At 37.8% G+C, this 115,343-nt stretch carries 97 protein-coding genes; 39 read left to right on the top strand and 58 right to left on the bottom strand.

Annotated features, from left to right (window positions below; all coding sequences use genetic code 11):
• Nucleotides 1-314 precede the first annotated feature (314 nt).
• A complete protein-coding gene (locus tag H4J56_RS09185; protein WP_182214389.1) occupies nucleotides 315-1,286 on the top strand; it encodes an integron integrase in 972 nt (323 codons plus the stop codon).
• A 128-nt stretch (nucleotides 1,287-1,414) separates the two neighbouring features.
• Here the strand turns inward: H4J56_RS09185 and H4J56_RS09190 are convergent, their stop codons facing one another.
• Nucleotides 1,415-2,383 carry an NAD(P)H-quinone oxidoreductase gene (locus tag H4J56_RS09190; RefSeq protein WP_182259220.1) on the bottom strand — a complete coding sequence of 323 codons (969 nt, stop codon included), beginning with the start codon at nucleotides 2,381-2,383 and terminating at the stop codon, nucleotides 1,415-1,417.
• Nucleotides 2,384-2,441: 58 nt separating this feature from the next.
• Nucleotides 2,442-2,711 (bottom strand): acylphosphatase, encoded by a 270-nt coding sequence (locus tag H4J56_RS09195; protein WP_070376726.1) that lies wholly within the window; start codon nucleotides 2,709-2,711, stop codon nucleotides 2,442-2,444.
• Nucleotides 2,712-2,823: 112 nt separating this feature from the next.
• Between H4J56_RS09195 and H4J56_RS09200 the strand changes: the two genes are divergently transcribed.
• Nucleotides 2,824-4,014, top strand: coding sequence for a class I SAM-dependent methyltransferase (locus H4J56_RS09200; protein WP_070376725.1), 1,191 nt, complete (start codon nucleotides 2,824-2,826; stop codon nucleotides 4,012-4,014).
• A gap of 90 nt (nucleotides 4,015-4,104) precedes the next feature.
• On the opposite strand, the gene H4J56_RS09205 is transcribed toward H4J56_RS09200, so the two are convergent.
• The 11 genes from H4J56_RS09205 to H4J56_RS09255 all read right to left on the bottom strand — a co-directional run bounded on the left by H4J56_RS09205 (nucleotide 4,105) and on the right by H4J56_RS09255 (nucleotide 20,636).
• Nucleotides 4,105-4,404 carry a PilZ domain-containing protein gene (locus tag H4J56_RS09205; RefSeq protein ID WP_070376724.1) on the bottom strand — a complete coding sequence of 100 codons (300 nt, stop codon included), beginning with the start codon at nucleotides 4,402-4,404 and terminating at the stop codon, nucleotides 4,105-4,107.
• 98 nt (nucleotides 4,405-4,502) lie between these two features.
• Nucleotides 4,503-8,531, bottom strand: a complete 4,029-nt coding sequence (gene hrpA / locus H4J56_RS09210; RefSeq protein ID WP_220465930.1) for an ATP-dependent RNA helicase HrpA — start codon at nucleotides 8,529-8,531, stop codon at nucleotides 4,503-4,505.
• Nucleotides 8,532-8,636: 105 nt separating this feature from the next.
• On the bottom strand, nucleotides 8,637-9,050 hold the full coding sequence (locus H4J56_RS09215; RefSeq protein ID WP_070376723.1) for a CBS domain-containing protein: 414 nt from the start codon (nucleotides 9,048-9,050) through the stop codon (nucleotides 8,637-8,639).
• A gap of 125 nt (nucleotides 9,051-9,175) precedes the next feature.
• Nucleotides 9,176-10,015 carry a hypothetical protein gene (locus tag H4J56_RS09220; protein ID WP_182259221.1) on the bottom strand — a complete coding sequence of 280 codons (840 nt, stop codon included), beginning with the start codon at nucleotides 10,013-10,015 and terminating at the stop codon, nucleotides 9,176-9,178.
• Between the two features lie 9 nt (nucleotides 10,016-10,024).
• Nucleotides 10,025-10,195: a DUF2986 domain-containing protein gene (locus H4J56_RS09225; RefSeq protein WP_070376722.1), complete on the bottom strand. Its 171-nt coding sequence runs from the start codon at nucleotides 10,193-10,195 to the stop codon at nucleotides 10,025-10,027.
• A gap of 72 nt (nucleotides 10,196-10,267) precedes the next feature.
• Entirely contained in the window at nucleotides 10,268-10,537 is a 270-nt protein-coding gene (locus H4J56_RS09230; RefSeq protein ID WP_070376721.1) for a DUF5062 family protein, read from the bottom strand.
• Between the two features lie 70 nt (nucleotides 10,538-10,607).
• Nucleotides 10,608-11,174: a DUF3087 family protein gene (locus H4J56_RS09235; protein ID WP_182259222.1), complete on the bottom strand. Its 567-nt coding sequence runs from the start codon at nucleotides 11,172-11,174 to the stop codon at nucleotides 10,608-10,610.
• A 79-nt stretch (nucleotides 11,175-11,253) separates the two neighbouring features.
• Nucleotides 11,254-13,209 (bottom strand): exodeoxyribonuclease V subunit alpha, encoded by a 1,956-nt coding sequence (gene recD / locus H4J56_RS09240; protein WP_182259223.1) that lies wholly within the window; start codon nucleotides 13,207-13,209, stop codon nucleotides 11,254-11,256.
• Between the two features lie 4 nt (nucleotides 13,210-13,213).
• Entirely contained in the window at nucleotides 13,214-16,780 is a 3,567-nt protein-coding gene (gene recB / locus H4J56_RS09245) for an exodeoxyribonuclease V subunit beta (RefSeq protein WP_182259224.1), read from the bottom strand.
• Complete coding sequence (gene recC, locus H4J56_RS09250; protein WP_259368177.1) at nucleotides 16,777-20,244, bottom strand: exodeoxyribonuclease V subunit gamma; 3,468 nt, start codon at nucleotides 20,242-20,244, stop codon at nucleotides 16,777-16,779. Before recC ends, recB begins: the two co-directional genes overlap by 4 nt.
• A 101-nt stretch (nucleotides 20,245-20,345) precedes the next feature.
• Nucleotides 20,346-20,636, bottom strand: a complete 291-nt coding sequence (locus tag H4J56_RS09255; protein WP_182259226.1) for a hypothetical protein — start codon at nucleotides 20,634-20,636, stop codon at nucleotides 20,346-20,348.
• Nucleotides 20,637-20,951: 315 nt separating this feature from the next.
• Between H4J56_RS09255 and H4J56_RS09260 the strand changes: the two genes are divergently transcribed.
• Entirely contained in the window at nucleotides 20,952-21,986 is a 1,035-nt protein-coding gene (locus H4J56_RS09260) for a succinylglutamate desuccinylase/aspartoacylase family protein (RefSeq protein WP_182259227.1), read from the top strand.
• Between the two features lie 104 nt (nucleotides 21,987-22,090).
• On the opposite strand, the gene H4J56_RS09265 is transcribed toward H4J56_RS09260, so the two are convergent.
• Nucleotides 22,091-22,711, bottom strand: a complete 621-nt coding sequence (locus H4J56_RS09265) for a LysE family translocator (RefSeq protein WP_182259228.1) — start codon at nucleotides 22,709-22,711, stop codon at nucleotides 22,091-22,093.
• A 54-nt stretch (nucleotides 22,712-22,765) separates the two neighbouring features.
• A complete protein-coding gene (locus H4J56_RS09270) occupies nucleotides 22,766-23,176 on the bottom strand; it encodes a hypothetical protein (protein WP_182230416.1) in 411 nt (136 codons plus the stop codon).
• A gap of 330 nt (nucleotides 23,177-23,506) precedes the next feature.
• Here H4J56_RS09270 and ccoN point away from each other — a divergent pair, with 330 nt between their 5' ends.
• The 11 genes from ccoN (at nucleotide 23,507) to ttcA (ending at nucleotide 33,729) form a co-directional block, all read left to right on the top strand.
• Nucleotides 23,507-24,931: a cytochrome-c oxidase, cbb3-type subunit I gene (ccoN, locus tag H4J56_RS09275; RefSeq protein WP_182214369.1), complete on the top strand. Its 1,425-nt coding sequence runs from the start codon at nucleotides 23,507-23,509 to the stop codon at nucleotides 24,929-24,931.
• Between the two features lie 10 nt (nucleotides 24,932-24,941).
• Nucleotides 24,942-25,586, top strand: a complete 645-nt coding sequence (gene ccoO, locus H4J56_RS09280) for a cytochrome-c oxidase, cbb3-type subunit II (RefSeq protein WP_070376712.1) — start codon at nucleotides 24,942-24,944, stop codon at nucleotides 25,584-25,586.
• A 5-nt stretch (nucleotides 25,587-25,591) separates the two neighbouring features.
• A complete protein-coding gene (locus tag H4J56_RS09285; protein ID WP_070377255.1) occupies nucleotides 25,592-25,786 on the top strand; it encodes a CcoQ/FixQ family Cbb3-type cytochrome c oxidase assembly chaperone in 195 nt (64 codons plus the stop codon).
• On the top strand, nucleotides 25,779-26,741 hold the full coding sequence (ccoP, locus tag H4J56_RS09290) for a cytochrome-c oxidase, cbb3-type subunit III (RefSeq protein WP_182214367.1): 963 nt from the start codon (nucleotides 25,779-25,781) through the stop codon (nucleotides 26,739-26,741). The genes H4J56_RS09285 and ccoP overlap by 8 nt, the downstream gene beginning before the upstream one ends.
• Nucleotides 26,742-26,904: 163 nt before the next feature.
• A complete protein-coding gene (locus tag H4J56_RS09295; protein WP_182214365.1) occupies nucleotides 26,905-27,399 on the top strand; it encodes a FixH family protein in 495 nt (164 codons plus the stop codon).
• Between the two features lie 89 nt (nucleotides 27,400-27,488).
• Nucleotides 27,489-29,897, top strand: a complete 2,409-nt coding sequence (locus tag H4J56_RS09300; RefSeq protein ID WP_182259229.1) for a heavy metal translocating P-type ATPase — start codon at nucleotides 27,489-27,491, stop codon at nucleotides 29,895-29,897.
• 29 nt (nucleotides 29,898-29,926) lie between these two features.
• Entirely contained in the window at nucleotides 29,927-30,139 is a 213-nt protein-coding gene (gene ccoS, locus H4J56_RS09305; protein WP_182214361.1) for a cbb3-type cytochrome oxidase assembly protein CcoS, read from the top strand.
• 5 nt (nucleotides 30,140-30,144) lie between these two features.
• Nucleotides 30,145-30,822: a sulfite exporter TauE/SafE family protein gene (locus H4J56_RS09310; RefSeq protein ID WP_259364981.1), complete on the top strand. Its 678-nt coding sequence runs from the start codon at nucleotides 30,145-30,147 to the stop codon at nucleotides 30,820-30,822.
• A gap of 38 nt (nucleotides 30,823-30,860) precedes the next feature.
• Nucleotides 30,861-31,580, top strand: coding sequence for a fumarate/nitrate reduction transcriptional regulator Fnr (gene fnr, locus H4J56_RS09315; RefSeq protein ID WP_182214359.1), 720 nt, complete (start codon nucleotides 30,861-30,863; stop codon nucleotides 31,578-31,580).
• Nucleotides 31,581-31,729: 149 nt separating this feature from the next.
• Entirely contained in the window at nucleotides 31,730-32,656 is a 927-nt protein-coding gene (uspE, locus tag H4J56_RS09320; RefSeq protein ID WP_182244457.1) for a universal stress protein UspE, read from the top strand.
• 110 nt (nucleotides 32,657-32,766) lie between these two features.
• On the top strand, nucleotides 32,767-33,729 hold the full coding sequence (gene ttcA / locus H4J56_RS09325; RefSeq protein ID WP_182214355.1) for a tRNA 2-thiocytidine(32) synthetase TtcA: 963 nt from the start codon (nucleotides 32,767-32,769) through the stop codon (nucleotides 33,727-33,729).
• A gap of 109 nt (nucleotides 33,730-33,838) precedes the next feature.
• Here the strand turns inward: ttcA and H4J56_RS09330 are convergent, their stop codons facing one another.
• From H4J56_RS09330 to H4J56_RS09390, 13 genes are all read right to left on the bottom strand, one after another.
• Complete coding sequence (locus H4J56_RS09330) at nucleotides 33,839-34,687, bottom strand: glucosaminidase domain-containing protein (protein ID WP_259366437.1); 849 nt, start codon at nucleotides 34,685-34,687, stop codon at nucleotides 33,839-33,841.
• A 57-nt stretch (nucleotides 34,688-34,744) separates the two neighbouring features.
• Nucleotides 34,745-35,533, bottom strand: a complete 789-nt coding sequence (locus tag H4J56_RS09335; RefSeq protein WP_182214352.1) for a hypothetical protein — start codon at nucleotides 35,531-35,533, stop codon at nucleotides 34,745-34,747.
• Nucleotides 35,534-35,616: 83 nt separating this feature from the next.
• Nucleotides 35,617-36,180 carry a DUF1415 domain-containing protein gene (locus tag H4J56_RS09340; RefSeq protein WP_220465931.1) on the bottom strand — a complete coding sequence of 188 codons (564 nt, stop codon included), beginning with the start codon at nucleotides 36,178-36,180 and terminating at the stop codon, nucleotides 35,617-35,619.
• Nucleotides 36,173-37,951 (bottom strand): ABC transporter ATP-binding protein/permease, encoded by a 1,779-nt coding sequence (locus H4J56_RS09345; protein WP_182214350.1) that lies wholly within the window; start codon nucleotides 37,949-37,951, stop codon nucleotides 36,173-36,175. The genes H4J56_RS09340 and H4J56_RS09345 overlap by 8 nt, the downstream gene beginning before the upstream one ends.
• A gap of 401 nt (nucleotides 37,952-38,352) precedes the next feature.
• A complete protein-coding gene (locus H4J56_RS09350; RefSeq protein ID WP_182214348.1) occupies nucleotides 38,353-39,846 on the bottom strand; it encodes a methyl-accepting chemotaxis protein in 1,494 nt (497 codons plus the stop codon).
• A gap of 17 nt (nucleotides 39,847-39,863) precedes the next feature.
• Entirely contained in the window at nucleotides 39,864-40,613 is a 750-nt protein-coding gene (locus H4J56_RS09355; RefSeq protein ID WP_182230413.1) for an ABC transporter substrate-binding protein, read from the bottom strand.
• Nucleotides 40,614-40,766: 153 nt separating this feature from the next.
• Entirely contained in the window at nucleotides 40,767-41,501 is a 735-nt protein-coding gene (locus H4J56_RS09360) for an ABC transporter substrate-binding protein (RefSeq protein ID WP_182259230.1), read from the bottom strand.
• Nucleotides 41,502-41,510: 9 nt separating this feature from the next.
• Nucleotides 41,511-42,191: a TorF family putative porin gene (locus H4J56_RS09365; protein ID WP_182214343.1), complete on the bottom strand. Its 681-nt coding sequence runs from the start codon at nucleotides 42,189-42,191 to the stop codon at nucleotides 41,511-41,513.
• 388 nt (nucleotides 42,192-42,579) lie between these two features.
• The gene (locus tag H4J56_RS09370) at nucleotides 42,580-43,911 is read right to left on the bottom strand and encodes a HAMP domain-containing sensor histidine kinase (RefSeq protein WP_182244451.1); all 1,332 of its coding nucleotides are present in this window, start codon (nucleotides 43,909-43,911) and stop codon (nucleotides 42,580-42,582) included.
• Between the two features lie 47 nt (nucleotides 43,912-43,958).
• Nucleotides 43,959-44,627, bottom strand: coding sequence for a response regulator transcription factor (locus H4J56_RS09375; RefSeq protein WP_182244450.1), 669 nt, complete (start codon nucleotides 44,625-44,627; stop codon nucleotides 43,959-43,961).
• Entirely contained in the window at nucleotides 44,621-47,680 is a 3,060-nt protein-coding gene (locus H4J56_RS09380) for an efflux RND transporter permease subunit (protein WP_182222142.1), read from the bottom strand. Before H4J56_RS09380 ends, H4J56_RS09375 begins: the two co-directional genes overlap by 7 nt.
• Before the next feature lie 36 nt (nucleotides 47,681-47,716).
• Nucleotides 47,717-48,820 (bottom strand): efflux RND transporter periplasmic adaptor subunit, encoded by a 1,104-nt coding sequence (locus tag H4J56_RS09385; RefSeq protein ID WP_157471051.1) that lies wholly within the window; start codon nucleotides 48,818-48,820, stop codon nucleotides 47,717-47,719.
• Nucleotides 48,821-48,885: 65 nt separating this feature from the next.
• On the bottom strand, nucleotides 48,886-49,467 hold the full coding sequence (locus H4J56_RS09390; RefSeq protein WP_070376693.1) for a TetR/AcrR family transcriptional regulator: 582 nt from the start codon (nucleotides 49,465-49,467) through the stop codon (nucleotides 48,886-48,888).
• 144 nt (nucleotides 49,468-49,611) lie between these two features.
• Between H4J56_RS09390 and H4J56_RS09395 the strand changes: the two genes are divergently transcribed.
• Nucleotides 49,612-50,670: an alkene reductase gene (locus tag H4J56_RS09395; protein WP_182251278.1), complete on the top strand. Its 1,059-nt coding sequence runs from the start codon at nucleotides 49,612-49,614 to the stop codon at nucleotides 50,668-50,670.
• Nucleotides 50,671-50,726: 56 nt separating this feature from the next.
• On the opposite strand, the gene H4J56_RS09400 is transcribed toward H4J56_RS09395, so the two are convergent.
• Complete coding sequence (locus H4J56_RS09400; RefSeq protein ID WP_182222144.1) at nucleotides 50,727-51,020, bottom strand: hypothetical protein; 294 nt, start codon at nucleotides 51,018-51,020, stop codon at nucleotides 50,727-50,729.
• 109 nt (nucleotides 51,021-51,129) lie between these two features.
• Between H4J56_RS09400 and H4J56_RS09405 the strand changes: the two genes are divergently transcribed.
• On the top strand, nucleotides 51,130-51,885 hold the full coding sequence (locus tag H4J56_RS09405; protein WP_182259231.1) for an ElyC/SanA/YdcF family protein: 756 nt from the start codon (nucleotides 51,130-51,132) through the stop codon (nucleotides 51,883-51,885).
• A 602-nt stretch (nucleotides 51,886-52,487) separates the two neighbouring features.
• Here the strand turns inward: H4J56_RS09405 and H4J56_RS09410 are convergent.
• Complete coding sequence (locus H4J56_RS09410; RefSeq protein ID WP_220465294.1) at nucleotides 52,488-53,249, bottom strand: Nif3-like dinuclear metal center hexameric protein; 762 nt, start codon at nucleotides 53,247-53,249, stop codon at nucleotides 52,488-52,490.
• A gap of 31 nt (nucleotides 53,250-53,280) precedes the next feature.
• Nucleotides 53,281-54,027, bottom strand: a complete 747-nt coding sequence (locus tag H4J56_RS09415; protein WP_182222146.1) for a class I SAM-dependent methyltransferase — start codon at nucleotides 54,025-54,027, stop codon at nucleotides 53,281-53,283.
• A gap of 71 nt (nucleotides 54,028-54,098) precedes the next feature.
• On the opposite strand from H4J56_RS09415, the gene gloB reads away from it, so the two are divergent.
• From gloB to H4J56_RS09435, 4 genes are all read left to right on the top strand, one after another.
• Nucleotides 54,099-54,929 carry a hydroxyacylglutathione hydrolase gene (gloB, locus tag H4J56_RS09420; RefSeq protein ID WP_310733835.1) on the top strand — a complete coding sequence of 277 codons (831 nt, stop codon included), beginning with the start codon at nucleotides 54,099-54,101 and terminating at the stop codon, nucleotides 54,927-54,929.
• 92 nt (nucleotides 54,930-55,021) lie between these two features.
• The gene (locus H4J56_RS09425) at nucleotides 55,022-56,740 is read left to right on the top strand and encodes a LysM peptidoglycan-binding domain-containing protein (protein WP_182230405.1); all 1,719 of its coding nucleotides are present in this window, start codon (nucleotides 55,022-55,024) and stop codon (nucleotides 56,738-56,740) included.
• A 212-nt stretch (nucleotides 56,741-56,952) separates the two neighbouring features.
• Complete coding sequence (gene asnB, locus H4J56_RS09430) at nucleotides 56,953-58,617, top strand: asparagine synthase B (protein ID WP_182241826.1); 1,665 nt, start codon at nucleotides 56,953-56,955, stop codon at nucleotides 58,615-58,617.
• 167 nt (nucleotides 58,618-58,784) lie between these two features.
• The gene (locus H4J56_RS09435) at nucleotides 58,785-59,585 is read left to right on the top strand and encodes a hypothetical protein (RefSeq protein ID WP_182214324.1); all 801 of its coding nucleotides are present in this window, start codon (nucleotides 58,785-58,787) and stop codon (nucleotides 59,583-59,585) included.
• Nucleotides 59,586-59,653: 68 nt separating this feature from the next.
• Here H4J56_RS09435 and H4J56_RS19905 read toward each other — a convergent pair whose 3' ends face one another.
• From H4J56_RS19905 to H4J56_RS09455, 4 genes are all read right to left on the bottom strand, one after another.
• Entirely contained in the window at nucleotides 59,654-63,436 is a 3,783-nt protein-coding gene (locus H4J56_RS19905) for an AAA family ATPase (RefSeq protein WP_182259232.1), read from the bottom strand.
• Nucleotides 63,433-64,743, bottom strand: coding sequence for an exonuclease subunit SbcD (sbcD, locus tag H4J56_RS09445; protein WP_182259233.1), 1,311 nt, complete (start codon nucleotides 64,741-64,743; stop codon nucleotides 63,433-63,435). The genes H4J56_RS19905 and sbcD overlap by 4 nt, the downstream gene beginning before the upstream one ends.
• Before the next feature lie 34 nt (nucleotides 64,744-64,777).
• Nucleotides 64,778-65,299: a shikimate kinase gene (locus H4J56_RS09450; RefSeq protein WP_182214319.1), complete on the bottom strand. Its 522-nt coding sequence runs from the start codon at nucleotides 65,297-65,299 to the stop codon at nucleotides 64,778-64,780.
• A 275-nt stretch (nucleotides 65,300-65,574) separates the two neighbouring features.
• Nucleotides 65,575-68,736: a TonB-dependent receptor domain-containing protein gene (locus H4J56_RS09455; protein ID WP_182214317.1), complete on the bottom strand. Its 3,162-nt coding sequence runs from the start codon at nucleotides 68,734-68,736 to the stop codon at nucleotides 65,575-65,577.
• A 465-nt stretch (nucleotides 68,737-69,201) separates the two neighbouring features.
• Here H4J56_RS09455 and H4J56_RS09460 point away from each other — a divergent pair, with 465 nt between their 5' ends.
• Both H4J56_RS09460 and H4J56_RS09465 read left to right on the top strand, forming a co-directional pair.
• Nucleotides 69,202-70,692, top strand: coding sequence for a M28 family peptidase (locus H4J56_RS09460; protein ID WP_182214315.1), 1,491 nt, complete (start codon nucleotides 69,202-69,204; stop codon nucleotides 70,690-70,692).
• Between the two features lie 312 nt (nucleotides 70,693-71,004).
• Nucleotides 71,005-71,190: a hypothetical protein gene (locus H4J56_RS09465; RefSeq protein ID WP_182214313.1), complete on the top strand. Its 186-nt coding sequence runs from the start codon at nucleotides 71,005-71,007 to the stop codon at nucleotides 71,188-71,190.
• 68 nt (nucleotides 71,191-71,258) lie between these two features.
• Here H4J56_RS09465 and H4J56_RS09470 read toward each other — a convergent pair whose 3' ends face one another.
• Genes H4J56_RS09470 through H4J56_RS09485 form a run of 4 tightly spaced genes read right to left on the bottom strand, consistent with a single transcriptional unit; the run spans nucleotide 71,259 to nucleotide 74,244 of the window.
• Complete coding sequence (locus tag H4J56_RS09470; RefSeq protein ID WP_182214311.1) at nucleotides 71,259-71,732, bottom strand: glycine zipper 2TM domain-containing protein; 474 nt, start codon at nucleotides 71,730-71,732, stop codon at nucleotides 71,259-71,261.
• A gap of 30 nt (nucleotides 71,733-71,762) precedes the next feature.
• Nucleotides 71,763-72,365: a penicillin-binding protein activator LpoB gene (lpoB, locus tag H4J56_RS09475; protein ID WP_070376678.1), complete on the bottom strand. Its 603-nt coding sequence runs from the start codon at nucleotides 72,363-72,365 to the stop codon at nucleotides 71,763-71,765.
• A gap of 39 nt (nucleotides 72,366-72,404) precedes the next feature.
• A complete protein-coding gene (locus H4J56_RS09480; protein ID WP_182259234.1) occupies nucleotides 72,405-72,842 on the bottom strand; it encodes a YcfL family protein in 438 nt (145 codons plus the stop codon).
• A 10-nt stretch (nucleotides 72,843-72,852) separates the two neighbouring features.
• Entirely contained in the window at nucleotides 72,853-74,244 is a 1,392-nt protein-coding gene (locus H4J56_RS09485) for a COG3014 family protein (RefSeq protein ID WP_220465932.1), read from the bottom strand.
• Between the two features lie 319 nt (nucleotides 74,245-74,563).
• On the opposite strand from H4J56_RS09485, the gene H4J56_RS09490 reads away from it, so the two are divergent.
• From H4J56_RS09490 to H4J56_RS09505, 4 genes are all read left to right on the top strand, one after another.
• On the top strand, nucleotides 74,564-76,783 hold the full coding sequence (locus H4J56_RS09490) for a marine proteobacterial sortase target protein (RefSeq protein WP_182259235.1): 2,220 nt from the start codon (nucleotides 74,564-74,566) through the stop codon (nucleotides 76,781-76,783).
• A complete protein-coding gene (locus tag H4J56_RS09495) occupies nucleotides 76,780-77,337 on the top strand; it encodes a class GN sortase (RefSeq protein WP_182259236.1) in 558 nt (185 codons plus the stop codon). Before H4J56_RS09490 ends, H4J56_RS09495 begins: the two co-directional genes overlap by 4 nt.
• 163 nt (nucleotides 77,338-77,500) lie before the next feature.
• Nucleotides 77,501-78,301, top strand: a complete 801-nt coding sequence (locus tag H4J56_RS09500; RefSeq protein ID WP_182259237.1) for an ABC transporter substrate-binding protein — start codon at nucleotides 77,501-77,503, stop codon at nucleotides 78,299-78,301.
• A gap of 107 nt (nucleotides 78,302-78,408) precedes the next feature.
• Nucleotides 78,409-79,158 carry an ABC transporter substrate-binding protein gene (locus tag H4J56_RS09505; RefSeq protein ID WP_182259238.1) on the top strand — a complete coding sequence of 250 codons (750 nt, stop codon included), beginning with the start codon at nucleotides 78,409-78,411 and terminating at the stop codon, nucleotides 79,156-79,158.
• A gap of 81 nt (nucleotides 79,159-79,239) precedes the next feature.
• Here the strand turns inward: H4J56_RS09505 and H4J56_RS09510 are convergent, their stop codons facing one another.
• Together H4J56_RS09510 and H4J56_RS09515 are read right to left on the bottom strand one after the other, a co-directional pair.
• Entirely contained in the window at nucleotides 79,240-79,842 is a 603-nt protein-coding gene (locus H4J56_RS09510; protein WP_182259239.1) for a DUF938 domain-containing protein, read from the bottom strand.
• A gap of 8 nt (nucleotides 79,843-79,850) precedes the next feature.
• The gene (locus H4J56_RS09515; RefSeq protein WP_182259240.1) at nucleotides 79,851-80,993 is read right to left on the bottom strand and encodes a GNAT family N-acetyltransferase; all 1,143 of its coding nucleotides are present in this window, start codon (nucleotides 80,991-80,993) and stop codon (nucleotides 79,851-79,853) included.
• 304 nt (nucleotides 80,994-81,297) lie between these two features.
• Between H4J56_RS09515 and H4J56_RS09520 the strand changes: the two genes are divergently transcribed.
• On the top strand, nucleotides 81,298-81,468 hold the full coding sequence (locus tag H4J56_RS09520) for a hypothetical protein (protein WP_182214298.1): 171 nt from the start codon (nucleotides 81,298-81,300) through the stop codon (nucleotides 81,466-81,468).
• Between the two features lie 23 nt (nucleotides 81,469-81,491).
• On the opposite strand, the gene H4J56_RS09525 is transcribed toward H4J56_RS09520, so the two are convergent.
• Nucleotides 81,492-81,683 (bottom strand): hypothetical protein, encoded by a 192-nt coding sequence (locus H4J56_RS09525; RefSeq protein ID WP_182259241.1) that lies wholly within the window; start codon nucleotides 81,681-81,683, stop codon nucleotides 81,492-81,494.
• 267 nt (nucleotides 81,684-81,950) lie between these two features.
• On the opposite strand from H4J56_RS09525, the gene H4J56_RS09530 reads away from it, so the two are divergent.
• Nucleotides 81,951-82,745: an ABC transporter substrate-binding protein gene (locus H4J56_RS09530; protein ID WP_182259242.1), complete on the top strand. Its 795-nt coding sequence runs from the start codon at nucleotides 81,951-81,953 to the stop codon at nucleotides 82,743-82,745.
• A 153-nt stretch (nucleotides 82,746-82,898) separates the two neighbouring features.
• Nucleotides 82,899-83,771, top strand: a complete 873-nt coding sequence (yghU, locus tag H4J56_RS09535; RefSeq protein WP_182259243.1) for a glutathione-dependent disulfide-bond oxidoreductase — start codon at nucleotides 82,899-82,901, stop codon at nucleotides 83,769-83,771.
• A gap of 380 nt (nucleotides 83,772-84,151) precedes the next feature.
• On the opposite strand, the gene H4J56_RS09540 is transcribed toward yghU, so the two are convergent.
• The 5 genes from H4J56_RS09540 to purE form a co-directional block, all read right to left on the bottom strand.
• Nucleotides 84,152-84,622, bottom strand: a complete 471-nt coding sequence (locus tag H4J56_RS09540; RefSeq protein ID WP_182170271.1) for a phosphate-starvation-inducible PsiE family protein — start codon at nucleotides 84,620-84,622, stop codon at nucleotides 84,152-84,154.
• Nucleotides 84,623-84,729: 107 nt separating this feature from the next.
• Entirely contained in the window at nucleotides 84,730-85,173 is a 444-nt protein-coding gene (locus H4J56_RS09545; RefSeq protein ID WP_182251288.1) for a SirB2 family protein, read from the bottom strand.
• Between the two features lie 174 nt (nucleotides 85,174-85,347).
• Entirely contained in the window at nucleotides 85,348-86,970 is a 1,623-nt protein-coding gene (locus H4J56_RS09550) for a SulP family inorganic anion transporter (RefSeq protein WP_220465297.1), read from the bottom strand.
• 118 nt (nucleotides 86,971-87,088) lie between these two features.
• Entirely contained in the window at nucleotides 87,089-88,201 is a 1,113-nt protein-coding gene (locus H4J56_RS09555) for a 5-(carboxyamino)imidazole ribonucleotide synthase (protein ID WP_182230392.1), read from the bottom strand.
• The gene (gene purE / locus H4J56_RS09560) at nucleotides 88,201-88,680 is read right to left on the bottom strand and encodes a 5-(carboxyamino)imidazole ribonucleotide mutase (protein WP_182170260.1); all 480 of its coding nucleotides are present in this window, start codon (nucleotides 88,678-88,680) and stop codon (nucleotides 88,201-88,203) included. The genes H4J56_RS09555 and purE overlap by 1 nt, the downstream gene beginning before the upstream one ends.
• Before the next feature lie 163 nt (nucleotides 88,681-88,843).
• Here purE and H4J56_RS09565 point away from each other — a divergent pair, with 163 nt between their 5' ends.
• The 3 genes from H4J56_RS09565 to H4J56_RS09575 all read left to right on the top strand — a co-directional run bounded on the left by H4J56_RS09565 (nucleotide 88,844) and on the right by H4J56_RS09575 (nucleotide 91,491).
• Nucleotides 88,844-89,794: a LysR family transcriptional regulator gene (locus H4J56_RS09565; protein WP_182214287.1), complete on the top strand. Its 951-nt coding sequence runs from the start codon at nucleotides 88,844-88,846 to the stop codon at nucleotides 89,792-89,794.
• Between the two features lie 496 nt (nucleotides 89,795-90,290).
• The gene (locus tag H4J56_RS09570) at nucleotides 90,291-90,677 is read left to right on the top strand and encodes a hypothetical protein (RefSeq protein WP_182203676.1); all 387 of its coding nucleotides are present in this window, start codon (nucleotides 90,291-90,293) and stop codon (nucleotides 90,675-90,677) included.
• 178 nt (nucleotides 90,678-90,855) lie between these two features.
• On the top strand, nucleotides 90,856-91,491 hold the full coding sequence (locus H4J56_RS09575) for an HPP family protein (RefSeq protein WP_182170251.1): 636 nt from the start codon (nucleotides 90,856-90,858) through the stop codon (nucleotides 91,489-91,491).
• A gap of 84 nt (nucleotides 91,492-91,575) precedes the next feature.
• Here the strand turns inward: H4J56_RS09575 and H4J56_RS09580 are convergent, their stop codons facing one another.
• Entirely contained in the window at nucleotides 91,576-92,655 is a 1,080-nt protein-coding gene (locus H4J56_RS09580) for a site-2 protease family protein (protein WP_182259244.1), read from the bottom strand.
• Nucleotides 92,656-92,866: 211 nt separating this feature from the next.
• Entirely contained in the window at nucleotides 92,867-93,364 is a 498-nt protein-coding gene (locus H4J56_RS09585; RefSeq protein ID WP_182214281.1) for a fasciclin domain-containing protein, read from the bottom strand.
• Between the two features lie 368 nt (nucleotides 93,365-93,732).
• On the opposite strand from H4J56_RS09585, the gene H4J56_RS09590 reads away from it, so the two are divergent.
• Entirely contained in the window at nucleotides 93,733-94,623 is an 891-nt protein-coding gene (locus H4J56_RS09590) for a dienelactone hydrolase family protein (protein WP_182259245.1), read from the top strand.
• A gap of 80 nt (nucleotides 94,624-94,703) precedes the next feature.
• Here H4J56_RS09590 and H4J56_RS09595 read toward each other — a convergent pair whose 3' ends face one another.
• From H4J56_RS09595 to H4J56_RS09635, 9 genes are all read right to left on the bottom strand, one after another.
• Nucleotides 94,704-96,338, bottom strand: coding sequence for a M28 family metallopeptidase (locus tag H4J56_RS09595; RefSeq protein ID WP_182259246.1), 1,635 nt, complete (start codon nucleotides 96,336-96,338; stop codon nucleotides 94,704-94,706).
• Between the two features lie 1,057 nt (nucleotides 96,339-97,395).
• Nucleotides 97,396-98,946, bottom strand: a complete 1,551-nt coding sequence (locus H4J56_RS09600; RefSeq protein WP_182259247.1) for a LytS/YhcK type 5TM receptor domain-containing protein — start codon at nucleotides 98,944-98,946, stop codon at nucleotides 97,396-97,398.
• A gap of 15 nt (nucleotides 98,947-98,961) precedes the next feature.
• Nucleotides 98,962-100,500: a PAS domain-containing methyl-accepting chemotaxis protein gene (locus tag H4J56_RS09605; protein WP_182259248.1), complete on the bottom strand. Its 1,539-nt coding sequence runs from the start codon at nucleotides 100,498-100,500 to the stop codon at nucleotides 98,962-98,964.
• 803 nt (nucleotides 100,501-101,303) lie between these two features.
• Nucleotides 101,304-103,316: a TonB-dependent siderophore receptor gene (locus H4J56_RS09610; RefSeq protein ID WP_182214272.1), complete on the bottom strand. Its 2,013-nt coding sequence runs from the start codon at nucleotides 103,314-103,316 to the stop codon at nucleotides 101,304-101,306.
• 734 nt (nucleotides 103,317-104,050) lie between these two features.
• Nucleotides 104,051-105,523 carry a serine hydrolase gene (locus H4J56_RS09615; protein ID WP_182214270.1) on the bottom strand — a complete coding sequence of 491 codons (1,473 nt, stop codon included), beginning with the start codon at nucleotides 105,521-105,523 and terminating at the stop codon, nucleotides 104,051-104,053.
• Nucleotides 105,524-106,187: 664 nt separating this feature from the next.
• A complete protein-coding gene (locus H4J56_RS09620) occupies nucleotides 106,188-106,901 on the bottom strand; it encodes an ABC transporter substrate-binding protein (protein WP_182259249.1) in 714 nt (237 codons plus the stop codon).
• A 587-nt stretch (nucleotides 106,902-107,488) separates the two neighbouring features.
• Nucleotides 107,489-107,755 carry a DksA/TraR family C4-type zinc finger protein gene (locus H4J56_RS09625; RefSeq protein WP_182214266.1) on the bottom strand — a complete coding sequence of 89 codons (267 nt, stop codon included), beginning with the start codon at nucleotides 107,753-107,755 and terminating at the stop codon, nucleotides 107,489-107,491.
• A gap of 165 nt (nucleotides 107,756-107,920) precedes the next feature.
• A complete protein-coding gene (locus H4J56_RS09630) occupies nucleotides 107,921-108,304 on the bottom strand; it encodes a VOC family protein (RefSeq protein ID WP_182214265.1) in 384 nt (127 codons plus the stop codon).
• Nucleotides 108,305-108,566: 262 nt separating this feature from the next.
• Complete coding sequence (locus H4J56_RS09635; protein ID WP_070374516.1) at nucleotides 108,567-109,433, bottom strand: LysR family transcriptional regulator; 867 nt, start codon at nucleotides 109,431-109,433, stop codon at nucleotides 108,567-108,569.
• A 150-nt stretch (nucleotides 109,434-109,583) separates the two neighbouring features.
• Here H4J56_RS09635 and H4J56_RS09640 point away from each other — a divergent pair, with 150 nt between their 5' ends.
• The 6 genes from H4J56_RS09640 (at nucleotide 109,584) to H4J56_RS09665 (ending at nucleotide 115,323) form a co-directional block, all read left to right on the top strand.
• Nucleotides 109,584-109,910 (top strand): multidrug efflux SMR transporter, encoded by a 327-nt coding sequence (locus tag H4J56_RS09640; protein WP_070374515.1) that lies wholly within the window; start codon nucleotides 109,584-109,586, stop codon nucleotides 109,908-109,910.
• A gap of 132 nt (nucleotides 109,911-110,042) precedes the next feature.
• Complete coding sequence (locus H4J56_RS09645; protein WP_220465933.1) at nucleotides 110,043-111,173, top strand: S-(hydroxymethyl)glutathione dehydrogenase/class III alcohol dehydrogenase; 1,131 nt, start codon at nucleotides 110,043-110,045, stop codon at nucleotides 111,171-111,173.
• 56 nt (nucleotides 111,174-111,229) lie between these two features.
• Nucleotides 111,230-112,069, top strand: a complete 840-nt coding sequence (gene fghA, locus H4J56_RS09650) for an S-formylglutathione hydrolase (protein WP_182214263.1) — start codon at nucleotides 111,230-111,232, stop codon at nucleotides 112,067-112,069.
• A gap of 123 nt (nucleotides 112,070-112,192) precedes the next feature.
• Nucleotides 112,193-113,758, top strand: a complete 1,566-nt coding sequence (gshA, locus tag H4J56_RS09655) for a glutamate--cysteine ligase (RefSeq protein ID WP_182214261.1) — start codon at nucleotides 112,193-112,195, stop codon at nucleotides 113,756-113,758.
• Nucleotides 113,759-113,838: 80 nt separating this feature from the next.
• A complete protein-coding gene (locus H4J56_RS09660; protein WP_182214260.1) occupies nucleotides 113,839-114,765 on the top strand; it encodes a bestrophin family protein in 927 nt (308 codons plus the stop codon).
• Nucleotides 114,766-114,798: 33 nt separating this feature from the next.
• Nucleotides 114,799-115,323 carry a YqhA family protein gene (locus H4J56_RS09665; RefSeq protein ID WP_182259250.1) on the top strand — a complete coding sequence of 175 codons (525 nt, stop codon included), beginning with the start codon at nucleotides 114,799-114,801 and terminating at the stop codon, nucleotides 115,321-115,323.
• Nucleotides 115,324-115,343: the final 20 nt, after the last annotated feature.

Below are 115,343 nucleotides of genomic sequence, written 5' to 3' on the forward strand. Positions count from 1 at the left end.
AACTTGCCTCCAAAAAAGGTTGAGTAGCAAGTTAAGTGTGGTTGAAATGCAGTGATATGTCAGGGAGTTGGCACTCCCCGCGAAGCGGTTTAGTTCAACAGCTTATTAGACCGAAAAACTAAGCAATATATAACACTTAGCATTCCTTGTTTATTTACAGTTACAATTACCATACTTTACAACATAATAACAACACTAACATTTTATTATTATTAAATATTTCAAAAGGTGCAACGCCGAATCTTTCGGTATATTGGCAAAAGAACCGAACACCAGCTAAACTGTATATAACAACAGTAAATGGATTTTATATTATGGACGCTAAATCGCCTTTTTTAATGAGTATCGAAGAGCATATGCGTAACTTAAGATACGCAAAAAGAACCATAGAAACTTATATTCATTGGATAAAGTATTTTATAAATTACTCAAATAAAACTCACCCTGCACTCATGGGGGATATTGAAGTTGAGAGATTTCTCAGTTATTTAGTTAATCAACAAAACGTTTCAACCGCTACCCAGTCACTTGCACTGAATGCATTAGCTTTTTTATACAAAGAAATTTTAAAAAACGAATTAAGTTTAAAGCTAAACTTTAACTTAAGCCGCCGGCCTAGAAAATTACCTGATGTGCTTACACCCACAGAAGTAATGAAACTTCTATCAAAAATACCCTCACAACATCATTTATTAGTAAGCCTCTTATATGGTAGTGGCTTAAGGCTAATGGAGGCTATTCGTTTAAGAGTTCAAGATATAGACTTTAATTATCACTGTATCGCAGTTTGGAACGGTAAAGGGAATAAACATCGTCGAGTTACCCTCGCCACTGAGCTTATACCTGAACTGTACCGCCAAATTCAAAGGACTAATAAATATCATACTAGCGATATAGAAAATATTGACTATAAAGGTGTCTGGATTCCAAATGCTCTTAATCGCAAATACCCCAATGCCGCAAAAGAATTCAAGTGGCAATATTTATTTCCTTCTGCTCGATTAAGTATTGAACCAGAATTCAAATACCTTAGTCGGCATCACCTCAATGAAAGTAGTATTCAAAAGTCAGTTAAAAAAGCAGCAAATCAATTGAAGTTAAATAAGGTAATAACTTGTCATACTTTAAGGCATTCATTTGCTACGCATTTATTGCAAAGAGGGGCTGATATAAGAACAGTTCAAGAACAACTAGGGCACAGCGATTTACGTACAACTCAAATTTATACCCATGTACTTGAGCATGGCGCTAATGGTGTTAGAAGCCCTTTATCTGACTTGCTATAAAATGACTTTAAATGAACATTATCTCCTGCTTATACTGATAGTGTTTTCACGTATTTATAGTTAAATAAACTATCTTTATTACGAGCAAGTTATCAGAAAAATATTCTTCTTGGCATTTACTCTGTTAACTAAACCATTAGTACTAACTTGCCGATATTACCATTATCCAACATACGTTGATGGGCTTTATCGGCATTTTGCCATTGGTAACAAGTATCAATAACTGGTAATAACTGCCCTGCGCAAAGTAACTTGCCAAAGTCTTCTTTAAAGTTAGCCACTAATTCAGCTTTATAATCATTGCTCCTGTTTCTTAAGGTTGAAGCTGTAATACTGACTCGCTTTGAAAGCATCTTGCCTATGTCAATTTTTTCGCAGTAGCGGCCTTGTAAAATAGACAGAATAACAATTTGACCATCAACTGCGGCGACATTGATATTTCTCTGTAAGTAATCTCCGCCCACCACATCAATAATGACATTAAAGCCATCGGGAACGTTTGCTTTTTTCCATTGTTCAAAAGAATTTTGATGGTAGTTAATCGCAACATCTGCACCTAATTTTAAACACGCTTGGCATTTTTCTTCACTGCCAGCGGTCACAACAACAAAACAGTCTTTCGCTTTGGCAAGTGTAATAGCAGCACAGCCAACACCACTGGCACCAGCATGTATCAACACTGATTGCTTAGGTTGTAACTGAGCAATTGAGAATAGACTTTGATAGGCCGTTAGAAACGTTTCTGCGCAAGCTGCACCTTGTTCAAAAGTAAAGGTAGCAGGCAGATAAAATAACTGGCTAGACTTTATAACAACATATTCTGCGTAACCACCGCCAGCAACCAAACCAAAAACTTTGTCATTAATTTTCCAGTTATTTACCGCACTACCACAAGCAACAATTTCACCACAAACCTCCAGTCCTAAAATAGTAGACTCGCCTTTAGGGGCTGGATAATTTCCTTGTCGCTGTAAAATATCGGCTCGGTTAACGCCAATAGCTTTTACACGAATTAAGCATTCATCTGCCGAAAACTCAGGTACGGGTGTTTCAGCAAAAGTTAATTGCTCATCGGTTGTAACGTTAATATATTTCAAGAAAACCTCTAAATTGTAAACGCTTGTTCGTTTTACGGGTAATTATCTACACAGTAGATTAGCTAATCGCGAAAAAGTTATGTTGTTGCCATTTAACTTGTTTTTTCTCCATACTTACCACTTCAGCTTCTGGTGGTCCGTACGCCAGCCATGCTAACATTTTATCTACGTCTTTTTCTTCACCGCATATTAAAATTTCTACATCCCCATCATCCAAATTTTTTGCATAACCACTTAAACCATAATCAATAGCGACTTGTTGGCTAGACGCACGAAAATAAACCCCTTGTACTTTTCCGCTAACATGGGCGATATAACTAACATTCATACTTATTGTTCCTTAACGTTGACTGAAATAACTTAACGTGAAGATTGCACCCGAGCTTGGCATTGACTACACTCTGCGCAATTTCATTTACCAATTCATTAAGTATAGTCACATGTCAGCAAGAATTTATTTAAAAGTAAGCCGAGAGAAGTCTTTATTACGAAAACATCCTTGGATATTTTCTCAAGCGATTAATAAAATCAAGGGAAATCCGATGTTAGGCGATACCGTTGATGTCTTTGATCACAAGGAAAAATGGCTTGCTCGCGGTGCTTACTCGCCAGAATCACAGATTCGAGTTAGAGTTTGGAGCTTTAATGAAAATGAAGAAATTGACAGTGAATTTTTTCGTAAAAAATTAATAAGTGCTCAATCTAGACGTGAATGGTTTATTGAACAAGGCGGTTTAACCGGTTATCGTTTAATTGCTGGTGAATCTGACGGTTTACCCGGTATAACTATTGATAAATACGATAACTTAATTGTTTGCCAACTATTAAGTGCCGGTGCCGACTTTCAACGTTATACCTTAGTTGAAGTGATTAAAGAGCTCTATCCTCAATGTAGCATCTACGAACGCTCTGATGTTGACGTACGTAAAAAAGAAGGATTAGAGCCAATCACAGGTTGGTTAACAGAGCCACTTGAGTCAACCGCATGTGTGATTAAAGAGCATGGTTTATCGATTAATGTTGATATCGCAAAAGGCCATAAAACAGGCTTTTATTTAGATCAACGTGATTCTCGTGTGACTGCAGGTCGATATGCTAAAAATAAATCAGTCCTTAATTGTTTTTCTTATACCGGAACATTCGCCTTACATTGTGCAGCAAATGACGCTAAAGAAGTCATCAATGTTGATGTTTCTCAATCGGCACTCGACTTAGCCGAAGAAAATATTGCCCTTAATAACCTGCAAGACAAGAATGTTTCTTTTGTTAAAGCCGATGTATTTAAGTTACTCAGACAATATCGCGAAGAAAAACGTCAGTTTGATATGATAATTTTAGACCCACCTAAATTTGTTGAATCAAAAGCACAACTAACCGGTGCATGTCGTGGTTACAAAGACATTAATATGCTTGCTATGCAATTACTCAAGCCAAACGGTATATTACTGACCTTTTCTTGCTCTGGTTTAATGGAAGCAAGCCTATTTCAAAAAGTAGTTGCTGATGCCGCTCTTGATGCTCGTCGCGAGGTGCACTTTGTTGAGCGCTTGCAACAAGCTGGTGATCATCCAATATCGAGTAATTACCCTGAAGGTTATTATTTGAAAGGCTTAGTCTGCCAAGTAAGTTAGTTCACTTTTTGTGACTGTCTTAAAATAAAAAACGAGCACTTAGTGCTCGTTTTTTATTAGTTTGTTTATTGCCCAGTTAATACTCAGTCTTTAATCTATTTCGGCAATATTAATTCCAATTAAAAAGCACTCTTCACCCTCTTCGGTGACGCGTACTATTTTCCCTGAAACTTCCAACGGTTGAACATTGCTGCTCGCAGACCGCACACTAACTTTAACATGGGTATTAAGCTCTAAAGGATGCGTCATTTCAATCGCCATACCAGTCGCACTTAAGTCTCGACAAGTCGCTAATATTTGACTGTTCGCTTCATCGTCGATAATGGTCACGGTTACATCACTATTTAACATCATCCGATAGAAATCTCGTTTATCATCAAAGTTAACCATTACTACTCCATATTATTATTTAAATTTTTATTGTCTCTTTTATACCCATTGTAGTGTTTAGTGTCAAATTTCAAACTTGAATTGTTGATTAAATCGACTTAATCTGCTGAAATTTCTTTCAAATGATTTAAAATTCGCTTTGCAGAGACCGGATAAGCTGTCTTTAAATTTTGCGCAAATATCGAAACACGAAATTCTTCTATCATCCAGCGAACCGCTAAAATGTCATCAACAATAGGCTTGCCTTTGCTCTGTTTGGCAAGCAACGCTAAATAAACATCATTTACTTTCGCAACCTCTAACATTTTCAATCGGTCTTGGTTGGGATCAACCGGCAGCTTTTCCATACGTCTTAACATCGCTTGTAAGTAACGCGCAATATCTTCTAATCGTTGATGACCAGAAGCGGTCACAAAACCTTTAAACACCAGTAAGCCAAGTTGTTCTTTAATGTCGGCTTGTGCTTGAATAACCTCTAAAGACATTCGACCCTTTAGTTTTTTCCCTATTTCATGGGTTAAGGTTAATACTTTTTCTACTTTTAATGCTGACACGAGCACACAGTCGGCAAGTTCAGCACGAACATGGTCTTTAGCTTTTTCAAAATCATTTTGGTTACGTGGTATGTCGCCATGCTCTTTCACCAAGTGCTGGCAAGCAGCGAGTATACAATCGTCTAATAAATCAGGTATTGAACCAAAAGGGTTAAAATATAGGCTTAACTTAGCTTTATTAGGCAATTTTTGTTGTAGATATTTAACTGGAGAAGGTATGTTTAATAAAATTAAACGACTCACACCATTAACCATCGCTTGCTCAGCAAGACTTTCTTGTTCAAATAATTCTATAGCAACCGTTTTATTTTTATCAACTAAGGCTGGAAAAGCTTTTATGGTGATATTAGCAATATTTTTTTCATAGCCTTTGGGAATGTTGTTGAAATCCCAGCTAGTAATTTGTTCACGTTCTATTCCTTTATCAGCCACTTTCTTAATTGATGCTTTTACTTTTCCTTGCAAAGAGGCTTTTAACTGTTCAAGCTTACGGCTTTGATTAATAAGCACACCTTTTTCGTCAATCACCTTAAAATTCATCGTTAGGTGAATGGGCAATTCAACATCTTGCCAAATATCTTCGGGTAAACGCACCCCCGTCATTCTTAATAAATGTTTTTCAACAGCGGCAACTAACTTACCGTCCCCATCACTAATCGCTGACAAACAAGCTTCTGCGTAGTTAGGAGCCGGCACAAAATTTCGTCGTGAAGATTTAGGTAAGCCTTTGATCAAGGCAATAATAAGTTCTAGTCGCAACGCTGGAATTAACCAATCAAAATCACGATTTTCAATTTGATTCAAAATACCTACAGGAATATGTAAGCTTATCCCATCATCTATATCGCCAGGGGTAAAATGATAACTTAACGGCAAGGTCAAATTACCTTGATGCCAAACATCAGGATAATCATTGGCCGATAATACTTTAGCCGTTTCGTTTAATAAAAAGGCTTCGGTAAAATTAAGTAACTGTGCATTTTTTTGTTTAGACTTTTTCCACCACGACAAAAAGCTACGTTGGCAAATAATGGTTTCTGGCAACTTTTCATCATAAAACTCAACTAAACGTTCTTCATCGACTAAAAAGTCTTTGCGGCGAGCTTTTTGCTCTAACTTCTCAATGCTCGCAACTAGTTGGTGATTTTGCTGATAGAATTTTTCATTAAGGGTGCTATCACCATTGACTAATGCTTCACGAATAAATATCTCACGGCAGGTATGCGGTTCAATATGATTGAAGCTGATCTTTCTTTTCGCAACTATGGTCAGGCCATATAGCATCACTTGTTCAAAAGCCATTACCGCACCTTGCTTTTTCTCCCAGTGCGGTTCGCTATAATTGCGCTTAATAAGATGTTCAGCTAAAGGCTCTATCCATTGTGGGTCTATCTTTGCGACCATACGGGCAAACAAACGGCTGGTTTCAACCAATTCAGTTGCCATTATCCACTTAGGTGATTTCTTTGCGACACCCGACCCCGGAAATATGAAGAATCGGCTATTGCGTGCACCTTTATATTCTCTGTTTTCGTCAAGTTGCCCTAAATGACTGAGTAAACCTGACAAAATAGCTTGGTGAATAATATTGTTATTATTACTTTCTACTGGCTCAGTTTTTTTACTTACATCGGTATTATTAGCATCTAACGATGGCGGAGTATATTCAACTCCGCTCATTGGAATGTTTAAATCGCGCAGTGTATGTTTAAGCTGACTAAAGATGTCTTGCCATTCACGAATACGCATATAAGCTAAAAACTCTTTTTTACACATATTTCGAAATTGGTTATTAGTCAGCGCTTTTTGTTGCTGTTGAATGTAGTGCCACAAATTAAGCAAGCTGATAAAGTCAGACTCTTTGTCTTTAAAGCGATTATGTTTTTCATCTGCCGCTTGCTGTTTTTCATGGGGACGTTCACGCGGATCTTGAATACTTACCGCACTAACAATAATAAAAATTTGCTCAATACAGCCTAAATCAATAGCAGACAGAATCATTTTTGATAAACGTGGATCGGTGGGGAATTTTGCTAACATCCGTCCCGCTTTGGTTAATACCACTTTGTTTTGCTGTTTTTCTATCGCCGCTAATTCTTCAAGTAATGAAACACCGTCATTAATATTACGACTGTCCGGTGGCTGAACAAAAGGAAAGTCACTGATTTCGCCGAGATCAAGCGCCAGCATTTGTAAAATAACTGTCGCTAAATTAGTACGCAATATTTCAGGATCAGTAAATTCAGGGCGACCAAGAAAGTCCTCTTCACTGTATAAACGTAAACATACACCCGCTGAAACACGACCACAACGCCCTGCTCTTTGATTAGCACTGGCTTGAGAAATAGCTTCTATAGGCAAACGCTGTACTTTAGTGCGGTAACTGTAACGAGAAATACGCGCGGTACCCGGGTCAATAACATATTTGATACCTGGTACGGTTAAGCTGGTTTCTGCAACGTTAGTGGCGAGCACAATATTACGGCCACTGTGTGGTTTAAAAATTCTATTTTGTTCTTGTACCGTTAACCGTGAATATAAAGGCAACACTTGGGTGTGTCGTAAATTTGCTCTTTCTAAGGCTAATGCGGCGTCTCGTATTTCGCGCTCGCCATTAAGAAAAATAAGAATATCGCCTTGGCTGATATGACCAAGTTCGTCAACGGCTTGCAAAATACCACTAATGATATCGTTACTACTTACTTCTTCTGTTTCATCATTATTGTCGCCATTAAGCGGACGATAGAGGATTTCAACAGGGAATGTTCGCCCCGAGACTTCAATAATAGGCGCGGGTTTGCCGTCTGCTGAAGCAAAATGCTGTGAAAATCTTTCTGGGTCGATGGTTGCCGAAGTAATAATGATTTTTAAATCAGGACGTTTAGGTAATATTTCGCGCAAATACCCCAATAAAAAGTCTATATTTAAACTACGTTCATGCGCTTCATCAATAATAATCGTATCGTATTTTCGCAGTAAACGGTCATGTTGCATTTCTGCCAATAAAATACCGTCGGTCATTAATTTTATATAGCTATTTTCACTCACTAAGTCATTAAAACGGACTTTATAACCAACCGCGTCGCCTAATGTTGTCGATAATTCATCAGCAATACGTGTAGCAACTGTTCGCGCCGCAATACGACGTGGCTGAGTATGACCAATCATGCCGTCGATACCGCGACCTAAAGCAAGACATATTTTTGGAATTTGAGTCGTTTTGCCCGAGCCTGTTTCACCCGCAATAATAATCACTTGGTTTTCAGTTATCGCTTTAGCGATAACGTCAGAATTTTGTGATACCGGCAAATCTTCTGGATAGGTGATTTTTGGAACATTCTGAATTTTACGCTGCTTTTTTTCGATTGACTCATCAATATGGGCAGAAATTTGACTGAGTGATTTTTGCTTTTTGTCACTATCAGTGATTTTCTTACCCGACATTAAGCGCTTTTTCAAACGAAACTGATCAGATTTAAAACACAATCCAAGGCGGCTAAAAAGCTTATCAATGTTAATAACTTGGCTGCGCTGAGATTCAGAAGAGGTAGTAATAGATTTTTCAGAAGACAAGGTTGACCCAAACAAAATAGCAAAAAATAATTTTACCAGCTTTATTAAGTCTGTACCACTTCAATCAAGTGGTACAAATAGACAGTGTGAAATTAACTCAGCTGACTAAGGTTTAAAGGTACTTCGAGTATATTGATCAATACCGTATAGAACATCATTACGACATATAGTACCCAGTAAAATACCATCTTCGTCTACCACTGGATAAACTTTAGGTTTATTCTGTAACATGCTTTGCGCAAGTTCTATGACACTGTCAGAGGGTTTAACTGATAATACTTCTTTGCGCATCAATGCGGCAACATCACTCACATGTTCATTATGATAAATCGTCTGTAGCATTGTTGCTAAAACATCACTTTCAGAGAGAAAACCAATAACACGATTATTACCATCGATCACTGGACCACCAATTTGCTTTGTTTTTAAAAAGCGCAACGCCGCCTCTTCAACCACCATTTCTGAAGTAAAAGTAACTGGATAGTGGTTCATATAGTCTTTTACTTGGATACTCAACATAGTTATTACCTCACTAAAATCAAAAATAAAATGCCCAACCAATAAAAATAACTGTAGACGCTTTTATTTAATAAATCATGAATTTAGTGAAAATAATTTTTTTATTTTTAATAAACATAGCTTGATTAAAGTAAAGACAGTAAAACGGGATCCAGAGAATTTTTTATGGTGTTTGTTAAAGCATGATAGGAAAGTGAAAATTGTTTTCGTAAATGTGATTTTAAATGAGGTTTTACCGCGTTAGGTCTTATCGCTTTAAGCAAACAAAATAGCGCTAAAGCATGCACTGTTTCATTTTCTGGCAATGCCGACTGACGGTTTGCATTAGGATTATTACACGAGCCACAGCCGCCTCTAAATTGATAAGCTGTGTTACTAAATATAATACCAAAGCCCATAAAACAAGCGATAACATCAACGGCTTGAGGAATAAACTCTTTGCCACCTGGTGGTAAACTAGCTTGTTGAACAATCAGGATATTCGCAAGGTTTTGTACAATCGACGAAATAAGATCTTGTGGCTGATTAACTTGATTTTCGCCATAAGAAAGCATGATCGGCTGTTGTTGGAGCTTCGCTGTATCTTCTTCACTTAATTTAGCAAAGGGCGTATTGTCACCACGACAATGGTCAACCATATTAAACGGTGGAATGGTTATTTGCTGAGTACCCGCAAAAAACTGCTCTGGTGTGATCAATATAATGGGCCACTGCTGCATACCAGCATAGGTGGTTGTTTGTTTAAAAATACTCAGTGCCATTTCATGAACACTAGTTACACTACCTTGATAAAATTGATTATTAGGTAATACAAGCTGACTATTGTTTTTAAACTCTGCAACATCAAAATGTGTAAGCGCCCAAGAAAAAGTATCGAGGATCCATTGATGACTATCTTGATCAATGGCATCACTTACATCAATTTTACTCGCCGGTTTTATAATATTTAATAGTTTAGCTAGCATAACCAATAATTACTCAGTAAGTTGCGGTTCATCAGTTGTTTGAACAGCCGCTTCTTTTCCTTCTAAAAGTGCTCGTTCAGCTTTTGAAACATAACGGGGCTTGTTGCTGGTATGTAATTTAGCATTAGCTTTTTTCTGCTTACTTTTTAACGCGGCATTTATTTTTTTCTTACGATTCATTTTATTTTTCTATATTTAAATTTATAAAGCGTTATTTAAACGCACAGACCCTATCATTAAAATAGGCATTTATTACTTAAGTAATGGATGGTCTTCGGGTAATTGCTTTGCTATCCACATTGCTAATCGGTGTTTCATACTAAGCAAGTCTTCACCATCAGCAGGCGAAGCTTGAATAAGCTTGTCGTTAACCAATAGACGGTACAAGCTTTCAACCTTGTCTTTTGAAGCATTGGTGGCAGAAAAACCATTATAACCTCGGTTCATCGCATATTTTTCGCCAACTTCAATCGCTTTTTTTAATAAAGCGGTTTCATTCTTTAACTTTTTAGGTTTTTTCATTGGGCTTCTTTTATTGTGGCTTCACATCAAAGTAAAAGGCATTTAATTTACTGCCATCAAGGTCGATTCGTTATTTATAGCTTGAAAGTAACACTTTGGTAAACTGCTCGGTAGTAATTTCTTTTCCATGTTGAGTGATTAATCCCTCAAGATGAGTAATATCAGCCTCTAACGACGACATAGTCAGTGTATTGTCATCTAATAAATAAAGTTGCTTTAGGCTAGCATAATAAAATTTCAAAATAATTAAGGCATTTTCATCACCATTAACACTCGCTTGTTTAATTTTTTTCAAACGACGATAAATAATATTTTGCGTTTGTTTAAGTTGCCAAACATAATAAATTTCATTAAAAAAGGGGGTGTTTTTTAATTGTCTTAGTATCCCAGCACACGTTAACAATGCAAGAATAACGCCTAAAAAGTTATAACGAAAGTTACTGGTTTGCTGGCCCGACTCTATCGCGGTATTGATACTCACTTGAGCCATGGTATCAAGCGCTAAAGGCTCAGCAAATACCGCAATCAATATACCACCAAAAGCAATGGCTAATATTGCGAAGGTAACAATAAAACCAACAATCACTTGATTAAGCTTACTGCGATAAGCTTTTTTATCTATGTCTTTTAACGTCATGGTACAACTTATTAATGGGTTACTAAAATTAAAACGTTATTCTAACGTAATTTCTTTCAGTAAACCCTATTCTCTAGCTTTATTTTTTATAGAGGTCGACACCTGAATAGCGTGTTGTTTTTGTCGTGACTCCTTGTCGCCAAACATTCGCTAAGGTAGCTATACTCAGTTTTTTCTTAGCCCGAGTAATAGCGGTATACATTAATTCCCTAGAAAGTAATTTATTATCAGTTTGTTCCGGTAATACCATCACAACATGTTCGAACTCACTGCCTTGAGTTTTATGAATGGTCATCGCATAAACGGTTTCATGCTGAGGTAAACGCGCCGGATTCACCCACTTATATTCATTGTCTGCTTGCTCAAAAACAGCCATTAAATGGCCCGACTCATTTTTCCACAATAAACCAATATCGCCGTTGTATAAACCTAGTGAATAATTATTAACATTGATCATAATAGGTTGCCCGCAATAGCGAGTATCAAAAGCATTAATATCACCGCGTTTAATCAGTATATTTTGTACTTGTTCGTTTAACGACTCAACCCCCTGCTCACCAACACGTGTTGCGCATAAGATACGAAATTTTTGTAATTGTTTAAAGGCAGCAGACACTGTTTTTTGCGCGAAAATGGGCGCGTAATACTCACTGACGAATGCCGTTAACCAAGAACTAGTTTTACCTTCGAGTAACCATAAGGTATTCCCAGACTGAGGCACGTCTTGGTGATTATTATCTATAACTGGTTTTTCTGTTAATAATTGCCAACTTTCGCTAAAGCGACCATTAATAACATGGCTCGCTATTTTTCCGATCCCACCTTCACCATCAAAACGTCTACTTTTGTCAAGAAACACCACGTGATCTGCGGCTAGGGTCAACCCTGATGATTTTGGCGACTTTTTCCACTGAGGTAAGTTTGCACATTGGCTGACTTGGCTTAAATATTGATGATTCTCGGGGCTGTAGCCACGATGAGGCTTAGGTGCTAAATCGTTAAGTACGCTACCAGCAGCAACGGACGGCAGTTGATCAGCGTCGCCTAAAAGTATGATTTGGCAATGGCTAGGTAAAGCTCTAAAAACTCTTACCATTAACGCCAAATCGACCATTGACACTTCGTCAATTAACAGCACATCAATATTCAGTAAATTGTCTTGGTGATGGCGAAAGTTAACACTGTTAGGAATAACACCTAAGAGTCGATGCAGCGTTTGTGCCTCTTGCGGTATTTTTGATAAAACCGCTGCGCTTATTTGTCCTGTAAATCCTTGCAAAGCATTAGTGACTGATTCAGATAAACGCTGAGCCGCCTTACCCGTTGGCGCTACCAAGGCTATCTTTAAGTCTGCATTGGGCTTTTCATTTGAGCTTGAGTTTAACATCACCAAAGCTGCTAACAACTTAGTCACCGTATAGGTTTTACCTGTGCCTGGCCCGCCAGCGATAATACTGAATTTTTTATTAATGGCATTGGCGACCGCAACCATTTGCCAATCTATTTCATCGTTATCATCTGCTGACTGTTGCTGTGGAAAGAGTGTTGCTAAACAGTTTTTAATATCAACGGCGTCAAATGTTTGTACATTTGAATCCTTGGCTTGAGCACTTTTTGCTGAAATAAAAGTCAGTAACTCTTGCTCAAAATGGTAATAACGACGTAAATACAGGTTATTTTCATAAAAAACAATAGCATGGTTATCATCAGCCATAATAGACAACTGTTCACATAAGCTGACTAGCTGTGGTTGCTCAGCAAAGGTAAAACCGTTATGAGTAACAATACCTTGTTTATCGCAGCTGTAACCAAAGCGTGTACTCGCGATGGTGGCTAAAGGTAAACAACTATGGCCTGCCCTAAGGCTTTCACTGAGGGCAATCAGTAAGTGAAAAAGTTGTTGGTTGTCATTATTGTTATGCTTGTCGCGATTAACTAGGCTTTGTTGAATTTCTTTTGCAAAAAAGTAGTCAACCGCTTCAATATTATTAAGCTGCTGTTGAGCATGACTGAACTGCTTATATAACACTGCCATATGCTTATTCAACTCCTAAAAACAATTGATCAAGTGCGGCAAGTTCGTGCGCCTCGATTTTTCGATAGTAAACACCACAATTAATGTGTTCAACTTGGTCAGTCATACCCCGTAAATATAAATAGTAAGTGCCGCCAAAATGCTGTTCTACGTCGTAATTATCTAAGCTGTGACTTAAATAACGGTGCAAGGCTAACGCATAAATCAAGTATTGTAAGTCATAGTGATTTTTTTCAATATTCTCTTTCATTGCTTGCTGGTTATAGTCACTAAAATCATTGCCTAAGTGGCTGGACTTATAATCACAGATATAATATTTATTATTATGCTCAAAAATCAAATCGATAAAGCCGTGCATCATACCTTTTAGCTGCTGGTATGCCGGTAAGCGAACAATTGATTGCTGTGTTGATTGACTGTGCGTATTACGATGTTTCGACAATATCTGGGTTAATTTATCAGTACTCGCTGAGCACATTGGATAATAAAATTCACTTTCTCGCAGTGTTTTTGTTTGCTTTAAGTCAGCTAAGCTAAAGGGCTCGCTATTATCAATCTCTAATGCGCTATCACCCAACGGCGAATTAATCATTTGCGCTAACCAACTCTGCAGATCTTCAGCTTGATAACCCGCAGTTAATTCTCCGTACTTTTGCAAGGGCCAATGCATAGCTTCTTGCCAGTCGGGGGCATTAAAATCGGTATGTTCTAAAATATCATGCAATAAATTACCCGTATGAGCTCCTTTTGCTAAATTAAAGCGTAATAAACTACTCGCTTGCATTGCACTAGATTGAAGCTCAGTCATGCTATTTTTTTCGAGTGGGTTATCTCGATCAGGCGAAGATACACCGCCGTGACGTAAATTTCGACTTAAGGCTGAAAATGAACTTAGCCACCAATCGCGTTCTATTTTACCGTTAAAGTGAGCAACTTGACCGGTTTTATCACTAACTTCCGCTAATGGCGCTTGTTGAGCAATAAGCTCACTGGCGTTTTCTAATGATGATAGGGTCACTAAACTGATATTGTTAGGTTCATCATTAACCAGTTGGCGTAAGTTTTCTTCTATATCTTGCTGACTTTGCCACTTTAACGCTCTGCCCAGTGGCGAATGCTCGGCTTTATCAAAAGCGGTTGTTAAGATATAACAACGTTTTTCTGCTCGGGTTACCGCAACATATAATAGCCGAATGGCTTCAGCGTAAGCCTCATTGGCCATTGACTCCTTAGCATGGTCAGAGCCATCTAAACTTAATTTTAGCTGATGGTTTTCATCATGATACTCAATAAAGGTCACCGAGCTTGCACCGAACTTAAGTGGGTCTTTATGACGGGTGGCAAAAGGAACAAACACCACCGGGTATTCTAAACCTTTTGAGCCATGCTGGGTAATAATGCGTATTAAATTATCATCACTTTCTAAGCGTAACTCGGCTTCAATTTCAGGGTCGTCAACCCGACTTTGTTGTTCAAGCCAATAAAGTAATTCTTGTGGTTGACGGTGGCGTTGACTGGCCGTTTGCAGTATTTCAAATAAATGCAATAAATTGGTTAAAATGCGATCTTGGTTTTCATCGGCGATACAAAAATGATCATGCATTAATTTTAATGCCATCGAAATAAAACCTTTATACAACCATTCATTACGTAGTTGCTCAAAATCAAATTTCAATGCTTGCCAAGCAAGTTCGTTTTCTTGTAATTCACGATATTTTTCAGGGTGATAGTCGAGTAAATCACAGGCAATGGCAGCACTAAAGTAGCGTTCATTTTCAACAAACAAGATCCCTTTTAGCAGCTGTATCAATTGCTCTGTTTGCTCACTTTTCATTAAGTTAGCGCGATTACTCATAAAGACTGACGCTAAATTAGCCTGTTCTAACGCTTGTTTTATATCACGTGCTTCAGCGCCATCACGCACTAAAATAGCAATATCTTTTGAGCTTAATTTATGGTTATTTTCGTTAGTAGGCGCGGCAAGTAAATTGATAATTTCATTGGCACACCAAGTGGCCATCACTGGGCGAAAACTTTGAGCAACTGATTTTTTTGCTTCTTCATCAACAAAATGCACAAATTGTAAGGCGTTATCGGTAATTGCTTTATATTTAATAAGTGCTGGCGGTGAAGCTTTTACCGGAATATAGGGAATATCGTAACCAAACACCCGACTATTCCCTTGAGTAACATCAACTTTATCGGTGATCGCTTCGCCGTAAAATAAGCGGTTATAGCCAGCGATCATTGCTGGTGTTGACCGCCAATTCGTATCCATTAACCACTGTTGGTCACAATCTTTTCGGGCAGATAAATATGCAAAAACATCGCCCCCTCGAAAACCATAAATCGCTTGCTTGGGGTCGCCTATCATGTATAAAGCGGCCGTACTTTGGTGATAATATATGGCTTCTAGTATCGAGAATTGTAAGGGATCGGTATCTTGGAATTCATCGACTAACGCCACCGGATATTGTTCAAATAGGGTTTGTGCTAGGACTTGTGCGTTACTGCTTTTAGCTTGTAAGCAATTGGCCAAGGTTGAAATAAGATCGTCAAAACTTAAAATATTGGTGGTGCTTTTTTGTTCTGTGATATTGGCGCGTATTTGATAAATACCTTCGCGGACAATGACCAGTGCCTTGGCTTTGTCAATTTTTTTAGCCAGGGATTTCAATTCAGCTTTAACCATTTTTACGGGTTCAAATACCGCTAACAGTTCAACTTTACCCACCGAGCGCGCGTAACGCTTGCCATCAATAAAACCATCTGGCATTTTTTCATCAGCAACCCCCAGATCTTCAGCAAGTCGATGTAACCATTGTATTAATGAGTCAAGCTCTTGTTGACGTTTTTCACGTTCACTGCCTTTTTTAACATCAATAAGGTACTGAGTCAGCAGTGGTAGATTGTTCTCGAGGTTATAAACCGCTTGCTGTACTAATTCGGTAAATAACTGCTCTATTGCAGTAACATTGACGACATCAAGCGCATTATGTTTACTAATAGCTTTAGAGAATTGACTGAGAAAGTTTAACGGATTTGGCCAAAACTGCATCACTTGCTTAAAGTGTTCAGGACTATCTTTTGCCAATACTCGATACCAATCTTGGCAAGCTTGTAGCACTAAATCTTGGCAATTAGTTTCCATTTGCGCGTTAAAGGCCACACCACTGGCAAAGGCATGTTGGCTTAACACCCGTTTACAAAAGCCATGTATGGTTAATATTGCCGCTTCATCTAAATATAACAATGCTTGGCGCAAACGTATCTTTGCCGACTTTTCATCAATGTGCTGACTTATCGCGCTAAAGAACTCATCGCTGACAATTAACTCGTCCCAATGGTTAAGCGCTTGGCGAATAAAACTATCGATACGGCCACGTAGCTCTTCGGTCGCATCTTTGGTAAAGGTCATAACCAGTATTTGTTCAACAGGCAATTGCTTTTCGAGTAATAGCCGTAAATACAAGCGGGTGATATTAAAGGTTTTACCGGTACCGGCACTGGCTTCAATTAAGTGCTTACCCTGCAACGGGATCTGGTGAGCAATAAGATTATTCATCTTCATTTTATTTGCTCCTGAGCTTGCCACATCGGTTGATAAAGTGCGGTGAATGTTGATTGGTACTCGGAAAATTCAGGACATTGCTGCCAGAAATAATGCATATAAGGGTCTTGTCCTAGGGGTTTTACCACGCTAAGCATACTGCCACTGTCAGACCATAGTTTTTCAAAACTACTTTGCGCAAAGGCTTTAGCTTTAAAGAATTTTTCAATCAATTCAGTATTAAGTAATAAAGCTTGCTGTTGCCCTTTAAGATAGGTATCAACAATAAAAGCGAGTTGTGCCTGGGCATTGTCTATTTTACTAAAACGGTACTGTGTTGGTTTTTGATTTTTAGTATCAAAATAAAAACCTTTAGTGACATTCACCTGCGCAAGCATATTTTGCTCTTCGGTTAAATGAGCCGCATTTAAGTTCGAGGTATTTGCTTGCCAGCACTGCATAATAATTTGATGTAGATAAAGGCCAAACAAGTCTTTGCCTTTTGCCGAAGAGCTGCGATAAAACATTAAGCTGTCCGCTTGCACCGGGAAATTAGCACTGAGGGTAAAATGACTGTTATCGGTAAGTACCACATCAAGCTCGGTATCGATAAACGTTATCGGTAAGCTGTCGTTGGTTAATTGGCTTTGACTTTGAATGAATTCACTAAAGGTTTCACTGTCATCACGCCAGCGCTCTAGACTATCATGGGTACTGGGTAAATCAGGAAAAACGCCGCTCACCCCTGCCGCACTTACCGCAGAAGAAATCTCATCTTCGGTGCTACCCACGAGATAAAGCGCTAACAGCTGTTGACGTAACAAATAACTCTGCAAGAAGTTTTCACTGAATGGTTCAGTATCATCAAGTTGTGTTTCGTGGTTTTCAAAGAACAACTGCAAGTGTCGTTGAGCAAAGGCTTTTGCCGGATGCTGAAAAAAGCGGATCAGTTCATTAATATCGACAACTTGAGTATCATCATCAACAATGATCGAAAGTGGTAACAATAAAGCATCGCTTTGTTGGATTTTTTTAGCTGATTTAAGTTTCAACCAATTAGGGTCAAAACTTTTAAATTTGCCTAAATAGTTATGCTCGCTGAATGCTTGCATGGGTAATTGTTTAATATCTGAAGATCGATCACCATTACCATTTTCGTCATTGCCAGCCTCAGCATTATGTAACTGCCAGCCATAGCCTGCTTCTAAATATTCCATCAATTCTTTCAGGACAACCGATGGCTGCTTTTCATTATTATTGCGAATATTACGGCCTTGATAGCTTAAATATAATGACTGTCGCGCCGATATAATGGCTTCTAAAAACAAGTATCTGTCGTCACCACGGCGCGATCTGTCACCCAATTCGCTTTTACTACTCGCCATAAGATCAAAACCTAGCGGTTGGCGTTGTCGAGGAAATTCGCCATCGTTCAAGCCTAAAATAGCAATCACTTTAAAGGGAATACTGCGCATCGGTAACATCGAGCAAAAGGTTATCTGCCCAACCATAAATTGCCGACCAGGATCGGGCTGACTAAAATGATTTGTCAGAAAGTCACGTACCACACTCAAACTGATATTGGGCTGATAATTGGCATGTTGACAGTATTCGGCCAAAGAGCCGATCGCTTGGTCAATAACGTTAAAGGCCATTTCGTCGGTTACTTCAAAAAGACTATTTAACATCGTTAATAAAAATTGTTGCCACTGATTGGCTGATTTATCTTGGCCAAGTTGTTGGGAAAAATGCTGTAATTGCTCGATAATCAACATTAACTTACCCAGTAAAATGGCATCGTTGCCCTCGACATTTGGTAAATACAGTTGTTCATCTACATATATTGAACGGTCAGAAAAAGCAAAGCCACGCATTAATCGCGACAAACCTTGTTGCCAGGTAAAAGCATTATTAACTTCGAGACTATGCAAGACCTCTTGCTTATGTTGCTGGTCAACGCCCCAATGCACACAAGCTTGTTCAAGCCAAGCAGACATTTTGTCTAGCTCTTCAAGACTAATTGAAAATTTATTTTGCATGGCAGGTAAACGTAACATGCCAATGATTTGGGAAACTTGAAAACGACTATCGGGTAAACTCAGTAATTGGGTAAAAGCGGCGACAACGGGCTCTGCATCTTTGCTTACCCGGTCGGCAATAGAACAAGGTAATGGCGGGATTTTATCCGCTAAGTCTTGCCAGCCTCGTGCAAATACAGCACTAACATAAGGGGCATATTGTTCAACTTGTGGGCACATCACTAATACATCTTTGGGGGTTAAGGTTTTATCATCATTAAACTGATGCAGTAACCAGTCGTGCAAGCCTTGTACTTCACGTAATGCGCTGTGTGCGCTGGAAAAAACAATCGAGTTGTCTTGTTGGTTTTTGGCGGTGCTTCTTTGATCAGTTAACGTTAAAATGTCTTGTTGAACTTGCTGCAAAACCGATATATTTTCTGCTCCATCACTTTGTTCAACCGCATCAAAGACTTCAATATTTACCGTTGAATAATCGTTAAGCAAGGCCATAAACTCGCGGCCCTGCTGACCTAAATTAGCTAACAAAGGGTTACCAACATTTACGGTAATATCATCGTGCCCGACGACCCATTTTGAGAGTAAATTAATCGCTTGTTTTTCTGATTGTATATCGCCCCAATAATCAAAACAGGGATTAAGATGGAAAAAATGTACATCAAGATGTTCGCTTATCGCTTCAATAAACGATAACCACATTGGCGCCATCGCATTGATACCAAAGAAAGATAAGCGCGGTGGCAATAAGTGCTTTTTGCTGACAATATTTTCAATGGCTTTATTGACTAACTCAAGCGGATTATAACTTTGCTCTTGCGTTAACAATTGCCATAATTTTGCTTGCCATTTTTCAACGGCTAACGCTTGTTCTTTATTAACAAAACTTTGGCTGCTCTTACCTTGATGCCAATCATTAATCCACTGCGGCCTAAAGATCAAATATTGCTCATATAAATCAGCTAATTGACAAGCAAGTTGATAGCGTTTCAAGGTTTGCTGTTCGGTAAATACTCTTGGGTTGTCTTGCTTTATTTTTTCAGATTCGCCAACAGATCTATTGGCTAAGTCATCTTCATCAGTAGCGCCCCCTAACCAGTATTGGCTTGCACTGGAAAAATCAGGGTCTTGTATAACAACAGCACTAGCGAGTAACTGATCTATTCGCCATGAAAGTACTTCACGAGAGAATGGCGATTGATCGGGAACATCTTCATCACTTGCCATGCTTCTGACCAGTTTCCATAAAAACTGTGACGGCAAGGCATAACTGATATTCATGCTGATGCCGCGTTGTTGGGCTAACGACATATTAAGCCAATGCTGCATACCGGCATTTTGCACAACAATCATTTCTTGGCTGAAAATAGGAAGTGGTGAAACCTGTTGGATTTTATCGAGAAGTGCTAATAAATTTTCCATTTTATTAGCAGGATAAAGATAGAACAATATGAAGGCCTTAGGTGCAATATTTTCTGCCTAAATTTAAGCATAACAATACCAATAAAGCTATAAAAATCAGCTAAGTTATTGTGGTGAGACAGCTAGTTTTATTGAATAAAGTCTAGATGTCTTTGAAAATATTCACCTAAAAAAGGCACCGAATATTTTTCACCTAATATTGCATAATAAATAGCCATCAACCAGATAATAAATACAAAAACACTCGCTGCCCAGCCAATAAGAGGAATAAAGGACAAAAGCGTAAAAGTTAATACTAGGCCTAAAGATTGTTTTAAATGAAAAGTAGAAAAACTTGACCGATTACCACTATATAGCAGTATCGCAATACACCAACCAATAACGGTAAAGTAACTGATCACCGCGGCAAACTTTGCCATGTCAAAATTCGATTTACTCGGTATATGAAAATGTCCCATAGCCAAATACTCAAATGAAGTCATAAATTAAGGTTAGTTGAAAAATTTTCTTTCGACAAACATATAAACGAGTAACTTTTATTAGTTTGTCTTAAATAAACACTTTTCATAAAAATAATTCATGCTTTTCTCATCATTATTGACCCTAATCAACAAAGACTTACCCCAAGTTGTGACATGCTAATTCATTGTACCGCCTTAGAGAGACACTTTGCTGACAAAGTTAAGTATCTTTAATGACTACCACTTACACAAACAGGATATTGGAAATAGCTAATGGACATAGATTTTGATGAAATCACCTATTTAAAAAATCCAGGTTCTCTTTTACTAAAAGCCGATTATATACAGTTTTTAATGACATTGACCGGGCCTACAGTGATTGATATTACCGGCAGTGATCAAGATAAATGTCGGGTATTTACCACACTATTACATGGCAATGAACCTTCAGGGTTAATTGCCATGCATCGTTGGTTAACGGCTAATGAGCAACTACCTGTGCCAACAACCAATGTCCGCTTTATTATTTGCTCGGTTGAGGCCGCTAATATTTCGCCGTTATTTAGTCGTCGTTATCTTGATGGCGGTAAAGATATTAATCGCTGTTTTTCTGGTGATAAAATTCCAGATTGTGGCTTTTGTCAACGAGCTTTACTGATAGAGAAAGCCATAAAAGAGGTTAATCCAGAACTTCTTGTTGACTTGCATAATTGTGCAGGGTCTGGACCTGCGTTTGCTATAGCACCGATGATAACGCCTGAGGTGTTATCAATAACGTCTTATTTTTGCCAGACCCTTATATTATCAGGTTTACAATTGGGAACATTAATGGAACGAAAGTTTGATTGCCCAATGATCACGGTAAAATGTGGCGGTAGCAAGGACGAACAGTCTCATCATGTTGCTTACCAAGGTTTAAAGCAGCTGACCTTAAATAAACAAGCTAAAACCTTCCAACAAAATAGAGCGGTTGATATTATTTATCGACCATTACGTTTAGAGTTAAAACCACACACCCCTTTAACTTATGGTGATCACGATGAAGGCTTGAGTGGTGTTTGTATAAAATCAAATATTGAACAACTTAACTATGGTATTTCTCGAAAAGATCAAATGTTAGGCTGGGTTGATGACAAAGGACTTGATAATTTTGTTCTCATTGACGAGCATGGAAATAATGTGATTGATGATCATTTTAGCTGTCGTAAAAACATTTTAACCTGTGCCGTTGATTTACGCATTTTTATGGCAACTGAAAATAAAAACATCGCTTTAAATGATTGCTTATTTTACGTGATAAAAGTTTAGTCAACGGCCCAAAGAGTAAAAGATAACGTTTATTATGAGCTGGATAATAATAACAGTGCCCTAGTAAATAGGGCTAAAAATGATAATGCTCTTTTTAACAAGGATTAACTTAGTGCTAACCAAACCCCCACCCCGGCCATAAGTGTTCCTGCTATTCGATTCATAAGTTTGACGTTATCTCCCTTCGAGAGGAAAATTCTCAGCGTTTTACCACCACTTGCATATAACATCATACAAGTAAACTCTGAAACCATAATCACAGCAACTAAAACCATTAACTGAGGAGTTATTGCCAATTGAGTATTAATAAACGGTGGTAGGAGTGAAACCATAAATGCCCACCCTTTAGGATTTGAAAGAGCGGTAAACAAGCCTTGATTAAATAAGGTAAGTCGCCCTATATTCGCAGGCTCTTGGGCACTGCTTAGCGACATTCGTCCCTTTGATAACCACATTTGTACACCAACATAAACCAAATAGGCTCCGCCGATATATTTTACTACAGCAAAGACATCGGGATATTTAAGCATTACTGAAGCAACACCAACAACCGCTGCAATAGCCACTGCAGCAACGCCAATGAGTTCTCCTAGCATCATCCACAAGGTTCTTTTTACACCAATACTCATGCCGAGTGTTAGGGCTAATGTCATACACATTCCAGGGGTAATACTTACAAAGAAGAATGTTGGTATGAATATAACTAAAGTGGTGTAATCAATCATCAGGGTAACTATCTAAGTAAAATTTGGCGTAGCTTATCAGAAGATATAATTGAACTAAAAGCGACTCGACTGAAAATCGATAAAAAAACTTGTTTGTTCTTTATCATTATTCGCTGATTTTTTTTCTACTGTTAACCATAACCGCCAAACCATATTATCTTCAGAGCAGCTACCTAACATTGTTTCTGCAACAAAATAATTTTTCTCTGTGGTGATGTCCTCAGTAAAAAACAAGGGAATTTTACCCATAAACATTGTTTTTCCTTCCATGTAGCCAACGACACTATACGAATCTTCAGCGGAAAAGTTATCCTTAAGCAAATGATCTTTTTTAAGTTCAACCCGTATATCAAAAGGGTGTTCTGTTAGCACTTTTCCAACATTAAACTTAACTAACATCCTGCCAAAAATGGTTTTAACTTCACAGATGCTTTGCGAAGTTAAACACTGAAATGGCAAACTCACTTGTTGAGATTTTTCTTGGGCGTCACAGCTGACAATGCTGACTAAAAAAAAAGCGATTAATAGCCTTTTGTAATTAAAATTATTAATAGGACAGTCTCTCTTTGGTGCTTTATGTACATTAATCGTACTAAGCTTTTAAATATTATTGATCTACAACAAAATTACTGCATATTCTAATGACTTTTCGATGCAAAATTATTACTATATACGGGAGATTTTTTATCGCTAGATGAAATTTATATTTTCAATTGTAACTTATCATTGGCGCTTAGTTTTTTTAATCATAAAAAATCGTTTTACGTTAACAATTATAACTGCGGAAACCATAACATGTCTCAAAGTAATGCGTCATCAGTAGACTACAATTTTGATGTTGTACGTCAATTTACTGTTATGACAGTAATATGGGGAATTGTCGGTACCCTCGTTGGTGTTCTAATTGCAGCTCAATTAATTTGGCCTGCGTTGAATTTCGAAACACCTTGGTTGACCTACTCCCGTCTTCGTCCACTTCACACTAATGCAGTTATCTTTGCATTTGGTACAAGTGCCTTATTTGCTACCTCTTATTATGTGGTTCAAAGAACCTGTAAAACAACATTATTTGGCGGCAAACTTGCTTCATTTACCTTTTGGGGCTGGCAAGCAGTTATTGTGCTCGCTGTTATCACGCTTCCTATGGGCTACACATCAAGTAAAGAATATGCTGAATTAGAATGGCCCGTTGACATTTTAATTGCCATTGTATGGATAAGTTACGCCATCGTTTTCTTTGGGACACTCGTTAAACGTAAAACCTCGCATATTTATGTTGCTAACTGGTTCTTTGGTGGCTTTATACTAACTGTTGCGGTATTACACATTGGTAATTCAATGGTAATTCCTGTTTCTATGATGAAGTCTTACTCTATCTACTCAGGTGCTATCGATGCGATGATGCAGTGGTGGTATGGACATAACGCCGTTGGCTTCCTATTGACCGCTGGTTTCCTAGGTATGATGTATTACTTCGTACCCAAACAAGCTGAACGTCCAGTTTACTCTTATCGTTTATCTATTGTGCATTTTTGGGCATTAGTTTCTTTATACATTTGGGCTGGCCCACATCACTTGCATTACACTGCACTGCCAGATTGGGCTCAGTCTGTTGGTATGGTAATGTCTATCGTGTTATTCCTACCTTCTTGGGGTGGTATGATTAACGGTATTATGACGCTTTCTGGCGCATGGCATAAACTTCGCCATGACCCGATTCTTCGCTTCTTAATTGTTTCATTGTCTTTCTACGGTATGTCTACCTTTGAAGGTCCTATGATGGCAATTAAATCTGTAAATGCACTTTCTCATTACACTGACTGGACCATTGGTCATGTGCATTCTGGTGCTTTAGGCTGGGTTGCTATGGTGTCAATTGGTGCTATGTACCATTTAATTCCAGTGCTATTTAATCAAGGTCGCATGTACAGTATTAAGTTGATCAATGTGCATTTCTGGTTACACACAACAGGTATTGTTTTATATATAGTTGCTATGTGGATTTCAGGTGTCATGCAAGGGTTAATGTGGAGAGCGGTTAACACCGATGGTACGCTAACTTACAGCTTTGTTGAAAGTTTAACGGCATCATACCCATTCTACTTTATCCGTTTCGTTGGTGGTGTATTAGTTGTTGCTGGTTTCTTATTGATGGCTTACAACATGTTCAAAACTATCTATGCTGAAGACGAAAGTCTTAAGCCCGTTGCCATAGATTAGGAGGCTGACGATGAAAAATAAACATGAAAAATTTGAAACAAATGTTGGTTTGTTTGCTATTTTCACTATTCTCGCGATAAGTATTGGCGGCTTAGTTGAAATAACACCGTTGTTTTTTCAAAAAGCAACGACAACACCTGTTGACAACCTCAGACCTTACACCGCTTTAGAAATGGAAGGTCGTGATATTTATATCCGTGAAGGTTGTAATGTATGTCATAGCCAAATGATACGTCCTTTTCGCGCTGAAACTGAGCGATACGGGCACTATTCAGTCGCTGGTGAAGGCGTATGGGAACATCCATTCTTGTGGGGTTCTAAACGTACAGGTCCTGACTTAGCTCGTGTTGGTGGTCGTTATAGTGACGATTGGCATCGTGCGCATTTACTTGACCCTCGTTCAGTGGTTCCAGAGTCGAATATGCCTTCGTTTAGCTGGTTAGCTGAAAACAAGTTAGATGGCGAATTAACCGAGAAGAAATTAGCTACTTTTAATTTCTTAACGCGCAATCGCAGCCATAAAGATGAACAAGGTAATCGTATCCCGTTATATTCAGCTGCAGATTTAGCCGGTGCTAAAGACGCGGTTAAAGATAAAACGGAAATGGAAGCTCTTATTGCTTATTTGCAATCTCTCGGTCATGCGTTGAAATAATGATGATGGATTATGGCACCCTCAGAGGGTTAATAGCTTTATTAATATTGGCACTATTTATTATTATTGTGGTTTGGTCTTATTCTAAAAAGCGTAAAAGCGCTTTTGATGAAGCTGCAAACTCTATCTTCGAAGAAGATAAAGAAAAGACTGAGCTTAATGACGTGAATGGCAAACAGGAGACTAATAAAAATGTCTAGCTTCTGGAATATATGGGTTTGGGTTTTAACCCTAGGAACTTTAGTCGGTTGTTTTTTACTACTTCGCTATTGTTTAAAGAACTTTGCAGGTGTTCCTGAAGGTGAGTCAATGGGACACACCTTCGATGGCATCGAAGAATTGAATAATCCACTGCCGCAATGGTGGAGTACATTCTTCTTATTAACTATCATTTGGGCTTTTGGTTATTTAGCACTCTATGGTTTAGGTAATTGGACTGGATTTATTGGTTGGAAAAGTTCTAACCAAGGAATTTTGAATCTTGCTGAATCTAAAGCGCAGATAATCGCCGCAAAAGAAAATGGTTATTTAGTACAGTATGACCGTGAAATTGAAGCCGCCGATTTAAAATATGGTCCAATTTTTGATGCCTATGCTGCACGCACCATTGAAGACTTAGCCACTGATGAAGAAGCGTTAAAAGTAGGTCAACGCCTATATTTACAAAATTGTTCTCAGTGTCATGGTTCAAATGCAAGTGGTACTACCGGTTTCCCTAACCTAACCGATAAAGACTGGTTATACGGCGGAGACCCACAATCGATTAAGCATACACTTCTATATGGTCGTAATGCTAACGGTATGATCGCTTGGGGCTCAGCATTAGGTGATCAAGGCGTTAAAGATGTTGCCGCCTATGTACTGAGTTTAAGTGGTCGTGAAGTTGACGTTGCCAGTGCTGCTGCCGGTAAAGAAAAGTTCGCTCTGTGCGCAAGTTGCCATGGTGCTGACGGTAAAGGTAGTTTAGCTATGGGTATTCCTTTAGGAGCGCCGAACTTAACTGACAACATCTGGTTGTATGGCGGCTCTCCACGTGCCGTTGAGTCATCTATTAAAAATGGTCGAGCTGGTGTAATGCCCGCATGGAAAGATATTTTAGGTGAACAAAAAATACATCTTGTTAGTGCATATGTGTATAGTTTATCGCAAAAATAACTGCGTTTAATTAGTCTCAATATATCAGCCTTGCGGTATTATTACCGCAAGGTTTTTTTATATCTTCCAAGCCAAGAATAGTGAGTAAATTGTTGGTTTTTTAATAGTTCCCAATAGAAAAAAGTCGTATAATACGCGCACTTTCACCGACTGAATTTTTAATATGAAAACATCTTGGTATAAAGAGCCTTGGGCTTGGTTCGTTTTTATTCTCCCCGCTACCGCGGTTGTTGCTGGTATTTCGACTTACTTTATTGCTAACCATAATCCCGATCCATTAGTCGTTGGTGATTACTATAAAAAAGGTAAAGCAATTAACCTAGAAGTCTCTAAAGTAAAGCTTGCCCAAAAATTAGGGATGCGCTTTGCATTAAAACTGCAAGATAACGAATTAATTATCAAACCTACCGGTATTGATAAAGTATTCCCGGTGTTAAATCTTAATTTTTATCACCCGACTCTTGCTGATAGAGATTTCTATTTAGCACTCACGCCTGACGGTAATGGCTATTTTAGGCATGTCTTTGATGAACCAGTAAAGGGAAAATGGCGCTTAACCATAACGCCTTTTGAGAATCACTGGAAAATTCAAAATACTATTTTCTTACCTCAAAGTGAATTTATCGATATTATTCCTAATGTTAGAGAAGCTAACTAAGCGCCAATAGTCTCTATTAGCTTAGGTGTTGATTAACCTCACCTAAGCAACACCTCTATAAAAACCAATTATTTGCTTGGCCTCAACATATGAAAACACTTTGTTATCACTGCAGTGAAATTGTTCCTAATGGGTTAGATTTATCAATAAAAATTGAGAATACCATGCAGCCGATGTGCTGTATTGGATGTCAAAGTGTTGCTCAAGCGATTATTGATAACGGTTTAGGTGAATATTATCGTTTTAGAACAGCTCCCGCACTAAAAGGTGAGCCTCTAGTTCCTGAGCAGTTACAACGTAATAAGTTACTTGATGATGACAGCCTACAAAGTGAATTTACTTATAAAAATGATGAATATAACGAAGCAATTTTAACGATTGACGGTATAAGCTGCGCGGCATGTGCGTGGCTTATCGAAATGCAACTTATCAAGATAAACGGCTTAATTAAAATTAATGTAAATGCCACGACACAACGTGCAACTGTTCGATGGAATAATAGTGAAGTACAACTTAGTGAGCTGATTAATCATATCAGAAATATTGGTTACCAAGCCCTCCCTTTTAAAGCTAGTACCGCCGAAAAACTTAACAAAACTCAAAGTAATAATTATATTAAACGCCTAGGTATCTCTGGTATTTTAATGATGCAAGTCATGATGATCGCTTTTGGCTTATACTTTGGCGCCTTTTCTGGCATGGATGAGTACAACTTAATCTATTTACGCTATGCGAGCTTATTTTTGACCTTACCTATTGTCACCTATGGCGCATTACCCTTCTACAAGGGAGCTATTAATGCTTTAAAAGTGAAGCGTTTATCTATGGATGTTCCTGTTGCTATAGCGATTTCACTGGCATTTTCGGCCAGTGCTTGGGCAACAATCACTCAGCAAGGTGAAGTCTATTTTGAATCAGTATCGATGTTCACTTTTTTACTACTTATTGGTAAATTTTTAGAATTTAGAGCAAGAAGTCGCGCCGCGGAAGTCTCGGCTAACTTGCTTAAGTTAATGCCGATGATAGCGACAAAACTCATTGATGATAAAGGAACAGAAAAAGAAGTCATACTACCAGCAAAAAAACTTCGTCCTCTCGATATTGTACTCATAAAACCAGGCGAAGTGGTTCCCGCTGATGGCACAATAATTACAGGCAGCAGCCAACTGAACGAAGCGATGTTGTCGGGTGAGCAGTTACCCTTAAATAAATCAATAGGCGATACTGTCTTTGCAGGCACTATAAATGGTGACGGTAATATCAACGTTGAAGTTAAACAAGCCAGTGAACATTCTTTTTTAAGCCAACTGATCAGATTAAGTGAATCATCTCAGGCGCATAAACCCAAATTAGCAAAATTATCAGATAAAATCGCTCAATACTTTGTTGCGGTTATTTTACTAACCGCTATAGGTACTGCATTTTATTGGCAACAGCATTTACCTGAAGAAGCTTTTTGGATCACCTTATCGGTACTCGTTGCTACCTGCCCTTGCGCATTGTCACTGGCAACCCCCACAGCGTTAACCTGTGCGACCACACGCTTAAACCGTGAAGGTATCATGATCAAATCTGCACATGTTATGGAAACATTACCAAAATTAACCACTATTGCTTTTGATAAAACAGGTACCTTAACTTCTGGTGATTTTTCTATTAATGAAATAAAGCGCTTTAATAATAAAAAGCTTAACTATAGCAAGCAGCAGGTTTTAGCTATAGCAGCAGCGCTCGAGTCTTATTCTGAGCACCCTTTAGCCAAACCGTTTAAAGCATTTCGTGATTACTCCTACCATACTCAAGCCGTTGAAATTAAATCTGGTGCTGGTATTCAAGGGAAAGTGAACGGTCAATACTTTCAAATCGGTAAACCTAATTGGTTGCTTAGCGAATCAAGTATGTTGGCAGAATTTGCGACGGCTTCTTGCCTATTAGTAGCAGACAACCAATTAGTCGCTGCTTTTTACTTAAGTGATGAAATTCGCAATGATGCCCAAACGCTGTTAGATGACTTAAAGAAAAGTAATATTTATACCATCATGCTATCGGGTGATAACCCTGCTGGCTGTAAAAAAGTTCAGGCATTGCTACATTTAGACGAGATACATAGTACTTTGACTGCGGCTAATAAGATGGCGATAATAAAAAATCAGCCTAAAAACTCAACCGTTGCTATGGTCGGCGATGGTGTCAATGATACGCCAGTATTCGGCGCAGCCCATGTCTCGATTGCTATGGGGAGTGGCACCGATATAGCTAAAAGTGGTGCCGATGTTATCTTACTCAATAATCGTTTAAAGTCGATAACAACATTAAGACAGGTCGCCAATAAAACTCGTCGCATTATTTGGCAAAATTATTTTTGGGCATTCGGTTATAATGCTATCGTATTGCCCCTTGCCGTCTCAGGCTACATTACTCCCTATATGGCGGTTATAGGTATGTCTGCAAGTTCGATATTGGTTATCACTAACTCGTTACGTTTATTAAAAAAGTAAACGCAAACTTATAATAGAGCATAAAGACCATGAGCATTATTTATATTTTGATCCCCATAGCGATAATCCTAACCTCTATCGCCATTTATTTATTTTTTTGGGCAGTAAAAACTGAACAATTTGATGATTTAGAGAAACAAGGTATGAGTATCTTGTTTGATGAAGATGAAAACACTACCACCAAAAAGTCCACTGAAACCCATAGCGAAAATACAGCTAAAAATGATACGGGTAGTAAATAACAGCCATGTTGAGTATAGATTATTTATCGGCATTCATCATCGGCTTGTTAGGTTCGGGACATTGTATCGGTATGTGCGGTGGTATAACAACGATGTTAACATCTGCTATATCACCGCAACAAAAAGGCAGCGATAAATTTAAGCTGGTCGGTGCATATAATGTTGGCCGAATTTTTTCTTATAGCTTAATTGGGGCAATCGTTGGATTTAGTAGTTCTATTGCAATAAAGAATATTGGCGTTCCATTAGGTTTTTTAAGGTTATTTGCAGCGGTATTTTTAATTTTATTAGGCTTGTATTTAGGCCAATGGTTAATGTGGCTATCAAAAGTTGAAAAAATGGGTAAGTTCCTTTGGCGCTATCTATCCCCGTTAAGTAAAAGGTTTATTCCCATTAATAATGCTAAACAAGCGCTAGCATTAGGAGCAGTCTGGGGATGGTTACCTTGTGGTTTAGTCTACTCAACATTAACTTGGTCCTTAGCCAGTGGAAGTGCCCTCAGTGGCGCCCTAATTATGACCAGTTTTGGTTTAGGTACTTTACCAGCCTTGTTAAGTCTTTCACTTGGCTCTTTTGGTATAAAGTCGTTGGTAACAAACACGAAATTCAAGAAAATAATGGCGCTAATGATAATTTCATACGGAATATACAGTTTAATGTTTGCATATAAGCAATTGTTTTAATATGATCGATAAATTAGGGATAACTCATTTAGGTTAATATGTATAAAAAGCCATGTTCTACATCTCAACATATTCATTGTCAAAACTGTAGTATCAGCGAGCTGTGTTTACCTTTCTCTTTAAATGATAAAGAACTCGATACACTAGACAGCATTATTGACCGTAAACGCCCTATTCATAAAGGCGAACAAATTTTCCAAGATGGCGACAAAATGCAAGCTTTATACGCTATTCGCTCTGGAACATTCAAAACATTTACGGTTAATGAACAAGGTGAAGAACAAATTACCGGTTTTCATTTAGCGGGTGATTTATTAGGTTTTGATGCTATTGCTGAGTCAGAGCATCCTAGTTTTGCAAAAGCCTTAGAAACATCTATGGTCTGTGAGATACCTTACAATACTTTAGATTCATTATCGAATACGATGCCTAAGTTGAAAAAACAAATTCTTCGCATGATGAGTTCCGAAATCCGCTCAGATCAAGAAATGTTAACGCTACTTAACCGCAAAAATGCTGAACAACGCTTAGCAACTTTTATTTCAACCTTAGCCAGTCGCTATCATGCACGGGGTATGTCACTAACAGATTTTCGCCTAACGATGACGCGAAGTGACATTGGTAATTATATTGGTTTAACGGTTGAAACCATCAGTAGATTATTAAATCGTTTTCAAAAAAATGAATTAATCACAGTTGATGGAAAACTCATCACAATACTTAATATGGATAAACTTAACGAGTGTGCTTCACTGTAGTTTATCGCTTTTTTAAATAATTATAGATAAATGCTTAACATTAAAGATGTTAAGCATTTTTTTTATTGAAATATTATGATTTAAAGCAAATAATATCTATTAATTATGGTCTATTATTAATATTATTTAATAACTAGGGAGTAAATATTATGGATAAGTATAAAAAAATATTAGCCGTTATTGATCCAACCACTGAAAATCAAAAAGCGTTGAAACGTGCGATTGAATTAGCACGACATAGTGGCGGACAGATCACTGCATTTTTAACCATTTATGATTTATCTTATGAAATGACCACCATGCTTTCTGGCGATGAGCGAGAAGCAATGCGTCAATCGGTTATTAATGATCGTAAACTATGGTTAGAAGAAAAGATTTCAGAAACTGATCACCAAGACATAACCATAGATACCTGTATTATTTGGCATAATCGCCCATTTGAAAAGATCATAAAAAAAGTACTGGCTGAAAACTTCGATATTGTCATCAAAGGCACCCATCAACATGACAAGCTAAAGTCGGTTATTTTTACGCCAACAGATTGGCATATCTTAAGGAAATGTCCCTGCCCAGTATTACTGGTTAAAGACCATAGCTGGCCAAGCAATGGTAATTTACTTACCGCACTCAATATCGGTAGCGATGATGATGAGCACAAAGCGCTTAATAATAAGTTAACCCAAGAATCAATAGTGTTTTCTTCACTGATTAAAGCCAATGTCCATTTAGTGAATTCTTATCCAGGTACGCCAGTAAATATTGCCATTGAAATTCCAGAGTTTAACGCCTCTGAATATAACGACACTATGTTTAATCATCACAAAAGTGCGATGAAAGACCATGCTAATAGCTTTAATATTCCGCTTAAAAATACCCATGTTAAAGAAGGTTTACCTGAAGATGTTATTCAAAGCATTTCTAAGCACGTTGATGCTGAATTAGTTGTGTTAGGTACTATTGGTCGAACGGGGATTTCAGCGGCACTTATTGGTAATACTGCAGAGCATGTCATTGACCGCCTTAACTGTGATGTCTTAGCGATAAAACCTGATGGTTACCTCTCGCCATTAGCTTAATATTGAAATATGTAAATATCCATTAAAAAGCCGAGGATTTCCTTGGCTTTTTGCTATACTACGCGCGGTAAAATTCATACTTTTTATTTCAAATATCTCTAGGAAACACTATGAGCGCTCAATCAGCGACACCAATAACATCTTTAACACCCAGCCAAAAAATACAGCTGAGTAAACTTGAGAAGCGCTTAAGACGACATGTTGGCCAAGCTATCGCGCAATATAATATGATAGAAGATGGCGATAAAATAATGGTGTGCTTATCGGGTGGCAAGGACAGTTACGCCCTTCTGGCTATTTTAATGTTGTTAAAAGAATCAGCGCCCATTCATTTTGATATTGTAGCCGTTAATCTTGATCAAAAACAACCCGGTTTTCCTGAGCATATCCTTCCCGAATACTTAGAAGCTTTAGGTGTTGAATATAAAATTGCGCAAGAAGATACCTACTCTATTGTTAAAGATAAAATACCTGAGGGGAAGACCACCTGCAGTTTATGCTCTCGTTTACGCAGAGCTATTTTATACAAGGTCGCGGCAGAAATAGGCGCAACTAAAATTGCACTAGGCCATCATCGTGATGACATGGTTGAAACACTGATGCTAAATATGTTTTATGGCGGTAAATTAAAATCAATGCCAGCAAAATTGGTCTCTGATAATGGTGAGCATGTCGTCATTAGACCGTTAGCTTTTTGTAAAGAAGCAGAACTCATCCAATATGCACAACTAAAAGCGTTCCCAATTATTCCTTGTAATTTATGTGGCTCTCAACCTAATTTACAACGTCAAAACATTAAGAAAATGTTACAGGACTGGAATGTTAATCATCCAGGACGAATTGAATCTATGTTTACTGCCATTCGCAATGTGGTTCCATCACATTTGTGTGACAGTGAACTTTTTGATTTTAAAGGGATTAACGCTGATTCAGGCATTATCAATGGTGGCGATATCGCTTTTGATGATGAACCTATTATTGCCGCTCAATTAACAAACAACGTCAATATTGAAGACAATTCAAAAGCCAAACTTTCATTAAGTAACAGTTTGAATATTATAGAAATAAAGTAGAATCTACCTTAATTAATACCAAGTATCTAAGCGCGATAACAACACCAGTTAAAAGAATGAATGTTATCGCTCGCCATCATTAACTGACGCGTAATACAATAAGCCGAGCCTAAATAACCTTAGGTTTTGGCTTCGACAATATTTTATCAAAATACACTTTATTATGGCGGATCATTTCTGTTATTTCTAAGACATAATCAGTGCCTCTAATAGAATAACGCAGTAATCCTGTTGCTAAGATTTGTGGCGATAGTGGTTGTTCTTGAGCGCGTAACTGCCCTCTAATTGAACGAAAAACACCATAAGCATGATTTGTATTAATATTGTGTAAATAACGCTGTACCGCATGCTCTAAACTATTAAATGCCGCTACTTCATGTTTAGCACCGTCATCTCTTCCTCTTGGCACCATGCCACAACCCTTTTTATAGCACCACATACCAAAAAAGTTTAAACCAACTCGAGCAAAACGAGAAGTGCCCCAAGCTGATTCATTGGCTGCCTGCACTAATACTAGTTCAACAGGCACAATATCAATACGCAACAATAATTCATTAAGTTGCTGTAGCGGCGAGTGTTTTTGATTAACTTTATATTTCTTAATTAATCGCTCAAGCAAAGCTTGTTGATCTGCTAAAAGATTTTCCTCGAGGAAAAGTGTTTCTATCATCAAGGAGACTTCTGCCCTTAACATAAGAATATTGCTATTCTCTTGCGCTATTGCTGGATAAATATAACGGAAAAACTGACGTTTTTTCGTTTTAACATCGCTTATAGAAGCAAAGTTTGGGATCTTAACGTTATGAAGCGGTTGCTCAACCACTTTTACTTTCGCCTTGACCACAGGAACGATAACAACGTTTGTTACTTCCGGCGTGGGAAGTTCAAAAGTTGGCGCTAAAAAAGTGAAGGGCGCAATAAGCGCAAGAAAAAATACACTTATTAACACAGTTCTCATCAAATATTGAATGATCATAGTAGCCTTTTTGTTAACAATAAGGTTTTGCACAGAGCTTTACGCTGAAAATGTATCACTCGTTTGCTGAGCGGGTACATCCGTCGCTTGTAACTGCATGCCAAAAATCTCTCGATATAAAATGCCTTTAACATTATAAAATAGCGGCGCTATAAATGTTAATGCGACTAAGAAAAGCATAACACCAATCACTGAAAATTGTGTTTTAGCAAGAATGGCTAAGGGGATTAAAGATAAAAATAAAGTTAAAAAGAGTAAGCTATAAATAGCGAGTAACTTAAACCACTGAAAACGTGTAACTTGTAAACTCAAGGTGATAGCTTTTATCGGTGATAATTTTTTATCTACTACAAGCGGCAGTACTAATGACAAGGCGACCGCTAAATAAATACCTGGAAAAACAAATAAACTCATACCTAAAGTTATTAATACTGACGTTAACAGCGCACAAACAGCAACCCAACTGCCTCGTTTTAAGAAAGCAAAAATTAATTTACTATTGGTTTTTAAACCAACGGCATGAAAAACGCCCATCATCTCGACACCAACTAAAAAAGGATAGATAACCATAGTGACAACAATATTTAATAATGTTGTTGATTGTGGGTCTTTAATCACTTGTTCAATACCACCCATGGTATTACTGATCAAAAATGAAACAACAATCCCCAAAATAAGCGTAAAAAGTAATCCTAAATTAATAGCGATTCGCGAGCGAAGTGTTAATTGCCACGCCTCTTTTAATACCGAAGAAACGTCAATAGTATATTCACCCTGCAAAGACTTTTCTATGCTACCACCAATTTGTACTACTTTTTTTTCATCCACGAAAATGACTACCTTTGTGTAAATTTTTCAACATTATAGCAAGTTGATTTGATATTGGAAAATAGCATAAATTTTCACCTGAATTATCGGTGTAATTTAGCAATACGTTTTAATATATTTTGAAAGTAATGAGCACCTTTCTCTTGGGCTAAGGCAATATTATTATCAGGTATTTTCTGTGGATTTTTATACACAGATAATACCTTTTCCATACTCGCTTCTCGAATTAAATGAAGCGTGGGTAATGGCGAACGGTTAGTATAATTAGAGGCTGCGTTAAATGGCTCACCTTCAAAATAATAATCAGGATGAAAACTGGCGAGCTGAAAGACACCTTCATAACCTAAGGTGAACAACAATTCATTAGCCTCATCGAGTAAATCAAGGTAGCTTTCAAAACCTTTAAAGCCTTCATTAAAAATCAATAAAGTCGTTTCTATGCTGGGGTCAGCGACGAGTCTTTCAAATTCTATGGCTAATTCTGCTAAAGCCGATTCAACCTTTTTTGCTGGGCAAAGTTGATAATGTATCGTGTTATTAACAAACTCTTTTTTTGCAAAAGGGCAAAAATTCAAACCAATAATTATTTCTTCTAGCCACTGCTTAGTTTGTGAAATTTCAACGGCATACATTTGTTTATCAGGCATTTTGTTGCAGTTGCCACATCGTTGCGTAATGACCCTTTTTAGTGAGTAGCGTTTGATGATCGCCCTGCTCGATTATTTCCCCTTTGTGCAGGACAATAATATTATCGGCATCAATAATAGTTGATAATCGATGAGCTATCACTAAGCTAGTGTGATCTTTAGCCACCTCTTTGATTGCTTTTAAAATAGCTTGCTCTGAGTGACTATCAAGTGACGACGTTGCTTCATCAAAGACCAAAATAGCAGGATTTTTCAAAATGGTTCGGGCGATGGCAACCCGTTGCTTTTCGCCACCAGAAAGCTTTAAACCACGCTCGCCAACGACGGTATCAAAACCTTTTGGTAACGAGGTAATAAAGTGACTTAAATGCGATAATCTTGCAGCTTCTTCAACTTGTGCATTACTCGCGTTTACATTGCCATATTTAACATTTTCAAATAAACTTTCATTAAATAACACCGTATCTTGTGGCACGATGCCAATATTCTTTCTCAAGGAATGTTGCGTAATATCAGTAACTGCTTCGCCGTCAATTTTAATACAGCCTTGTTGGCAGTCATAAAAACGAAAAAGTAGTTTCACTAAGGTCGATTTTCCTGAGCCACTCTCGCCAACAACAGCGACTTTTTGACCCGCTTTAACCTCGAATGAAACATTTTTTAAAATGGGTCTTTGCTCATCATAAAAGAAGCTAACGTTATCAAATTTAATAGCACCATGGCTTATCGCTAATTCTTTGGCATCTTGTGCATCTACAACCTTAGGTACTTTTTGCAACAAGGTAAACATTTGCTCAATATTTGCTAAAGAACCTTTTATTTCTCGATAAACAAATCCTAAAAAGTTTAAAGGGATAAACAGTTGCATCATAAAAGCATTAACCAGGACAAAGTCTCCTAAGGTCATTTGTTGATGAGTCACTTGATAAGCCGCTAACGCTAACATTGCCGTCATCGCTAACGACACGATAATGGCCTGACCACCATTTAAAGCAAACAGTGACAAACGGTTTTGCATTTTTGCTTTTTCCCAATCAGCTAATTGACTGTCGTAAGCTGTTGATTCATATGATTCATTAGTAAAATATTTAACCGTTTCATAATTTAACAGACTGTCTATTGCGCGAGTATTACTTGATGAGTCAGCTTTATTTGCGGCTCTAATGTAACGCGTGCGCCATTCTGTTGCGTAAATCGAGTAAGCGATATAGCTGGCAATAGAGACGCCGGTGATCAGCGCAAACCAAATGCCATAATTCACCCATAATATGGTAATAACCATAATTATTTCGAGTAAGGTTGGCACAATATTAAAAACCATAAACCGCATTAAGAAGTTAACCCCAGACGTACCACGGTCAATGTCACGCGAGAGTCCACCTGTCTGGCGGTCCAAATGAAAGTCTAAGTCAAGTTGATGCAGGTGCTCGAAAACTTTCAAACCAATGCGGCGGATCGCTCGTTCGGTAACACGGCCAAATAAGGTGTCGCGTATTTCTGCCAGTAGCACAATAGTTAAACGCACTAAACCATAAGCGGCAACTAAAGCAAAAGGCACAATGAAAATATTGTTTTCTTGTTGAGCATCAAGTCCGTCAACGATATCTTTTAAGATAAAAGGCAGATAAACACTGGCGAGTTTAGTTAACACCAAACAAAACAACGCAAAACCTATTCGCACTTTAAATTCGAGTAAGTAGGGAATAAGTGACTTTAGCACTCGCCAATTAATGGTGGCATTTTCAGGTGACGAGTAGGAAGATCTGCGCATTAAGGGATATTACTCTGGTAGGAATTAGGCAAACTTTAACGGCTTTAATCACTTAAAGCAATCAAGAAAATCAACCCATAGTGAACACAACATCTGTTTTTCACTTAATTGAATAAGCGCTGCCGCACTGTAGTAGCTATAAACTGAGTATATTAAGTACGTCTCTGTATATCTAATCCATAACGCCACTTTAATCATGACGCTGATCTGAAATAAACAGCTAAAAAAACTGATTATAATTTGTTGTTAGCAAATTATAATCAGCATTTAATCGTCTCTAAGAGCGAAGGAAAACTCCATAGTTATTTAAAGTTCCCCCCTTTTAAATAGATGAGTAAAATCTATCAGTAAAAGAATCACATACCGGTAAATATACGTACCTAAAAATTTAATGCCTTACGTTAAGCTTTAAATTGTTGCGTTAATTTATTGAGCTCATCTGAAGAACTTTGCATAAGTTGAGAATTTTTTGTCATCGCATTTAATTGTTCTAAACTGCTATGACCTGCGCTAACAATTCTATTAACGTTGCTGCTTAACTCTTCTGCAACAGTACTTTGTTCTTCAACCGCAGAGGCTATTTGCGTCGCCATTTCAGTAATTTGTTCTGTAGAGCTTAAAATGCTACTAATAGACTCACCTGAACTGAGTGCATTTTCAACTGACGCTTTACTTTTAACCTGGCTATCTTCCATAACATGAACCGCTGATTTAGCACCTGATTGTAAACGTTCAATGGTCTGCTGAATTTGTGCAGTGCTTTCTTGAGTTCGACTGGCCAAAGCCCTAACTTCATCTGCAACCACAGCAAAACCACGCCCTTGCTCTCCAGCACGAGCCGCTTCAATGGCAGCGTTTAACGCCAATAAGTTTGTTTGTTCGGCAATTCCGCGAATGACATCTAAGACTGAAACAATGCCTTTAACATCATCCTCAAGTGCACCAACCACCTTAGTGGCTTCATTAAGGTGATCAGATAAGCCATTTATTGACTCAATAGACTCTTTAATAATAGCGGATACTGCTCGTGCATCTTGATTTGCTTGCTCTGCTGAGCCTGCAGTTAACTGAACATTATTAGCAATTTCTTTTGCTGACGCAGACATTTCAGTGATGGCGGTAGCCACCTGATCCGTTTCAGACTGTTGATTTTCTAAATGCCCACGACTGGCCTCAGAAGCTTGATATACATTTTGTGACACCTCTGAAGTCTGCTTTACCGACAATTGAATAGATTGAACAAGCAATTGAATTTTATCAACAAAGACGTTGAATGACTCTGCAACAAGGCCTATTTCGTCTTCACGTTTAACGCGTAGTCGCTGCGTTAGGTCGCCTTCTCCACGCGCAATATTCTCTAAAGCATTGGCAACTTCACTTAAAGGCTGCGTCACTAGTTTAGCGAATAAAAAGTAGATCGCTGAAATTAAAAATACGTCAAGCAATACTCCTTTAACAATGATGCGAGAAGCTAAAGATGACAATTCGAGATCTATTGAAGAACTATCGATAAACAAAGTAACATTACCAACACTGGTACTTTGACCGTCCTCAATATGTTGTAACTTAAAAGTGATCGCTTCGTTTGTTTTCTTTCCTTTTGATTGAGATATTGTTTTTTTATCTTCATTGGTTATTTCTATTAAAGCGATGTCTTCTGATTGTTGTTCCGAGTTTAAAATACCCTTCATTTGATCTTCTTCATAATTCCAAACAGCAGAAGGCAAATTAAGTTTTAATCGAGATTCGACCAAAGAAAGTTGATTTATTTGCTTATTTTTCAGTAAATTACTTTGTGCCATATAATCATACACACCAAAAGAAATGACGAGTGTGGTGACAATAATCAATGCTGAAAAAATAAGTTTAAATGATATAGATTTAGTAACGTTCATATTATTTTTATACCTTTTTACTGCCAGTCTTGTAGACCATATTTATTTAGAATATCTTTTAGCTGTCCAGATGCTCTAAGTGTTTCTGTACCTTTTTCGATTAATTCAATGTACATTTTACTGGTCGGTTTTGCAGGTGAACAAGCAATGTAAATCGGTGCTTTTTCAGCGTTAGTCCCTGCGCTTTTTAGTGCTTCATTAAAACCAAGTTCTTTTAACTTTGCATTCGCGACTGAAACCGATTCAACGACAACATCAATTCGGTTATTAACGAGTTTTTTAAAGTTTTTTTCCAAAGCATCAGTTCCTGAAACATCTTTAAAAACATCGGGTCGACTTTTTATTAACGCGTCAAACTCTTCGCCATAAGCATAACCACTAATAACACCCACTTTCTGAGTTAATAGCGAATCAAAACCGGTAAATGTCCAAGTTGATGCATTATTAACATAATATCCCGTACCATCCATTCCCCAATTCAAAGAAGGAAAAATAAAATCGGGTGCATCTTCAGGATACGCTCCGACAACGCAGTCAAACTTACCTTCACGAACCGAGTTTACCGCCCTTTCCCATGGCATTACCTTATAATCAACAGTATGTCCTGCTGCTGTAAAAATTGCTGTAGCCATATCAATCATATAGCCTTGCTTGTCACCATTTGGATCGCCATTCATCGGAAACCAGTCGTCCGCACGAATAGTAACTGTCGCTGCAGATGCTGGCAGTGAAATAGCAATAGTAAGTAAACCAATAACTAGTTTCATCGTATTAACCTTGTGTAATGTATAGTTGAGTGAATTACGCACATCTGCTTTTAATCAACTGTTATCATATTCATTAATAACAAAGTGCGTAAATATAGCAATCTATTGAGTTAGCCTGAAAAACTATTCTTTATGTATAATTGACATAAGGTCCTATTCATTCAAATATTTTTTCATCACCGCCGTAATATCAATCTTCTTTAAACCTTCATTATAGATAGCTAACCATTTCTGACCTTCTGCACTCTTTTTAAAGGCTACGAACAATTCTTTTTCTGTCAACAACTTAACATTCATTTGCACTTGTTCTTGCGCCTTTTCTAAGTCTTTGCTATTTGCTAGTAAGTAGCTGAAAACATTGGTATCGATAACAGCAGCATCGATTCGACCACCCGCAACTTTACGAATGTTGGTTTCATCAGAGGTAGCGGTTTGCGCTTTTATTTCGCCACTAGCAATTAATGCATCAACTTCAGCTGTATTAACATAATCTTGAACTACGCCAATTTTATATTGCGTTAAATCTTTAACCGCCGACCATACTATGGGTTTTTTCTTGTTTTCAATTAACCCTAAAGGGCCCTTCCCCATCGGATTAGAAAATGAAAACTCATTAGACTCATAGTAATACTCAGGAAAATAACCTGCATATTTTGAGTCTGGTTCCGATGCAAGCTTTACAGCACGGCTCCAAGGGAAAAAATCAACCTTCAACTCATGTCCCATTGCCTTAAACGCTGCTTTAGCTACAGCAACTGAAGCACCTTGCTCATTTAAAGCCTTTCCTGAATATGGCGGCCAAGTTAACGAGGTTAGATGGACGGTGTCGCTAAATGCGGGTGTGCTAAAAGACAAAATTAATATAATTTTTATGACTTTATTAAACATGGCTATCTCCTAAAACTGAAATGTACGAGCAACGGTAAGCAATAGTGTGGTATCGCCATAAGTATCTAAATCAGTGCCGTGCAGCCCTAATGAAAAATCAAAACCATTGGTACTAAAGTTACTGGTGACTTGCCAGTGGTTATAACTGTCACTACCGGGCTCCCATTGCCATTTGTCATCATCTAAACTACTCGACCTGTCAATACCCACTAATAAAGTTAACTCATCATTAATGGTAAAGGTATGATTTAACATAACAATGTAATGACCTGCCCCTGTTCCAAAGTAATCCCAAGCATACCAAAAGTTTAAATCGGTAGCGCCGAAATTCCATTTAGTATATATCTCAGTATAGTTACCGTCAGAACTATAGCTTGCGCCGTTATAAGTATATTGAGCAACGCCAACATCAAGATTAACGTTATCATTTACTGCGGTGTAATAACCGAGATAAACATCTGCTTCTATATTCGTATCATCACCAAAATCAACATTTGACGCCCAACCACCCGCATACCAACCCCCCGCACCAGACCAATCAAGACTACCTTGAAGTGCTGGGCCCTCATCTGTTTGACTAACACCATTAAAAAGATAATCGCTTGCTACTGTAACGGTTGATGACCAGTCAGCGAACGCAGGTGAAGACATGGTAAGTAAAGTTGTTACTAATATTAAATGTTTTTTCATTAAGTTAATCCTATAAAAGATATCTATAAAATTATAGTCACTGATCGCTTAATAACAATATTTTACTGATATTAATAAGTAGATGGGCTAACTCAACTCATTGATGGTGAAGAACTTGTATGGTGATTACGGCAATAAATGTTAGCAGATGAGTTATTTAAGTCGTATTGGTATTAGGTAATTGCTGTATTAATGCTACTTTATGTTAGTTTGCATTAATAATAGTTAGTCGATATCGATGTTATTATCTAGTCATCAACTCCGCGATGAATAGGGTGTGATAAGTTTGTGTGATTTTCCCTAGAGGCCATTTATCTAAAATGCCAAGATATTAACCTATCTCGATAAAGATGAAGTTAGTTTGTTAGTTTGTTAGTTTGTTAGTTAGTTAAATAGAGGTTCGAAAATCAACAGTCGCTTTACGGCCACCACTTGCATCATTATTTTGATATGACCAATGCATTTTATTGACGATTTTATCAACTAACCTTAAACCTAAACCATAGCCGTAATCAGCACCACTGTGATCAAAGTCACCTTCACTTATATTAATATTTTCAACGATAACTAGGCCTTGGCTACATTGAATAATAACTTCGCCTTCTGCTGTATATTGAAATGCATTGCGAATTAAGTTGTTGAGGATCAAGCGACAAGGTGTTTCAAGTACCTTAATATGAGTAGGCGTCAATTTAAGTGTTATTTTAACTTTTTTACTTTGTAATAAGTACGCGTTATCTTCAACCAAGTTGTTAATCATCAAGTTTAAGTCTATTTCGACTAAAGCCAATGTTTGTTGATTGCTTTGTTCTATGGAGTGTTCCTGGCTGAGCCATAATAGTGTTTCTGTGGTGTGTTGCATATTGAGTGCTGCCCTACTGATTCGGGCTAAAGACTGTTCACCTTTGTCTTTATTATTTTCGCTAGAGAATATTCGGGTTAATAATTCACTGTTACTTTTAACAACCGCTATTGGGGTTCGTAATTCATGACTTGCATGGCGTAAAAAATCTTGTTCTTTACCAAGCATAGCACTGAGCCTTAATAGCGCTTTTTGTTGTTGAACTGCAATCGCTGTTAATTCATAGAATTCAAAGTTTGGTGTGTCTTGCTCAACATTTTCAAGGGTTAAACTTTCAACCCAATCACCAATACGATAAAAGGGTGTTAACGTTCGTTTAAGCAATAACTGGACAGAAAAATGCATCACTAATAAAAAAATTAATGCGATTGGCCACGTTAGCTGGAACATTTTACTGATACCCATTTGGCTTAAGGCATCATATTGTTTAATATTTATTTTTCGTACTAAATAGAAAATTTTACCATCAAATAAGGGCTGTGCAATAACAAATATAGCCTGCTCTGGCCATGAAATAAAAGTGTCTTCACTGAAAAGTCTAATGTTATCCATCGCCATTTTTTTTACATTTTCAAAGGCAGCAAAATGCTCTCGTACTTCGACGGGAAGACTTTTCCAATCTAAAAAACCTTGGAAGTGAATGTTATTAGGCAGTGGATGATCGATGTTTTTTTGATATTGACGTGCAAAATCATTACTTTCTAAATGAAGATCCTGAAAGTTAGCTTCATCAAGCCCATGAATAAAATAAAAGTTAATCACTAAGGTGTAACTAAGCACGATAATTAAGGCAATCATGCTTTGTACTTTTAAGACGTATCGACGAAGGGTTTGTGGTTTTTTCTTGGTTTTACTCATATCAATTATTAACTATAAAGTCGCTATTATAATGTTCATTAATCTCATCATGCACGAAAAACAAAACCTTGTCCCGCCACCGTATGAATAAGCTTACTTTCATTGCTGGTATCGACTTGTTGTCTCAATTTAAACAAATGGACTTTCAAACTATCACTGTCTGGTTGTTCATTACCCCAAACAGCTTGTAACAGTTGTTTTTTTGAAACAACCTCAGGTGATTTTCGCATCAGTACTTCAAGAATTTTCCAACCTGTTGGTGACAATTGTAACGTACGTTGTTGCCGTTTTAATGTTTTAGCGCCAAAATCAGCGTCAAGACCGAACAGTGATAATCGGTTTGTTTGACCACTGCGGCGATTTGCTAACACCTGAATACGGGCAATCAGCTCTTGCATTTCAAACGGTTTAACCAAGTAATCATCTGATCCTGCCGCAAAGCCAGCCAGTTTATCATCTAAGGTATCTCGAGCGGTCAACATCAAAATCGCCGTACTATTTCCTTGCTCGCGCATTTTTTTGCAGACGGTTAAACCGTCCATGCGCGGCATATTCACATCGAGGATCATCACATCAAAGTGGTGATTACTGAGCAATGCTAAGCCAGCAACACCGTTAGCTGCGTGATCACAGGTTATGCCTTCTAATTCAAGATAATCAATAATTGTTGTCGCTAAATCAAGATCATCTTCAACTAACAGTACATGAACTAGCATCGACTGATCTTAAAGAAACTGGCATATAAAACAGGTACAACCGCTAAGGTTAAAATTGTGCCAACGCCTAAGCCGAATGCTAATACGGTTGCCATACCATAAAACATTGACATTGGGTCTATCAATAACGGTAATAACCCCATAATGGTGGTAACGGTTGTCATCGTTATTGGGCGTAACCGTGTTAAACACGAATTAACAATGGCTTGATAGTCACTTTGCCCTGTGGCTCGTTCAATTTCAATTCGGTCAATTAAGACAATCGCATTATTAATAATAATACCTGCCAAACTATAAATACCTAAGGTGACCATAAATCCAAAAGGCGCATTCATGACTAATAAACCAACAACCGTCCCTATCAGTGATAAGGGAATAGTCAGCACAATAATTGACGCTCGGCGGAATGAATTAAATTGCATAACCAATAAAATTAGCACCAAACCAATAACCATCGGCATACTAGCCCCAAGAGCTTGTTGCGCTTCTTTAGACTGGACAATAACACCGTCGTATTCAATTAAATGGTTAACGGGTAAATCTTTTTTTAATGCTTGAATATCGCCGTCAATAACCCCCTTTAGATCTTCCGCTGTCATTTGGGTATTACTGGCTTCAATCGTGATAGTGGTAAACATGTTCTCACGTTGAATTTTTGCATACTGATTAACTGGAATAAAGTCTGCCACTTGAAATAACGGCACTGATGATCCAGTTTGATTAGAAAATATTGAAACGGTACGCAGCCTATCTAGATTAAAACGCTCTTCTTCTTCTGCGCGAAACACCACGGGAATAATATCATCGCCATCACGATATTCAGTAACATTAGCGCCGCTAAAGTAGCCTTGTAAGGCGGTAGCTACGTCAGAAGAGGTAACACCGGCTCGACGGGCACGATGTTGATCAATTTTAACTTGCATCTTAACAATACGATTTTCCCAATCGGTACGCACATTTTTAGTATGAGGGACCGCTTGTAAAACGCTCATAATTTCTTTAGCTTTTTCATATAAAATGTCTTTATCAGGACCTTTTACTTGAATACTTATTGTGCTTGAATCTGAAGGGCCCGCAAACATCCGCTTAACGCGTCCAGACACATTGGGGAAGTTTTCAATAATACCGTTATGTAATTTATTAACAAAAGTATTAATTTTTGTCTCATCTTTAACATTAATGACGACAAACCCTTTATTATTAGCGGGATCTTCTGGATTAAGTGTTAATACAAAACGCGGTCCGTTAAAACCAGAATACCCCGAATAGTTACTGATCTCAGGAAAACTCGTCTTATCATCTAACCAAGTAAACACCTCTTGCATTTGACGATTAGTTTCTCTTGCCGAAGTCCCATTAGGTAGGTCAATGTACATCATCACCTGAGTTCGGTCAGAGTCAGGAAAGAATTGTTTTTTTAGTAAGCCAAAGCCACTTAAAGATACGATTAAGGTGACGACCATCAAGGTCATAAAAATGGCTTTATGTGCTAAAACCCAATGAAGAAATTTTTCATATATTTGATAGAATTTCGTTGAATTTTCAGTGGGTTTATCTGTTGTTGCCGACCCCTTATTTTCAGCTTTGATAAAGAAATAACAAAGCGTTGGAGTAACACATAAAGCTAAAACCCAACTGGTCATCAACGTTATCAGTATAACCAGGGAAACTGAGCGGGTGAATTCACCCGCCACATGCTCGGCAAGCATTAAGGGTAAGAAAAATAAAATAGTGGTTACCGATGAACTGAGTAATGGCATGGCAAGTTCTTTACCGCCCTGGCACATGGCATCAAAGCGGTCTATACCTTGTTCAATTCTTCGTTTAAAGTCTTCAGCGATAACAATTCCATTATCAACCAATAAACCCAAGGCAATGATAAGTGTTGCTAAGCTCATTTTCTCTAACGTCATACCAGAGAACTTCATAATAGCTAATGTGGTTAGCATCACAAAAGGTACAATTGAGCCAACAATTAAACCGGTACGTAAACCTAAAAAGTAAATAACAACCAATAATACAATCACCAGTGTTTGTATTACATTGATTGAGACCCCTTCAATAGATTTCTGTACTTGATCCGCTTGATAAGTTGCAATATTGATTTTGTAACCAATCGGTAAAGTATTTTCAATATTGGTGACCATATTTTTAACTCTTGGCGCATATTCCAATAAGTTATATTTTTGCAGCATGGAAACCCCAAACATAATAGCGGGCTCGCCATTAAAGTAGGCAGGTTTATCTGGCGGATCAATAAAGCCCCGGCGCAGGCTAACAATATCTTTTAGCGCGATGGTATCGTCAGTCCCGGTGATCCTAATATGAGTATTACCTATTTCTTCCAGTGAAGAAAAATTACCCGTTGGCTCAACCACTATGGAACGTAAACCCGTATCGATTTGTCCACCTGGACTAATAATATTTTGATTTTGTAGTTCACTAATAATGCTACGCGGTGAAATACCCAATTGAGCGAGTTTAGCTGTTTTTACTTCAAGGTATATTCGCTCAGCTTGAACGCCGATAATATCAACCTTTTTAGTACCGGCAACACTGTATAAATTGTCACGAATATGTTTAGAAATATCATACATTTCACCTAAGTCAAAACCGTCAGCGGTTAAGGCTAAAGTGACAACAGATACGTCACCAAATGAGTCATTAACAAAAGGAGGACTAGTCCCTTCTGGCAAATTCAATTGCGCTTGTTTAACTTTATTACGTAAGTCTTGCCAAATATTATCTAAATTAAAATAGCGATCGTAAATTTCAACATGAATGACCGATTGTCCCGTCATTGAGGTCGATGTAAGTTTTTCAACTTCAGGAATTTTTCTAATTTCTTTTTCAATGGCACGCGTGATTAATTGTTCAACACGTTCGGGGGCCATGCCTGGGTATGAAGTGGTAACAATGGCTTTACGTATAGTTATTGTTGGGTTTTCTTGTGCTGGTAAGGTTAAATAAGCAAAAACACCGTTGATCAATAATAAGGCAAGTACCATTAAAATGGACTTTCGGTAGGTAAAAGCAATTTTAGTTAAATTCATAAAAGTCTCTAAATTTCAAGTTATACGGGAACGTGATTAATTAAAACGCTTTACATGCTTATCAAGCAACCGAACCGACTGGCCATCACGTAAAAACGAGACACCGGCAATCGCAATAATTTCTCCTGACGATAAGCCAGCAGAAACCAAGACTTCATTGTTTAAAATACTTTCTGTTTGCACCATACGTTTTTGTAAAATTTGTTGTTCAACGTTATAAACAAATACATACGACTTTTGTCCTTCATCTGCTGCCAGTGCTGCAATAGGGAGACGAAAAGCTTTACCTTGATAACCCGTTCGTCCAATACCTTGAAAGGTAAAGTCAACTTCGGCTGTCATGCCTGCTCGCAAATTTTTTGTTTCAGAATTAATAAGAATAGTCACCGGAAATGCATTAGCTGTAGCGGCGCGCGAACTAATTTCTGCGATTGTGCCTTTACTGTTTAAGCCGGGAAACGCGGGATAATGAATATCAATTTCGCTTCCTTTAGATAAATCTCTGATCATCGTTTCGGGGACCATGACTTGCACCTCTAAACCATCGTCACCTTCAATTTGAAAAATGGCTTGGCCCGGAGAAATTTGCATAGAAGGTTCGCTAAGACGTTTCGTTATTTTACCATTGTAAGGGGCCGTTAATATTGAATCACTTAAATCTTTATTGGCGATATCAAGTTGAGTTTTAGCAATGTTTACGGCACTGCTTGCTGACTCAAAAGCTGCTTTGGCATTATCAAAGCCAGACTTTGACACTAAACCTTTGGCTGATAACTCGGCGTAACGTTTATATTCATTTTCAGTTTCAGATAGTGCGGCATAGCTTTTTTGTAGGTTTGCTTGTGCTGATTGACGACTCAAATTAAAGTTTCGTTGGTCTAAACGCGCTAGGGCATCGCCTCGCTTAACTTCATCACCGAGTTTTACTTTTATCCATTGTATTTTTCCACCAACCTCAAAACTTAAATTAGCTTCTTCAACCGGGTAAATAGTGCCAGACAAACGACGCACTTGGTCAAATGAGGTTTGCTGAACTTCTTGCCATGCAATAGGACGAATAACTTCTTCAAAAGGCTGCTCTTCTTTACCACACCCTGAGAGTACCGTGATAATAGAAAAAGCTAATAAAAATAAACGCATACAAAACTCCATGAAAAAAACTGCAATAATAAGGCTATTATAGCGGCTTTACAGTTAACGACCGGTTAATTATCAATACTGTTAAATAATTGCTCTGCTAACGCTTTTAATGTCTCTGGATCTGGATTTGATTGAGCAAAAGTGCGTAAACCATAAATCCCCATGATTAAAAATTGCGCTAAGTGTTCACTCTTTTTATTTAATGATAATTCTTTCGCTGCTTGTGCTTGCAAAAACTTATCAGCTAGCGCTTGTTGCCATTGTAAAACATTGTCGGCAATAACGGCTTGTACTTCTTGATCTTCTTCTGTTGACTCGTAAAGGGTTTTAATAAATAAGCAGCCTTTCGCGGGATCACCGCTGACACATTCATTGACCATATGGTCTAAATATTTTTTTAATTGTGCAAGAATGGTTTCGTCACTTAAAAAAAACTGTGAAAATTCGGCATTACGGTCAGCTTTATACTGGGCGATAGCGGCTAACAGTAAACCGCGTTTATTCTCAAATGCACAATAAATTGAACCTGGATGTAAACCTGTCACTTTTTTTAAATCAGGCATACTTGTCTTGCTATAGCCTTTTTCCATAAATAAGCTCATCGCTGCTCTTAGCACTTTTTCTCGGTCGAACTCAGCATTTCTCATGATCACCACTTTTCATTTATCTACTAGATAACGACATGATACTTAATTTTGAACAATCATTCAAAAATAATACTTGAATGATTGTTCAAATAACGTTATCTTGAACGAATATTCAAGAAAGAAATCAATTAATAGAGATAATTAATGACTGATAATTTATTCCAACCTTATGCACTAAATGACACCATCACTTTAAATAACCGTATATTAATGGCGCCATTAACCCGCTGTATGGCCGATGATAACTTAGTGCCTACGGTAGCAATGGCCGAATATTATGGCCGCAGAGCAGAAGCCGGTTTAATCATTTCTGAAGCAACGATAATCCGTCCTGATGGTCAAGGTAATCCAAATACACCGGGCTTATTTACCCAAGAACAAGTCAATGCTTGGAAATTTGTCACCAAGACAGTTCACGATAAGGGCGGTAAAATATTTGCTCAACTTTGGCACACCGGCCGAGTTGCTCATCCTCACTTCTTTGAGCACAATAATAATGGCTCTAGTGACGTTTTAGCGCCATCGGCAGTAGGTGTTGAAGGCACAGTACCGAGAATGCGTGATTTAAACTATCAAGTGCCAAGAGCTGTTACTCATCAAGAGATTGAGCAGTTAATAGCAGACTTTGCTCAAGCGGCAAAAAATGCTATCGAAGCAGGTTTTGACGGTGTCGAGATTCATGGTGCTAACGGCTATTTAATTGACCAGTTCCTTCATTACGACAGCAACCGTCGCACCGATGAATACGGCGAAACACCAGAAAACATGACACGTTTTCCGTTAGCGGTTGTTGATGCGGTTATTGCCAGCATTGGTAAAGATAGAACGGCATTAAGAATAAGCCCAGGTGCCTATTTCTTCATGTCTGGGGATGCAAGAGACCGCCAAGTATTTGATCACTTACTGACTGAACTTGAACAGCGTGATCTGGCATTTTTACACTTAGGTATTTTTGATGATTCTATGGTCTTTGATTATTTAGATGGCCAAGCATCAAGTTATATCCGCGCCAACTACACTAAAACATTAGTGGGTGTAGGCAGTTATACTCCAGATACTGCCAGTGATGCCATTGCCGATAATAAGTTTGACTTAGTCGCAATCGGACGACCTTTTATTGCTAATGCTGATTACGTCGCTAAAGTGCGAGTGGGTGAAGATTTGGTTGAATATAATGCCGAAATGTTAACAAGCTTAATTTAAAGAATAGCTAAGCGAAGCATAACTTGCTTCGCTTTTTTTAGTCGCTTACCCTAAATTTAAATCGCTAAAAAATGTCCGTAATAAAGCCGTGCTCCAACCAGTGACTCTAGCTCTGCACTGCTAGGAAAAGTAGCCCACTTTTTAGCATTTTCTTCAACCGCTGCTTCATCTAACCAAACTAATTGCCAACAAATTTCTTCATCATTATCGGTCTTACTTAATATACGATGTGATATTAAGACGGCTCTTTCCTTGTTCATTTCTTCAAACAATAACTGACTTAATTCAATCACTCTTTGTTGATTTTCTTTACTAACAGAAAATACGGCAACCTCATAACAATATGACATGTAAACTCTCACTAGGTGATCAATCAATGACTTCACTTGGTATATCCATCAATGATGATTATAATCTCGAATAATTTTTCAAATATACAACGAGCTAAGATTAATTACTATGGATCTATTTTTACTTAAAAAAATTATTAGCGCGCTGATCATGCCGTTAAGTATCGTCATACTATTATTGGTATTAGCTATTATTTTTTATCAATATAAAAAGAGATTCAGTTATAGCTGCTTAATCTTGGCGACCTTATTATTAACGCTAGGTTCATTAGGTCCGGTTGCTAATCTAGTTATGGCGCCGCTAGAAAGCCAATACTCCGCGTTCACACGTTCAAGTAAACCTGTTGATTATATTATTATTTTAGGCTGCAAGCACACCACAGACGCTCAATTACCAGCGACTAGCGAATTAGGTATTTGTTCGTTGCAACGACTCGTTGAAGCGATGCGTATTCTGCGTATTCACCCTGAAGCGCACTTAATTACCTCAGGTTATGCCGGTAATGACGAAACAAGTAATGCCGAGAAGGTTAAGCAAGCCGCAATGCTGTTAGGTGTTGCTGAGAGAAAAATAATTGTTGAGGGATTTGCACAAGATACCGAAGAAGAAGCACAATTAATGGCGCCAAGGGTCAGTGGAAAAAACGTTGTCTTAGTAACTAATTCTGACCACATGCCGCGTGCAATTAAGTACTTCCAACGAGAAGGTATTAACCCCATCGCCGCCCCCGCAGGTAAATGGACAAAAGGAATGAATGACGAAAGATATTGGCAAGATTATATCCCTAAGCCAAAAAATTTAGAACAAACAACTCATGCCTGGTATGAGAACATAGGCCGCGTGGTTCAGTGGTTAAAGAGCTAGTAGCGGCTTATATTGCCCATGACGGTTTCAGTATTTGGGCTTTATCTTCTTCGCCCGTCATGCTGAACTCGTTTCAGTATCTGGTCTTTGTATTCTCCGCCGTCATGCTGAACTCGTTTCAGTATCAAGTCTTTGTATTCTCGCCGTCATACTGGACTCGTTTCAGTATCTGCTCTTTGTATTCTCGCCGTCATACTGGACTCGTTTCAGTATCTGCTCTTTGTATTCTCCGCCGTAATGCTGATACTGAAATAAATTCAGCATGACGGTTTCAGTATCTGGTCTTTGTGTTTTGAAATACGAGATCCTGAAATAAATTCAGGATGACGGGTGCTGGCTCATATGACGAATGGGGTGCATTCAGTATCTGGTCTTTGTGTTCTACGCTGTCATACTGATACTGAAATAAATTCAGCATGACGGTTTCAGTATCTGGGCTTTATCTTCTTCGCCCGTCATGCTGAACTCGTTTCAGTATCTGGTCTTTGTGCTATGAAATACGAGATCCTGAAATAAATTCAGGATGACGGATGGGGGGCATATGTCGTATGGGGTGTATTCTGGATGACGTAGGGTTTAATCATTACGGCTAAGTATATTCTCTAAGCAGGGTTATCAATATCAATAAAAACTGTTGGTATTGATAATTCTTTTTCAAGATGTTTGGCCAACGCTTTAGCGCCATAACGCTCGGTTGCATGATGGCCAGCAGCAAAAAAATGAATATCCATTTCTGTTGCAACATGGGTCGTTTGCTCTGAAATTTCACCACTAATAAACGCGTCAATGCCCTGCTCTGCAGCAAGCTCGATATAATTTTGTCCGCCACCACTGCACCAAGCAACTGTTTTTATTTTTTTATTAGACGGTGGTGTAATATGCAAGCAATTTCTCGATAGTTGCTGGGAGATACGTGTACTCAGTTCATCACCTGAAATATGATGTGAGAACTCACCACGTACAGCGACACTTAAAGGATTGCCAACTTCTAGAGGTTGGACATTATTTATTTCAAATAATTGAGCAAGCTGAGCGTTATTTCCTAATACCGGATGAATATCAAGCGGCAAATGGTAGGCAAATAAACTTATATTGTGATCAAGCAGCGCCTTAATTCGTTGATATTTCATGCCACGAATAACATAAGATTCATTTTTCCAAAAAAAACCATGGTGTACCACTAAAGCATCTGCTTTTTCATCAATAGCTCTGGCAATTAACGCTTGTGTTGCGGTTACGCCTGTGACAATTTTATGGATTTGATCACTACCCTGAACTTGTAAACCATTAGGACAAAAGTCTTTAATTTGTTCAGGCTTTAGCAAGGCATTTAGGTGCTGCTCTAAATCATTACGATGGATCATTACTGTATTCTCTTTGTTAGGAACTTAAAAGTTAGTTAATTTTATGTGATGAATTCATACTAGGCACTTCTACCTGTTTAAACTTCGGCCTTATCGCCCATTTAGGCTTAATAGGCGTTAACGGGTGAACACGTTTTTTGGCCACTAAGACATAGATAGACCCTAAATTAGGTAAAAAGTCACTGGCGATTTTTTGCCAAAGTTGAACAATTTTACCTTGGCTTAACCGTCCCGATAAAGAAGAATAAATAACTTTTTCATCAACTAATATTTCATAGCCCATTAAGTGTAGCCAATCTTTCACTCGCATTGCCGAAAAAAAACGTTCGTTCCACGGAGTGTTATGTTTACGATAAGGAATAAATTTATTAAGTCCCGCTAAACTAAAAGGGTTAAAACCAGTAATAACTAAGTAACCATTAGGGATCAATACTCGGTTTGCTTCTCGCACTACATGGTGAGGGTCAAGTGAAAATTCTAAGGCGTGGCTAAGTAAACAAACATCAATGCTATGTTCTAAAAAGGGTAAATCATCTACATCAGCAATAATATCGCCGGTTTGTTTTCGCTCGACTAAATTTATTTGATGTTTAATTGTACAGCCTGAGCTGTCAATATGACCACTGAGTGCACCAATTTTTAATAGATGATAACCAAAAAATTTTGGCCACCACGGCGCTAACACTTGTTCAATTTCTTTAACAATGACCTCGCCGTTTGGTAAAGCTTGCCAAGATTTTGGGTAATGGGGTTGTCGATAGCCCAAAGCAGGTTTCATCAGTTAGATACGCCTTTTTAGTTCGTTTACGGGTATACTACTTACTCTACCTTCATTGAGGACGATTTAACGTGCAAAGTCAAACACTAAAGCCAATTTTGATTACGGCAATCCCCGCTTTTACCGACAATTATTTTTGGGCAATAACCTCTCATGAAGTAAACGTGACCGATAATAAAATGCTAAAACCCGTTGCTCTGGTCGATCCCGGAGATGCTAAACCTTGCATTACTTATTTAGAGGAAAATAATTTACAGCTATGCGCTATTTTAATCACCCATCATCATGCTGATCATACCGGTGGTGTTGCTGAGTTAAAGAGCTACTGTAAAAATAAGAACTGGCCACTTACTGTTTACGCGCCTGAAAATGAAAAGATAACCAATGTTGATGTACGGGTAGTCGCTAAGCAAATAATCGAAATTCCTGCGCTTGAAACTTCTTTTGAAGTCATTGATCTCGCTGGGCACACCTTAGATCATATCGGTTATTACACTGGTGATGCTGTTTTTTGTGGTGATACTTTATTCTCAGGCGGCTGTGGGCGGATATTTGAAGGGTCACCAAAACAGATGTTGAGCGCTTTAACCCGTTTAACCGACTTACCCGATCGAACACATGTTTACTGCGCGCACGAATACACTTTAGCCAATTTAAAGTTTGCTTTAGCGGTTGAGCCAAATAACGCTGAACTCGTTCACTATTACAATCAAGTAGTAGAACGACGAGCAAAAAATATTCCCACCATCCCTAGTTCTATTTTACTTGAGAAAAAAATCAATCCGTTTTTACGTTGCCAACAACAAGAAATCATCGAAAGCGCTGTTGATTATAGTGGTAAAAACTCAATAAATACCTTAGCAACTTTCACCGTTATTAGGCAGTGGAAGAATGAATTCTAAGCCGAGAACACTTTGACTAATGTATTAGCCACGCTTGAATAAACAGGCTAAATAAGTGAAACTAACCTTAAGTAAAATAATATAGTGCCTACATGAAATTTATCTTAAAAACATCAAACAAATCACCTGCTAAAAAATATACTTTTGCAAAAGCTCTACCGCTATCATTTTCTGTTGCTTTCTCGGTCATGCTAATGGGTTGTCAAGCGACGTCAGTGCAAAATAGTGATGGCGCTCAAGCAACAGATATTGACCAACGGATGATCGCTAGCACTGCTGAAATTAATCAGGCGATATTAGCCGATGAAAACATTGACATTATTCATCCGGTTGCGGATGTAGAATTTACCTTAACTGACCCAGAAATTGTTGATGATATTTATGTATCCGATGATATCTGGCAACGTATTCGCACTAAATTTACCTTTGAAATTCCAGAAGATAAACGCCTTACGCAGCAACGCAATTGGTTTGTAAAACATCCTGAATATCTGGACCGCGTAGCAAAACGTGCTGAGCCCTTTATTTTTTATATTGTGCAAGAACTTGAAAAAAATGATATGCCGCTAGAAATAGCGCTTTTACCTATAGTTGAAAGTGCTTTTGATCCCTTTGCATACTCTCATGGTCGTGCTTCAGGTATGTGGCAATTTGTTCCAGGAACCGGCAAGCGATTCAATATGAAGCAGAACTGGTGGTATGACGGACGCCGTGATGTCATTGCATCAACACAAGGTGCGATTCAATATTTAAAATATTTAAACAAATTTTTTGATGGTGATTGGTTATTAGCGCTCGCTGCGTATAATTCTGGTGAGGGTCGCGTAAAACGGGCAATGAAAAAAAATGCTCGTAAGAATTTACCAACAGATTTTTGGTCTTTAGATTTACCCAGAGAAACTAGAGCTTACGTACCAAAATTACTTGCGTTGGCCGATGTAATAAAACGACCTGAAGATTTCAATATTAAACTTTACGAAATTGAAAACAAGAGTCAGATCACCAATATTGATATAGGATCGCAGTTAGATTTAGCAAAAGCGGCTAAGTTAGCTGATTTATCTTTAGCTGAATTACAGCGCTTAAACCCTGGATTTAATCGTTGGGCAACTGACCCTGATGGCCCTCACAGTTTATTGATACCTAACCATAAAGTCGCTAATTTTGTGAAGAAGCTTGCTGAACTTCCCCAAGAAGATCGTTTAGCATGGCAGCGTTATAAAATTAAAGAAGGTGATAACTTAGGTGAAATTGCCCATAAATTTAATACTGATATCAAGTTAATTAAACAGGTTAATAATATTAGAGGCACACAAATTCGTGCGGGCAAACATTTATTAATTCCTGTAGCGACGCAGTCGCTCGACAGTTATGTCTTTTCTCAAAAGCAACGGACGGCGACAACTAAAAACCGTCAACGAAGTGGAGAGAAAACAACACACCTTGTCGTAGCAGGCGATACTTTATGGGATATAGGACAAACCTATAAGGTCAGTAGCCGAAGTATTGCAAAATGGAACGGTATGGCGCCACGCGATGTTTTAAAACTTGGCCAGAAACTGGTTATTTGGCAGAAAAGCGCTGTGGTTGAAGACAATTTAGCCAGCACAACGTCTTACCAGCCGCCAGAGCAGGCAATCATGCGAAATATCACCTACAAGGTAAGACGTGGTGACTCTTTCGCACGTATTGCCAATAAATTTAGGGTCTCAATTAGTGATATTGAACGCTGGAACAGTTTAAATCGCAAAAAATATTTACAACCTGGTCAAATGATAAAATTGTCGGTTGATGTGACTAACAATATTTAATCAATAACATTTGATGGTTAATAAAACGCTATTGATTGCAGTCTTTAGCGTTTTTTTTACATTAAAAACGGCTCTTTATAACCATATATAAGTTATTCAGCAAAATAGCACTTGATAATATTTTTATAGCTGTCACAGTGGCCCTATCGTATAAACGATTAATTTTATACGTACCTCACAATTTGTTAATAATTTAAAGGAGTAGCGCTTCAATGTGTTCGATCTTTGGTATATTAGATATAAAAACAGGTGCAGACGCACTTCGTCCGAAAGCCCTAGAATATTCTCGTTTATTACGTCACCGTGGTCCTGATTGGTCCGGTATTTACAGCAGCGAACATGCTATTTTAGTGCATGAACGTTTATCAATTGTTGATACTGAGCATGGTGCTCAACCATTATATAACGAAGACAAAACAAACATTCTCGCTGTAAATGGTGAAATTTATAACCATAAAGCCCTAGCAGCAAACTTAACGGTAGATTACCAATTTCAAACTGGCTCAGATTGTGAAATTATTCTGCCACTATATAAAGAATTTGGCGTCGAATTTATTGATAAACTTCAAGGCATGTTTGCTTTTTGTTTATACAACGAAACTGATAACTCTTACCTTATAGCACGCGATCATATCGGCATTATCCCACTTTACACTGGCTATGATGAAGACGGTAACTTTTATGTTGCCTCTGAAATGAAAGCATTGATGCCTATTTGTAAAACAGTGAGTGAGTTTCCTCCTGGCCATATTCTTGACAGTCGTGTTGGCAAGTTACAAAAGTATTATAAACGTAACTGGCAACAATATTCTGCGATTAAAGATAATACCACCAGTAAAACAAAAATTCGTGAAGCGCTAGAAGAGTCGGTTAAAAGTCATTTAATGACTGATGTACCTTATGGTGTTTTATTATCGGGTGGTTTAGATTCATCGCTAATATCGGCTATAACGCAAAAATTTGCCGCTCGCCGTATTGAAGATAATGACTTAGCTGAAGCTTGGTGGCCAAAGGTTCACTCCTTTGCTTGTGGTCTTGAAGGCTCACCAGATTTAATTGCCGCGAAAACAGTAGCAGACAGCATAGGCACTATTCATCACAGCGTGGTGTTTACTGAGCAAGAAGGTATAGATGCCTTACAAGAAGTTATCTATCACTTAGAGACTTATGACGTCACCACTATTCGAGCTTCTACCCCTATGTACTTAATGGCGCGTAAAATTAAAGCCATGGGTATAAAAATGGTACTTTCAGGTGAAGGCGCTGATGAAATTTTTGGTGGTTACTTATATTTCCATAAGGCGCCTAACGCACAAGAGTTTCATGAAGAACTTAACCGTAAGTTAGACAGATTACATAAGTTTGATTGCTTACGTGCCAATAAATCTATGTCAGCTTGGGGTATTGAAGCCCGAGTGCCATTTTTAGATAAAAACTTTATGGATGTTGCCATGCGCATCAACCCAGAAGATAAAATGTGTGGCAATGGAAAAATGGAAAAAGCGATTTTACGTGAGTCGTTTGAAGGTTATTTGCCTAAAGAGATCTTGTGGCGTCAAAAAGAGCAGTTTTCTGATGGCGTTGGTTATTCTTGGATTGACGGCTTAAAAGCGCATGTTGAGTCTCAAGTGACCGATCAGCAACTTGCAACGGCTAACTTTAAATTTCCAGTGAATACACCAGACAGTAAAGAAGCCTACTTTTATCGTACTGTTTTTGAAGATAAGTTTCCACTTTCCTCAGCAGCCGACTGTGTTATTGGTGGTAAATCTGTTGCCTGTAGTACTGAAGAAGCATTAGCATGGGATGAAAGTTTTCAAAATAATGCTGACCCTTCAGGTCGAGCGGTAATGAGTGTTCATAACGATAGTTACTAGCATTTATCCTTAAAATATTATAAAACCGATAAGTCTGACTTATTGGTTTTTTTTTCAATTTTTTATCTCATTAAAATAATGATATTAATTTGAATACATAGAATTATAATTGTGTAGAATAACCAATAAGATAAAAATGATATAAATAGTACTAACAGGAAAATATTTTGACCAAGCAAATCGACCATAACATGCCGAGTATCACGCCTGATAAAGATCAGGTCGAGGCATTCAAAAATACTCGAACTTATTCTCCCGCTTCAGCTAATTCGGTTGATAATACATCACCTCAGCCTAAAATAGTAAAGCCACAAAAAACACCTAGTTCACCACCAATAAAAATAGCTAAAGCGGCTATTATTTTTATCTATTTATTTATTGCGGGTGCTGGCTATTGGCTTTATCAAGAAAATATTAAAACAAATGCCATTATAGCTTCAGCAGAGCAACGTATTGCCGACTTAGAGCACCAACTTTCCGCTACAGGCGAAGAAATGGGTGAATCTGCAGTAGAGATGAAAGTACGCATAGAAACACTCGGCAAGACCAGTGATAAACTGTGGGAAGAAATGGACAAGCTCTGGGCTTCTGCTTGGCGAAGAAACCAATCTGAAATTAAGACTTTACAAAAAGACAATAAATTATTGACTGATTTATCGGTAACTCAAGGTAAAACACTTGTGGCAACAAACGCCACAGTAAACGAGGTCAATAATAAGCAAGTAGCTACTGAGTTCTCAATAGACGCGCTAAAAGAAAAGTTGACTGAAAATATTAAAAATTTATCGCTGGAGTTATCCGCTATAGAGTCAAACTCTCAACGTCGTGATAAACAGCAAATAGCCCTGGCGAGTCGTGTCACTCAACTCAGTGAGCAGAATAAAAAATTATTATTAAAAGTTGAAAGTTTAGAAGCACTAAGCAACATACCTGCGAGAACAGCACCTCCTTTCGTTGAAGGTTCTTAGCACCGTAAAAATAAGCAAGAGTAGGTTAATTACTATTTAATAACCTACTCTTACCTACCCCTTGTCGACTAAAATCTAAACTGACTCTCTAGCTCGCTTACACCTAATCCACTGCATTTTTTAACTTTTATTTGCACAGGAATACGTTCTTTAAGCGTATCTACATGACTTATGACACCAATCATTTTGCCACTAGCATTTAAACTGTCTAACGCATCAAGTGCCACTTCGAGTGTATCGTTATCAAGTGTGCCAAAACCTTCATCAAGAAAAAGAGAGTCGATACTGGTTTTGGCGCTGACTAAATCAGACAAAGCTAACGCCAACGCCAAACTCACTAAAAAACTCTCACCGCCAGAAAGTGTTTTGGTGTCCCGTACGCTGTCTGCTTGCCATGTATCAAGGACTTCAAGGGTTAATGCCTCCGATTGTTGGCACTTAAGTTGATAACGAGCATGTAAGCGCTCGAGCTGTTGATTCGCTAAATAAACGAGATGAGCGAGCGTTAATCCTTGAGCAAACTTTCTAAATTTCGCGCCATCTGCCGAACCAATTAAGCCGTTTAAATGGGCTAAATCATCAACATCTTTTTGTAAAGCCGTTATTTTTTCCAGTAAACCTTGTTGTTGTTGGCGTTGAATGTCGTCTTGTTTTAATGTTTGCCCTAATTGTCCTAGTTGTATCTGCGCTTGTTTCAATTGCTCTTTACATGCTGCCAATTTTTCCGTGATCGCCAAGGTGCTAAAATCAGTCACACCTGCTTGTTGAATCGCAGCTTGCTCAATAGTCAATTGTTGAAGTTGTTGCTGATGTTGTTCAAGTAGTGTTTGTGAACGCTGTTTTTCAAGGGTAATACTGTCTGATACTTGCTGAAACACATCTTGTTTATCAGGAGGTAATAACGCATTGATAAAATCAAATTCTTGCGAAAAATCACTTTTAGATAAGGCGTTTTGCCACGCTGAAGTCAATAATTCAACTTCTTCATTCAGCTGTGTTAATTGCTGTTCTGCGCTTTTTAAAAGACCTTGTTGGTGTTGGTGCGTTTGCATGCATTGCTGAAAAGTTTGTTGTAATTTATCAAGCTCATCAGCTACCGCATTTCGCTTAGTGGTGATATCCGCTCTGACTTGGCTAATGGTTTTTTCTTCAAAAAGAGTAAAGCGTTGCTGTTGAGCTTGTTTAAGTTCACTGATAACTTGCCCGTGAGTTTGACTAACTTGCGCGTGGTCGTCATTGAGGCCATTGTGGTGTATTTGTGCAACAGCCAACTGTTGCTTTAACCCTGTAATGACCTGCAAGAACTGTTCTTGTTGTTGCAACGTCTGTTGATAGTGTTTTACTTGTTCGCTTATTTCAGTAAACCAAGTAGAAAAAATTTCATTACTGGTTAGCGTTTCAGTGTTTTCGTTAAACAACGCTGCAAATGATACACTACTTTGCTCGGTATTTACCTGCTTGGCGATGGCGGTAATATCGGCTTTAAAAGCAGTAAGCCCTTCGGCCTTAATTTTTTGCTTTTGTGTGAGAAGAACCGTTAATTGTTGCAAACTTATTTGGACATTTTCTTGATTATTTATCAGCAGTAAAGCTTGGTTTTCAAGCGTTGATTTATCTTTTTCAGCAGCGACTAATTGCTGCTGGCACTGCTGTAAATGTTGTTCAGCCTTTTGAAGCCTAACGTTTGTGTTAACAAAATTTTCTAGCTTATTTTCTCGCTCGCCAATAAAAGACTCAATAAAGGCCAAATCTGCTATTGGACAATCTAGATCGAGTGGCTGTGCTTTTGAGTGCCATTGACTGAATAAAACTTGTTGCTCTGTTAATTTTTCTTTTTGTTGTTTATCGGCAACGCCAAGTTCCGCCTTAAGCTGAGCTTGTATTTCTGCTTGAGCCTTGCCTTGCTGCTCTAATTGTTTTAATTGTTGCGTTAACTGCTCAAACCTTTGCTGGTACTCAGACGATTCCCCCTCGGCTAATGATGAATATTCGTCAATAGCCGGATGCTCATTTGAACCACATAATGGACACGCTTGCTCGGGCTGAAGATTTTTACGATGTTCATTTAACGATAAAATAGTTTTTTGTTGATCGACAATAAGCATGACATCATCACGCCTTATCTGCACTTGTCGATATTGGTTTCTTAATTCAAGTACTTGTTCAGAAACGCGTTGATATTGCTGTTTTTTTTCTGCGTTATCGGCACTAGCATTAGCGACTTCGTTTGTTAAAAAGTTAAAGCGACGAGCGCTTTCAAGGGCAGTTATTTGCTCAGCAATTTGCCCCTGTCGTTGTTGTATCTTGTTTTGTAATGCTGATCGGTCATTCATCGACACTTGCGCTAAGACGTCGGCTATTTCTTGTTGATATTGTTCAAATCGCTCAATAAGACCATCTTGCACACTTTGCTGTTTATTGATCAGATTTTGCTGGGTTTCTTGTTGAACATTTAATTGTTGACGTTGTAAATGTAAGCTTTTTTGGTCACTCAGGATTTGCTGTACTTCATCTTCAGTGAGCGATAAATATTGATACTGACTTTGCCATAATGGCAGCTTCTCGGGCAAAAGTTTCAATATCTGATTATTGCTAATAAAGCCTTCATTCTTAATAAGCTGTACTTGATGTTGTTCTTGCTCGTTAGCTAACTTGTCACAATTATTTTTTGATAATTGTTGAGCACTAGCTAACTCAACTAATTTATTGGCTGATTCTTCTTTTTGTTTAACCCAATGAAAGATTTTGTTATCCAGGGGGATCACTTCTTCAATGATCAGATTTTCAATGCGTTGATCGGCTAAATATTGAATGCCCTGCTCTTTCGTTAAGGCTTCATAGGCTTGCTGAGCGATAGTTGTTTGCTGTTCGATATTTTTACAACTAATTAAAAGTTCATTGTTACTGACCACTAATGATTTTTGTAATTGTATTTTTTGCTGATATTGCTCGAAAACAGGTCGCAATTTCTCAGCCGGCTTAGCTAAAGCCAATAAGCGTAAGTCATCTTCGGCGTCGCGCTCTTTTTGTGCTACACACTCAAGTTGGTTGTTAACCACATTAATACTGTTATGGTTTTCAAGCGACTTTTGTTGCCAAAGATGTGCTTTTTGCCACAAATCATGTTCAGTGGCCACTCGTTGTTCATCATCACCAAGCGTTGCAAGTTGTTGAGTCAACGAGGTTAATTCTTCTGCCGATAATATAACGGTACCTTGACTCTGTGCTTGTAATATTTTTAAGTCGTTACTGGCATTTTTATGGTTCAGATAGACTTGCTGTGAAACCTGCCCATAAATTTCAGTACCGGTTAACTCTTCTAAAAGTTCAGCTCGTTCGTTGCTGGGGGCATTTAAAAAAGCGGCAAACTGTCCCTGTGAAAGCATCATAGATTTGGTAAAACGAGAAAAATCTAAACCGGTTAAACTGGCTATTTCATTGCGCACTTGCGAGACTTTTGTTGCTATTATTTGATCATTATCTGCTGTCGACATTGAAATTTCGGCAAGTTCCGCAATCGGTTTCTGTAAATTCCCTTCAACACTATTTTTAGCGCGTCGTTGACTCCAAAAAGCTCGATAAGCTTTACCTTTTACTTCAAATTCAACTTCAGCTAAACAACTCGCCGTATGGCGGGTCATTAATTGGTTTTGCTTATCTGAAATATTTAAACGGGGTGTTTGATGGTAGAGCGCCAAGCAAATAGCATCTAATATGGTGGTTTTTCCAGCGCCTGTTGGTCCTGTAATGGCGAACAAACCACTATTGTCAAAAGGTGCTTGGCTAAAATCAATTTTCCACGCACCTTTAAGTGAGTTGATATTTTCAAATCGTAAACTTAATATTCTCACTTAATTTCACCTGCAACTTGAGATTTTTCACTGTGTTTTTCGCCTGTGATATTTTGCTGTTGCACTTGCTCTAGTGTTTGCGCAAACATTTTTTCAAGTCGATCTTTTTGGCTTATCTCTGTGTCTGTTTGCCAATTTTCTTGCTGTAATCGCGTTGAGAACACCTCGGCTAAAGATAATTCATTTAAGGTAATTTTCTTTTGGCTTTCTGGCATCGACTGCCTAGATGTTTTACTGCGTCGCACCAACAAGACCTCTACCGGTAGTTCTTTAACAAGCGCTTCAATGCGAGGGGTTAAATCTTGTAAATATTCAGCACTGTTAATCTCAATATCAAGCCAAATTTTTTGTTCTTTCTCTAATGAGGTCTTAGAACTATTGAGCTCGCTAACCAGCTTATTGATATCTTCACTGAGCTGTTCTAATTTACTTTTTACCATCAATAAAGGTTGAAAACAGGGAATATCTTGTTCAATAACCTGACTCAGTTTTGCTTGTTCAAATTCTGCGATTAAGACTTTTTTAGTTTGACTTGCTTCATCAAAGCTTAAGGCTATTGGCGATCCGCAATAACGAATATGCTCAGATTTAGCAACCCGTTGACTGCGATGGATATGGCCAAGCGCTATGTAATCGGCTTGCGGAAAAGCATTGGCAGGGAAAGCTTCCAAGGTGCCAATATAAATATCGCGCACCGACTCACTACTGGTCACACCAACGGTGGTTAGATGCCCAGTGGCAATAACCGGTAATTTTTTTTCATCATTTACTGAAGAAATAACTTCTGCTTGGGTAAATAGTGTTTGATAGTGTTCACTAATCGCTTGCTGCAATGACTGTTGTTTATCTTTAACAGATTGCCCCGCACTGCTGCTAATAATATCGCGCGGGCGGATAAAAGGAATAGCACACAATATCGCCCCTGGTTGACCTTGTTTATTGTTAAGCGTAATGACTTGCTGATTTATCTTATCGCTAACACTGGTGATCACCTGACATGATAGATGTGACAATAACTGCTTCGACTCACCAAGCATGGCAACAGAGTCATGGTTACCGGCCAGAATGATTAATTGGCAGTTTTTTTCATGCATATTAACAATAAAATCAAAATACATTTCTCGGGCATAGCTAGGTGGCGTGCCGGTATCAAAAATATCACCCGCAACAATCACTGCATCAATGTCATGTTCACTAACTTGTGTGAGTAACCAATTTAAAAAATTTTGATGCTCTGCAGCACGACTTTTACCGTAAAAATTTTGGCCTAGATGCCAGTCAGAAGTATGGAGAATACGAAATTTCATAAAGTTATCTTAAGGTTTTAAACCTAGGTGTGAGTTATTTTTCATGGGTTTTTATGGTTTTTTTCTTACCGACAAAGCGAGTATAAAGTTGCTGGTGAGCTAGCTTTGAAAAAGTATCGGTGCGTGTATCATAAGCCTTTATCCAATCGATTAGCATGGCTAAATTATCATCCTGAGCTTGCTTTGATGGATATTTATGCGCTTCCCACGGACGATTTTCAGCATGGGTAATGCATGTATTAATCGTTATATCTAAGTAGATAATTTCGTTAGCAAACGCTTTCTTGTTAACGTTGTCATGGTCTACTGCATTATTATTAATCAGTAGCTCTAGTAAGTCACTGTAGCATCCTTCTATTACCCAATTTTCATGTTGTTGAGTAAATGTGTCAATTGCAATGGCTGAATCTGACAGGCATTTTCTTTGCGGTGGAGATGTTGCCAGCCAGGCGAGCGTATCAAGATCTAAATGTGCTAAGCCTTGTTTTGCCGCTATTTTTTTAGCTAAAGTCGACTTACCTGCTGCAGCATTGCCAAAAATAAGGATTTTTTGCAAGTAGCTCACCTTTTGTCATATTATTATCAAAGGTAGTGTACCTGAACCGATGATAAAAAATTAGCGTTTTAATGCAAAAAAAACAAGTTGATAGCGTTTATCCTTACTAACAACTAGCCATGATTTAAATGCGAATAAAGCTTAAGATTATAGGCTTAGGCAATAACAAAGGTTATCTGCTTAACTTGATTCGTAGCAAACAAGTGCCTGAATAAAAAGAGCGGTACTCTCGTATCGCCCTTTATCGACTTGCTTAAATATGACTACTTAAATGACTAAAAGCGATACGAAGCATTTAAGAAAAAGCTACGTCCATATAAATCATATCCCGATGAAGTCACCATGTTGCCACGGTTCGAGCCAGCAGTTAAATCCACTAACTCTGGCGCTTTATCAAAGACATTTTTCATACCTGCTGTCACTAAAAAGTCATCACCGGTATAAGTGACTGATGTATTAACATAAACCGCACTATCGGCAGAACAAACAGGTACCGTTTGCGGCTTACCAACTAAGTCTTCATTTTTAATAAAGACATCACATTTAGCCGTATCTCTGACATCATCAGCTGATTGAGTACCCGACATATAATTTGCCATGATCATCCAGTTCCATTCATCCATTGAAAAATTCAAGGTTGACACTAAACGATGCTCTGGCGTACCAAAATCTTCTAACAAGTCCTCAGATGATTCGCCTTTGAATATAGTGACTTCTCGTTCAGTTTGTAAGGTATATTGGTTGTCCCATGTCATTCTTACATTATCAAAGTTAGTCACGAACCGTGTATTAACATCAACACCTTTCGAGGTCTCTTCACCAATATTAATAAACGAGGTATCAATTAAATTTGGAAAATTAATCACGGGTGCATTACCACTGTTTCTTGAAATACGAGGGCAAAATGAGCTTTCCATATTAGGAGAATCAAAACAACGCTTTAAAATAGTCGCCGCACTAATTGTTCGAATAGTATCTTCAACCACTAAGCTGAAGTAAGTAACCCCAAAGTTAAACTCGTAATCCCCTTCAAACACCGGTGTCCACTTAAATGTTGCCGTAATATTTTCTGATGTTTCAGGTTTTAGGTCTTTAGCATTACCGCTTGAAGAGGTTGGGATACTGGGTACGCCACTCAAACCAATTTGAGTAAAGTCAGCACCTTGAGCACTACAGTTATCTAAAATTGTTTGTGAGCGATTTTCTTTAGAGGGATCATATTGGCTATTTGTCGTTAAAGATTCAGAGACCATACAAGGATCAGCACTACCACTTACACCTCCAAATTGGTTAGCAAGAAATTGCTCTCGTAAATTTGGTGCTCGAAAAGAGGTACCATACGAGGTGCTAAATAGTAAAGTTTCAGAAGGCTTGTAGGTAACACGTGCACGATTGGTTAATTCACTGCCAAAGTTAGACTCATCGGTATAACGAAGTGCCGCTTCAACTTCAAATAAATTTGCCCAGTTTTGATCGACCGCAATCGGTAATGATATCTCCGCAAAAACATCACTCACATCACGAGAGCCAACGGTTGCTCCTTCTGTTAAAGGATTCTCTGCCGCGACTAACCCTGTTGAACCTAGCATATCACCCGCAGAATCTATGCGATCTTTTCTGTACTCAAGTCCCATGGCAACGGTTGCAGCCGCACCTTTTTCAAAGTCAAAGACGTCACCGGTAACAAAACCTGAGAGCATTGATTGCTGAACAGTTGTTGTATTAATACGCGTACCGATTAAAAAGTCTTTTTCTGCTTGTGTAGCGAATGTACCGCCACCGTAGCTGCCGCCATTAAAGATAGATTCTGCAAAAAAGTCGACAGGAACACATTCATTGGCAGTAATAAAACCAATACCAGCTGGGGCATTAATTCCACAAATAGGGTTACCGGCATTGTCTAGACGCAATGTCCCTAAACTTAATGCTAGGTTAGTTTCATTCATTACGGGTTGAGTTTGATCACCAACACCGCGGTCGTATGAAACAAACACCTCATAACTCCAGCCCTTATTAGATAGCCAGTCACTGGTAAAGTCACCACGTAAACCAGTAACAAAGCGGAAGTGATTTAATTCAACCTCTCGTTTTTGTGGTAAGTCTTCTAAAGTCATGATGTGAGAAACATCATAATCTGGAAATGGGTTTAGTGGGTTATCAACTAAATTTAATGAGCCATCGGGGTTAGTGACTAAATTACCATTAGCATCTTCATGGGGGATATTAGCAGCTATTGTTGGATAAATTTGTTCAGTAGAAGCTAAGCTGGTTAGGTTACGATGGAAATAATAACCTTCGTAAAATATTTCTTCATCACCACCAAAAAAATCAGGTGAGTAGCTACCATTTACCGCCAGAGTAAAACGAGTTACTGGTTGAATTAAATCGGCTTCCATACGGTCAACAGCATCAGAATGTGCCGGTGAGTATATACGGCGGTTAAATTGATCTGAACTGGTAATATCAATGTTAGGATCATTTGGAATGGGTAAACCAAAAGCCGAACTAAAACCCGGAATACCAACATCAGATGAGCCAGGGGTGGTAAAAAAACCAATACCTGATGGATGCGGATAGGTCATCACTGGCGCGTTTGGATCATCAGCATTGTAACCGGTAATATCTAAGATAGAATTATCCCAAAAGCGGCTTGAGCACACCGAGGTTCTTTTGCCGTTGTCGTCTTCAAATATTTTACGAATACAATCGGTACGGTCTTTTACGGCGATGCGATCGCGCTCATAATAAGATGCAGAGAGGGTGAATTTTGATTTTTTACCTTCAAAACCAGTAATAAATGAGAAATCTTTTGTAGCGCCCCCACCGTGTTGCGTATCAGAAATATTTGCTGAAACTTCAAAACCATCAAAACTTTCTTTGAGAATAATATTAATAACACCCGCAACAGCATCGGCGCCGTAGATAGATGAAGCTCCTTCGGTGATCACTTCAATACGCTGCACCATATTAACCGGGATCAAACTTAAATCAGGTTGTGATGGAGCACCTCGCACACCTGATGAGCCCAATCGTCGACCATTAATAAGAATAAGAGTTCGCTCTGGGCCTAAACCACGTAAACCAACATTAGATGAACCGACACCACCACTTGGCGGTGCCTCTGATGCATTAGAGCCACCAGAGTTAGAGTTATATGAACCATCAAATTGTTGACCATTTGCCATTGATGTATTTTGTAATAAATCAGCGACTGTTCTAACGCCAGCTTTCATTGCATCTTCAGCCGTGATGACATGGATAGGTGAAGCATTTGAAAATTCTGCTTTTTTTAAGCGTGAACCCGTAACGGAAATTCGTTCAACTTCTTTTTCTGCGCCAACTTCTTCAGCAAAAACAGGCATTGATAACATTGAAGTAGATACACCAGCAAGCAGTGCGTATTTGATAGCTTTCGCTATTGGGGATGCTTTTGTCATAATATTATCCTTTAGTTAATTATATTTATTTTTATAATTATTCAGCTAATTCCTTAACACTGATCACTCAAGTACAACTTCGTAATATCCTTAACTAAACGTAACTTAAGTTAAACTGAACAAACTAACATTAGCCTAAACGTATAGAATTCATACCAAAAATAGTAAACAAATTTAAAAGGTTTACTTTTTCTGTAAACTTTTAGCAACACATTGATAAATAAAGTCACTCTAAAAATGAGTTGTAATTTAATTGATAGCTTCACCACTGATTTATATTAAAAATTCACGGGTAAAGTTTTAATAAATCATTAAAGAAATTCTTATATCTAACTGATCTCTATCTAGTTACTTTAAGATGTTAACTTTTTATTTTTTCTCTTAATAATATTTTATTGAAAACAAACTTGACTGATTATTCCCCAAGCGTTATGTATAGTTAAAACAATAAAAGAAAATAATATAATGAAAATTATTCCTTTGCTGCTTATGCCAGCTTTTTTAATCAATTGTGCTTACGCGACCTCTATTTTTAATAGCGACATTGAGAACTTAATTGCCACATTAAAGGCGCCCACCCCAGTTATTTCAGACTTGAAGCAACTAACGGATGAAATAGGCGCTCGCTTAACAGGTACTCAGGCAAATAAAAAATCGGTTAACTGGGCGCTGAAAAAATTTCATGAAGCGGGTGTTACCGCTAAAAAAGAAAGTTTTACTATGCCAAGAGCTTGGTCTGAGAAAACGATTAGCGCTAAAGTCTTTAATAGCCAAATAAATTTTTCACCTCGTATTGTTGCTATGCCTTTTACTAAAAAAACCCATTATCGAGGCCTGAGCGCTAAAATCGTCAATCTGAATAAAGGTAGCGTGGCAGATTTTGAAAAAATGAATATTGACCATTACTTAGCAGATAAGTGGTTACTTATTGAAACCGATATTTTGGATGATGAACGCGGCATCTCAGGCCTTTTTCAAGAGTATAACAATGCGGTCATCATCGAAGAACAAGCGTTAGCGGTCAAAGCCACAGGTATTATTTATATGTCTTCTCGGCCAAAAAACCTCTTGTACCGCCACTTACCTAGCTCAGGGGTTGATAATAAATTAGCCATTGTTGTTATGGAAAGGGAAAGTGCCCTTCGCACTCAACGCCTACTGAACTCAGGTGAATCACTAAAATTAACAGCGAAAATAAATATATTAGGTGAAAAGCCTTATCAAGCTAATAATGTTGTTGCTGAAATAAAAGGTGACACCTATCCCGATGAGATTGTCTTAATTGGTGCTCATATTGATTCTTTTGATTTGGGTACTGGCGCTCTTGATAATGGTGCTAATGTTAGTCTAGTGATAGATCTTGCTCGTCAAATCACTAAGCTTGCTATAACACCTAAGCGTACTATTCGCTTTGTACTATTTAACGGCGAAGAACAAGGTATGTACGGTTCTTGGGGGTACACTCAAACACATAGAGACGAGTTAGATAATCATGTCTTAGCCGCAACCATAGACATTGGCACCGGTGCTATTACTGGTTTTTTTATTAATGGTCGTGAAGAAATTAGAGCAACCATCGACAGTGTTTTGCATCCCGACGCAGAATTGGGTTCATTTAGCCAAATAATCGATCCAGTTGTTGGCACTGACAATTATGACTTTATGATGCAAGGTATCGCAAACCTTGTGGCTAACCAAGCAGACGCTAACTATGCATCTAATTATCATGCTCAATCAGACACCTTTGAAAAAGTAGACCAACAACAATTAAAATTGAACGCCGCTATTATGGGGGCAACTATTTTAGGTATTGCTAACCTTGACCAGATCCCTTGGCAACGTCAAACCTCAGAGCAAGTGGTAAAAATGGTTGAAAAATATAACCTTGAACAAGCGATGAAAACCTTTGGTTTACAACAAAGCTGGCAAGAAAACAAACGTGGTATTCAACACTAAAAGCTCGTCAACTTGTTTTAAATACTTTTCGCCGCTCGATAGCAATATCTAGCGGTTTTTTGTTGATAGAGGAAAAAAACTCATTCTACGACAGTAGAAAGCGGCTATATCGATGATATTGTCTCTTATTAAGGAAGGGGATAAATACCCATCTATTTAGTTATTAACTTGATAAGCGGCCAAGTACTTTACTACAAGCTAAAACTTCTTTATCTACTCTAGCGTGCTTTAAGCGCCTTTTTCTAAAATAAAGGTCGTTTTTTTATTAATATTATCTATACTCCATCAAAATGTTATTAATGGAGTAATAATATGAAAAGAATGCCAACTGCTCTGGTAAAAACTTGGTTATTTCTGCTTAAAAGTAAAGACCCCAAACTCGCAAGACAAAAATTCATTGCTTATCAAAAAATAAAAAAATCATTCGGCAGTGCTGACCTAGCACAGTTATATCTTGAACAAGATAGAGATAATGACATCGAAGTCGTTATTATTTAAACAAAAAAAATGAGCAGGTGCTAACACCAACTCACTTTTTATCAAGCCTGATATATTTATTTGAATATTTACATTTGTTTATCAAGCCGTACAGAGCCATTTTCCAAATAAATGAGGCGGATAGCGTCATTACGTTGAAAAATCATTCTTGAGTCTAAGTATTGTATGACCATAAACTCCTTACCCTGGTCAGTTTTTATCATTAATTCAACTAAATGAAGCGTCTTACGGTGGTATTGTGGGTTTTTATTATTGGCCATAGAACCGCCTAATAAAGCACCAAGGACAGTAGCTACATCTCGGCCACTACCACTACCAAATTGATTGCCAACCGCACCACCAATAAGCGCACCACCAAAAACTTTCCAGCCTTTGTCTTTATCTTCGATAAGTTCTACTTCAGTAATATTTCTAACCGATTGTACTTTTCCAAAGAGAACTTTTTCGACAGGTACGGCTTTATTTCTGTCATATTGCGCATTCACTATTGGACTTAATAAAATCGTTAATAGGCACAAACAAGAAAATAGCTTTGTTTTCATGATCTCCCCCTAAATATTTAATATCAGCTCTTACCAACCCACTGATGCTTTAACTTTAGTTTTGCGAATTTCAGTTTCGTCAGCCCATTCAACTAAGCCACTTTCTAAATCCATTAAACGTAGTGTAAATTTATAATAGACATCAGACTTGTCTTTGTTAGATTTTACAATACTTGATAAGTTCCCATAAAGCATATACTCAGCGCCAACTTGCTTACCAAATTGCACAGCTTTATTGGTGTCAACCATACCACTGTCTTGTTGAAATTTTATTTGTTCACGAGCCGCTTCTACTCGCGCCATATCAACAAAGCGAAACTTGCCTGAACGTAGTAACTTTGTGGAAATTGAATCAGTAATTGATTCAGTATCAATATGTTCGCTGGTTTTATTTTTTAGGCGCTCAACGAACATGATCGGACGTTTATTTTGCGTTAACGTACCTACAACTGGCGACAATAATAGCGAGTCAGTCATTTCTCCAGCAACTTTTTGTAAGTCAGTAGAGCCAAAGTTAATATCGGTCGTCTCAACCGCTGTCGCATCACCGTAGCGAACAACTGACTTTTGTGCACAACCCGCCACAAGGGTAATAGCTAAACCAACAGTAGTAGCAATCATTAATTTTTTCATAAGTACTTCCTTAATATATAACGTAATAAATTTTAATATTTAATATCTATAAGCTTTTTCTGGGATTTCTCTCACATAAACAGTGAACGAAGCAACCTGTTCATTCGGTGCGAGTCCACTTAAGCTTGTTGACTGAAAACCATGTAATTCAAGTGGCTTCCAGGGTGTTTTTCGTGATTCAATCACAAATCCTTGCGCATCAAACCAGTTAAAGTGGTATTGCAATTTCAATGACTTTTTATAGGTACTGTTAAGCTGTAGGTTTATTTCTAGTAAATCATTGGTTTTTCTTGATTTTACATCAATAATTTTTAGCTGTTGTGCTAATTTAGTGTTATGGACCTCTAAATGCTTCGAAAACTCATCACCTTGTGTCATCGCACTGGTGCCGATCCCCGAGGTTATTGGCGCAGCGCAACCCAGAAAAAATATTGAGCTGAACACGGTAATAGCTGAAATTCTTATAAAATAATGCATATTTTTATCCTTACAAATTTATAGTTTGATAACCGGTAAAGTTACCCAGAGCGGTAAAATTAATGAGCGTTGTTCTATTTTCTGCTACGTCAATGTCAACGACCTGCTTTTTACCAGCATATGAAATCATCAATTTTTTCTGACCTACCACAACATTATCCAACCTCATTATTTGCACATTATCGGGCAAACTTGACCAACTGCGAGTATCGGCTTTTTCTGAAGCAATATTATAAAGGCTGGCTAAAATATTACCGACATCGCCACCCGACTTGCTCAAATTCTGACGTATCTGCTCTTTGGCGACTAAACGTATCGCTTGTCTTGTTACCAAACCCGGCAATTTTTCTTTTAAGTCTTTACTTGCTAAAGACTGAAGCCTGACAATTTCTTGCGAAAGGTAACTTTTTTCATCAATACTGATACTCAAAGGTATTAATGCCGGTAAGCGCCCTCGATAAACAGGTAAAGCAAAAGTGAAAAATTTAAAATCTGAGCGAGTATTAAAGATAGGTAAATTTAAACTTGCCTCTTCTTTTGCACTAACAATTCCTTGTTCAAAAATAACAACTATTTGACCTGTGTTTATTTTATTTTGCCCTTGATAGCGACCAAACCTTTGTTCAAAGCGGGCAAGCTCTTCATTCATATTTAGCTTATTGGCTAATCGCAAGACATCTTGTTGCACAAACGTATTATTGGGATATATTTCTAGCGCTCGCTTATAGTCAATATAGGCATCATCAAACTTTTTAGCTGTTTCATACAATAAACCCGAAAGATAAAAAGTATAAGCATTTTGAAAACTGTTTTTTAGATCGCCAATCAGGTTATCCATTGATGGGAAGTTCTCATATAATTTATTACTGTTGATGCCTTTTTCGGCCATTTCTTCTTCAGCTTTGTAGAGTTCAACTTGATTAGTTTTTAATGCACGTTCTTGCACTAAATTAGCTCTGCGCACTTCAACCAAAGCGCCCTCTAAACTGCCTTGATATAAATAATTTAACGCTTGATAAGAATGCAACATACCTTGCTCGTATGAAGGTATTTCATAGCCAATGGCATTGTCATTAGTCACCACCGCACTAACTTTTTTCAAGCCACTGCTTATTTGTATTTTCGCTGCTTGCTCTTCAGCCTGAACTTGTTGGTAGGCTAATTCAAAACTTTTTTGACTCGCCAGCCAATCATGAGAAAGAAACTGTAAACGGGCTTTTTCTAGTTGGCTCAAGCCATAATTATTATGCTGGCGATTAACCGAGATAACTGATGTTGTCGCAACAACGAAATCACCTCTTAACTGAGCTGAACGAGATTCTTGCATCTGTTGACTGTAACCAAAAAACAAATCACTCATGCCTATAGATGTACAGCCAACAAGCGTCGCTACTGAAAACATAAGACAAAATTTTATTAATAACTGTTTACACATAAAATTTTCAAGTAACCCTTAATGATGAAGACATTATAACACTTTACTAGCTAAGCCTGCGCTTGATTCGCTAGATGTAAAATTAATACGAAACAGCCCAATAGGCAATACAATAATTGTGAGTAAATTGTAAGAATTTTGTAATGTTCTGAGAGTGTTAACCGTCAGCAAAGCTTAATTGCCCTATTATTGACATATTTGGTCAGTACTTTGCCCTAATACCGCCCCCGCTAACGCTCAATGCTTTGCTTTAATATCATCTACTACTTACACAAAAGAGCAAGTGATGTTTACTTCTAGAAAAAACCGACAATTTATAGATTACCAAGACTCATACTATTACCGACAACAGAATAAAAAACGTCGAAATAAATGGTTAAAGTTATCACTGCTAGTGTTTCTTATCCTATTGTCTTCTTTGGCTTTAGTGCGTTATGCGCAAAGTAGTGAAATGGCTTTGACTGAAAATACAGCCAATAATAATACGCTTATTTATGGTCCACAATTATTATTTGATCACCCAAATCCAGCAAAGCAAGCCAATTTACCCCTTGATATTCAGACCAATGTTGAGATTAATGGTTTAATTGCTTATGTAGAAATAAAACAAACCTTCGTTAATCCTCATGCGATTGCTTTAGAAGGAACCTATCAATTTCCCTTACCTGAAGATGCTGCAATAAAACGGTTAATGATAAAGGTTGGCGATAATGAGATAGTTGGCGAGATAATGGCAAAAAACACCGCTAAGGTTGTATATCAACAAGCGAAAAGCCAAGGAAGAAAAGCGAGCTTACTCGAGCAACAACAAGCTAATTTGTTTATCAATAAAATTGCTAATATTCCACCACAAGCAAGCGTTATTGTTACGCTAACTTTTATGATGCCAGTCTCTTTTTCACAGGGTAATTTTGATCTACGATTACCACTAGCAATGACTCAAAGGTACCAACCCAAATTATCCCAGCCATTATCTGAAAATCCACAAGTAGCAAAAGCTTCTGAGCTTACAGAGCAACGAATAGCGTACTCTGCAGATAAATTACCTGCACAGCTGCACGCATCAACCACAAAAGCGCCTAGCCACTTACCTTCAATTGCCAGCAGTCAATCATCTATTAATATTTCCTTAAATTCGGGTATTGCGATTACTGCAATTTCCAGTGCTAGTCATAAAATAGTGATGCGCGCGTTAAACTCCCATCAAAATGCTTACTTTATTACCTTAAATCAGGCCGAAATGGTCGCTAATAAAAGTTTCGTTCTAAGCTGGCGATTATTAGCCAGTGAGCAAGCTAAAATCAGCAGTTTTACTGAACAAGTAGCAGATGAATATTATACGCTGCTGACCTTTTTTCCGCCAAAGACAGACCTTGCACAAGTGATCGCACGAGATATTATTTTTATCATTGATACCTCAGGTTCTATGCAAGGTTCGGCTATGGAACAAGCAAAAGCGAGTCTCTCGTTAGCTATATTACAACTTAACGATAAAGACAGTTTTAATATTATCGCTTTCAATGACACTACCGAATTACTTTTTACCGGCACCAAAATGGCTGCAGGTCATCATATTAAAAAAGCGCAACAATTTATTAGTCACTTAATGGCCGATGGTGGCACTGAAATGTACCGTCCCTTGAGTAACGCTTTGATGATGAAAAAAAGTGCTGTGCAAGCAGCGCAGGCTATTCGCCAAATAGTTTTTATTACCGACGGCGCTGTCGCTAACGAATTTGAACTTATGCAACTGCTTGAAAATGCTCAAGGTGACTTTCGTTTATACACCGTTGGCATAGGCGCTGCGCCCAATGGTTACTTTATGAAGAAAGCCGCTCAATTTGGTAGGGGTCGTTATGTTTTCATTCAAAGCCAAAGTGATGTTCAACAAAAGATGAGCGACTTTATGACTAAAATAAGTCAACCCGCAATCACTAATATCGACTTAATCATCGACAGCCGAGTTCATCAACACCTCGAGGTTTATCCTAAAAGCATCCCTGATTTATATTTCGACGAGCCCTTGCAAATAGCGATAAAATCTCAGTTTCCTATCACGAGTTTGCAATTAACAGGTGATACCGTCACTGCGCCCTGGTACCAAGAATTAATTATTGATAGCGAGCAATCTTCAACCGGTATTTCATCCCTTTGGGCGCGTAGAAAAATAGAAAGCTTACTCGATAGCTTACTCGATAGCTTAGTCAGCGGAGCAGATAAAGCTAAGGTGAAGTTTCAGGTTATTACTACCTCACTCAAGCATCAAATCATATCGCCCTATACCAGTTTTATAGCCTTAGAGAAACAGCAAAAAAACGGATTATTACTCGCTAAGAATACCGTTTTTCAAGCCCATGAAAGTTTAATGGTCGCTATGCCTAAAACAGCATTAGGGTGGAAATTACAATTTCTGCTTGGCATGGCACTCTTGTTATTGGTAACTATGAGCGAGGCTATTATATTGCGGGGTTATCAGTGTATTAAATTAAGGGGTGGTCAACCTTGAAAAAATTAATTAAAACATCCTTATTGATCATCGGTAGCTTGCTGTGTTTACAAGCCAGTTGGTTGCCTACTAAAGCTTGGTTATCTCAGCAATTAATTAATTATAGCTGGCATCAGACACTGGCTTTACAGCAAAGAATAAAACCTTGGCCATGGGCTGATACCTACCCTATTGCCGAGCTTTCATTTAAACGCTTAGCAAAGTCTCTGGTGATACTTAATGGCGGCGACCCAACCACACTCGCTTTTTCAGCCGGGGCTATTGCTCCTTTCAACCAGGTCAGCCGTGCTCAACCTTTTGTGGTTGCTGGCCATAGAGATAGCCACTTTTCATTTTTAAACGAGGTAGATATGAAGGATATTATTTCATTAACTGACCGATATGGTCAAAGCCAGCTTTATCAAGTTGAAGCGATTAACATTGTTGACGCTTCAACAGGTCAAATGCCCCTGCTAGCTGATGATTCATCATTAATATTAATCACATGCTACCCTTTTAATAACTCGAGCAGTAATAGCAATGAAAGATATGTGATAACCGCAAAGTTACTTTAAGGGGATAAGTGGTTACGGGTCATTAAGCCAATAACCCTATTATTACGGTATTTAACCTTATAAAATCTATCAAGAAGTACCGACGGCTATTTAAAGTTTATCCCGTTAACATTAATTTCCTGAGGGGGTTGGTAAAATGATTATCTAAGCTATAGTTTAAAATATGATGGATGAAATTATAAAATTTATGAAAGGACTAAAGAAAAATTTAGCTTTTGGCTTAGTGTTGTTATTGGTATTTTACTGCGGCCAAGTATCTGCCACTAAGATCAGCATTCTTACTGAACATTTGGCTCCTTTTCAAATTGTCACTACCAATGCAATAGAAGGCTTGTCAACAGAAATAGTCGAAGCGACGTTAGCACAAGCTCAGTATGAATACGCCATCAGTGCTCACCCATGGGCGTTGTCTTATAGAAGAGCACAGCATGGAAAAAACACCTGTATATATTCACTTGCTCGTATCCCAGAGCGTGAGCCTTTGTTTAAGTGGGTTGGACATATTGCTTCAAGTACCATCTCTCTTTATTCCCTTAGTAATAGTCAGATAACTATCTCTGCTATAGAAGAAGCTAAAAAATATAACATTGCGGTGATACGTGATGATGTTACCCACCATTTTTTATTATCAAAAAAATTTATTGAAAACCAAAACCTTTATGTGGTTGACAATTATGATGCCTTATTAAAATTATTAGACCTATCTAGTCGCCATATTGATTTAGTTGTTCTCAATGATGATTTACTTAGAAATAGAGTAAAAAACTTGGGAGAAACAACAAAATATAAAAATGTATTTCAGTTCAAGGCGTTAACACTCAACTTTCATTTTGCTTGCAGTTTAAACACAGAGCAAGTCATTGTAGATAACCTTATTAATGCAATGATGCTACTTGAGCAACGTGGTGTATTGTTAACTATCAGGAAGAAGTGGCAAAAAAACATGGTGAGTTTAATTAATTAAATACACATTCCAGTAAAATTGGTGGTTAGCTGTGTGCTATTAACACTATTCTCGTATACGTTTAATCGCAAGTTGAACAGTTATCTTTTCATAATAAGAGAGCCGTAATGAAACAACGTAATAAAAATATGCTAGTAAAATTTATTACCTTGATGACGTTAATAGGCAATGTTTTTCCACTTTCCGGGCAAACACTCCAGATTGAAACAATCAATGTCGCTCCCTTTGGCTTTATTGGGGACAATAGTAAGCCAACTGGAATGATGTTCGAAATAAGTAATAGAATTGCCGAAGTAGCAGGGCTTAACTATACCAATAAGATAATTCCTTATGCTCGTACTATTATTCACCTGAAACAAGGCAAATCAGATTTTGTGCTACGTTTCAATAATGATCAGTTGCCCGCGATCTCCATCCCATTAGTCTCAGTGATCACTATGCCAATTATTATCCTGTCTAGGGCGGGAACTCACTATCGAAGCCTAAAGGATCTCCATGGAAAAACAGTGGGAGTGGTGCGAGGCGGTGAATTTGATGTCAATTTTGATAATGATACCGCCATTAATAAAGTTGAAGTCAATAATTACACACAAATGCTAAAACTGTTAATCAGTGGTCGAATTGACGGCTGTATTGGTACCAATGTTGGATTATATTACAACGCTAAGCAACTTGGCATAAAACCTGAGGTATTGAATTCACCATTAGAACTAAGTTTCAAAGATTTTGTACTTCATTTTTCTAAAAAGAAGATAAATACCCAGACAATGAAAATATTAAAAAAATCAGTAGAAAAGCTTAAAAGTAATGGGGAGATCCAGACAATCGTCAACAAATACATCGGCGATTTCAAATAGCGGCTTTCATCAAGCCATTAATCAATTTTTGTTAATCGCTTGAAATCGAGAGCGGCGTTAAATATTGACGATATTGAATTTTTATATTTTAGAAAAAACTAATAGCCGATTATTCGCGGGCATTGGATGATCGTTAATTAACTCAAGTCCTGCTGACGTTGCCAATAATAAGACTGCCTCAATATCTCTAATACCGCTATTCTTATCTCTTTCTTTAAGCCACACATCGAAGTCTGCGTTACTCTCACTAGAGAACTGCCCTTGATAGTTAAAAGGTCCGTATATACAAATACTTGCTGAAGATGATAAGTTTTGCGCAAGCCCCTCAAAAAACTTAACCACTAATGGCCAGCTAATGATATGCAGTGTATTAGCGGTATATACGCCATCAAGGGGGGCATTTTGATTAAGCTTAGGCCAAGTTCTATTTAGATCAACGACGACCGGCCTTTTTACATTCAACCACTTGCTTTCATCGAGCCAGGCATTAATACCCTGGTGGTTTATTAGTAAATCACTGGTTTGCCAGGTTAGATGGGGTAAATTTGGACCAAAAAAGGCCGCGTGCTGCCCTGTTCCTGAGCCAATTTCAAGGACATGCTTAGCACTTGCAAACACTTTGGTTAAAACATTCAAAATAGGTAATTTATTGTTTTCACATGCTTGGGAAAAAGGTTTATTCATTATTTTTCTTAAGTTGATTCATTGGTAGCTAACGTTTTGAAAGGTAACGCCTGCTGGCATTGCTGCTGGTACGTTAGCATATGCTGTTGCTCTTGATGACAAAAATTTTTAATTGCAGCCTTAAAAGCTGGGTGTTTTATCCAGTGGTAAGAGTAGGTTAATGTTGGTTCAAAGCCTCGTTGAATTTTGTGTTCACCTTGAGTACCCGGGTTAAAAACTTGCAAGTTGTGTTCAATACAAAACTCGATACCTCGATAATAACAAAGCTCAAAATGTAAATTATTATAATGTTTAGTACAGCCCCAATATCGCCCATATAAGTGAGTATCATCATAAAAAAAGAGCGCACAGGCGATGTCTTCTTGCTGATGACTGGCGATGATCAATAAAATATTATCAGTCATACTAAGCACTATTTGCTTAAAAAAATCATAGCTCAAGTGGGGTTGATGACCCCGTTTTAAATAAGTTAATTGATAAGTTAGATAGAAAAAATCAAGTTCTTGTCGGCTAATTTCGCTATTTTTCAGTTGACGAATTTTAATCTCTTGTTGAGTAATAGACAGCCTTTCTTTGCGAGTGTTTTTTCTTTTGCGCGAAGTAAACGTACCTAGAAAGTCGTCAAAGGTTTTATAATCACGATTAAACCAGTGAAATTGCACCGTATTACGTTGATAAATATCCGCTGGTAAAACTGTTTTTATTTCATCACAGTATAATATATGCCAACTATTAATATTTTCTTGCTGGCAATGTTCAATGAGCGGTGCAAACAACTCATTTATTTGGAGTTTTTCTGAAAGTAATTTATTACTGGTTACGGGGGTAAATGGAATAGTTGCGACTAATTTAGGATAATAATTTATCTCATTGCGTTGATAAGCCTCGGCCCAATCCCAATCAAAAACATACTCCCCCCAAGAGTGGCTTTTCAAGTACATCGGCATCACACCTGTGACATCACCGTTTGTTGATGTCACTAAATGATGAGCTTGCCAACCTTGTTTAACACTAACTGAGTCACTTTTTTCAAGCGCGCTAAAAAACTCATAAGCAAGAAAAGGGCTAGGTGAATTATTTAACGCTTGCCAATCAATAGCACTTATTTTGTCAATATGATTAAGAAAATTAATATTTATATCAGCATTCAATCGCGTTTTACTCAACAGCCTATGGCTGTTTATCTAGCAATAGTGACTTAATTTTACTGTCAAAATAGCATTATTAAAGGATGTTGCGTCAATGATAGCGCTATTTTTTCTCGAAATGTATCACTAAGCCATATTTTTAAATTATCAGGGGTGGCAAAATAAAAAATAGCCAACAATAAAAAGAGTCCTAATACTAAGTAACGCAAGCTGATATTTCTCTGAAATATAGAGAGTATCTAGTACTAGAATTTATTTAACAGCACTTATACAATACATCTTTATAGTAAATAAAGGTGAATTTCCGGTGTCTGAGAAAGTGATTAACTTCGAGTTTGAAAAGCACAATAAAAACAGTATTCGATATAAAGAAGTACCTGAGAATGGAATGCCCCCCGTTTTAGGGTCTATCTATGTGCAAAAATGGTTTGCCGGTGACAATAAAAACATTGAAATAACCATTAAAACAAAAGATTAAACAACTAAAGTCCGATCCCTACTCTATCGCCCATATAAGCGGTGCTGTATTAAGGCAACGTGCAGTTGAGGTTGAAAATATTTAAGATGAGAAGTACCAGCAACGGCCATGTTCAATCCTGAAGTATTGACCTTATCAGCTGAAATAACAAAAGGTTGAGAAGACTGTTTAAGTGTACCTAAGATGCGCAGTTTTGTGCCAAGGTACAGTGTCATCAGGTTCCGACATTATCACTGACAAGGTATTGAATAACAAAAAGAATTAGCCAGTTTTATTGACCGGTTTTCAGCATAAATCAGACCATTTGAACGGTTTAACTTTTATTGACAAAGTAAAGTCGACAACGGACTTTGTCAGTGAAAATATATGGTATAAACAGATAATTGGTGAAAACGTTAACAACTAATCATGTTCTTTACTGGCTTTAAGTTGACTATCAATAGTTGCTAGATAAATAAAAATAAAGCTTTATACTGCCTATAATGATGAAATTTATAAAAATAATACCTTTACTTTTCCTTTGCTCATTAAGTGCATTAGCACAATCGAGCGCAAAGCCAGATTTGGCGTTATTGGAAAAGGGCAAAACAATTCTAACCGTAGCTACCGAAAATATTGGTTACTACCCATTTTACTATCCAGAAAATGGTGAAATAAAAGGTTTTTCGGTTGAGGTTCTTAATTATATTGAAGCGCATTCAAACTATGATTTTGAGTTTATTATTCTTCCTTGGCCAAGGGCCGTTCACTTGGTTGCAGAAGGCAGGATCGATTTAATACTGACCTTATTTAAAACACCGAAGCGCGAAAAAATGTATCATTTTATTGAGCCTTCTTATGCTAATGAAATTAATCAATTATTCACTTTAAAAGATAATAATTTTGAGTTTGATGGAAAATTAAAACAGCTAATACCCTACTCTGTCGGCACTATTAGAGAATATTCCTACGGCGAATATTTTGATGGTGCCAGCTACCTAAATAAATTGCCCGCATTAACAGAAGAAGTACTTTTAAAACTGTTGCTCGGCAAACAAATAGATATGTTAATCAGTAACCCATTAGTGTTTAATCAATTAATTTTAAAAGAAAAGGTTGGCGCTCAAGTTAAGGCGATAGAGCCATATATATCAATGACTCCTGTATATATGGCGCTAACTAAGAAGAGAAAAGACTCGCTAGCAATAAATACCACACTTGGGCAACTCACTGAGCAGTTAAAAGCGTCTCCTTACTATCAAGAATTACTCAATAAATATCAGTTGAATTTTAAATAATAGAGTTAAATTAAAGACACTGCGGGTTTAGCTTACTAACACCATTATTTTCAGCAGATTAAGCTGATATTATCGGTTTATAATTTGCTACTACTTAGTTAAAAACGCCAGGATCATTCAATGATGGTCTCAATCATAATTACGGAGTCTACAATGTCTACAGATATCTATGTACCACCAAAGATATGGGAATGGAATAAAGAGTCTGGTGGTAAATTTGCCAGTATTAACCGCCCTATTGCAGGAGAAACGCATCAAGGCGACTTGCCCGTAGGTAAGCACCCTTTCCAGCTATACTCGCTGGCTACCCCTAATGGTGTCAAAATCACCATTTTGTTAGAAGAGCTATTAGCGTTAAATATAGCAGAAGCCGAATACGATGCGCACTTGATTGATATAATGGCCGGTGATCAATTTAGCTCAGGCTTTGTTGATATCAATCCCAACTCTAAAATACCGGCTTTAGTTGATAATAGTGGCGATAATAAACTGCCCATTTTTGAATCTGGCGCGATACTTCTGCATTTGGCTGAAAAGTTTGCTGCCTTCATACCCAAAGAGCCGTTACTTAAAGCACAATGCTTATCATGGCTATTTTGGCAAGTGGGTAGTGGCCCTTATTTAGGCGGTGGGTTTGGTCATTTTTTTGCTTACGCACCCGAAAAATTTGAATATCCAATAGAACGTTTCACTATGGAAGTTAAACGACAACTCGATGTACTCGACCGTCATTTAGCCAATAATAAATATATGTGTGGCGAGCAATACACTATTGCAGATATCGCTATATGGCCATGGTATGGAGCATTAGTACAAAATAAAGTCTATGAAGCTGCAGAGTTTTTACAAACGCAATCCTATAAAAACTTATTGCGATGGACCGAAGAAGTTGGCAATCGAGCAGCTGTTAAGCGTGGTTTAATGGTCAATCGTACTTGGGGAGAGTTAGAAGAACAATTACATGAACGCCATGATGCCAGTGATTTTGAACTTAAAACTCAAGACAAGCTAGTCGATTCTCAATAATCAACTCGGGTCTTTAGCCTGATAGTTGTGCTGCCAAAATTTTTTACCCGCAGGCTCATTGACTAATGAGCCATGACCACCTTTGGCGGTAACAGGGGAAGAAAGTTAAAAAACAAAAATATCATGACTCACTGCTTATTCCTTAGCAGGAGTCTTGATTTATTATCGGATTTATTTAATGTAGATTCGAATATACTAGGTGTTTAATTCGTATTTATCGAAGTATTAAGGCTAACTTATACGCTGAATTTAGCCTTAATAACTTATACTAACAAGCAGATAAACCGCATAAGAAAACGTTAAATTTAACATTAACATTAATGTTTTCATTGGGGTAAACGGACACTACAACTCAAAATTATATGTAAGAAGTCAATAAATTATGATTCTGGCTTAATTATCTCGTTAGCTTGCGTACTTTTCTTTTTTATTAACCAGTACGTTACTCCAAGAGAAATAGTCACCAAAGCAAGACCAACAATTTGATCTGCAGAAACAAGTTTAAGATCTAACACAATAACTTTACGGGCAACTGCCATCAATGCTGTGGCAACAACCAATTCTACCGGGATAACGTTTGAGCCAAGGTACAAACGAATATTGATAAAGATTTCAACCGCGATTAACACCACCATAAAAGCGCCAAAAGTTTGTAAAATATCATCAATATCTAAAAGAAAATAAGGCGGCATCGATAGTTTCAAATAGAGTACATAAACCACATCAGCGATACTCCAATAGATCACTAATACCATTAACAAGGCCAGTATTCTTATCGCAAATCGAATCGAGCGATGCAGTACCTTTAACAATGGATCTGAATGATTTTCAGGTAATTCTTCGTGTCTCATGGATCTTCCTATATGAAAAGCAGGGTAAATATATCGATATATCTATGTTCATAAAGCCATAACGTTATGATCATAGAAAATATCAATATTGAAAATACGGCTCGAAACTAGCAAATATTCGCTATCATAGCCCGCCCAAGGTCAATATAAGCGTTAACATCTTCATTCATCCCCTTGGTTTTAATATGATCAGCAAAACCAAGTCGCGCCGTCATAGCTAGCCAAAATATGGCACTAATTAAGCCAGCAATACGCCACAAATTAGTCTTAGCCCACTTAAGCGCCAACGTAATAGAGAGGACATAGATAACAAAACCTGCAAGTTTAGATGATGCCCAACCATTAACGAAAGGATACAAATTAAGCGGGTTAACGATCACCAAATAAATAAAAGTAACAGCAAATAACGTATATAAAATATGTGGTCCAATTTTTAACAGTTTGTTGTTAGCTTTATCAGACCCTTTCATCATTAACACAAAGTTAATGAGAAAAAGAACAAAAGTAAGTGTAATTATGGTTATGTGTAGATGCTTAATTATCATGTACATGTGGTTGTTCCCTAGAAATTCATTATTTATTTTATACTTAGGCTGTCAGTATATCGTTTATTTACCTAAGCAACTGCTATCTTTTATATTATTTTAACAAGTTCAGCCAAGATAAGCTGAGCATATTCATTGCACAAGTTTCTCTGTTGATAAGTTTTTGTGTCATGCAAGCATTTAGTCAAGCTTACTGTGCTTTTTTTCTAGATAAGTTAGCGAGGCTTCTAAAGCTTCATAGCGCAATGAATAGATATTATCATTGGCGACTAAATCCAATACATTACACTTTTCGAGCTGTTGATGTGTTTGCTTATTTGGGCACAATAAAAAAACTTCACATTGACCATCTTGAGCATCTTTTACTGCGTTTTCTAGCGCAAGTCCTACCGTTTCATCAATCATAGGGACATCCGTTAAATCGAGGATCATGACCTCAAAATCTGCAACACTGGTATGCTGACGAGAAATAGCTTTTGATACACTAAAAATCATCGGCCCTGATAAGTAAAAAAATAACACTTTACCATTCGCTTTATCGAGTAAGCCTCGTTCAAGCACAGTTAATGGCACATCATTGCCATCAGCATCACTAATTGCTTTAACCTTTCTGGCCTGCTCTCGACTTAAACGCTCAATAACAATGATATTAGAAATGAAGACACCAAGACCTACAGCGACAATTAAATCAACAAAAATAGTTAATAACATAACACCATACATAATGGCCATGCCCTGAACACTGACTTTATGAGCACGTTGAATAAAGCTCCAGTCAAGGATATTAAAACCTACATAAACGGCAATCCCCGCTAACACAGCCATGGGGATAGGCTCAGTTAGACCTGCAGCCACTAACACCACTAATGCAAGTACCAAGGCGCGAATGATACCTGACACAGGTGAGCGTGCACCCACTTGAATATTAGTCACGGTACCCATAGTTGCGCCAGCGCCTGGTAAAGCACCGAACAAGCCAGAGATCATATTAGCGATACCTTGTCCGCGTAACTCCCGGTCGGGATCATGTTCTTTTCGTGTTAATGAATCACCAATCACAGCAGTCAATAAGGTATCAATGCAGCCAAGTGTGCCCAGGACCAAAGCATCTATCACCATAGTAGTAAAGATGTCGACGTTGAAATGAGGAATAACTAAAGAAGGTAAACCTGCCGGTATCTCACCAATTCTGCGGATGTCATCGCTGTTGAAAAAAATTAAAGAAAGTACAGTAACAACAACTAATGCGACCAGTTGAGCCGGAACATATTTGCGGTAATGTTTAGGTAAGTAAAATAAAATACCTAAAGTAAGTGCCCCTAAAAATAATTCACTGAACTTAATATTTGCGAGTATATTAGGCAGTGCTGATAAGCTTCCCGTAACGCCACCAGAAGGTGTCTGATGTCCTAACAACGGAGCTAACTGCAAGATAATTAAAATAACACCTATGCCTGACATAAAGCCAGAAATCACACTATAAGGCATTAACGTAATATATTTTCCGAGCTTTAGTGTGCCAAGTAACATCTGAAATGCACCGGCCATCATCACAATAGTAAATGAAATTGCCATGCCTGTTTCTGGATATTTTGCCATCATGCTGGTTAATATGGCTGTCATAATAACGGTCATTGGACCGGTAGGCTCTGATATCAAACTAGATGAACCACCAAACAATGCGGCAAAAAATCCAACCATTATCGCGCCCCAAAGCCCAGCTTCAGCGCCAGCTCCTGACGCAACACCAAAAGCAAGTGCTAAAGGCAAAGAAATAATTGCGGTAGTTACACCACCAAACATATCTCCTTTGAGATTGAACTCTTTAAAACGATTTCCAAACACCGCGCAAATCCTTACTAAAAAAGATGATCAGGTCAGATAACATTTTATCTGACCCGTAAACAGAAAAACATAGAACCTAACGAATATGATTCAACTTAAGATCGCACTCAAAATTATCTATTTGTTGAACAAGATTTACTCGGTCTTTATCGAAAAAATTAACATGACCCAATTTTCGTTGCGGTTTTACTGATTTGTTGTACCAATGCAATGTTGATAAAGCTGAAAGCGAAGTCATTGGTGGTTTTTCATTACCGATTAAATTAATCATACCCGCTGTGCCAAGCGACTCTGTGCTACCTAGCACTAAGCCAGCAACCGCTCTTATATGATTTTCAAATTGGCAGGTTATACTCCCTGCTTGTGTCCAATGTCCACTATTGTGAACACGAGGTGCTAATTCATTGATCATTAATTCACCATCAACGACAAAGCACTCCATCGCCAGAACACCAACATAGTCGAGGGCATTTAATACGCTTTCCATATACGTTTGAGCTTTAAGCGCTAGCGTATTATTTTGATCTACAGCGGGTGCAATAGATTGCAGCAAAATACCGTTTTTATGGGTATTCTCTGTTAAAGCATAGTGTTCGATATTGCCATTTTTTGAACGAACCGAGACGAGAGATATTTCTCGTTCGAACTTTATCCAAGCTTCAATAATATAATCTTCGATGTTTAAATGGTCAAAGTCTTCAATATCTGCCAAGGTTTTTAGAACCCATTGGTTTTTACCATCGTAGCCATCACTACAAGATTTAACCACCATAGGTAGCTGTAAGACTTTCAATGCTTCACTAGCTGGCAACGAATAAGCAAAGGGTGAAGTTGGTATTGATAATTTTTCTAATAATTGCTTTTCTCGATAACGATGCTGACAGGCAGAAATTGCTTCAATGTTTGGCAAAACATCACAATATGCTTGCAGAGCTTTAAGCAATTCTATATCTACTTGTTCTTTTTCTACGGTAATTACATCAGGCTTTCCAAGGAGGTTATAGAGCTTATGAATATTTTGCTCTTCCCGCCAATTTTTAGTCAGTGTAACCACTCGACCTAAACCGTCAACACAATCAGTTACTTGCTGGAGATTATCATTAATAAAGCTGAATTTTATCCCTAGTGGCAGTCCTGCAAGTGCCAACATACGAGAAAGTTGTCCACAACCTACAATGGCTATGCGCATTATTCTACCTCCCATGAGACACTTTCACTTTGCTGTGAACGCCATATTTGTAGCTTGCCTTGCAGTACCGTATCATTAATGGCAAGGATTTGTGAGGCCATTAACCCCGCATTAAATGCACCTGCTTCACCAATACCTTGGGTGGCAACTGCAACGCCTTTAGGCATTTGTACGATAGATAATAGACTGTCCATTCCTTTGAGTGCTTTGCTCATTACCGGCACACCAATAACAGGTAACCAAGTTAATGCGGCAGCCATACCGGGTAAATGTGCGGCGCCACCAGCACCCGCAATAATCACGCTGTACTCTTTATCGGCATTCTCAGCAAAGTCATATAAACGTTTAGGGGTACGATGGGCTGAAACAACCATAGCTTTATACTCAATGCCCAGTGCTTCAAGAACTGTAACCGCATTTTTCATCACTGGCCAATCTGACTGTGATCCCATGATAATCGCGACTTTAATTTTTTTCATTGTAAATGGCCTTATTTTTAATGGTTAAGCGCTGGCTTGAGTTAAACATCAATCCGCTAATTAAATATTCTGATAGTGATATTATGACAAAAAAGATAAATAGATAAAAATTGATATTACCTATAGTATAAATAGATAAAAATCTATTTGATGGGGTGTAATTATGAAATCAAGGCTTCATGCTCATGTTGGCACAATCAGACAGCTGGAAATATTATTGTCAGTTCATGATAAAGGTAGTATTAAAGAAGCGTCAAAAGCACTTTTTCTAACGCAACCAACGGTATCAATACAAATGAAAAAGCTTGCAGAGGCAATGGGAGCTCCTCTATATAACTATACCAATAGACAAATATTATTTACGGATATAGGCCTAGAGTTAGTAAAAACCGCGGTAGAGGTACTTGATAGTTTTTCACGACTTGATATGGCGATAGGCAATATTAAAGGTTTTAAGTCTGGCACCTTAAGGTTGGCTGTTGTCACCACGTCTAAATATTTTATTCCCCATTTGTTGGGACCTTTTTTAGAAAAATATCCAGATATAGATATACAGTTAAATATTGGTAATCGACAACAAACCATTGATCGCCTAAAGCAAGGTATTGACGACTTCTATGTGTTTAGTCATCCGCCATCTGATATTGAAACTGAGTCGATTGAATTTTTAACCAATCCGCTGGTAGCCATAGCACATCAAGACCACCCCATTGCTAAAAAGAAAAACCTCACTTTAAAAGATTTAAGCAAGGAACCTTTCATTATGCGTGAAAAAGGTTCAGGTACAAGGTATGCCATTGAGGAATTTTTAAAGCATCATAACACTAAGCTAAATGTGAAAATGACCATTGAAAGTAATGAAGCAATTAAACATCTGGTGATGTCAAAGCTTGGCATCTCAATATTATCAGCGCATACCTTAATGTATGGTGGACAAAGTGGACTAGTGCGTTTACCAATAAGTGAACTGCCAATAAATGCTCATTGGTTTTTTGTTTGGTCTAAATCAAAACGTCAAACCTTATTAGCGGCTGAATTTCTTGCTCATATTGAAACTAATGGCCGTTCATTATTACAAAAAGAAATGATATCAAACGATATTTTATCTCGCTAAATCACTGTTAAGTTAACCTGCTTAATAAAGTAGGTTAAATGATGGGCTAATTAAATTAATTTTTTCATAAGGTTGATACCGGCTGAACAGCCAAGTATTTAACCTTTTGATAAAATAGCGCATGCACCGCATCATTAGCGAATAGAGGTAATTGAACACCAAGTGCTTGTAGTATTTGCCAATAATAATCGTTCCTTTCACCATACCTTAGCTTACTGTCGTATAAAAGCACCGCTGAACAGCATGGTTAAACTGAGCCATAATCCCCCTTTACTCCCTAACGCCTTGTCAGTAATTTACACTACTAAAAAAAACAGTTATCAACTTTTAGTTGATAATAAAACAATTACAATCGACTTTAATTGCAGTAAATAGTTAGTTATAAATAACACAGCTAAGCAGTTAACAACGATGTTGTCTAAGCGATAACATCGCTGTTAACACTTTGGCGCTGAGTCATAGTAAATAATCATTTTTAAAATTAAACGAGGCACTTATGGAATTAACAATTACCGATCTGAAAATTGAACTTTCGTCAGAAAACTTGTCGCACATCCGAGATAAAGCACGTCACATGTTTAATAAATTTTATGATCGTGTTCAAGTAATAAAAGTGACCATTGATGATATTAACGGCCCCAAAGGTGGTAAAGATAAACACTGTAGAGTGGTTATTTACAGTAAAGGTATGCCTGATATTGTTGTTACTGATAATCAAAGCTCTGTAATGTCAGCGGTGAATATTGCCCTATCAAGAGCAAGAGCAAGTTTTTTAAAAAAGGTAAAGCGCCAGCAAAAAAATTATCCAACTTGGTCTCCTAAAAGTGATATTGAACTCTCTAAAAGGGTCGAACTAGAGCGTATTGAATTAATGGTTAACTAACAATGCTATCCGCTGTGCTCACCCCTTACCAATAAAATATCGAGTAAATAACGCAACTTATTTACTCGTTTATTTAATAACTGGGTTAGTGAACACCATAACGCTCGAAACTCAAATGATAATAATTATATTGGCGCATGGGTCATTCAATAAGCACATTATGTAAAAGGAGGTAATCATGTTCGCAATATACACACCAAATGGACGAAGCTTTTCAGGCCCACTGGAAGAGCTTTATCATGTTCAAAAAACACAATTGACTGAGCAAACACGAAGTTTTCAGGAGCTGGATGAATTCTCACCTTCGCTAAAAAAAGGTTACTCGCCGCCGCCAAAAGCTATTAATGCTTATAAAGATGCTATCAGTAAAACTGAGACAAAAGAGTTAATATGTCACGCTTATCAAATTATGACTTACCCTGTTGCCGTAATATCAGCCAGTGACACTTTAACGACGGTTATTAAGATATTCACCGAGCAGGCATATCAAGAATTTCCAATTGTAAATAGCCAACAACAACTTATGGGTAGCTTATCTAGACAACAACTGTACGAATACCTTTTAAAGCATGGCACTGATGTTGATAAAAGTGCAAAATCAAAAAGTGTCGCTGATTTATTTCTCAATGAGCATTCTAAAATTTATACCGCAGAACCGGTTACAGACATCCGACGGATTGCGGTGCTACAAGTAAAAAATCGTTTGCACACAATTCCTATTTTAGAAAACAATGGCAAAGTAGTGGGTATTATTTCGCGTACCGATATTATAAAAGCAGTCGCTATCGATCCTCCGTTATCATTGTGGTGTTAACGAAGAAAGGATAATAAAGTGCTTTAAAAAGATGACCGTTTGCTATTAACGCAATAATCACAGGACAATTATCGAGCTGTTAAATTAACTTCCCAGTATTTTTAGCGGTAATGACAACGCACTATTGCCTGTTTGGCCAACAAACCAAATAATGCCACTTAGCCCACCCAATGTAATGACATACCATAATACTGAGACAATTTGAGCATAACGGTTTAGGGGTAATAGGTCACTCAAATGTCGACGCTTATATTCAAAGAAAATTTCTATACTACCAATAGCAAGTAAAAAGCCTAATAGCGCTAAACCAAAGTGATAACTAATATAAACCCCTAATGCTGCACCTAATACACAAGCAACTAAACCAACGCGGGTATTAATTGAAAAGGCAATACTTTTGAGTATGTGTCCACCATCTAAGGGTAATACCGGCAACAAATTAAATAGATTAAGTAAGGCGTTAAAGACCGCTAAACCGGCCAGTATTTCTAAATCGGTTAGCCAGTAACCTACCAAGCAAGCAATAGAGAGTATTAGACCAAAGAAAGGGCCCATTATCGAAATAACAACATCTTGCCAGCGGGTATTAATTTTATCGTCGCTCAATGCTAAGCCTCCGACAAAAGGAATAAGGTAAATACCTTTGGTTTTCAAACCAAAGTATTTCATCGCCTTAATATGTCCATATTCATGAAAGACGAGACAAAGAATAAGTGCTATGGCAAATTCAATAGAAAATAACCAACTATATGCGGCCAAACTACCAGCAGCAAATAGCACTTTGATGACTTTGGCACTTTTTAACAATTTCAAGCCAAGTCCAGCCATGCCAATGAAACTAAATTTCATCGGCTGCTTGCTAGCTTTGCTAACTTGGCGTTGTTCTATATCTTTTTCAATGAGGGTATCTTCTTGTTGAAGTTTATTATCAACAAAAAGTTGGTATTTAAGCGCAAATGGCTGCCAATGCAGTGTGCCCTTAAGTTCTATATGTAATTCACCTTGCTCACTTTGTAGAGAGAATTGATGGGTAAAGGTATCGTTGCCATCGACTGCGTCGATTTGTGAGACACACTGGTCGTCCCAAAAAAGTTGTTGCCATCCCGCCATTGAACCTTCTAATCGTAGTGTTTTATTCAAACACGTTACTGCTAATAGTTGCACTTTATAAACTCAGTAAATAGAACCTTGCCCGATTATCACTATATTTGGAGGGGCAGCAAGGTTTATTGCCACTATTATTGATTTATCGGCAAACAGATAAGCGGGTGAAAAGTTTTTTATTCGCATCGCGATAGAAAAAGCCAGCTAAAGCTGGCTTAATAGTAAACAATTGATTAAGTATCAGTAGTTAAAGCAATACTTTACAATAACTTTACTTAGGCATTAACACTGTATCAATGACATGTATGACACCGTTACTTGCTTTAACGTCAGCCATAATCACTTTCGCATTGTTTATCATTACATTACCGCCATCTACTTTCACCATCAACATTTGGCCTTGCACTGTAGTAGCACTGTCTACTTTTACAACATCTGTAGACATCACTTTTCCAGCAACGACGTGATAAGTTAAAATCGATACTAATTTATCTTTGTTTTCTGGTTTTAATAGCATTTCAACCGTGCCTGCAGGTAACTTTGCAAAAGCTTCATCCGTTGGTGCAAATACAGTAAAAGGCCCTTTGCCTTTGAGTGTATCGACAAGTCCACCGGCTTTAACTGCAGCAACAAGAGTATTGAAAGAACCATTTGCAGCAGCTACATCAACAATGTCTTTTTTCATACCATGGTGTTCTGCATGAGAAGTCGGCATAAAAGCTAAGCTGGCAACTACGAGTAAACCTGTTGTAATAAATTTATTGAACATGTTAATTCCTATTTAATGGGTAATATTTAGTTTCAGCCAATATTTACGTACTGTTAAACAATTAAGATCAGTTTACTTAACATCTTTATAATAAAAGCGGATGAAATATAACCACATCTACCCTATCTACTAAAAAACCCATCACTAAGGCTACAAGTATATCGACACCTTATTCTTGAGTAATAGCCTCGTTTCAGCAATGAACTATGGCAAAAAACTATAAAATTTTATTATCGAAGTTCAAGGACAACGTCTAGGTAATCAAGACTAAATTACCTTAATAAATTTGCGAAAATACTTAAATAAATATATTTTATAAGGTGTTTATGAAGGGTTAGATTATTTAAATTAATAAGTGAGATAAATAAATGTCAAAAAAATCAGCTAGTGATATCCCCCAAGAAGCATTTGACTGGTACGACGAATACGCTCATGGCGGTATGGATCGCAGAAGCTTTATGGCAAAATTAGCGACTTTAGTTGCAGTGGGATACTCAATGACAGTGCTCACATCAGCATTGCTTCCAAATTATGCCCTAGCCGAACAAGTTTCTTTTAATGATGATGAAATAAAAGCTACCTATGAAACTTTCGATTCACCCGAAGGTTACGGTAAAGGTGTCGGCTACTTAGTAACACCAACCAACAAAACAGGAACCTTGCCTGTTGTTTTAGTTATTCATGAAAACAGAGGCCTAAACCCCTACGTAAAAGATGTTGCTCGACGTTTAGCTAAAGCCGGGTATCTTGCCTTTGCTCCAGATGCTTTATTCCCCTTAGGTGGATATCCTGGTAATGATGATGAAGGCAGATCTATGCAAAAGTCGATGGATGCTGAAAAAATACAGCATGACTTTGTTGCAGCAGCAAAATTCATAAAAAAACATCACAGAAGTAATGGAAAGCTTGGTGCTGTTGGCTTTTGTTTTGGTGGTTACATAGTCAATTACTTAGCCGCAGTGGAGTCTGATTTGATTATTGCTGGCGTACCTTTTTATGGCACACCAGCCAAAAAAGAATTACGTAAAAATATTAAGGCTTCGTTACTGATTCAATTGGCTGAACTCGATGAAAGGGTTAATAACTCTTGGCCTGACTATGAAAGTGACTTAAAAATTGTTCAAGCCCCCTATCAAATGCAGATCTATAAAAATGCCAAACATGGCTTTCATAATGACTCAACCAGCCGTTATGATAAAGAAAATGCCGAGCTTGCCTGGCATCGCACCCTAGCCTTTTTTACTGAGAAGCTGGTATAAAAATCATCTAAAAACACTTTATTAACGAGTTAAGCGAGCAAAGTCATCAATAAAGTAGACTTGTACTCGCTTAGCTATATTTAGCGTTTAAACTCTGATGTTTTACTCCATTGTGGCCACACATTTTCTTTGGAAAGCTGATAACCAATGTCAAAAAATGCTTGCATATCTTCTTCGGCGCCAGAAAGATCCCATGTATCATTATATTCATCACAAAGGTTGTGATAACACTTACCAAGACTTTCCTTTAATTGAGTTCGCAACACTTTAGTCGCTTCATCAACGGCAGTTTCTCCCGTTTTAGCATATAACGCCGGAATGCCGATATTTGCAAAGGCAAAGTGATCAGAGCGGTAATAGATACCAGCAGCAGGACGAGGATCACCGGCTATAGTGCGGTTTTGCTTCTTCGCTGCATCACTAAGAAAGTTATCAAGTTCTGACTGCCCTAATCCATAGACAGAGACATCGCTACTGCGACCATTCACCCCTAAAGCATCCATATTAATATTTGCAACTGTCTTAGCCGCTGGAATAATAGGATTAGCCGCATAAAACTTAGAACCTAACAACCCTTGTTCTTCTGCAGTTACTGCCATGATGGTAATGGAACGCGCTGGTGCAACAGGCAATTTAGCAAAGGCTTCAGCGACTTCAATAAGTGCCCCAGTACCCGATGCATTATCGACAGCGCCATTATAAATTTGGTCGCCAATTAAGCTGGTATCTTTGCCTAAATGATCCCAATGTGCGGTATATAAAATATGCTCATCAGGCTTAACGCTTCCGGGTAAAGTGGCGATAAAGTTATAAGACACTGATTCTTTCACGGTGTTATTTACGGTAACAGAGGCTGTTAAGTCACCCATATCAAGATGATAACTTCCCTTGGCAGCCGCAACTTTAGCCTGTTCGAAGTTGACACCGGCTTGAGTAAATAATTCTTTGGCAACATCGCTATTTATCCAACCTTCAACCGCAACACGGTCTTTATTTTTGTCTTCACGCACAAAGCCAAATTGAGGACCAGACCACGAGTGTTTTACTACCGACCAATCGTATGATGCCGGAGCGGTTTCATGAATGATGATCGCACCTTCAGCACCTTGTCGGCTAGCTTCTTCATATTTATAGGTCCAGCGCCCGTAATAGGTCATCGCATTACCGTTGAAAAGTTTAGCGTCTTGAGTTGCAAAACCCGGATCATTAACTAAAATTACAACGGTTTTACCTTTAACATCCAAATCTTGGTAATCATTCCAGTTGTACTCTGGCGCATTAATACCGTAACCAACAAAGACTAATTCTGAGTCTTTAAGTTGTTCAAGGTTACTTATGCGAGCAGAGCCCATTACCATATCCGTTCCGTATTGATAGTCTTTATCACCAATTGACAATGTCATGTCTGGTGATGCCTCAATTGACACCATAGGTACAGCTTGCAGGAAACTATTACCATTGCCTGGCTTAAAACCTATTGCCGTTAATTGTTTAGTTAAGTAATCAAGCGTAAGCGCTTCACCTTTACTTGACGGTGCGCGCCCTTCAAACTCATCTGAAGCAAGTACTTTGATATGCTCAATAAGTTGTTCTTTGTTAATGCTTTGATAACTCGCCGCAACATCTACTTCGGTATTTTTTGAAACATTACTTTCTTTGCCACAGCCACTTACCAGCGCTAAAGTAAATAAGGTTAAAGCTATTTTATTTTTCATTTTTTATACTTTTATTAAGAATGACACTTGGATTATAAACGAGTATTGGCGGCGTTTGATAGACTTAGTTGAAAAGTTATAGTCAGCAAAGAGTTAACTAGTTAATAAAGTATTAAGTCAGTAAATAAACGCATAGTATAAGCAAGGTCATCATATGAATAATCTTAAAATGATGACCTTGTGTGCAAGCGCATAATGTTTGAGATTACCAATCACTAAATGAGATTGGCTTCTAATGATCATTTTTGCCACTTTTGAGACATTAGCACTAATGCGATAAAACTGAATTCGGATTAGTATTAATAACACTCCATTAATAGCCAATTGCTATTTGTCATGCTTAAATGTCTTTTTATTTTTTTATCAGAAAATAATAATGATAAGTCACCGTAATAGCCCAAACTTAAAATCAATTTAACTATTATTTAAACAAAACCTAACGCATAAATTAACCGGTAGTTGTGTTTCACTGAAGAGTATCCGTAACATGATAGAAATAATGCATTAAAAAGTATATGAAGGCTAATGTCAGGAAGGTACAAAGCCGAACTAATATTGAAACTAAAAAGCAGTCTATAGAAGACTGCTTATAGCCCAAACTCTCAGCTTACAATTTTTATGCAACGCTATGTAAATTCAAAGGTAGTTTGACACTAAACTTATTACTGATTTAAATCTACAGAGCCTTTTTTCGTTGATATTTCCAAATTACGCAAGTTCAAAATAGTTTTCACACAGCCGGAGCCAAAAGCTGACATTAACTTTTGAGTTACTAACGGCTGTTCAGAGCCTAAAGCGGTCAAAAAGGATGGAAAATATTCACCTCAATTTAAGTCAGCTAGGATACGAAAACGGACGTTCCCCATAAATGAGTGCATGGGACTTTTTATGATGTTTTTTGCCAGTAAGTCGCTCAGCCTGAGTGTGAACAAAGCCACCATTGCAGTCGTTAGGAGGTTACATAATTAGTTTTCAGGAAGACGTCGATTATTGCTTCCATTGTAAACACTGTCAGGCCGTTTAGTGCCATTATCCTCCGATGGGAACTACTTAGTTGTTAGCTATCATTAAATTTATCCCTAATAGCTAAAAACTCATCTAGATTATCAAAAAATATATCAATTAACTTGGGATCGAAGTGCTTTCCTTTCTCATATTTAAATAGGTTGAATATTTTTTCTTCATCCCATGCTTTTTTATAGCAACGTTCGCTACCAAGAGCATCAAACACATCGGCCAATGCCGTTATACGCCCGTATATATGGATATTTTCGCCACTAAGACCTTGCGGGTAGCCACTACCATCATATTTCTCATGATGCTCATAAGCTACGATAGCTGCCGCTTTTAGAAGTGGTCTTGATGAGTCCATTAGCATATCACGACCAATCTGCGCATGTGTTTGCATGATTATCCATTCTTCAGCATCAAGTTTACCTGGCTTATTTAATATAGCATCGGGTATGCCTACTTTTCCAATATCATGCATTGGACTCGCCTGTTTGATAAGCTCTGCTTCATCTTCATCTAAACCAGAATAAAGAGCCAACAACTTTGAATACTCAGCAACCCTTCTTACGTGATTACCTGTCTCTTTGCTACGAGTTTCACCAATTTCCCCCATCCTGAAAATAACTTCACGCTGCGTTTCTTCTATTTCTTCGTGGAGTTGTTCGATTTCTTTTCTATCTGTAATATCGAATCTTGTGCCTATATATCCAATATGCTTTCCATCAGAATCGAATTCAGGTTCTATTTGTGACTCTACCCAATAATGTCCCCCACATTTCTTTTTATTTTTCAATACAATGTGGATACTCTTTTTTTGCTGTATTGTTTTCCATAAGTTTTCAAATACTGATGAAGGCGTATCTGGATGCCTTACGATACTATGTGATTGTCCCACCAACTCATTCAATTCGAAACCACTTATTTCACAAAATGCTTTGCTAGCATGCGTTATTTTTCCTGTTAAATCTGTTTTTGAAAAAATAACATTCCTATCAAAATCATCGAGTGTTGTACTTAATGCCTGCTCTATATTAATACGGTCTTCAACGTCTTTTAAAAGCATGCCTAGGAATGCTGTAGCGGGTGTAAAAACAAAAATGAGCGGAAAAGCAATCAATGACACTAACCCCACAACAACATCTGCTGGTAGCTGAGTAATAAATAGTACTTCGACAACGTGCACCAAAAGGCCAAATAACAGGAGCTGTATGATGTTAACTTTCATCAAGCCTTTATGAACACAATAACGATAGCCTAAACCAAGGCAGGTAGATGCGATAACGACTGCAACACCAACATAAACGCCCCCACCACCAAGAAATAACCGATACCCACCTGTAAGGGCAGCAGCAATAACTGAAACAACTGGGCCACCGAATAAGCCCGCCATACTCAGGACTACCGTACGGGGGTCAAAAATGACTCCTGGGTTAATTTCAATTGGCAGCATCATGCCTATAATGCAAATCCCTCCAAAAATCCCCCCTGACACTACTTGTTTTATAAGTCCATTTTTTTTTATAAAACGAACGGTAAAGCTTTGTAATAAACAAAGTGACATTAGTAGAGCTGTAGCCTTGATGAGTTCAATTATCATAAGTGTAAGGGTTTCTTATTTAAAGGTTGTACTCAGTTTTCCTATGTCTTCAGCACTTTTATTTACGGCTATTCCATAGTTATTCACTTGCGAAGCAAGTATGGTGTTTTTCTTAGAAAGATCATCTATGGTATGAACACTATGCGTTATTTGATTGGCAACAACACTTTGCTCTTCAGCCGCCGTTGCAATTTGAGCTGTCATATCGCTAACATCATTAACATTGTCAATAATATTTTCCATGGCTTGTTTTATTTTAGTGCTATCTTCAGAGCATTCTTCGGCATTAGCTTTACTAGCAAGCATCACCTGACTCCAATTTTCTAACGTTTTTTGTAATTCCGTTACTGAGCTTTGGATCTGAACGGTTGCTCCCTGAGTCCTACTCGCAAGAGTTCTTACTTCATCGGCAACAACAGCAAAACCTCGACCCTGTTCACCCGCTCTTGCCGCTTCAATTGCAGCATTTAAGGCAAGTAAATTTGTTTGATCCGCGATTCCCTGAATTTCAGACATGATCGTTGAAATTTTATTGACATCGGTTACCAATTCAAGCGCATTACTGGCAGCTTTTTCAACATCATCCGCCAAACAATTAATTTTGTTTTGGCTGATTTCGATAACATTGATATTTTCCCGACATTCGTTTTGTACGATTAAAACTTTGTCATGTGTCTGATTGGTATTTAAACTGACTTCAGCAATCGTCGCACTCATTTCAGTGATCGCGGTTGCAAATTGTGCAAGATGTGAGTTCTCTTCTTCTATACTTTCGAGCATTTCTATTGAAGCGCTCTGTAATTTAGTAGCAAGCCTTACCAGTTCCTGTCCGGAATCATGACTTCGTCCTAGTATTGTTCTTATCCGAGCTTTATATAATTCGAGAGGGTAAGCGATAATACCCAATGCTCCCTTTCCCGAGAAAATTAGACGTGACGGACTATCAAATAGTTTTTTCGTGGTCGTGACATAATTTGGAAAGGTGAACAGTTCGGGTGAAAAAACCAGAGAAAGCAAAGCGATACAAATTAGCAACATGATAGATGGAACGATTGAGCTTGTATATGCCCAAACACCAAAAGATGCCAGAGTAATGAGAACAATAGCAAATAACCTTCTCAGGTTAACGTTAGTCTCTAAACCTGAGACTGAACGCCCATTGTTCAGGGTATCGTATAGCTGTTGAGCGTTTTGTTTTTGCTCGTGACTCGGCAATGTTCTAACGGACTGATAGCCAATAACTTTTCCATTTTCATAGACGGGGGTTACGTAGGCATCGACCCAATAGTAATCACCATTTTTACAACGATTTTTAACCATGCCTCGCCAAGAGTTCTCTTGTTTAAGTTTACTCCATAAATCAGCAAAAGCAGCTTTAGGCATTGATGGATGTCGAACTATATTATGATGTTGTCCAACGAGCTCATCAAGAGAGTATCCTGCAATTTCACAGAATTCCTTATTAGCGTAAGTTATTCTTCCCTCAAGATCAGTAATAGATACTAATTGTTCATTTTCTGAGAAATTTCTTTCACTACCTAATGTATGATTCATAACACTCAATATTAATACGCCAATAAAAACCAGTATTTTAGATTGATTAAAAACAACATCAAAGCTAATAATTCGATGTAAATTAAAATAAAAACTAATAACTTGATCTAGATCAACATAAATACTAATTGGCAATTAAAATTAAAGCAGGTGCAGAAAATAATCTTAGATGATTCTGGTATCCAGCAATATAAAAAGGCGGTCAACGGTTAGCCCATTATTAATATTTCACAAAAAAAGGGGATTTTATCATTCTAACGGGACAAATCACCTCGTACTTGACGGGGAGGATTAGTGCATAGCCTTTGATTAGTAACTTCCGCTTTTGGCTAGCACTTGTCTTAAAGATCAACTAACTTCTAATGACCGCTATGTCGGAACACTTGTCGCTAGATGAGCCAAAGCTAACGTATATATTCGTATCTTTGTTAACATTAAGCTAGTGATCATTAGAGACTTCTTCAACTAGCCATAAGCCGACATTAGCTTTTGTGCATCCTAGATCATATTTAGCAATAATATTAGCCAAGATTTCCTGCTCACTTGTGGGGATGGTTTAAGCCCAAAACTGCTGTTGGACTTTCATTTCTAAACACTAACTTTTACCTTATTTCTTACATCCCACAAATTATTTCGGTATTTCAAAATCACTTTGGAAACAAAGCAGAAAGACACAGTGTTCGAATTTAGGCTCCCACTGTTAATCTATATACGGGCATAAAATAAGGGCGAGCCATTACTTTATTGAGTTCACAATGAAATTTAATTGACTTAAAATCGTCCAGTTTCAGTTGACCATGATACTAAAAATTATAACTAAGTTTTAGTATCGTCTGGCGTCCTCGTGCAGGAAATGCTTGTACGTTTTCATCTACTCCTAAAGATGTATGTGATGATGTGGCATAGCTCTCATCAAGTAAATTTGAAATAGTTAACGATAGACTTACTTCTTTTGATAGTTGATTTTTTATATGGCTATTTAACAGCCACAACGAACCTTCGTCTAATACTTTTACCTTAGAGCGCCAATTACCATTGAGATTGAACGACCAAGATTGGTATTGGTAATAAGCACTGAAATTCAACAAACTATCTGGAGAAAGATCTTCCGACTTGGGTAGTCCTGATGATTGTTCCAAGTGTGTTTTGTTTTTTGATAAATGAGTAGCAGAAGACACTAATCTAAAGCTATCTATTGGTTGCCAAATCAATTCTAATTCAATACCTTCAACATCATTTTTAGCAATATTATCTAACGCATGGACCCCATTTTCATTGGCTTTATAACCTATAATATTCGTTTGTCTGTTAGAAAATAACGTTGCCGTAAACTGTGATTGTGTATATGAATGTAGATAAACAATTTCGGTGGTGCTAATTTCACTGGCTTCTAAATCTTGGCTACCTTGAGTGAGACCACTCTCTTCATCGTACATATCGCCAAGCGATGGGGCTCTATAAGCTTGACCATGAAGAAACTTAATCGTTTGTTTTTCATTTAAATGATGCACCAAAGCAAACCTAGGCATAAGTGCACTGTTAATATCGTTGTAACCATCATATCTAAGACCCGCTGTCATTTGCAGAGCCGATGTTACTTGCCACTGCGTTTGCAAATAGGCACTGGAAATTTCTCGTTTTTTATCTAAAACTGTTCTTTGTTCGTCTTGATCAAACGTAATCACTTCAGGTAGTTGAGAAGAATCGCCATATATATCAAAATTACTTCTTAAATAAGCGTCAGGAACCTGACTTTGAGAGTAAGACAAGCCAGTATTTATTTTAAAATCTTCGTTTAATTGATATTTACCATTTAAAGCAAAATCTATCGCATGATATTTAAAGTCGGTTCCAAAGAGAAAGTCCACCTGCTCAAAGGGCACTTCTCCCTTGGGTACCAATGCACCCAGTTCTCGTCTTTTTGCTTGCTGGTAACTAGTACTAATATCCCAACTCATTGTCTCAGAATTATATATTCGCTGATCTATACCGGCGATAAAATGTTGTAACTCAAGGATGTTTACCCCATCTCGTAAACGTCTAAAAAGATAATAATCGGATCTTTTTGTATCCAAAAGTTGAGCAAATAATTTTGTATCTTTATGAGTAAGATAAGCACGAAGTTGAGTAGATTCTCTAGGATCACGTGTAGTTGTTTGAATTTCATTACGGTCGAAAACATCATTATAGTGATAACCATCATCCTTGAACAAAGACAAACTTGCTCCTAACTGCCAATCTCCTAATGTGTGTGATGTGTTTATTAATAATTTTTGAGCACCAAAGTCTCCCAATCCCACAGAGATTTTATTTTGGGGCTTAGTTAAAATATTAATAACACCACTAAATGCATTCGAACCATATATTGAAGAACCAGGACCTCTAATGATTTCAACCCTTTCAACATCAGCTAGGTCCATAAATTGAATAAAGAAATTAATGCCACCCGTATAATCATCATTCACTCTATGGCCATTGAGTAAAATAAGTAGTGTATTGGCGTATGTTTGTGCGTGACCACGCATGACGATATGTGATTGGTTTCCTTCGACCGGATTAACCATACTATAAAAACCGGGCACTTGACTGATAAGTTCAGTCCAAGAAGTAATACCCATTTTATCAATATCATTACGGGTAAAAATAGTAACCGAAGAAGGACTGTTTTTGATTGTTTCATCATTTTTTGATGCGATTGAAACCTTCAAATTAAGTAAATCAGTTAATGACAAGTCAAATAAATCTATCGACTCTTCGCCAAAACATAAAAATGGAATAAATAAAAGGGTAAATAAGAAATATTTGATTAGATTCATACAAACTTTAGATTATTCCACAAATGTCTGAATTATAGTTTAAATATTAAGAATAGGTAATTATTTAAATGTAGTTACATAGTTAATTCAGCCACCTAATTAACTGAACCTGTGGCATATTTTTTGTAACTGTCCACTTTATATAAGGTCGGCTTGTCGGATCTCCTGTCTTTAGCATGTAAACTCTAATGACGGCTTTGGTGGCTTTGAAGTTGTTGATTATTAAGATGACGGTAGCTCAACGTCTAATGAACACTCTAAACAGCTTAAATATCTATTGATGCTACGTGCGCTAACGTATCTTTGTTAACATTGAGCTAGTGATTATTAGAGACTTTTTCAGCTAGCCAATTACAGACATTATTTTTTTGTTGAATCATGGTCATATTCATGACAATTCTAACAAAATTTACTGCTTATTTGTGGAGCTGGTTTGAACTACATTGCTGTCTTTGAATATTCGTATCGGAAGGGGAACCATATACCATATTACTGATATTACTGATATTATATTGTCTAATTTAGTATGTTGTATATATTCACTTCGCTCATAAAAGTCGGCACGTTCATAGTCAAAATCACTTAGCCTTTACAAACTGACATATTGCTTGGGAAGTGATTTTTTTAGTAGTGAATCGCAAGGTGAAGGAGGGAATAAATATCCCTCCGGTTTTACTTCATGACCAGTTATAATTTTGGTTTTATTACATTAGTATTTTACTCTGTGAATATGCTTATTTGGATTCAATCTCTTTAATCACAGTAACAGCGTGTTTATTGTCAGGTTCTAACTCTAATGACTTTTTATAGCTTTTTAATGCTTGTGCTTTTTGATCGTTGACGAGATAAGCTTCACCTAGACTGTCATAAGCATTGCCTGATTCAGGATGTTCAATGGTATTAAGTTTCATAATTTCAATCGCTTCAACAACTTTATTTATTTCTAGTAGTTGATAACCCATATTGTTTAGGTGATGTTCTGCAAATTCATATTCATTAGATTTAGATTTAGATTCTTTTAAATCATGATAAAGCCGAATAGCTGAGTCGATACCTTTTTCTTTTATAGTTTTGTATAAAACACTAACAATCGATTTTTTGGGCTCGTCAAAAGCTTCACCATACAGAATTCTAATGATGGCATCAGTCATCTCATTAAGGGCAGCTCCGCCAGTATTATTAAGTTGTACAATCATATGTTGATCCTGAGGTAATCGAGTGATCAGTGTTTGAAATCCATTGATACCACCACTATGGGCTATTGATTTAATTTTATGGTTTGGTTCAGTTAATTCAATATCTTTTACTCCCCAACCGTACGAATAGTTTTTTAAATATGGAGTGAACATTATTACTTTGTTTTTATTATTCAGAAGTTTTTCGGTATAAAGAGCTTGATCCCATAAATATAAATCTTCAACAGTCGAGTAAACTGAACCTGCGGCGTAAGGTAATGACATGTCTAAATAATTAGCATTTGTGTATCCGTCTAATGAATTAGTATATCCACTTGCTCTATTCTTAATTAGTGGTTTTGCGTTATCGAAACCAGAATTTTTCATACCTAACGGAGTAAATATTTTTTCTTGTAAAACATCCTGATAAGTTTTTCCAGTGACTTTTTCAATAATATTACCCAGTAAGAAATAACCTGAATTGTTGTATCTAAAAGTAGAGCCTGGTTCAAATTCTAACTCCCCGCTACAATATTTTTTAGTAAAATCATCAACACTGTATGGGTCTCGACTAATATCACTGAAGAAGTCTGGTAAACTGGTGTAACTGGGAATGCCTGAAGTGTGTGTTAATAAATGATGAACTGTAACTTTATCACCCGTATCTTTTCGGTAATCGGGAATATATGCTGTTATTTTTGCGTCTAGCTTTATCTTATTGTCTTGCACAAGTTGCATAATCAACATGGAAGTGAATTGTTTGGTTAATGAAGCTATTCTGAACTTAGTATCAGGTGAATTAGGAATATTCCATTCCATGTTGGCCAAGCCATAGCTCTTTTTAAAGATAATTTTTCCACTCTGTGACACTAACACCGAGCCAGTAAATTTTCCGTAATCATTATATTTTTGTACTAAATTTTCGATTTGAGATTTTTTTTCGTTTGCAAATGCATTATTTGCAGAGACTAAAAGTGTTAGTGTTAAAAATAAAAACACCCGAAAAGTGAGTTTTGATTGTGGCTTTATCATGTTCATCCTTATTGATTAGATATAGACATTATCCTAGTTACTTTATATAAAAAATGAAAGTTGATTTAAGGAGAACAATTAAAAAATACATCTAACATTTTGATGTGTGTTAATTTATTGTGTTGAATTTGTTCTGTTTTATTGGGTGCGTTAACTTTTGAAATAAGAAGATATTAAAAACCAAGAGCCAATTTAATCACTCACACCTCCAGCTAACTTACTCAATAGAAACGAATTGTTGAAAAGTTCGCTTTGTAAGTCCAACTTGTAATAACTGCGCTCAAGGCAACTACGGAAGTTAAAATTTATTACTAGTCACTTCTATACTAAACAGAGTGAACGTTACAAATTGAACATAGAACGACTGCTATGCTGGCTTAGTGGTCTTTCAGGGTAAAGGTAAACCTGCGCCTTCTAAGGACAGCAAACAGATGGAAAAATATATTGATGGTAATGTCAACAATCGTATCTTTGTTAACATTAAACTAGTGATCATTAGAGACTTCTTCAACTAGCCAAAAGCTGATGTTAGCTTTTGAGTTACTATCTGTCGTTCATAGCTTTAGCTGCAATTATCGAGACTAAGAGCTAAGTGAATTTGCGTCCAAAGCTGAATACTTCCTAGGACTAAATTACTTACGCATACCCAAAAGGAAAATTACTTTTAGAGATTTGATGCGCTTTTTATTTTATTCAGCTCCTTATTTACTTTACTAATATTTATCGTTCCCTTTCTAAATGCTATATACACAGGGAGTGCATAATTCTTAATAACATCAACATCCACTTTAAAATTAGGATGTTGATTTTGTAATAAATATTCACCTACAATTTGGCTGGTAATAACTACATCTACTCTTTTTGCCACTAACATTTGAAATAAAATGTCATTTGATGGTAATTTATGTATTGCTGCATTTTCCAGCTTATGCACGCTGGGGATATCTAAATGTAAATTTATACCTCGATGCACGCCAACTGTTTTATTAGATAAATCTAAATTAATATTATGATCGCCTTTAGCAGCGAATAAGGCAATTTTTGTCACATGTGTTGGTATGCTTGTGTAGTCTAAATACTTTTCTCTATCTGGAAACTTTCCTAGTGAGAAAAAACAGTCATAATTATTTCGTGGGATTTCGACCTTTAATCTAGCCCAAGGTAAATTGACTATTTCGATGTCGATTTCGAGCCTCTTGAATAGTGTCTGAATGAGATCTATATCGGAGCCAGTAAATACCTTTTTGGATTTATCAAAAGTAGTATAAGGTGGGTAATGGGTTGTAGCACAAATATATTTTTGAGTGCTATTAGCATCAGTAGCGGCTATTAAAAGACATAGTAAAATCAAATTTGATATAGAATTTTTTAGTGACATAAGCTAATAAAAACACATAAATAAATTATAGTCATATTATATAATTAAAATTTGGATTGAAAGTGAAGTTTCAAAGCTTATTAATCTAACGTAATTGTTACTATCACTTAATGAACGGCAACCCTTCTTTTTTAAAATATAGTTGACCTACTCATGTCAATGTCTTCTTTATCGGATCACTTGTCACTCGATAAGCTAAGGCTAAGGTCTTCTTTCGTATCTTTGTGAACATTTAGGCAGTTACTTCTTCAACTAGCCAATAGCTGACATTAAGCTTTTGCACATTAAGGAGCATTTTTAGGCTAATATTAGCCTAGATTTACTATTAACTTGTGGGGCTGGTTGAACTCACAGCTCATTGCTGCCGTTGATATTTAGGCAGTGAACGTTAATAATTTACCGGAATAATAACTAGAACAACTCTTTGATCTATTACACTTTGTACCTTGATTTCACGCCATGGTCATTTAGATTGCATAAGAAGTTACTTATTAATGCCAATGTCAACATTTATTCTGAACGTTGGGTAATCTAGTCTGGACTGGACTAATACTTGTTAACAATAAAAGTGTGTTTTTTACAGCATGTTAACGAAGTTGGCTATCTTTACTTCCGCGTCGGTTATAAAGGTTATGACGGGTTTGGCTTTCTTCAAATATACTTTGGCACTTAATACATAAGTTTATACCAGCGATTGCACGACGTCGTGCTTCAGGGATTTTAACGTCACATTCTTCACAATATAATAAGCTGTCGCCCATGGGTAATTGATTACGAACCTGTGCTACCGCGTCTTCCACGCTAGAATCGATTTGTTCTTGAACTGCTCCATCCTTAGACCATCCGCCCGCCATAAATTTCTCCTTTATTAATAAAATGTGTTATATAAAAACTTTTGATAAATCCCCCTAAATATGGAGCCAAATCTATGATGATAAAAATAGGTTTATACTGCTTCTGAATGCAAAAAAACACCGACTAATCGGTGTTTTATATTTTGATTAAGAGGTCGCGTTAATTTACGCTTCTTTAAAGCAGTAGACGGCTAGCTTGTTGCCATCAGGGTCGCGAGTATACGCCGCGTATGCATTTGGTGCCCAATCTCGTGTACCAGGAGCGCCTTCATCAGGGCTACCAGCAGCTATTGCAGCGGCATGGAAAGCGTCAATCGCTGCGCGGTTCGGTGCTTCAAAGCTAACAGTAACGCCGTTACCAACACTAGCTGGTTGGCCATTTGCTGGTTTTAAAACAAAGAAAGATGGTGCGTCTACGCCCCAAATAGTGCCATTTTCATCTAAATCAGCGATGCGCTTAAGGCCAATTGTATTTAAAACGTTATCGTAGAAAGTGCGTGATTGAGTTAAGTCGTTAGTACCAATAGTTACATGAGTAAATATGCTCATTTATATCTCCATAGAGTAAAGTTAATTATTTGCTTATCGATGTGTAGCTAAATTGCTACGACTCGTTTCGATGGAGGTATAATATACCTTTCTAAATAAATGATAATACCTAGTTATGTAAATAACCTTTACCTGATGGTAACAATGACATTTAATTAGAAAACAAATAAAGAAGGGGGAGTTTGTATGCAGTGGCGGATATGCACTACATACATTGATGCGCTATATAAAATCTGGGTATACAGTTGAGAAAAGAATGAGATTAAAGTAACTGCTCAGCTAAATAGTCAACGAGTAATCTAATTTTAGGTGATAAATGGCGATTTTGAGGATAAACCGCCCATATACCTTCATCAGGCGCACGATAACTGTCTAACAAGGTAACCAGTTCGCCACGTTGAATATGATGTTGAACATAGTAATCAGGTAACTGCACTATCCCTAAACCTTTGAGTGCTGCATCGGTTAAGCTATAACCATTGTTGTATCGTAACCTCCCCGTTACTCGGATACTTTTTTCTCTGCCTGACTCTCTAAAATGCCAGTGATCATTTGTTCCCAATAAACAACTGTGCTTATTAAGCTCTGATATAGAGTGTGGTATCCCCTGTTTTTCTAGATAGCTTGGCGAGGCACAAACATAGTTTGTTCGCTTACCTAATTTTTTTGCCATCATTGTCGAATCACTTAATTTACCCAGACGAATAGCTAAGTCATACCCTTCATCAACGATGTCAATTTGACGATTGCTTAAATAAGCAGACACTTCTACATCGTTATATTGCTTCATGAAATTATTCACAAGGGGCAATACCTGTTTCTCACCATAGGTGACGGGAGCAGTTAGTTTAATTTTCCCTTGAGGTTTAGATTGCAAGTTTGTAATAGCACGTTCTGCTGCATCTAATCCATCGAGTACGCTACGACAGTGTTGATAAAAAACACGTCCCTCTTCGGTTAAGGATACTTTGCGTGTTGTGCGATAAAATAATTTGATATTAAGGCGCTTTTCTAGCGCACTTATCTGGCGACTCACTTGCGCTGTTGATATCGCCATTTTTTTTGAAGCGAGCGTAAAGCTCTCATTTTCCGCAACATAAACAAATTCGCTGATACCATCCCATTGCATGATTGTTACCCCTGTGTACAAGTGATTTACTAAAACAGCATATTATCATTTTTTATAAGATAGTTATAATAGCTTCCATCAACAAAGCGCAACCTATTAAAAAAATAAAGTTTTGAGCTAGGTTATGTCTATATTTATAAGGGTGAATACATGAGCTGGTTATTTCTTTTATTAGGCGTTATCGCTGAAACATTATCTCACGTTGCGTTAAAAGAAACAGAAGGATTTACCCGCCCGATACCAAGTGCTTTGGTGTTAATAGGGCACCTTGCGGCTTTTATGTTTTTGTCGCAAGCAATGAAAGGCATGCCGGTTGGTATTGTTCATGCTTTATGGGCTGGATTAGCGATTGTAAGTGTAACGTTATTATCAACTATCGTTTATCGCCAACACTTAGATTTAACGACCTGGGCAGGTATGGCACTTGTTGCCACAGGGGTTGTATTAATTAATTTATCTCAAGGGCATGCACACTAAGTGACATGCTAGAGTAAAAACATTCAATAATAGGCTTAATGCTAATTATTACAAAAACTGAAAGTGAGTAACTCAAAGGTTATTTACATGATTATTATTTAAACCAATATTTAAACAAAAGTGAGAATTCAAATGACTGACAAATTTATCAAATCAAAAGCAGCGATCGCTTGGGGCCCAAACCAACCGTTATCTATTGAAGAAGTTGATGTAATGCTACCGCGCAAAGGTGAAGTATTAGTTAAAGTTATTGCTTCTGGCGTATGTCACACCGATGCATTTACTTTATCTGGAGATGATCCTGAAGGTATTTTCCCAGTGATCTTAGGTCACGAAGGTGGTGGTATTGTTGAACAAATAGGTGAAGGCGTAACGAGTGTAAAAGTTGGCGACCATGTTATTCCTTTATACACACCAGAGTGTGGCGAATGTAAATTTTGTTTATCAGGTAAAACTAACCTTTGTCAGAAAATTCGTGAAACACAAGGTAAAGGTTTGATGCCTGATGGCACAACGCGTTTTTATAAAGATGGTCAGCCAATCTTTCATTACATGGGTTGTTCAACCTTCTCTGAATACACAGTGTTACCAGAAATTTCGTTAGCGAAAGTTAATAAAGCTGCGCCATTAGAAGAAGTATGTTTACTAGGTTGTGGTGTTACAACCGGTATGGGCGCGGTAATGAATACAGCCAAAGTTGAAGAAGGTGCTACGGTAGCTGTCTTTGGTCTTGGCGGTATTGGTTTATCGGCTGTTATTGGCGCTACTATGGCGAAAGCGAGCCGTATTATTGCTATCGATATCAACGAAAGTAAGTTTGAGTTAGCGAAAAAATTAGGCGCTACCGATTTCATTAATCCAAAAGATTACGACAAACCTATTCAAGACGTGATTGTTGAACTAACCGATGGCGGCGTTGACTACTCGTTTGAGTGTATTGGTAACGTAGACTTAATGCGTTCAGCGTTAGAATGTTGTCATAAAGGTTGGGGCGAATCAGTGGTTATTGGTGTTGCCGGTGCAGGTAAAGAAATCTCTACCCGTCCGTTCCAACTAGTGACTGGTCGTGTATGGAGAGGCTCTGCGTTTGGTGGTGTTAAAGGCCGTACTGAGTTACCTGATTACGTTGAACGTTATTTAGCCGGTGAATTCAAATTAAGCGACTTTATTACCCATACCATGGGTCTTGAAGATATTAATGAAGCGTTTGAGCTAATGCATAAAGGCGAAAGTATCCGTACTGTAATTCATTTTGATAAGTAATAGTTAGTTTTGCTGCCCCACCACTTTGTAACGGGGCAGCATTTTGAGGTTCAAACATGACAATTGAAAATTTAAGTGCAAGCAAAAATTTTGGTGGCTGGCACAAGCAATATAGCCACCAATCTAAAACGTTAAATTGCCCAATGCGATTTGCTATTTACTTGCCGCCACAAGTCTCCAATGGAGAAAAAGTGCCAGTGCTATATTGGCTTTCGGGTCTTACTTGCACCGATGAAAACTTTATGCAAAAGGCAGGAGCACTGCGCATGGCTGCCGAATTAGGTATTGCCATTGTTGCGCCTGATACTAGTCCGCGTGGTGAATACGTAGCTAATGATGATGGTTATGATTTAGGTCAAGGCGCTGGCTTTTATGTAAACGCAACCCAAGCTCCTTGGAATCGCCATTACCACATGTACGATTACGTGGTGAATGAGTTACCTCAGATAATTGAAGCGACGTTTCCTGTATCTGATAAACGCGCCATTAGCGGTCATTCAATGGGCGGACATGGCGCATTGACTATTGCGATGCTAAACCCGGAACGTTATCGCTCAATGTCAGCCTTTAGCCCCATTTGCAATCCAGTGAATGCCCCTTGGGGGAAAAAGGCTTTTACCGCTTACCTGGGTAAAGACAAAGCAACTTGGCACAATCATGATGCCAGTAACTTAATGCGTCGAGCGACCACGCTTATCCCGGCCAAAGTTGATCAAGGTGGAGCTGATGACTTTCTGAAAGAGCAGTTAAAGCCTGAAACACTAGAAGCGGCAGCAAACGTCAATAATTATCCATTAGAGCTGTCAATTCATGAAGGTTATGATCACAGCTACTATTTTATTTCGAGCTTCATTGAAGAACACTTGCGCTTCCATGCAAAGCACTTAAATAAGTAGTTATCAGACTGTCTTAGATAAAACTGCCGTGTCATGGATGACATCGCAGGAGTTTTTATCCGTTATATTTTTCATCAGTCATATTGAGCTACATCAATCCTCCCTATTTTAAGGAAAACTGTCTTGTCCGATTTATACCAGACTCGTCTTCAACGACTATCAGCCTCAGAAAACTTACCCCTGTTAATTCGTATCCAGCGTGGTATTGAAAAGGAAGGTTTAAGGGTTACGTCGCAGGCAACAGTGGCTCAAACCGGACACCCACAGGCACTCGGCTCACCGTTGACTCATGGCAGCATCACCACAGATTATTCTGAAGCCTTGCTGGAATTCATTACGCCAGTGTCTCAACAAGTTAATGACAGCATCGATTACCTGACTGATTTGCATAAATTTACCTTGAGCCAGCTTGAGGGGGAATACATTTGGCCTGCGAGTATGCCATGCCAACTGGCAGGGGATGAAAGCATTCCTATTGCTGAGTATGGCAGCTCTAATATTGCTCAGATGAAAAATGTATATCGGCAGGGCTTGGGGCATCGTTATGGGCGCACCATGCAATCTATTGCTGGTATACACTATAATTTTTCTATGCCGGATGACTTTTGGCCTTACTATCAGCATCTTTGGGGCGATAAAGGTGATATTCAGACATTTAAATCACAACGTTATTTTGGTCTTATCCGTAACTTTCGCCGCCACTCTTGGTTATTAATTTATTTATTTGGCGCTTCTCCAGCACTAGACAGTAGCTTTATCGGCGATAATAAATCCGACAAATTAAGCAAGCTAGGTAAACATACCCTAGGATTACCTTTTGCCACCTCCTTGAGAATGAGTGACCTTGGATATCAAAGTAAGGCGCAGAGCGAACTAAATATCAGCTATAGCAATCTAGAAAGTTATATTGAAGGTATGGAACAGGCAATGAACCGCCATTATCCAGAATATGAAAATATAGGTGTTAAAGTTGACGACGCGTATCGCCAACTCAATGCAAACATTCTGCAAATCGAAAATGAATATTACAGTGAAGTACGCCCCAAACGTATAACTCTGCCGGGAGAAAAACCCGTGGCAGCACTGAGCAAAAGAGGCGTTGAATATATTGAAGTTCGTATTCTTGATACCAACCCCTTGTTACCTGTTGGTATTGATGAACAGCAGATCCGTTTTCTTGATACTTTTTTACTGTATTGCCTGTTATCAGATAGCCCTGAATTATCTACAGTGGAGCAGGAAGACATTAAATTTAATCAACAACAAGTTATTCTACAAGGGCGTAAACCATCATTGTCGTTGAAGAAAAACGGCGAGCTTACTGGTTTTGATATCAGCGCTAATAGGCTATTGGTTGAGATGACAGCTATTGCAAAATTACTCGATAATGCACATGGGAATGAGTCATACAGTAAAGCGCTCACTGTCCAAGTTAATAAGGTGGAAAATAGCGAATTAACACCGTCAGCTATCCTCATGCAAGCTATCGAAAAAGGTAATGAGTTTACTGATTCAATGTTATCTCAAGCTAAAGAACATCATGCTCACTTCACCAATAGTGGCTTATCGGCTAAAAAGGTTGCTCATTTACAACTTGCCGCGAAAAAATCATTAAGGCTGCAAAAGCAGCTGGAAGCGAGTGATGAAAGTTCATTTGATGTCTTTCTACAGAGTCACAATGCGTCATAAAATTATTTATAGAGGGCTGACTTGTATCGGCAAACTATACTCAACCTAACTAATTCGGAAACATCGACTTCGAGGCAATAATGATTGTTAGAAATAAACCCAATGCATTCCAGCTGTTTTTTATTATACGCGGCTCTGTTGTACCACTTATTTTTCCACAAATAGCTTTTATGACTATTCTAGGAGCAATGGTAGCGGCGACTCAATATTATTATCCAGCAGTATTTCCAAATTTTACCTTGGCTCCGTTAGCGCTCTTGGGCATAGCATTGTCATTGTTCCTTGGTTTTAGAAACAATGCCTGTTATGACCGTTGGTGGGAAGCACGCAAGCAATGGGGACAACTCATCGTTGATTCTCGTAGCTTATCCCGTCAGGTGACTTCATATATCGATGGGGAAGCTAAAGGCGGAGTAGAAGTACAAAAACGCATGATACATTTAACTATCGCTTTTAATCATGCCTTACGACATCAACTTCGACAATCAGATCCTTGGCATGATATAGAAAAATATCTTGAACCAGAGGATATTGAACCGCTACGTCAGTCGAAAAATTTACCTGATGCTTTGCTACGTTTGATGGGGAAAAAACTAGGAACCTGCGGCCATAAAAAATTACTCTCAGACTTTTTAATGCAAAGTCTCGATGATCATATTACCTCAATGGCCTCAGTTCAGGCAGCATGTGAGCGTATTCAGAACACACCACTGCCGTTTGCTTATATGCTGCTAGTTCAGCGTACCGCTTATCTTTATTGTTTAATATTACCTTTTGGTATTGTTGCTTCACAGGGGTTAGTTACGCCGTTATTTTGCGCAATAGTGGCTTATACGTTTTTTGGTTTAGATGCCTTAAGTGAAGAGTTAGAAGATCCATTTGGCCTTTCTGCTAACGATTTAGCGTTAAGCGCAATGTCTCGTACTATTGAAATTAACCTATTAGAAACTTTGGGTGAAACCGATTTACCCACTCCTATTCAACCCGTAAAACACCGACTTGAATGATCTATATGAAAAAGCTATTGAAGGATTTAAAAAATGAAAGAAACATTTAATGTATTTAGATTTATTAGTTGGATAGCGATTATCTGTTCGCTATTGGGATCTGTTTTATTGTTTATCGTTGGGGCAATGAAGACTTATTCGGCCTATACGACGGTGTTGTTTGGTCAAGTGGCCAATGAAAGCTTGTCCCACCTTGATACATCGGAAGTAGCAACGACTTATTTAATTAAATCGTTAGACACATTCCTCATTGCGCTTGTCTTGTTTATCTTCGCTCATGGTGTATTTACCTTATTTATTTGTGATAAGAAAGTTACAAATAAAACCTCTGTTCTCAGGTGGATAAGCACACCAAATATTGGTCGTTTAAAGAACATTCTGGGCGAAGTTATTGTTATCATCTTGTTTGTTAAGTTTCTTGAAATCATTTTGATTAACTTAAATAGCCTCACATGGGAGATATTAATACTTCCTGTTTCTATTCTCTTACTTGCTTTGAGTTTAAAGTTTTTAGGATTAGGTCGTGAAGAGAGAAAAATTGAAAATAACAGTGATTAAGTAATTCTCAGTGAACCTTA

It is taken from the genome of Colwellia sp. BRX8-4 (assembly GCF_014077345.1).
Taxonomy (GTDB): domain Bacteria; phylum Pseudomonadota; class Gammaproteobacteria; order Enterobacterales; family Alteromonadaceae; genus Colwellia_A.

Bases quoted from the DNA above. Each gene is read 5' to 3' on its own strand.
- H4J56_RS09185 (WP_182214389.1), top strand. From the start codon at position 315: ATGGACGCTAAATCGCCTTTTTTAATGAGTATCGAAGAGCATATGCGT.
- H4J56_RS09195 (WP_070376726.1), bottom strand. From the start codon at position 2,711: ATGAATGTTAGTTATATCGCCCATGTTAGCGGAAAAGTACAAGGGGTT.
- H4J56_RS09200 (WP_070376725.1), top strand. From the start codon at position 2,824: ATGTCAGCAAGAATTTATTTAAAAGTAAGCCGAGAGAAGTCTTTATTA.
- H4J56_RS09205 (WP_070376724.1), bottom strand. From the start codon at position 4,404: ATGGTTAACTTTGATGATAAACGAGATTTCTATCGGATGATGTTAAAT.
- H4J56_RS09215 (WP_070376723.1), bottom strand. From the start codon at position 9,050: ATGTTGAGTATCCAAGTAAAAGACTATATGAACCACTATCCAGTTACT.
- H4J56_RS09220 (WP_182259221.1), bottom strand. From the start codon at position 10,015: ATGCTAGCTAAACTATTAAATATTATAAAACCGGCGAGTAAAATTGAT.
- H4J56_RS09225 (WP_070376722.1), bottom strand. From the start codon at position 10,195: ATGAATCGTAAGAAAAAAATAAATGCCGCGTTAAAAAGTAAGCAGAAA.
- H4J56_RS09230 (WP_070376721.1), bottom strand. From the start codon at position 10,537: ATGAAAAAACCTAAAAAGTTAAAGAATGAAACCGCTTTATTAAAAAAA.
- H4J56_RS09235 (WP_182259222.1), bottom strand. From the start codon at position 11,174: ATGACGTTAAAAGACATAGATAAAAAAGCTTATCGCAGTAAGCTTAAT.
- recD (WP_182259223.1), bottom strand. From the start codon at position 13,209: ATGGCAGTGTTATATAAGCAGTTCAGTCATGCTCAACAGCAGCTTAAT.
- recB (WP_182259224.1), bottom strand. From the start codon at position 16,780: ATGAAGATGAATAATCTTATTGCTCACCAGATCCCGTTGCAGGGTAAG.
- H4J56_RS09255 (WP_182259226.1), bottom strand. From the start codon at position 20,636: ATGGCAAAGTTTGCCGCGGTGATCAGTTACTTTACCGTTATTGGTTGG.
- H4J56_RS09260 (WP_182259227.1), top strand. From the start codon at position 20,952: ATGGACATAGATTTTGATGAAATCACCTATTTAAAAAATCCAGGTTCT.
- H4J56_RS09265 (WP_182259228.1), bottom strand. From the start codon at position 22,711: ATGATTGATTACACCACTTTAGTTATATTCATACCAACATTCTTCTTT.
- ccoN (WP_182214369.1), top strand. From the start codon at position 23,507: ATGTCTCAAAGTAATGCGTCATCAGTAGACTACAATTTTGATGTTGTA.
- ccoO (WP_070376712.1), top strand. From the start codon at position 24,942: ATGAAAAATAAACATGAAAAATTTGAAACAAATGTTGGTTTGTTTGCT.
- H4J56_RS09285 (WP_070377255.1), top strand. From the start codon at position 25,592: ATGGATTATGGCACCCTCAGAGGGTTAATAGCTTTATTAATATTGGCA.
- ccoP (WP_182214367.1), top strand. From the start codon at position 25,779: ATGTCTAGCTTCTGGAATATATGGGTTTGGGTTTTAACCCTAGGAACT.
- H4J56_RS09295 (WP_182214365.1), top strand. From the start codon at position 26,905: ATGAAAACATCTTGGTATAAAGAGCCTTGGGCTTGGTTCGTTTTTATT.
- H4J56_RS09300 (WP_182259229.1), top strand. From the start codon at position 27,489: ATGAAAACACTTTGTTATCACTGCAGTGAAATTGTTCCTAATGGGTTA.
- ccoS (WP_182214361.1), top strand. From the start codon at position 29,927: ATGAGCATTATTTATATTTTGATCCCCATAGCGATAATCCTAACCTCT.
- H4J56_RS09310 (WP_259364981.1), top strand. From the start codon at position 30,145: ATGTTGAGTATAGATTATTTATCGGCATTCATCATCGGCTTGTTAGGT.
- fnr (WP_182214359.1), top strand. From the start codon at position 30,861: ATGTATAAAAAGCCATGTTCTACATCTCAACATATTCATTGTCAAAAC.
- uspE (WP_182244457.1), top strand. From the start codon at position 31,730: ATGGATAAGTATAAAAAAATATTAGCCGTTATTGATCCAACCACTGAA.
- ttcA (WP_182214355.1), top strand. From the start codon at position 32,767: ATGAGCGCTCAATCAGCGACACCAATAACATCTTTAACACCCAGCCAA.
- H4J56_RS09330 (WP_259366437.1), bottom strand. From the start codon at position 34,687: ATGAGAACTGTGTTAATAAGTGTATTTTTTCTTGCGCTTATTGCGCCC.
- H4J56_RS09340 (WP_220465931.1), bottom strand. From the start codon at position 36,180: ATGCCTGATAAACAAATGTATGCCGTTGAAATTTCACAAACTAAGCAG.
- H4J56_RS09345 (WP_182214350.1), bottom strand. From the start codon at position 37,951: ATGCGCAGATCTTCCTACTCGTCACCTGAAAATGCCACCATTAATTGG.
- H4J56_RS09350 (WP_182214348.1), bottom strand. From the start codon at position 39,846: ATGAACGTTACTAAATCTATATCATTTAAACTTATTTTTTCAGCATTG.
- H4J56_RS09355 (WP_182230413.1), bottom strand. From the start codon at position 40,613: ATGAAACTAGTTATTGGTTTACTTACTATTGCTATTTCACTGCCAGCA.
- H4J56_RS09360 (WP_182259230.1), bottom strand. From the start codon at position 41,501: ATGTTTAATAAAGTCATAAAAATTATATTAATTTTGTCTTTTAGCACA.
- H4J56_RS09365 (WP_182214343.1), bottom strand. From the start codon at position 42,191: ATGAAAAAACATTTAATATTAGTAACAACTTTACTTACCATGTCTTCA.
- H4J56_RS09370 (WP_182244451.1), bottom strand. From the start codon at position 43,911: ATGAGTAAAACCAAGAAAAAACCACAAACCCTTCGTCGATACGTCTTA.
- H4J56_RS09375 (WP_182244450.1), bottom strand. From the start codon at position 44,627: ATGCTAGTTCATGTACTGTTAGTTGAAGATGATCTTGATTTAGCGACA.
- H4J56_RS09380 (WP_182222142.1), bottom strand. From the start codon at position 47,680: ATGAATTTAACTAAAATTGCTTTTACCTACCGAAAGTCCATTTTAATG.
- H4J56_RS09385 (WP_157471051.1), bottom strand. From the start codon at position 48,820: ATGCGTTTATTTTTATTAGCTTTTTCTATTATCACGGTACTCTCAGGG.
- H4J56_RS09390 (WP_070376693.1), bottom strand. From the start codon at position 49,467: ATGAGAAATGCTGAGTTCGACCGAGAAAAAGTGCTAAGAGCAGCGATG.
- H4J56_RS09395 (WP_182251278.1), top strand. From the start codon at position 49,612: ATGACTGATAATTTATTCCAACCTTATGCACTAAATGACACCATCACT.
- H4J56_RS09400 (WP_182222144.1), bottom strand. From the start codon at position 51,020: ATGTCATATTGTTATGAGGTTGCCGTATTTTCTGTTAGTAAAGAAAAT.
- H4J56_RS09405 (WP_182259231.1), top strand. From the start codon at position 51,130: ATGGATCTATTTTTACTTAAAAAAATTATTAGCGCGCTGATCATGCCG.
- H4J56_RS09410 (WP_220465294.1), bottom strand. From the start codon at position 53,249: ATGATCCATCGTAATGATTTAGAGCAGCACCTAAATGCCTTGCTAAAG.
- H4J56_RS09415 (WP_182222146.1), bottom strand. From the start codon at position 54,027: ATGAAACCTGCTTTGGGCTATCGACAACCCCATTACCCAAAATCTTGG.
- H4J56_RS09425 (WP_182230405.1), top strand. From the start codon at position 55,022: ATGAAATTTATCTTAAAAACATCAAACAAATCACCTGCTAAAAAATAT.
- asnB (WP_182241826.1), top strand. From the start codon at position 56,953: ATGTGTTCGATCTTTGGTATATTAGATATAAAAACAGGTGCAGACGCA.
- sbcD (WP_182259233.1), bottom strand. From the start codon at position 64,743: ATGAAATTTCGTATTCTCCATACTTCTGACTGGCATCTAGGCCAAAAT.
- H4J56_RS09455 (WP_182214317.1), bottom strand. From the start codon at position 68,736: ATGACAAAAGCATCCCCAATAGCGAAAGCTATCAAATACGCACTGCTT.
- H4J56_RS09460 (WP_182214315.1), top strand. From the start codon at position 69,202: ATGAAAATTATTCCTTTGCTGCTTATGCCAGCTTTTTTAATCAATTGT.
- H4J56_RS09465 (WP_182214313.1), top strand. From the start codon at position 71,005: ATGAAAAGAATGCCAACTGCTCTGGTAAAAACTTGGTTATTTCTGCTT.
- H4J56_RS09470 (WP_182214311.1), bottom strand. From the start codon at position 71,732: ATGAAAACAAAGCTATTTTCTTGTTTGTGCCTATTAACGATTTTATTA.
- lpoB (WP_070376678.1), bottom strand. From the start codon at position 72,365: ATGAAAAAATTAATGATTGCTACTACTGTTGGTTTAGCTATTACCCTT.
- H4J56_RS09480 (WP_182259234.1), bottom strand. From the start codon at position 72,842: ATGCATTATTTTATAAGAATTTCAGCTATTACCGTGTTCAGCTCAATA.
- H4J56_RS09485 (WP_220465932.1), bottom strand. From the start codon at position 74,244: ATGTTTTCAGTAGCGACGCTTGTTGGCTGTACATCTATAGGCATGAGT.
- H4J56_RS09490 (WP_182259235.1), top strand. From the start codon at position 74,564: ATGTTTACTTCTAGAAAAAACCGACAATTTATAGATTACCAAGACTCA.
- H4J56_RS09500 (WP_182259237.1), top strand. From the start codon at position 77,501: ATGATGGATGAAATTATAAAATTTATGAAAGGACTAAAGAAAAATTTA.
- H4J56_RS09505 (WP_182259238.1), top strand. From the start codon at position 78,409: ATGAAACAACGTAATAAAAATATGCTAGTAAAATTTATTACCTTGATG.
- H4J56_RS09510 (WP_182259239.1), bottom strand. From the start codon at position 79,842: ATGAATAAACCTTTTTCCCAAGCATGTGAAAACAATAAATTACCTATT.
- H4J56_RS09525 (WP_182259241.1), bottom strand. From the start codon at position 81,683: ATGACACTGTACCTTGGCACAAAACTGCGCATCTTAGGTACACTTAAA.
- H4J56_RS09530 (WP_182259242.1), top strand. From the start codon at position 81,951: ATGATGAAATTTATAAAAATAATACCTTTACTTTTCCTTTGCTCATTA.
- yghU (WP_182259243.1), top strand. From the start codon at position 82,899: ATGTCTACAGATATCTATGTACCACCAAAGATATGGGAATGGAATAAA.
- H4J56_RS09540 (WP_182170271.1), bottom strand. From the start codon at position 84,622: ATGAGACACGAAGAATTACCTGAAAATCATTCAGATCCATTGTTAAAG.
- H4J56_RS09545 (WP_182251288.1), bottom strand. From the start codon at position 85,173: ATGTACATGATAATTAAGCATCTACACATAACCATAATTACACTTACT.
- H4J56_RS09550 (WP_220465297.1), bottom strand. From the start codon at position 86,970: ATGTTTGGTGGTGTAACTACCGCAATTATTTCTTTGCCTTTAGCACTT.
- H4J56_RS09555 (WP_182230392.1), bottom strand. From the start codon at position 88,201: ATGCGCATAGCCATTGTAGGTTGTGGACAACTTTCTCGTATGTTGGCA.
- purE (WP_182170260.1), bottom strand. From the start codon at position 88,680: ATGAAAAAAATTAAAGTCGCGATTATCATGGGATCACAGTCAGATTGG.
- H4J56_RS09565 (WP_182214287.1), top strand. From the start codon at position 88,844: ATGAAATCAAGGCTTCATGCTCATGTTGGCACAATCAGACAGCTGGAA.
- H4J56_RS09570 (WP_182203676.1), top strand. From the start codon at position 90,291: ATGGAATTAACAATTACCGATCTGAAAATTGAACTTTCGTCAGAAAAC.
- H4J56_RS09575 (WP_182170251.1), top strand. From the start codon at position 90,856: ATGTTCGCAATATACACACCAAATGGACGAAGCTTTTCAGGCCCACTG.
- H4J56_RS09585 (WP_182214281.1), bottom strand. From the start codon at position 93,364: ATGTTCAATAAATTTATTACAACAGGTTTACTCGTAGTTGCCAGCTTA.
- H4J56_RS09590 (WP_182259245.1), top strand. From the start codon at position 93,733: ATGTCAAAAAAATCAGCTAGTGATATCCCCCAAGAAGCATTTGACTGG.
- H4J56_RS09595 (WP_182259246.1), bottom strand. From the start codon at position 96,338: ATGAAAAATAAAATAGCTTTAACCTTATTTACTTTAGCGCTGGTAAGT.
- H4J56_RS09600 (WP_182259247.1), bottom strand. From the start codon at position 98,946: ATGATAATTGAACTCATCAAGGCTACAGCTCTACTAATGTCACTTTGT.
- H4J56_RS09605 (WP_182259248.1), bottom strand. From the start codon at position 100,500: ATGAATCATACATTAGGTAGTGAAAGAAATTTCTCAGAAAATGAACAA.
- H4J56_RS09610 (WP_182214272.1), bottom strand. From the start codon at position 103,316: ATGAATCTAATCAAATATTTCTTATTTACCCTTTTATTTATTCCATTT.
- H4J56_RS09615 (WP_182214270.1), bottom strand. From the start codon at position 105,523: ATGATAAAGCCACAATCAAAACTCACTTTTCGGGTGTTTTTATTTTTA.
- H4J56_RS09620 (WP_182259249.1), bottom strand. From the start codon at position 106,901: ATGTCACTAAAAAATTCTATATCAAATTTGATTTTACTATGTCTTTTA.
- H4J56_RS09625 (WP_182214266.1), bottom strand. From the start codon at position 107,755: ATGGCGGGCGGATGGTCTAAGGATGGAGCAGTTCAAGAACAAATCGAT.
- H4J56_RS09630 (WP_182214265.1), bottom strand. From the start codon at position 108,304: ATGAGCATATTTACTCATGTAACTATTGGTACTAACGACTTAACTCAA.
- H4J56_RS09635 (WP_070374516.1), bottom strand. From the start codon at position 109,433: ATGCAATGGGATGGTATCAGCGAATTTGTTTATGTTGCGGAAAATGAG.
- H4J56_RS09640 (WP_070374515.1), top strand. From the start codon at position 109,584: ATGAGCTGGTTATTTCTTTTATTAGGCGTTATCGCTGAAACATTATCT.
- H4J56_RS09645 (WP_220465933.1), top strand. From the start codon at position 110,043: ATGACTGACAAATTTATCAAATCAAAAGCAGCGATCGCTTGGGGCCCA.
- fghA (WP_182214263.1), top strand. From the start codon at position 111,230: ATGACAATTGAAAATTTAAGTGCAAGCAAAAATTTTGGTGGCTGGCAC.
- H4J56_RS09660 (WP_182214260.1), top strand. From the start codon at position 113,839: ATGATTGTTAGAAATAAACCCAATGCATTCCAGCTGTTTTTTATTATA.
- H4J56_RS09665 (WP_182259250.1), top strand. From the start codon at position 114,799: ATGAAAGAAACATTTAATGTATTTAGATTTATTAGTTGGATAGCGATT.